This is a genomic window from Streptomyces sp. NPDC048643, assembly GCF_040650615.1.
Lineage (GTDB): Bacteria > Actinomycetota > Actinomycetes > Streptomycetales > Streptomycetaceae > Streptomyces.
Genome location: NZ_JBEZHO010000008.1, coordinates 1 through 113,059, shown reverse-complemented (window position 1 = coordinate 113,059; position 113,059 = coordinate 1). Strand labels below are relative to the sequence as shown.

Sequence of the window (113,059 nt, the reverse complement as noted above, 5' to 3'; positions counted from 1 at the left end):
CACCTACGCCATCCATTCTGCGGGATGGCCGAGAGGCGCGCGGCCGAGAACAATCGCCGCATGCGCGTTACGCACGCTACCTTCTCCTGGCCCCTGGGCCCACACCGGCGGGCGTCTTCGGCGCTCCGCGCCGGGATCCGGGCGGCTCCGCGGCGTGCCGCCGGGCCGCCGGACGCCGCCGCTGCGAGGTCCCGCGCCACGGCTCCCGCACGCCCCGGCGCGCCCCGCTCCCCCACAAGCCGCCGCCCCCCATCCGCGCGGTAACCGCACTACAAACCCCGATCTCGGGGCACTATGACGGGGTGGCATCCGCAAGGTCGCCCCAGGGAGCCACCGGTGTCGGTGGCGCCAAGGGCAGCAACCAAGGTGGCGGATCGGGCCGAGTGAGCGGTTCCGTCCGTGCGGTGGGGCGTGCCCTGAACTTCCCCGTGACGAAGACGGCGCGCGGCATCCGCCGGGCGACGCACGCGCACGGGGCGGGCGAGTCGGGCCTCGGAAAACTCATCGAACTGCACGCGGTGAACGGCGCGGGCGACGTCATGATCACCGTGGCGCTGGCGTCCACGGTGTTCTTCTCGGTGCCGACCGACGAGGCACGCGGCCGGGTGGCTCTCTACCTGGGCATCACGATGGCGCCCTTCGCGCTGCTGGCCCCGGTGATCGGCCCGCTCCTGGACCGGCTGCCGCACGGCCGGCGCGCCGCGATGGCGGGTTCGATGCTCGCCCGGGCCATGCTCGCGCTGATGCTGGCGGGCGCGGTGGTGAGCGGCACGTTCGAGCTGTATCCGGCGGCGCTCGGGGTGCTGGTGGCCTCGAAGGCGTACGGCGTGGTGCGCAGCGCCGTGGTGCCCCGGCTGCTGCCGCCGAACTTCTCCCTGGTCAAGGCCAACTCACGGGTCACACTGGGCGGGCTCCTGGCCACCGGTGTGGCCGCGCCCATCGGGGCGCTGCTCCAGTCGCTGGGCGCCCGCTATCCGCTCTACGGCGCCTTCGTGATCTTCATCGCGGGTACGTTCCTGTCCTTCTCGCTGCCGCCGAAGGTCGACTCCGCCAAGGGTGAGGACAGGGCGCTGCTCGCCGCGGACGAGGAGCATCTGCACGGCCCGCACCTGAAGAAGCCGCCGCGTCCGGGGCTGCGGACGGTGGGGACGGCCGTCACGCACGCGCTCGCCGCCAACGCCTCGCTGCGCTGTCTGTCCGGCTTCCTGATCTTCTTCCTCGCGTTCCTGCTGCGCGAGCACCCGCTGAGCGGCAAGAGCGCGGCGGTCTCGCTGGGCCTGGTGGCCGTCTCCGCGGGCGTGGGCAACGCGCTCGGCACGGCGGTCGGAGCCTGGCTGAAGCAGCGCGCTCCGGAGCTCATCGTCGTGACGGTCGTGGCGTTCGTGCTGGGCGCCGCGATCACGGCGGCGGTCTTCTTCAGCACCGCGCTGGTCGCCTGCCTGGCGGCCGTCGCCGGGTTCGCGCAGGCCCTCGCGAAGCTGTCCCTGGACGCGATGATCCAGCGAGACGTCCCCGAGCTGGTCCGCAACTCCGCCTTCGCCCGCTCCGAGACACTGCTCCAGATGGCCTGGGTCCTCGGCGGCGCCATCGGAATCGCGATGCCGCTGAACGGATCGCTCGGCCTGTCGGTGGCCGCAGGGATCGTCGCCCTCGGCTGGCTGACGACCGTGCGGGGGCTGCTTTCCGTGGCCCGGCGCGGGGGTTCGGGGCGCGGGCGGGTGTCCTGAGCCGCGCGGCAGGCCGTCGGGGCCGCACGGGTCCGCGTACGGCACGCCGTACCCCACGTGGGGGGACTGGTGGGCGCGCCCGATAGCCTTCGGCCATGACCTCCCTGCCCCGCGGCAGAGCCGCTAATGGACGACGCGCCGCCCGCAGCCGCCGCGCCGTCGCCACCGTCGGCGCCGTTTCCGCCGGACTCCTCGCCCTGTCCGCCTGCGACAAGCCGACGCCGCTGGCCACCGTCACGGTCGGCGACAGCTCGGTGAGTTCCGAGACCGACTGCTACAACGACGGCGACGCGGTGAAGACCGCCGACCTGGCAAAGTGCCTGCAGTCCAAGGACATCAAGTCCATCAAGGTCGATCCCGACGCGACCGTGCGCTTCGGTGTGGACCCGAAGATCGCGGACAAGGGCTGGACGATCCTGATGAACGGTCAGCCCCTGACCGACGCCAGCACGAAGACGTACCGGACCATCCCGGGCAGCGTGTTCTTCAACGAGCAGTACGGCGCCAAGGGCAACTCGACGGTCGTCTCCATCAAGGAGGGCGAGAAGGACGTGTCGGGTCTGTGGTCCTTCAAGTTCGAGAAGGACGCCTGATCACTGCCGCTGGGCGCAGGGTGCTCGTGGCCACCGCCGTCCCCGCCGAACGGGACGCGGTGGCCGGGGTGTCTCACGGCCCGGGCCGTGAGACACGGCTCCCCGGGGCGACCCTGCTCCGGGCCGGCGGCCTCGATCTGCTGGCCGCCGGTGTGGGGCCGGCCCTCGCCGCCTCCTCCGTCTCCGCCGCGCTCACCGCGGCGGCCCTCGCGGGCACGCCGTACGGCCTCGTCGTCTGTGCCGGGGTCGCGGGCGGTTTCCAGCCCGGCGCGCCGGTCGGATCGCTGGTGGTCGCCGACGACATCGTCGCCGCCGACCTGGGCGCCGAGTCCCCCGAGGGCTTCCTCCCGGTCACCGAGCTGGGCTTCGGGACCGTCAGCCACCGGCCGCCGGAATCACTCGTACGAGAGGTCGCGGCCGTCACCGGCGGGCAGGTCGGGACGGTGCTCACCGTGTCGACCGTGACCGGCAGCGCGGCTCGCGCCGCCGAACTGCGCGCCCGGCACCCGCTGGCCCTCGCCGAGGCGATGGAGGGCTTCGGCGTCGCCGAGGCGGCCGGCGCGCACGGGGTGCCGGTGCTGGAGATCCGCGCGGTTTCCAATCCCGTCGGCCCGCGTGACCGCGCCGCGTGGCGCATCGGCGACGCGCTCGCCGCACTCGCCGGGGCGTTCGGGAAGCTGACGCCCCTCCTGGAGAGTTGGAACGGACATGACCGTACGCACTGAACCTTCCGAAGACCTGCGGATCGCCTACTCGCCCTGCCCGAACGACACCTTCGTCTTCGACGCCTGGGCGCACGGCCGGATCCCGGGGGCGCCCCCGCTCGACGTGACGTTCGCGGACATCGACATCACCAACGGCATGGCCGAGCGCGGCGAGTTCGACGTGCTGAAGGTGTCGTACGCCGTCCTGCCGTACGTCCTCGACGACTACGCGCTGCTGCCGTGCGGCGGTGCGCTGGGCCGGGGCTGCGGGCCGCTGGTGCTCACGCGGGAGGCGGGCGCCGACCTGACGGGCCGTACGGTCGCGGTGCCGAGCGAGAGGTCGACGGCGTATCTGCTGTTCCGGCTGTGGGCGGCGGACACCGTGCCCGGCGGGGTCGGCGAGATCGTCGTCATGCCGTTCCACGAGATCATGCCGGCGGTGCGGGACGGGAAGGTCGACGCGGGTCTCGTCATCCACGAGGCGCGTTTCACGTACCAGAACTACGGGCTGCACAAACTGGCCGACATGGGCGAGCACTGGGAGCGGACGACCGGGCTGCCGATCCCGCTGGGCGCGATCATCGCGCGGCGCTCGCTGGGCACCGAGCGGCTGCGGGCGCTCGCCGACGCCACCCGTGCCTCGGTGCGCGCCGCCTGGGACGACCCGGAGGCGTCCCGCGCCTACGTCCTGGAGCACGCCCAGGAGATGGACCCGAAGGTCGCGGACCAGCACATCGGCCTGTACGTGAACGAGTTCACGGCCGATCTCGGCGAGGACGGGTACGCGGCGATCCGCGGACTGCTCACGCGTGCGGCGGCCGAGGGGCTGGTACCGCCCCTCGGACCGGACGCGCTGGCCTTCCCCTGATCCGGGCGGATCCGGATCCCTTCGGTCGTCCGGATCCCTTCGGTCAGACGTCGAGCTGGTCGGCGACCGCGCGCAGCAGGCCCGCGATCTTGGAGCCGGAGGCCTTGTCGGGGTAGCGGCCCTTCTCGAGCATCGGCGTGATGTTCTCCAGGAGGGTCGTCAGGTCCTGGACGATGGACGCCAGTTCGTCGGGCTTGCGGCGCTGGGCCGCCGCGACCGAGGGGGTCGGGTCGAGGATGGTCACCGAGAGCGCCTGGTCACCGCGCTGACCTGCGACGACTCCGAACTCCACCCGCTGGCCGGGCTTGAGAGCTTCGACTCCGGCGGGCAGGACCGAGGAATGGACGAAGACGTCGCCGCCGTCGTCGCGGGAGAGAAAGCCGAAGCCCTTCTCACTGTTGAACCACTTGACCTTGCCCGTTGGCACCGTCTGTCCTCGTCCTCGTACTCGTCGGGAACTGCTCGGGAGAATCTTCGGGAGACCGCTCGGGTCGTTGCAGGGGCAACTGCCCGTGAAACGGCCCCGGATAGCACGACAGCGGGTCGCCCGACCCGCCGGTACCAAGGCTAATGGTCCGGCGGCCGGTGACAAGACGTCGCCGGATTGTTCCTTCGCGCAGGGAACTACCCTGGTCGAGTGCGTGACAAAACCCAAGCGAATTCCCGCGAAGCCGGGGACCGGCTGATCCGTGCCGGTGCCATCGTGTTCTTCATCGGAGCCGTGGCCACTCTGGTCACCGTGGCCCCGCTGTTCCTCGGCACAAATCCTTTTCCGACCTACATGTTCGGGCTGAGCATGTTCATGGGGGTCGGCTTCCTGCTGGCGGCGGCCGGCGTGCTGCAGTCCGTCGCGGAGGGCCGCCGCAGGGCGCGCGCCTCGAGCTCCTGACCGGCGGGGCGCTCCGCGGCCTCGCCCCGTCCGCCCGGCTCCGCCTAGCGGTGGTTCTCCAGCCAGGCCGGGAACTCGGTGAGGTCGGCGAGGACCACGTCGGCGCCCGCTGCGCGCAGTTCCTCCGCGTCGCACGGGCCGGTCGCCACGCCCACCGCGTACGCCCGCGCCGTGTGCGCGCCGCGTACGTCGCCGGTGTGGTCGCCGACGTACACGCTCGCGCCGTGCTCGCGCAGCGCCACCGCCTTCTGCTCGGCCCACAGGTTGCCGACGAGTTCGTCGGCCGCGATGCCCAGGTGGTCCAGGTGCAGCCGGGCGTTGGGCTCCCACTTCGCGGTGACGACGACCGTGCGCCCGCCGGCCGCACGGACCGCTTCGACGGCCTCGCGGGCGCCGGGCATCGCGAGCGTCCCGGTGATGGCGTGCGCCGGGTACATCTCGCGGTAGAGGTCGGCGATCGTCGCGACGTCCGCGGCGGGGAACCAGTTGGCCAGTTCGTCCTCCAGCGGCGGACCGAGCCGGGTCACGACGAGATCGGCGTCGATGTACGTCCCCGTCCGCGCCGCCATCGCGGTGTAGCAGGCGTGGATCCCGGGGCGGGAGTCGATCAGGGTCATGTCGAGGTCGAAACCGACGGTCAGCGCGGGGGCAGTCATATGCGCCATTGTGCCCAGGCCGCCCGCGGGCCGGTCGAGGCACCCCTCGCGGGGCGGGACCGCGGCTGCCGGACGCCTTGTGCGGGCCGTCGGGCTCAGCGGCGGCGCTGGGAGCGCCAGACCAGGTACAGGGCGGAGGCCACGGCTGCCGCGCGGACGACCCAGGGCCAGGTCTCGGCCATCGCGTCGCTCATGTGACCGTCGGCGACGGGGTCGCCCCAGCGGCCGTTCTGCCGGCCCCAGAGCCAGACGAGGCCGCCCGTGACCGCGAGGCCGGGCAGCACCAGGACCGCCCACTTCGACTCGGCGGGGGTGAGCCGGCGGGATCCGTAGGCGATCAGCCAGCCGAGGCCGAGGGCGAACCAGTTGCCGAGCACGGCGCCGGCGACCAGGAGGACGGCGGCGAGCAGCAGGAGCGGATTGGTGGAGGCGGCGAGGGGCGAACGGCGGCGTACGACGACGGGGGCGACGACCGTCGCGTCCACGGCGCCCGGTGCGGCCGCCTTGCCCCGGTTCCTCTTCACGAACCGGGTCCAGCGCCTGCCGCCGCCCTTGCCGGTGTCGGTCCCGTCGGTCCGCGCGGCCTTCTCCGCCGCCGCCTTGGCCGCTTCCTCCGCCGTGGGGTCCTTACGAGGGGGCGGCGGCTTGAGCAGCTCGGGGATCTCCACGCCGCCCGTGAACCCGGGGACGCTGTCGCCGAGGCCGAAGGGGCTGCCGGTGACCCGCCACCAGTCCGGCTGGGTGGCGCTGTCGCCCAGTTCGTACGCGGCGGCCAGATGGGGCGGGGAGGGGACGTCGGCCCCGCTGTCCTCGGCGGGCGGGGTCTCGGCGGGGCGCGGGCGGGGGACGACGCGGCGCAGTCCCTTGGGGCGGTCCTGCGGGGTGTCGGCGCGCCGGCCGGGTACGGCGGCCCGGGTGTCGGTGGCCGCGGCGGGGACGGTGCCCGAGGAGGAGCCGGAGCCCGGTCGGCGGCCCGCTCCGGCCGCGGAGACGACGGCGTCGGGGGTGCCGAGCCGCTCGAGGAGGCGGCGGACGGCGGCGGGGCTGTCCGCGGTGTCGTTGGCCCTGCTGCGGTCGATCTCGCCGCGCAGCTCCGTGACCAGGCGCATCCGGGTCGCCGAAGGCAACTGCCGCTGCTGGGCCAGGTCGCCGACCCGGCTCAGGTAGTCGAAGACCAGCTGGTCGCTCTCGATCCCCACGAAGTCCCCTCCGGGGCGGGTGCGTTGGATTCCCCGTGGTGACGAAGGTACCGGTTTTTCCCCGCCGGGGAGGGGGCCGCCCCGTCCGTGGAACGCGGCCGCCGGGTACGCGTCCAGCCGTGCGGCGGCCCTCGGGGACATGTCACCCGCTAACGTTGACAGGATGAGCCCCGAGACGACCGCCCCGCGGTCCCTGGCGGAAGCACTCCGGGCGCGGGACGACGCCTCGCTGTCCGCCTTGCTGCGTTCCCGTCCCGACCTGATCACGCCCGTCCCCACGGATCTCACCCAGCTCGCCACCCGGGCGGGCACCCGGGCGTCGGTGGTGCGCGCCCTGGAGCGGCTCGACCGGTTCGCGCTCCAGACGGCCGAGGCCCTGGCCGTGGCCCCGGAACCGGCCGCGTACGGGGAACTGCTCGGGCTGCTGGCGGGGGACGACGCGGAACCCGCGGTGACGGCCGCCTTCCCGCACGCCCTCGGGACGCTCCGCGAGCAGGCGCTGGTCTGGGGGCCCGACGACCGGCTGCGGCTCGTGCGGACGGCCCGCGAGCTGCTCGCGCCGTCGCCGCAGCATCCTTCTCCCACGGGGCTCGGTCCCACGGTCGCCGAGGCCACCACGGGCATGTCGCCGGGCCGTATCCAGGAGATCGTGGCCGCGGCGGGGCTCGCGACGACGCACGACTCGGTGTCGGCGGTGGCGTCGCTCGGCGACCTGTTCGGCGACCGGGGGCGGATGTCGGCGCTGCTCGACGAGGCGCCCGCCGATGCGGTGGAGGTGCTGTCGCGGCTGGTGTGGGGGCCGCCCTACGGGCAGGTGACGGCGGAACCGGCGGCGCATCTGCGGTGGCTGATCGACCGGGGGCTGCTGCTGCCGACGGCGCCCGGCACGGTCGTCCTGCCGCGCGAGGTGGCCCTGCATCTGCGGGCGGGCCGAGCGCACCGCGTGACGGAGCCGGTGGCGCCCGCGGTCGAGGCCGCGACGACGCACCGTCCACAGGTTGTGGACGCCGCCGCGGCCGGTCAGGCGTACACGACGCTGGCGACGGTCGAGGAGCTGTTGAAGGACTGGCACGAGGGCGGTCCCGCCGTGCTGCGCGCGGGCGGCCTGAGCGTGCGGGACCTGAAGCGGACGGCGGTGGCGCTCGACGTCTCCGAGCCCGTCGCCGCGTTCTGGGTGGAACTCGCGCACGCGGCGGGCCTGGTGGCGTCCGACGGCGAGGCCGACGAGCGGTACGCGGCGACACCGGCCTACGACGAGTGGCTGGAGCTGCCCGCCGCCCAGCGCTGGGCGCGGCTCGCCTCGGCGTGGCTGGCGGCGACCCGTACGGCGGGGCTGGTCGGCGGACGGGACGCGAAGGACCGGACGCTCTCGGCGCTCGGCCCGAACCTCGACCGTTCGGCGGCGCCCGAGGTCCGCCATCGCGTTCTCGCGCTCCTCGGCACCCTGCCCGAGGGCTCCTCGCCCGCCCCGGACTCCCTGCTCGCCCGGCTGTACTGGGAGCGCCCGCCGCGCGGTGCCCGGACCCCCACGGACGACCTGCGGACCCGGCTGGCCCGGTGGACCCTGTCCGAGGCGGAGTTGCTCGGGGTGACCGGCCGGGGCGCGCTGTCCGCGCAGGGGCGGGCGCTGCTGGGCCTTCCGTCGTCGCCCGCCGTACCGAAGGCGGAGGCGTCGGGGCCGGGAGCCAAGCTGCCCGCGCACAAGCGGCACCATCCGGCGGACCGTGTCGTGGCCGGTGCCGTGCCGCGCTCCCCCGCCGAGCGGGCCGCCGCGGTGGAGCGGGCGGCCCGGCTGGTCGCGCCGCTGCTCCCCGAGCCGCTCGACCACGTGCTGCTCCAGGCGGACCTGACGGCGGTCGCGCCCGGCCCGCTGCAGCGTCCGCTGGCCGACACGCTCGGGGTGCTGGCGGACGTCGAGTCCAAGGGCGGCGCGACGGTCTACCGCTTCACCCCCGGCTCCGTACGCCGGGCCCTGGACGCCGGGCGTTCGGCCTCCGACCTGCACGCCTTCCTCGCCGCCCACTCCCGTACGCCCGTTCCGCAGCCGCTGGCCTACCTGATCGACGACGTGGCGCGCCGACACGGGCACCTGCGGATCGGGGCGGCGTCGGCCTACGTCCGCTGCGACGACGACGCCATGCTCAGCGAGATCCTCGCCGACAAGCGGTCGCAGGGGTTCAGGCTGCGCCGGCTCGCGCCCACGGTGCTGGCCGCGCAGGCCGACCCGGCGGCGCTCCTGGAGGGACTGCGGTCGATGGGCTTCGCACCGGCCGCGGAGTCCGCCGAGGGCGACGTGCTGATCACCCGGGCGCACGCCCACCGCACGCCGCCGCGCAGCGCACCCGAGCCGGTCCCGGACGGCCCGCCGGTGCCCGACGCGACGCTCCTCGGCGCGGCGGTCCGTGCCATCCGGGCCGGGGACCTCGCCTCGACGGCCCCGCGCAAGGAGGACCCGGCCGGCGGCGGCCCGGCGAGCGGCGAGCTGCCCCGCACCAGCTCCGCCGAGACCCTCGCCACCGTGCAGGCCGCCGTCCTCACCGGTGAGGCCCTGTGGATCGGCTACGTCAACGCCGAGGGCTCCGCCAGCCAGCGCGTCATCGCCCCCATCCGCGTCGAAGGCGGCTTCGTCACCGCGTACGACCACACGGCCGACGAGGTCCGCACCTACCCGCTGCACCGGGTGACGGGAGTGGCCGAACTCGACGACCAGCCGTGAGGACGCCGGTCGTGGCCCGGGCCGGTTTTGGGGCCGGGCCGACGACCAGCCGTGATCACCCCCCGGTAAGGCACACTGGACGTTTGGCCGAGCATCCGCGCCGGGTGCCGCCACGCAGAAAGGGACGGGTGTGAACGGACCCCTCATCGTCCAGTCCGACAAGACGCTCCTGCTCGAAGTGGATCACGAGCTGGCCGACGCCTGCCGTCGTGTGATCGCCCCCTTCGCCGAGCTGGAGCGGGCTCCCGAGCACATCCACACCTATCGCGTCACCCCCCTCGGGCTGTGGAACGCGCGGGCCGCCGGGCACGACGCCGAGCAGGTCGTGGACGCGCTCGTCGAGTTCAGCCGGTATCCGGTCCCGCACGCCCTGCTCGTGGACATCGCCGAGACGATGGACCGCTACGGCCGGCTCACCCTCAGCAAGCACCCCGCGCACGGTCTCGTCCTGACCACCACCGACCGGCCCGTCCTCGAAGAGGTGCTGCGCTCCAAGCGCGTCGCGCCGCTCGTCGGCCGGCGGATCGACGCCGACACCGTCGCCGTGCACCCCTCCGAGCGCGGGCAGATCAAGCAGACGCTGCTGAAGCTCGGCTGGCCGGCCGAGGACCTCGCCGGGTACGTCGACGGCGAGGCCCACGCCATCGACCTCGCGGAGGACGGCTGGGCGCTGCGGCCCTACCAGAAGCAGGCCGTGGAGAACTTCTGGCACGGCGGCTCCGGTGTCGTCGTCCTGCCCTGCGGCGCGGGCAAGACGCTGGTCGGGGCCGGTGCCATGGCGCAGGCCAAGGCCACCACGCTCATCCTCGTCACCAACACCGTCTCCGCCCGGCAGTGGAAGCACGAGCTGGTGAAGCGGACGTCGCTGACCGAGGAGGAGATCGGCGAGTACAGCGGTACGCGCAAGGAGATCCGCCCGGTCACCATCGCCACCTACCAGGTGCTGACGACCCGGCGGAAGGGCGTCTACCCGCACCTCGAACTCTTCGACTCCCGCGACTGGGGACTCATCGTCTACGACGAGGTCCACCTGCTGCCCGCGCCCGTCTTCAAGTTCACCGCCGACCTCCAGGCCCGGCGCCGGCTGGGACTGACCGCGACCCTCGTCCGGGAGGACGGCCGCGAGTCCGACGTCTTCTCCCTCATCGGCCCCAAGCGGTTCGACGCGCCGTGGAAGGAGATCGAGGCGCAGGGCTACATCGCGCCCGCCGACTGTGTCGAGGTGCGGGTGAACCTCACGGACGCGGAACGGATCGCGTACGCGACGGCCGAGACGGAGGAGAAGTACCGCTTCTGCGCCACCACGGCGACCAAGCGCAAGGTGACGGAGGCGCTGGTCCGGAAGTTCGCGGGCCAGCAGATCCTGGTGATCGGCCAGTACATCGACCAGCTCGACGAGCTGGGTGAGCACCTGAACGCGCCCGTCATCAAGGGCGAGACCAGCAACGCGCAGCGGGAGAAGCTGTTCGACGCGTTCCGTCAGGGCGAGATCAGCGTGCTCGTGGTGTCCAAGGTCGCGAACTTCTCCATCGACCTGCCGGAGGCCACGGTCGCCATCCAGGTGTCGGGCACCTTCGGGTCCCGTCAGGAGGAGGCCCAGCGCCTCGGCCGGGTCCTGCGGCCGAAGGCCGACGGCCACCAGGCCCACTTCTACTCGGTGGTCGCCCGGGACACCATCGACCAGGACTTCGCCGCGCACCGCCAGCGCTTCCTGGCCGAGCAGGGATACGCGTACCGGATCATGGACGCCGACGACCTGCTGACCGACAGCGGAAACTGACGGCGGGCGCCCGCGCCCCGGCGGTCACCGGGCGGGGCACGGTCGGGCGGCGTACGGCGGGTCAGCGGCGGCGGACGCCGGCTTCCTCGCCGTACTCGCCGAGCAGGACGACGTCGAACGCGGCGCCCGCGAAGACCTTCACGGCTCGCAGGGCGTCGCCGAGGCGGTGTCGGTGGTGGGCGGAGGTGACGGCCGTCGCCCCGCGGGAGGCGGCGCCGGGACGGGCAGGGCCTGGGGTGAAAGTGGCTGCACTCATACCTCCATGGTGCGACCCCGGTCCTCGAACGGCGTCGGTCTTCCGACCGAACCTGGGCGTCCCCGGGTCCCCCTCCGGTCCCGCCGTCCTACCCCTCGCGGCGGACCCGGCCCCCTAGGGGACTCCGCGCCCCGCCGTCCGCCGGCACGGCGGCGGGAGCGACACGGGGAGCGGCACCGGACACGGCAGCGCGGGCGACATCCTGCCTAGCCGTGAGGGCAGGAACCCGACGGGCTGCTGATGGGGGTCACCGCCGGGAGCAGGCAGGATGCGGTCCGGAACATCGTCCGGGAACGCGCGAAGCGCCCCGCACCGCCGGGAACACACCGGCACCGACAAGGAGTGAGAACGCCCGCCGCGGCCCGCACACCGGACCCCGTACGGGTGCCGGCGCCGAGGCGGCCGGCCCCGAGCCGGACCGACGCGACCGCTACGGCACCCAGCCCCGACAGCCGGAGCCGGTCCCGCTGAGCACGTCAGGTGACCTTCATGCCCAACCCCTCGTCCGCGCCCCACGCCGCCGCGACTGCCGCCCCCGTCCACCCCGGTGGCTTCCGGGCGTCCCCCAGACAGGTCCGGCTGATGCCGCTGATCGCGCTGATCTTCTTCAGCGTCTCCGGCGGCGCGTACGGCATCGAGAGTCTCTTCTCCTCGTCGGGGCCCGGCATGGGGTTGCTGCTGATCCTCGTCGCGCCGATCGTCTACGGGCTGCCGCACTCGCTCGTGGTGGCCGAGCTGGGCACCGCGATACCGGTCGAAGGCGGCTTCTACCACTGGGTCAAACGCGGGCTCGGCAATTTCTGGGGCTTCCAGTCGGCCCTGCTGACCTGGCTCTGCTCCTTCGTCGACATGGCCCTCTTCCCCCTGCTGTTCGCGAACTACCTCCAGTCGATGGTCTCGGCGGTCGCCCCCGGCAAGCACGTGCTGTTCGCGGTGGGTTCCCTGGAGATCGATCTCAACTGGCTGATCTGCGTGGGCGTCATCGTCGTCTTCACCCTCGTGAACCTCCTGGGCGCCGGATGGGTCGGCGAGTCCTCGCTGGTCTTCGGGGTGGTGTGCCTCACACCGATGCTCGTGCTGACGGGGATCGGCCTGTGGAAGCTGGTCAGCGACCCGTCCAACCCGGTCACCTCGCTCACCCTCGGCCATCAGCAGTCCACCGCTTCCGCGTTCGGCGCCGGGCTCTTCATCGTGATGTGGAACTACTGCGGCTGGGACCAGGTCTCCACGGTCGCCGGCGAGATGGAGAACCCCCGCCGTGACCTGCCGAAGGCCCTGTTCGCCTCGATCGGCCTGATCGTCGTCGCCTATCTGCTGCCGTGCCTGGCCGCGCTCACGGTGGGCCGGGACGGTGCGGCGGGCTGGGCGAACTGGGGCGACGGCTCCTTCGCCGAGGTCGGCAAGGTGCTCGGCGGCCCCTGGCTCCAGGCGGCGGTGACGATCGGCGGCATGTTCAGCGCGGTCGCCATGTTCTCCGCCCTGCTCGCCTCCAACAGCCGTCTCCCGCTGGTCCTCTCCCGCGACGGCTATCTGCCCGCCCGGCTGACCCACGAGTCGAAGCGCTTCAAGGCGCCGATCGCCTCCATCGTCGGCTCCTCCGCGATCTACGCCGTCTTCTGCCTCTCCAGCTTCGGCGACCTCGTCGTCGTCGACGTCTTCCTCACCAACGTCGTCATCCTGCTGGAGGTCGCCGCCCTCGTCGCCCTGCGGATCCGCGAACCCGGTCTGACCCGCCCGTACCGTGTGCCCGGCGGTTGGGCCGCCATCGCCGCGATCGTGGTGAGCCTGACCGCCGTCTGCGCCTTCGCGGCCTGGGCCCAGTACCAGGACTCCGGCACCCGGTCCGTCGTGTACGGCCTCGCCACGGTGGCGTTCAGCTTCGTCGTCTACCTCCCGCTGGAGCGGTGGCGTCGCGCCCGGATCCGCCGGGGCACGCTGCCCGACCTCGGTGCGCACAGCCCCGCCTACCTGGCCTGGCTCGCCGACGCCACGGACCGCGGACCCGGCGTCGAGGAACCCCTCGTCGCGCAGGCCGCCGTCGCCACGTCCGGAGTCACCCGGTAGAGGGACAGCGGGAGACCGCACCACCGGGCGGGAAGAGCGGAAAAGGACGGGCGCCGGAAGACCCATTGGCATCGGCATCCATCCCTCACCTAGAATCTCCGCTCTTGCCCGCCTCCCTTCGCGGAGTGCCGCCGTCCGGCCGGAAACCGGACGGCATCCGGAATCGCGCACGGATTCCGCAGAGATCCAGGACCCGAACCGCCTGGATCGTCTGGTCCGAGTCATCCGCATCACTCCCGCAGCAGGTCCCCGGAGGCAATTCCCGTGTCCACCCTGTCCGACGGTCCGTCCGGCGCGCCGTCCGAAGCCGGCGATCCCCTCTCCCGCGAACGTTCCCACCTCGGTCTGTCCCGTTCGGCGCTCCGCGCGATGCGCGAGGACGCCGAGAACCTCGACATCCGCGACGTCACCGCGAACTGGGTGAACGCGGAGGTCCTGCACCGGCAGATCGGGGAACGCATCAAGGCCCTCGCCGACCTCAGCCACACCCCGCTCTTCTTCGGGCGCCTCGACTACCTGCACGCGCCGGGCGCCGACCGGGCCGAGGGCGCGGAGGGCGAGCGGTTCTACATCGGGCGCCGGCACGTGCACGACGCCGAGGGCGACCCGATGGTCATCGACTGGCGCGCGCCGGTCTCACAGCCGTTCTACCGGGCCTCGAAGAAGGACCCGATGGACGTGGGGCTGCGCCGCCGCTTCGGCTACACCGGCGGCGACCTCACCGCCTACGAGGACGAGCACCTCTCCGACCCCGCCGAGGCGGCGGCCACCAGCAAGCTGCTCCAGCAGGAGATCGAGCGCCCGCGCGTCGGCCCGATGCGCGACATCGTGGCGACCATCCAGCCCGAGCAGGACGAGATCGTACGGTCCGGGCTGTCCGGCTCGGTCTGTGTGCAGGGCGGTCCCGGCACCGGGAAGACCGCCGTGGGCCTGCACCGGGTCGCGTACCTGCTGTACGCGCACCGGGACCGGCTGGCCCGCACCGGCACCCTGGTGATCGGGCCGAACAAGTCGTTCCTGCACTACATCGAGCAGGTGCTGCCCGCGCTCGGCGAGCTGGAGGTCCGGCAGGCGACCGTCGACGACCTCGTGGCGCATGTCGAGGTGCGGGGCAGCGACGACGCGCCGGCCGCGGTGATCAAGGGCGACGCGCGGATGGCGGAGGTGCTGCGGCGGGCCGTCCGCTCGCACGTGACGCTGCCGACCGAGCCGGTGATGGTCGTCCGGGGCTCCCGGCGCTGGCGCGTCGCGGCCTACGAACTGGAGGAGATCGTCCGTGAGTTGCTCGCCCGGGACATCCGGTACGGCGCCGCGCACGAGGCCCTTCCGCAGCGCATCGCGCACGCCGTGCTGGTCCAGATGGAGCGCTCCGGGGAGGCGCCGGACGACCGGGTGCAGGACGCCGTCGCCCGGAACCCCGCGGTGAAGGCGGCCGTCAAGGCGATCTGGCCGCAGGTCGACCCGGCCAAACTGGTGCTGCGGCTGCTGAGCGACGCGGACTTCCTCGCCGCGCACGCGGAGGGGCTGCTCGACGAGGCCGAGCAGAAGGAGATCCTCTGGGCGAAGCCGGTGCGCGGTGTGAAGTCGGCGAAGTGGTCGGCGGCCGACGCCGTGCTGATCGACGAGGCCACCGATCTGGTGCGGCGCACGCACTCGCTCGGGCACGTGGTGCTCGACGAGGCACAGGACCTCTCCCCGATGCAGTACCGCGCGGTGGGCCGGCGCTGCACGACGGGCTCGGCGACCGTGCTCGGCGACCTGGCGCAGGGGACCACCCCGTGGGCGACCCGCAGTTGGGCGGAGGCGCTCGGGCATCTGGGCAAGGGGGACGCCGTGGTGGAGGAGCTGACGGCGGGTTTCCGTGTCCCCACGGACGTCATCACGTACGCGTCCCGGCTGCTGCCGCACATCGCGCCCGGTCTCGCGCCGGTCGCCTCCGTGCGGGAGAACCCCGGCTTCTTCGAGGTCCGGGCGGCCACCGGGGACGGTGAAGTGATGGACGCGGTCGAGGAGTTGCTGAGCCGCGAGGGTTCGACCGGGCTGATCGCCGCGGACGCCCGGATCCCGGTGCTCGCGCAGGCGCTGGCCGCGGCCGGGCGGACGTATCTCGGCCCCGGCGAGGAGACGACGGCCGAGACCCGGCTGACCCTCGTGCCCGCCTCCCTCGCCAAGGGCCTGGAGTACGACTACGTGGTGCTCGACGAGCCGCAGGCCGTCGTCGACGGCGAACCGGACGAACGCACCGGCCTGCGCCGCCTGTACGTCTCCCTCACCCGAGCGGTGTCAGGCCTGATCGTGACGCACGCGACCCCGCTCCCGACAGAACTGGAATCCAGCCCCTCCGGCGTTTGAGGAGCGGAGGTCCCGGGGCAGCGCCGCCGGTACGGGAAGGGCAGGGGCGGAGGGGGTGAAGGACTCCCCCCGCCCCGGGGCTACGCGTGCAGCGCCGCCCGCGCGTCGACGGCGGCCCGCCACTCCCGGACGGCGACGGCGGAGACGGGCCCGGTCCAGCCCAACGGCCGCGCGGCGCCGCCGATGTGGAAGGCGTCGACCCCGGCGGCGAGCAACTGGGGAACATGGTCGAGCCGGAGCCCGCCCCCGACCATGATCCGCTGCTCGTACCCCGGTTCACCGCACCGCTCCGCCTCGGCGACAAGCACGGAGAGCCCGTCGTCGACACCGGACGCGGACCCGGCGGTCAGATACCCGTCGAGGCCCGCGAGGCCCGCGAGCTGCTTGCGCAGCGCGTCACGGTCCCCGGCGCGGTCGATCGCCCGGTGGAACGTCCAACGGCAGCCGTCGAGTTCGGCGACGACCCGCTCGACGGCGCCCAGGTCGGGACCCCCGTGCTGGTCCAGGAAGCCGAGCACGAACTCGTCGGCGCCCGCCGCCCGCAGCTCGCCCGCGGCCCGCACCAGCGCCTCGACACCCTGCTCGCCTCCCGAGGCGAAGCCGTCCGACAGGCGCAGCATCACGCGCAGCGAGATGTCGACGGAGGCACGGATCCCGGCGAAGGTCTCCACCGAGGGCGTCAGCCCGTCGGCGGCCATGTCGGTGACCAGCTCCAGCCGGTCGGCTCCGCCGTCCTGAGCGGCGACCGCGTCCTCCACGCCGAGGGCGATCACCTCCAGGAGTGCGCTCTTCCGCTCGCTCATCGGACCTCTTCCTTGGGCGGCTACAGGTCTAGTCCAATCCCAAGAGTACGCGCGCGGGCGCGGGGGCGCGAGAAGCCCCGGCCGGCCCGAGGGTTTTCCCCGTCCACCCGGGCCACGCCTGTCCCTCCCCCTGCGCCGCACCCGCGCGCCCCCACCCTCACCCGCCGCTCACCCGAACAGGTTCAGCTCCGGCTCCTTCGCCCCGACCAGCTCGTACGCGGCCGTATGCGGGACCGGGCGTCCGGCGTACAGCCGTACGAGTGTCGCGGCGTCGCCGATGTAGCGGGCCGGGGGCCGGTCGCCGGGGACGCCGCCCAGGCGCAGCGGGTCGTCGAGGTGGTCGAGGTCGGCGTGCAGCGGCAGGTGGTCCCGTTCCCGGCTGACCCGGGCGAGGAGGGTGAGGGCGTGCGGAAGTCCCGCGCCCTCGTACGCGCCCGGTTCGCCGAGGGCCTCCCGTACGTCCCCGGCGTGCACCCACTCTCCGAGCGCGACCGCGTCGAGGGCGCCGTCGGACCGGGCGATCGCCGTACCGGCCTCGGTCATCCCGCGCTCCAGCTCGTCGAGGACCCGGGCGGTCGGCCAGTCGCCGCGCTCGGCGATGTCGCGGTCGTTGGCCTCGGGGCTGAACACCCCCCGTTCGAAACGGCTCTCGACGACCCGGGTCAGCGCGGCCGAGCAGTGCGCCAGCACGTCCCGCACCGTCCAGGCCGGGCACCCCGCGGTCGGCAGCGCGAAGTCCCCCTCGGGCCTGGCCCGCAGCAGCGGGATCAGCGCGTCGCGCTCGGTGCTCAGCAGCAGGCCGGGCAGGTCCGGGTCCCGTACGTCGTGTGCGTCTCCAGGAATCATGGGTCCACCGTAGGAAGGGACGGGGCGCGGGGCGAGGAGAATGGCGGGATGACGGCAGAGAGCAACCGCAAGGCGGGCCACGAGAGTCCCCGGCATCCGGCCCGCGCGGATCTGGCGAGGCGCTGGGCGGAGACCGTACGGGCCGCCCGCGACGGCGTGGACGGTCCGGGACCCTCGCCGGAGCCCTACGCGGAGAACCTCCTGGACCGGTGGGCCGAGCCGCAGCGCAGGTACCACACCACGGACCACCTCCTCGCGGTCCTCGACCGCGTCGACGCACTGGAGGCGCACGGGGAGCGGTCCGCGGACCCGGCCGCGGTGCGCCTCGCGGCCTGGTTCCACGACGCCGTGTATCTGCCGGACCGCTCGGAGAACGAGGAGCGGTCGGCGCGGCTGGCCGAGCGCGCCCTGGCCGAGCTGGGCGTCGGCGCGGAGCGCACCGCCGAGGTCGCCCGGCTGGTCCGGCTCACCGTCTCGCACGACCCCGCCGACGGCGACAGCGACGGCGCCGTCCTGTGCGACGCCGACCTGGCGATCCTGGCCTCGCCGCCGGCCGCGTACGCCGCCTACGCCACGGCCGTCCGCGAGGAGTACGGCTTCGTCCCCGACGACGCCTTCCGGGCGGGCCGGGCGGCCGTACTGCGTCAACTCCTCGATCTGCCAAGGCTGTTCAGGACGCCGTACGGCGAGCGGGTGTGGTCCGGGCCCGCCCGGCGGAACCTCACGGACGAGCTGGCGACGCTGACGAAGGCGCCCTGACAACCGTTCCGCCATCCGGACCGTGCGGGAAACGGGTTCGACGGCGGGCACCGGAAGCCGTACGAAGGAGGCATGCCTCCGAGCCGCGGTTCCCTGAAGCCGGACATACCCGCCACCGGTCCCGCCGGTGCCCGCCCCCGTATGCCGCTGTCCGTCTACATCCTCGCCCTGTCCGTCTTCGCCCTCGGCACCAGCGAGTTCATGCTGTCCGGGCTGCTGCCGCCCGTCGCGGAGGACCTGGGCGTGACCATCCCGCAGGCCGGTCTGCTGATCTCGGCGTTCGCGATCGGCATGGTCGTCGGGGCGCCGCTGCTCGCCGTCGCGACCCTGCGGCTGCCGCGCCGGGCCACCCTGGTCGCGCTGATCGCCGTGTTCGGACTCGGGCAGGTCGCCGGCGCCCTCGCGCCCACGTACGCCGTGCTGTTCGCCTCCCGGGTGGTCAGCGCGCTGGCCTGCGCCGGTTTCTGGGCGGTCGGAGCGGCCGTCGCCGTCGCGATGGTGCCGGCGACCTCACGGGCCCGGGCGCTCGCCGTGATGATCGGTGGCCTGTCCGTCGCGAACGTCCTCGGCGTGCCCGCCGGGGCGTTCCTCGGCGAGGGGCTCGGCTGGCGCGCCGCGTTCTGGGCCGTCGGCGCCGCGTCCGCGATCGCGCTCGTCGGCATCGTGACCCTTGTGCCGCCCCTTCCCCGCCCGGCCGAACGGCCGCGGCTGACACGGGAGATGCGCATCTACCGCGACCGGCAGGTCTGGCTGTCCATCGGCACGATCGCGCTCGCCGCGGCCGGTGTCTTCTGCGCGTTCAGCTACCTCGCCCCGCTGCTCACCGATGTCGCCGGCCTCGACGACGGCTGGGTGCCGACCGTGCTGGCGCTGTTCGGGGTGGGCGCGCTCGTCGGGACGGCGATCGGCGGGCGGTTCGCCGACGCGTACCTGTTCCGGGTGCTGATCATCGGGATGGCGGCGGACACGGTCGTGCTCGTCGCGTTCGCCCTCCTCGGGCGGTACGCCGTCGCGGCGGTGCTGCTCTCCTTCCTCCTCGGCGTCGCCTGCTTCTGCACCGCCCCGGCCCTGAACGCGCGAATGTTCAACGTGGCCGCCGCCGCTCCCACGCTGGCCGCTGCCACCACCACGGCCGCCTTCAACCTGGGCAACACCGCGGGGCCCTGGCTCGGCGGGGCGGTCATCGACGCGGGGCTCGGCTACGGGGCGACCGCCTGGGCGGGCGCGGCCCTGACGACGGCGGCCATCGCCCTGGCCGTCGTCTCGCTGCGCCTTCAGCGTCGTACGCCGGGATCACGGATCGTCGGAAGCGGGGGCGCGACGGCCGATCCCGTGTGTTCCGAGGCGTGATCCGTCCTATCCTCGGCCGCATGGGAGACACGGGTGGGGACCAGGTGGAGGCAGCCGTCCGGGACTGTGCCGCGCTGCTGCGGCCGGCGGCCGGACTGGACTGGGACGTCAGGGCGGGAGGGCTGGAGTGGAGCTGCCGGCGGACCGCCGAGCACATCGCGAGTGATCTCGTCGCGTACGCCGGGCAGTTGGCGGGCCGGGCCACCAGGGCGTACGTGCCGTTCGAGATCACGCTGGACGACGGCACCGACAACGCGGGGGCCGTCGACGTGATCGAGGCGACCGGCGGGTTGCTCGCCGCCGCCGTGCGGACGACGCCGCGCGAGGTGCGGGCCTTCCACCCGTTCCCGTTCCGCAGCGCGAACCGCGAGGGCTTCGCCGCGATGGGTGTCGCGGAGGTCCTGCTGCACAGCCACGACATCGCCGAGGGGCTCGGCCTCGCCTACCGGCCGCCGGCCGAGCTGTGCACCTGGGTCCTGACCCGGATCTTCCCGCACGTCCGGCCCGAACCGGGCGCCCCCTGGAACACCCTCCTGTGGGCCACCGGACGGGCCGACCTGCCCGGCCGCGCCCCGGTCACCGACTGGCGCTGGCGCAACAACCTGGTGATCGACGCCGAGCGGCTCACGCTCCAGGGCGTCACCCCGGCGGCCGCCGCCGATCTCCGGGCGGGCGGCACCGGTGGCTTCGCGTGGATCGAGGGCGGCCCGTTCGAGGGCACCCGGGACGCCGCGGGCATGGTGGTGAAGGCGTACGAGGCGGGGACGCACCGGCCCGAGTGGGGCATGTTCGTGCTCGTGCGGCGCGAGGACGGGCAGGCCGTCGGGGGGATCGGCTTCCACGGCGTGCCCGACGAGGAGGGGCGTGCCGAGGTGGGCTACGACCTCGCGGAGACCGCGCGCGGCCGGGGTTACGCGACCGAGGCGCTGTGCGCCCTCGCGGAGCACGCTCTGGCCCGCGACGACGTGAAGCTCCTGTTCGCGGCCATCGAGCAGGACAACGCCCCCTCCCAGCGCGTGATCGCGCGGGCCGGGTTCACCCGGGTGAGCGAGGACGAGGAACGGGCGGCGTACGAACTGCACGACCTGGAGGCGTCGTTGCGGCTGTACGTCCGCGAGAGCTGAGCGTGCCGCTCCCTTCGCGGGAGCGGGACGCGGCGGGCGGCACGCCCCGCTGGAGCGGGCCGAGACCGGTCAGCCGGTCGGGTGCTTGCGCCGCCGCAGTCCCGCCCCGTGCAGCAGCCGCACCACCTCGCGGCTGCTGACCTCGACGGCCCCCGCGGCCACGGCGGCGGCGTAGCGGTGCGAGGGGATGTCGTAGTGGTCGCGCTCGAAGGCGCGGCGGGGGGCGCCCAGCGTCGCGGCGAAGGCGTGGAGTTCGTCGTAGGAGACGTCGCTGATCAGGTGGGACCACACCCGGCCGTGGCCCGGCCAGGTGGGCGGGTCGATGTAGACGGTCACGCGGGCGGGGCCGTGCCGGTCGCCGAACTGAGCGATCCCACCGGGGAGACCTTCACGCCGGCCTGGTGGCACACCCAGTGCGGGTCGGGTCCCAGCTCGGGCTCGACCTCCAGGGCGTGCGGGTCGCCGCTGCCGCAGACCGGGCAGAGCGGCCAGCGCCCGTGCCGCTCCAGGAGCGCGTCCTGCACGTCCTGGGCGACGAGCCCGGCGACGAATCCGGCGCCCTCCGGCCACTGCTCGACCCACCAGCGGCGCTGCACGACCGAGTCCTCGACGAGGGAGACGACGTCCGCCTGGGCGACCTGGCCCGCGATCAGGTCGGCGAGCACACGGGCACGGGCCGCGTGGAGCGCCTGTTCCAGGGGGCTGAGGGGGCTGTCGCTGGGGTCCATGCCCCCCATTGTGCGCACCCTTGACCGTATGCCCCAAAGGAAAATATCTTTCATCATGTGACCCAGAACGTGAAGGAAATTTTCGCGGGCGAGGCTCCTCCCGCCCCTGCCGCCCTCGCGGCCAAGGTGCGGACCCTCGCCCCCTCGATGACACGCTCCATGCAGCGGGTCGCCGAGGCCGTCGCCGGCGATCCGGCCGGCTGCGCGGCCCTCACGGTCACCGGGCTCGCCGAACTCACCGGCACCAGCGAGGCGACGGTCGTACGGACGGCCCGCCTCCTCGGATATCCGGGCTACCGGGACCTGCGCCTCGCGCTCGCCGGGCTCGCCGCCCAGCAGCAGTCGGGCCGGGCCCCCGCCGTCACCGCCGACATCGCGGTCGACGACCCCATCGCCGACGTCGTCGCGAAGCTCGCCTACGACGAGCAGCAGACCCTCGCCGACACCGCCGCCTCGCTCGATACGGTGCAGCTCGGCGCGGCCGTCGCCGCCATCGCGGCCGCCCGCCGCATCGACATCTACGGCGTCGGCGCCTCCGGCCTGGTCGCGCAGGACCTCTTCCAGAAGCTCATGCGGATCGGCCTGATAGCCAACGCGCACAGCGACCCGCACCTCGCGGTGACCAACGCGGTGCAGCTGCGCGCGAAGGACGTGGCGATCGCCATCACCCACTCCGGCTCGACCGGCGACGTCATCGAACCGCTCCGGGTCGCCTTCGAGCACGGGGCGACGACGATCGCGATCACCGGGCGTCCCGGCGGACCGGTCACGCAGTACGCCGACCACATCCTCACCACCTCCACCGCCCGCGAGAGCGAGCTGCGTCCTGCGGCCATGTCGTCGCGCACCAGCCAGCTCCTCGTGGTGGACTGCCTGTTCGTGGGGGTCGCCCAGCGCACCTACGAGACGGCGGCGCCCGCGCTGTCCGCCTCCTACGAGGCCCTGGCGCATCGCCATACTCCGCGCGGCGGCCGATAGCCGCCTCGCGGGACACAAAACCGGGGGACTTGATTCAGCAGGGAGACTGCGGTCCGTGGGCGGCCTGACGCCACCCGCGTGACGGTGCCGTACGTCGTCCCGGCCGCGCCCCTCTCCCGGGCGCGGTACGACACCTCACCGGAAAGAGCCGCTCCCGTCATGACCTCCATGTCCAACTACGGCGATCTTCGAGCAGAGTTGGAGACGCTGACCACCGAGGCGTTCCGCCCCGAACTGTCCGAGATCGACCGGCTGCCCACGCTGGAGATCGCCCGGCTGATGAACGGGGAGGACGCGACGGTGCCGACAGCCGTCGCCGCGCAGCTCCCCCTCATCGCCGCCGCGATCGACGGCATCGCGGAGCGCATGGCCCGCGGTGGGCGCCTCGTCTACGCCGGCGCCGGTACCGCGGGCCGCCTCGGCGTGCTCGACGCCTCCGAGTGCCCGCCCACCTTCAACACCGACCCCACCCGGGTCGTCGGCCTGATCGCGGGCGGCCCCACCGCCCTGTCCACCTCGATCGAGGGCGCCGAGGACTCCAAGGAGCTGGCCGCCGCCGACCTCGACGCGCTCGCGTTGACCGCCGACGACACGGTGGTCGGCGTCTCCGCCTCCGGCCGCACCCCCTACGCGGTGGGCGCGGTCGAGCACGCCCGCTCGCACGGCGCGCTGACGGTCGGCCTGTCGTGCAACGCGCACAGCCCGCTCGCGGCCGCCGCCGACCACGGCATCGAGGTGGTGGTGGGCCCCGAACTGCTCACCGGTTCCACCCGGCTGAAGTCCGGCACCGCCCAGAAGCTCGTGCTGAACATGTTGTCGACGATCACGATGATCCGGCTCGGCAAGACGTACGGGAATCTGATGGTCGACGTGCGGGCCTCGAACGAGAAGCTGCGGGCCCGCTCGCGGCGGATCGTCGCGCTCGCGACCGGCGCCTCGGACGAGGAGATCGAGCAGGCGCTCGCCGCCACCGACGGCGAGGTGAAGAACGCGATCCTGACGATCCTCGGCGAGGTGGACGGGCCGACCGCCGCCCGCCTTCTGGAGGAGAGCCAGGGCCATCTGCGTGCCGCGCTGGCGAAGGCGTCCGGCTGAGCAGCACGCTCGGGGAGTGCGTACACCGGACTCCACCACAGCCGCCGCGATCCTCCCCCTGGTGGGCGGCCCCGCGAACGTCCTCACCGTCGCCCACTGCATGACCCGGCTCCGGCTGGGTCTGCGGGACCGGGGCCTGGTCGACGAGGGCGCCCTGCGGGCGCTGCCCGCCGTCCTCGGCGTCGTCGCGGACGACGACAGCTACCAGATCGTGCTGGGCCCCGGCACGGTCGCCCGGGTGACCCCGGAGTTCGAGGCCCTGCTGACCCCCACGGCCGAGCGTCTCGCGCTGCGCGGCGCCGAGCTGAAGGCCGACCGGACCCGGCGCAACGCGACGCCCCTCAAGCGTCTCCTGCGCCGGGTCGCGGACATCTTCGTGCCGCTGATCCCGGCGCTGATCGGCTGCGGGGTGATCGCCGGCCTGAACGGCCTGCTGGTCAACCTCGGTGTGCTGACCGGCATCACGCCCGCCCTCGCCGCGATCGCCGGCGGCTTCATGGCGCTGATCGCCGTCTTCGTCGGCTACAACACCGCCAAGGAGTTCGGCGGGACCCCGATCCTGGGCGGCGCGGTGGCGGCGGTCGTCGTCTACGCGGGCGTCGCCAAGGTGACGGTGTTCGGCATGACCCTCGCCCCCGGCCAGGGCGGCGTCCTCGGGGCGCTGGCCGCCGCCCTCCTCGGCACGTACGTCGAGAAGTGGTGCCGCCGCTGGGTCCCGACGGCCCTGGACGTCCTCGTCACCCCGACCCTGACCGTGCTGCTGACCGGCCTGGTGACGCTGTACGCCCTGATGTACGCGGCCGGTGAGCTGTCGTCCGCCATCGGGACTGCCGCCGACTGGCTCCTCTCCACCACCGGCGCGTTCGCCGGCCTCGTCCTCGGCGCCCTGTTCCTGCCGCTGGTGATGCTCGGCCTGCACCAGGCCCTCATCCCCATCCACACCACGCTCATCGAGCAGCAGGGGTACACCGTGCTGCTGCCCGTCCTCGCCATGGCGGGCGCGGGCCAGGTGGGCGCCGCCCTCGCCGTGTACGTCCGGCTGCGCCACGACACCTCGCTGCGCACGACGATCCGCTCCGCGCTGCCCGCCGGTCTCCTCGGCGTCGGCGAGCCCCTCATCTACGGCGTCTCGCTCCCTCTCGGCCGCCCCTTCCTCACCGCCTGCGCGGGCGGAGCGGCGGGCGGCGCCTTCATCGGCTTCTTCTCGATGTTGGGCGACCGGGTCGGCTCGACCGCCATCGGCCCCTCGGGCTGGGCCCTGTTCCCGCTGCTGTCCGGCAACCGCGGGCTCGGTCTGACCGCGGCGATCTACGCGGGCGGCCTGCTGACCGGGTACGCCGTCGGCTTCGCGGCCACCTACTTCTTCGGCCTGGACGGCCGGACACGCGTCCCGAGCCCGGAACCGGCCGCCGCGTAGCCGTACTGTCGGCGGCGCGTGCGACGCTGGGACCATGAACCACGCACAGCTGACCGCCCTCGGGCGCGCCCTGCGGGTGCTCGGGGAGCACGGCGACGCCCTGAACGCCGACACCCCCGACGCCAAGCTGCACGAGGTCAAGGCGGACCTGAAGCGGGCCCTGGACCTGCTGGAGGAGACGGTGACGACGGCGGCGCCGACCACCCGCTGCTCGGAGCATCCGAACGGCCCGGTGGACGAGAGCGCCCCCGACCGCTGTCTGCTCTGCGAGACCCGCCGCCGCGCCGCCCGCCGCACCGAGGTCAACGACGCGTACACGCACGGCCGGACGCCCGCGCCGGACGAGATGCCCGAGCGTGCCATGTCCCGGTACGGGGTGCGGGGCGACCGCCCCCAGCCCCAGCAGCGCTGGCTCCCCGAGGTGTGGACCGGCCAGGAGTGGCACCTGTGCGGCACCCCGCGCCGCGACCGGCACGAGGCCGAGCGCTACCTCGCCGCCGAGCGCCGCACCCCCCGCCCCGGCATGGCCTACCGCCTCGTCCACGAGTTCACCGACTACGAGGTGCTCCGCATCTGGGGCACCCCGGTGAAGGTCGACATCGAGCCCATGGGCAACCTCTAGCGGTCGGGGGCGGCCCGGAATGGCTCCTCACCGGTGACCTCCCGGGCCGGTCCCTCACGGCAGCCGCGTCTCCGCGTTGAGCCGCCGCACCCGTGCCCGCAGCAGGTCCCCCGGCGACGGCTCCCCGAGGCACTCCGGCGGACAGTCCCACTCGCGCCCGCCGCCCGGCGGCCGCAGTCGGACGAGCCCGCCCTCGCGTCCCATCACCTGCCCGAGCCGGCCGTCCCGCTCGTCGACCGCGTACTCCTCCCTCACGCGCCGCCGCCCTCGCCCGCGCCGCCGCCGCACGCGCGCAGCACCGCCGTCAGCTTCTGCGCGGTGCCGACGTTGCAGCGGCCGAGCGCGACCAGGGCGAACGGCTCGTCGCTCGCCCCGGTCACCGGATCGACCCGCAGCGACGGCAGCACCACGCCGACGCCGGTCAGCGCCGCCTTCAGCTCCGCCACGATCTCCTCCGTCGGCCGTACCCGGGTACCCGGAGTCATCTCCATCGGACCGTTCCCTCCACGCTGAGTGTTCGCTTTCACCACCCAGCGTGGCCATCACCCCTCTAACCTGGCCAGAGTCTGCGTCTCAACAACCCCACCTGTGTGACAGGGAGTTGCCATGCCCGGACCGAAGGACCTCGACCCCTCCTCCTCACCCCGCGCGATGATCGGCGCGGAGTTGCGGTACGCCCGCGAGAACGCGGGGCTCTCCCAGGCGGAGCTGGGCGAACCCCTCTTCGTGAGCGGCTCGTTCATCGGCCAGCTGGAGGCCGGGACCCGCAGGCTGCACCTCGAATACGCGGTCCAGATAGACGAGATCCTCGCCACGAAGGGCTTCTTCGAGCGCAACTGCCGGGCCCTGGCCCGGTCCAAGTACCCCGATCACTTCGCGGAGGCGGCGGAGGCGGAAGCGGTTGCTTCGGCGATCAGGGAGTTCGCGCCCCTGCTGATTCCGGGGTTGTTGCAGACCGCCGCATATGCGCGAGCAGTGTTTCGCGGGGGCCGTCCGACCGCCACGGCGGAGGTGATCGACGAGCTCGTTTCAGCTCGTCTGGACCGAGCCCATGTACTCGACGATCCAACAACCCCGTTGTTGTGGGCGGTTCTGGACGAAGCCGTCCTACGCCGCGAAGTGGGCGGTGCTTCGGTCATGGCCGCTGCGCTGCGCCACGTCGCGGACCTCGCAAGAAGGCATCGAATCATCATCCAGGTACTGCCGTTCGGAGCCGGGGCGCACATGGCCATGGGCGGCTCCCTGAAACTGATGGCGTTCGAGGAGGCGCCCCCGCTCGCCTACCTGGAGGGTCTGGGAACTGGACGCCTGGAGGACTACCCCGTCACGGTCACCGCCCACGAGTTGACCTTCGACCTCCTCGTCGCCAGCGCGCTCTCGCCCTCGCAATCCCTGGCCCTGATCGAATCAGTGGCAGAGGATTACTCACATGAGGAACAGCCCTGAGTGCCCCTTGAGCAACATCACTTGGCACAAGTCCAGCTACAGCGATGCCAGCGGCGGCAACTGCCTCGAAGTCGCCGAAGGTCACCCCACCCTCGTCCCCGTGCGGGACTCCAAGAACCTCGGCCCCGTGATCGCCTTCGGCGCCTCCGCGTGGGCGGTGTTCGTCGGGCACGTCGGCGCCGACGGCTGACCGGAGCGGACAAAGAAAAAGAGGCGGCGCCCGCGTCACAGCGGGCGCCGCCCCTTCAGGCAGGCTCGGACTAGCTGAGCGTCTTCAGCGCGGCGGCGTCGTACGGCTTGAGCTCGTCGAAGCGGCCGGCCAGCACCTTGGCGGCCCACTCCGGGTCCTGGAGCAGCGCGCGGCCGATGGCGACGAGGTCGAACTCGTCGCGCTCCAGGCGGTCGAGGAGGTCGTCGATGCCGCGCACCGAGGAACCCTCGCCCTGGAAGGCCTTGAGGAACTCGCCGTCCAGGCCGACGGAGCCGACGCTGATGGCGGGCTTGCCGGTGATCTTCTTCGTCCAGCCGGCGAGGTTCAGCTCGGAGCCGTCGAACTCGGGCACCCAGTAGCGGCGGGTGGAGGCGTGGAAGGCGTCCACTCCGGCCGCGGCGAGCGGGGCGAGGATCGCCTCCAGCTCCTCCGGGGTCTCGGCGAGACGGGCGTCGTACGCCTGCTGCTTCCACTGCGAGTAGCGGAAGAGGACGGGGAACTCGGGCGAGACGGCGGCGCGGACCGCGGCGACGATCTCGGCGGAGAACTTGGTGCGGGCGACGGGGTCGCCGCCGTAGGCGTCGGTGCGGCGGTTGGTGCCGGCCCAGAAGAACTGGTCGAGCAGGTAACCGTGGGCGCCGTGCAGCTCGACGCCGTCGAAGCCGATGCGCTCGGCCTCGGCGGCGGCCTTGGCGAACGCCTCGATGACGTCGTCGAGGTCCTGCTGGGTCATGGCCTTGCCGGTGACCTCGGCGCCTTCGGAGGTGATGCCGGAGGGACCGACGGCGGGGGCGTCGGCGATGGGCGGCTCACCGGCCTTGCGGACCATGCCGATGTGCCAGAGCTGCGGGACGATCGTGCCGCCGGCGGCGTGCACGGCGTCGGCGACGTTCTTCCAGCCGGCGAGCTGGTCCTCGCCGTGGAAGCGCGGCACGCTGTCGCTCTGGCCGGCCGAGTCGTGGCCGACGTAGGTGCCCTCGGTGACGATGAGGCCGACGCCCGCCGCGGCGCGCCGCGCGTAGTAGCCGACGACGTCGTCGCCCGGTACGCCGCCCGGCGAGAACATCCGGGTCATCGGGGCCATCGCGATCCGGTTCGGAACGGTCAGACCGTTCAGGAACACGGGGCGGGCAAGGATGTCGGCGGCGCGGGACGCGGCGTCTGTCATGTGGGGGCTCCTCGGCGAGGTCGTCGGTAGCACGTCGGGCGGTCTGCGGGGCAGAGGATTCCACGCGGTATGTGCGCATGCATCGACTGCCCGTCAGCGTCAACCACGACATCCGGCACCACATTCCGGCGGGCCCGCACGGGCCCGTGTGATCCGGGCCACGCCCGAGGCCGGTCGGCCCACCCGGCAGCGGGCCGGGCGGCGGGGAGGGTCACGCGCCTCCGGCAGCGGGCGAAGAGGGGTCCGCGCCTGTCTATAGGGTGTGATCGATTCGAACAGGCCCCGAACAAAAGGAAACTGATGGGCAGACACATACGACGGACGGCCGCGCTCGCCGCGCCTCTGGCTCTCGGCGCGACCCTGTTAGCTCCGGCCACCGCCCAGGCGGAGACCGTGGTCTCCGGGAACTACACGTCGGTCTTCAACTATCCCAAGCCCACGACCTACGACTCCTCGATCAACGTCTCGGTCGGCGACCTGATCGACCTCGCGGCTCCCGGCTCGACCCTGTACATGGGCATGTACTGGTTCAACAGCGCGGACCTGCGGGCGAAGCTCACCGGCGCCCAGAGCCGCGGCGTCACGCTGCGCATCATCTCGGAGTCGGCCAACCGGCCCAGCAGCGACCTGGACAGCCTCGCGCTCACCGGCGGCTCCACCCTCACCTGGTGCTCCCGCGGGTGCCTGGGCAACGGCTCGGGCGACGCGAACGCGATCGACCACGACAAGTACCTCGTGCTCGACTCGCTGACCGACGGACGCAAGAACGTCGTCTGGCAGGCCTCGCAGAACCTCGCGGGCGGCCAGGACGGCGAGATCAACAACGCGGTCGTCGTGTCCGGCAACGCGACCCTGGCCTCCCGCTACCGCGCGCACTTCAACGACCAGGTCAAGCACGCCGGCGACAGCCTGCACACGACGTACGACTACACCACCGGCGACCCCGCCTCCCCGGTCGAGGCGTACTTCTCGCCGCGCAACACCGCCTCGGACGCCGCCCACTACGGCAACGCCGACATCCTGGCCTCGTTCATCGACCAGGTCGACTGCTCGATGGACGGGAGGATCCGGATCTCGGCCGCCGAACTCGACCAGCGGACCACCCGCCCGGCCGTCTACGACGCCCTGGCGACGAAGCGGTCCGAGGGATGCAGCGTCGACGCGAACGCCCGCGACCTCAGTGACGGCGGCGGCAACAAGGGCATCAACGACCTGACCGCCCTCGACATCGCGGCCTACGGCAACCGCCCCGGGGGCTGCCGCTACAAGACCTCGGCGGGCGCCTCCTGCAACCACGGCACCACTCACTCCAAGTACCTGCTGACGGAGTGGAAGAAGAGCGACGGCACCCAGGTCCAGCACGTGTACACGGGCTCCCACAACTGGACCGCGGGCTCGCTGAAGACGAACGACGAGACGATTCTGCGGATCGACGACGCGGGCACCTACCAGGCGTACGTCGCCAACTTCAACAAGGTGCGCGCGAGCGCGGTCGACCTCGACGCCACGAAGTACGGCTCGACGTCCCAGCACTACTCCCGGGTCAACGTGGGCACGAACGGCGACCAGCACTACAGCGCCGTCGCCTCCGGCGGCACCTCGTCCGTCTACACCGCGGTGGCCTACGAGCAGGGCGACCGGCACGACTCCTCGGACAGCGAGCTGGGCACCGACGTGTACCTGCGCCTGTACAAGGACGGGGTGCCGCTGTGGGACGAGAAGCTGCTGAGCAACGGCAACACCGGCACCGGCACGACCTGGTCGCACCAGAAGCCGGACGTCGGCGTGGACGACCAGGGCAACGCGATCGTCGTGTGGGCCAAGGACGACGACGGCAACAAGTACGCCGACATCGCGGTCCGCAAGGTGACCCCGGGCGGCACCGTCACCACGCTGCCGCGCCCGCACGCCTCCGGTGACGGGGACCAGCTGCGTCCGACGGTCGCGGTGGCCGGCGACGGCTCGTACAGCGTCGCCTGGGAGAGCACGGCCGACGGCTCGACCCTCAACCAGGTCTACGCGAGCAGCTGGTCCGCGACCGGCGCGCTGCGCTACCAGGACGTGCAGGTCAGCACGATCAACTCCGGTGTCGCCGGCTCGAACCGCCGGCCCGACGCGGCGATCGACGACGCCGGGAACACCGTGATCGCCTGGGAGGAGGACGCGGACGGCAACGGCGGCCTCAACATCGGTGTCGCCAAGCTGAACACCTCCGGCGGCTTCTCCGTGGCCCGCAAGGTGGGCAACTCCCTCGCCGACGGGCAGCAGACCAAGCCCGCGGTGGCCTCCACCGGTGACGGCCGGTTCGTCGTGGCCTGGACCGACGAGTACACCACCGGCACCGGCACGCTGGTGCGGCCGCAGCGGATCAACCAGCGCTTCTTCTCGGCGACCGGCACTCCCGCGGCGGCGGACCGGCGGACCGCCGAGGACGGCACCGACACCGGCCCCTACGTCGACGGCAAGCGGCCGGTCTCCGACCAGGCGGACGCCGATGTCGCGGTCGCCGACGACGGGACCTTCGTCGTCGCGTGGAAGGAGGCCTTCGACGTGATCGTCGGCAACCCGGCCACCCGGTACGCGGGCCAGGACGACGTGTGGGCCCGCGGCTTCAACGCCGACGGCACGACGACCGGCAGGCTCCCGGCCACCCGCATGAACGTGGTGACCGGCGGCGGCCAGGGCGGCCCGGCCGTGGCCATGGCCTTGAACGGCCGGCTCGCGCTGACGTACTCGGACGACTACGACGCCAACGGCTTCAACGAGATGCGGCTGCGCGACGCGTTCGGCAACTCCTGATCACCCCTCTCCCGCCGCCGCCGTGACGGCCGCGGCGGGAGAGCGGGAACGCCCGAGGGCGGCACCCCCCTTCAGGGGTGCCGCCCTCGGTGTCGTACTGCGACGAACCGCTGATCCGCGAGGGGATCAGAAGTCCATGTCACCGCCCGGCATGCCGCCGCCGGCCGGGGCAGCGCCCGCCTTCTCCGGCTTGTCGGCGATGACGGCCTCGGTGGTGAGGAACAGCGCGGCGATGGAGGCGGCGTTCTGCAGGGCAGAGCGCGTGACCTTCGCCGGGTCGATGATGCCTTCGGCGATCATGTCGACGTACTCACCGGTCGCGGCGTTCAGGCCGTGGCCGACGGGAAGGTTGCGCACCTTCTCGACGATGACGCCACCCTCGAGACCACCGTTGACGGCGATCTGCTTGAGCGGGGCCTCCAGCGCGAGCTTCACGGCGTTGGCGCCGGTCGCCTCGTCACCGGTGAGCTCGAGCTTCTCGAAGACCGAGGAAGCCTGGAGCAGGGCCACGCCACCACCGGCGACGATGCCCTCCTCGACGGCCGCCTTCGCGTTGCGAACGGCGTCCTCGATGCGGTGCTTGCGCTCCTTGAGCTCGACCTCGGTGGCGGCACCGGCCTTGATGACGGCCACGCCGCCGGCCAGCTTCGCCAGACGCTCCTGGAGCTTCTCGCGGTCGTAGTCCGAGTCCGAGTTCTCGATCTCGGCACGGATCTGGTTGACCCGGCCGGCGACCTGGTCGGCGGAGCCGGAGCCGTCGACGATCGTGGTCTCGTCCTTGGTGATGACGACCTTGCGGGCACGGCCCAGCAGGTCCAGACCCGCGTTCTCCAGCTTGAGGCCGACCTCCTCGGAGATGACCTCGCCGCCCGTGAGGATGGCGATGTCGCCGAGCATGGCCTTGCGGCGGTCACCGAAGCCCGGAGCCTTGACGGCGACGGACTTGAAGGTGCCACGGATCTTGTTGACGACCAGGGTCGACAGCGCCTCGCCCTCGACGTCCTCGGCGATGATCAGCAGCGGCTTGCCGCCCTGCATGACCTTCTCGAGGAGCGGGAGCAGGTCCTTGACGTTCGCGATCTTGGAGTTCGCGATCAGGATGTACGGGTCGTCGAGGACGGCCTCCATACGCTCCATGTCGGTGGCGAAGTACGCCGAGATGTAGCCCTTGTCGAAGCGCATACCCTCGGTGAGCTCCAGCTCCAGACCGAAGGTCTGGGACTCCTCGACGGTGATGACGCCTTCCTTGCCGACCTTGTCCATCGCCTCGGCGATGAGCTCGCCGATCTGGGTGTCGGCGGCGGAGATGGAGGCCGTGGAAGCGATCTGCTCCTTGGTCTCGACATCCTTGGCCTGCTCGAGCAGGGCACCGGAGACGGCCTCGACGGCCTTCTCGATACCGCGCTTGAGGGCCATCGGGTTGGCGCCGGCGGCGACGTTGCGCAGGCCCTCGCGGACGAGCGCCTGAGCCAGGACGGTCGCGGTGGTCGTACCGTCACCGGCGACGTCGTCCGTCTTCTTGGCGACTTCCTTGACCAGCTCGGCGCCGATCTTCTCGTACGGGTCCTCGAGCTCGATCTCCTTGGCGATGGAAACACCATCGTTGGTGATCGTGGGCGCGCCCCACTTCTTCTCGAGGACGACGTTACGGCCCTTGGGGCCGAGGGTGACCTTGACGGCGTCGGCGAGCTGGTTCATCCCGCGCTCGAGACCGCGCCGTGCCTCCTCGTCGAACGCGATGATCTTGGCCATGTGAAGTGGTCCTCCCGGACGGGGTGGATTGCTCCGGATCGCGCCGGCGCCCGCGACGGACGGCCTGCATGCCTTGTGGTTCCTTGCCCCACCGGCCTGCGGACCTCGCTGGCCCGATCCAAGTTCTGTCACTCTCACTGGGAGAGTGCTAACGCCAATGATTAGCACTCGACCCCGCCGAGTGCAAGGTGCGCTCGCGAAGCGAGCTCGTTGAGGGGTGGCGGTCGGGCGACGGGCGGGGGCAAGTGCCTCCCGCAAAACCGGCCCCTGCGCGAAGCCTTCGGCAGGCGCGCGCCCGCGCGCCCGCGCGCGTGGGAGAAGACGCACGAGGGGCCCGCATCCCTGGTGGGATGCGAGCCCCTCGGCGTGAGTTGCGTCGGTGGTCGTTCGCGCCCGATCAGACGGCGAGTTTGACCATGTCCGCCTGCGGACCCTTCTGGCCCTGCGAGATCTCGAACTCCACTCGCTGACCCTCTTCGAGGGTGCGGTAGCCGTCCATCTGAATCGCGCTGTAGTGCACGAAGACGTCCGCACCACCGTCGACCGCGATGAAGCCGTACCCCTTCTCCGCGTTGAACCACTTGACGGTGCCCTGAGCCATGCCTAACTCCCCTATTACTGGCCCTTGCACAGACCCGCACTTCGCGGATCCGGGTCAGACCTCCACCCCCCAACGGGTTGGGGGTGTGCGCCGGAACGCGTCGACCGCGGCTGAATGTATCTGTCCAACTGCCGTCTGCAACAGGTCAATCGGACGAGAATTCTGGGCACGACTGATCGCCGGAATGCGGAGAATTCGAGGAGATCCAGGGCAAGTCGGGCCCCGTAAATGCCATAAACGGCTCAAAAAGGCCGGGCACTTTGGCTACTTCTTGTCGGCTGCCGGGGAAGGACTCATATGCGTCCGGCATGAAACCAACATCCAGAACGGGGCGACTTCCCCAACCCTACCCCGCTCAACCCTACAGAATTGCCCCCTCCGCTTCTCTCACGGAGGGGGCAATTCGATGAACTCTTCGTGTTCGGTATTACCGAGGGTAACGATCAGCCTCCGGCGACGGCCGGAATGATCGAGACGCCCACACCGTCCGGGGTCGCCGTTTCCAGGCCCTGCTCGAAGCGCACGTCGTCGTCGTTCACGTACACGTTGACGAAGCGGCGCAGCTTGCCCTGGTCGTCCAGGACGCGCGCGCTGATGCCCGTGTGGTTCTTCTCCAGGTCGGCGATGACCTCGGCGAGGGTCGTGCCCTCGGCCGTCACCTCGGCGGCACCCCCGGTGTAGGTGCGCAGGATGGTGGGGATGCGGACATTGACGCTCATGATGCGAGGCCAGCCTCTCGGAAGGAGTCGAGGTTCGGGCGGATGGTCGCGGTCAGCCCGGTGTCCGAGGCCACCGCGTCCAGAGTCTTCAGGCCGTCGCCGGTGTTGAGGACGACGGTGGTCAGGGACGGGTCGAGCAGACCGTTCTCGATCAGCTTGCGGGTGACGCCGACGGTCACCCCGCCCGCGGTCTCCGCGAAGATGCCCTCGGTGCGCGCGAGCAGCTTGATCGCGTCGACGATCTGCGCGTCGTTCACGTCCTCCACGGCACCGCCGGTGCGCCGCGCGATGTCGAGCACGTAGGGCCCGTCGGCGGGGTTGCCGATGGCGAGCGACTTGGCGATGGTGTCCGGCTTCTGCGGCCGGACCACGTCGTGGCCGGCCTTGTAGGCGACGGAGACGGGCGAGCAGCCCTCGGCCTGCGCGCCGAAGATCTTGTAGGGCCTGTCCTCGACGAGTCCGAGCTTGATCAGCTCCTGGAGGCCCTTGTCGATCTTCGTAAGCTGGGAGCCGGAGGCGATCGGCACGACCAGCTGGTCCGGGAGCTTCCAGCCGAGCTGCTCGCAGATCTCGTACGCCAGCGTCTTGGAGCCCTCGGCGTAGTACGGGCGGAGGTTGACGTTGACGAAGCCCCAGCCCTCGCCGGCCGGGTCGCCGATCAGCTCGGAGCAGAAGCGGTTCACGTCGTCGTAGTTGCCCTGGATGCCGACCAGTTCGCCGCCGTAGACCGCGGCCATGACGACCTTGCCCTGCTCCAGGTCGTGCGGGATGAACACGCAGGAGCGGAAGCCGGCGCGGGCCGCCGCGGCGCCGACGGCGCCGGCGAGGTTGCCCGTGGACGAGCAGGAGAGGGTGGTGAAGCCGAAGACGCGGGCCGCTTCGATGGCCTGGGCGACGACGCGGTCCTTGAAGGAGTGCGTGGGGTTGCCGGAGTCGTCCTTGACGAAGAGCTTGCCGGCGTCGACGCCGAGCTCGCGGGCCAGGTTGTCGGCCTGCACGAGCTTGGTCCAGCCCGGGTTGATGTTCGGCTTGTCCGCCACGTCCGCGGGGACGGGCAGCAGCGGCGCGTAGCGCCAGATGTTCGCGGGTCCCGCTTCGATGCGCTTGCGGAGTTCCTCGGTTTCGTAGGCCGAGAAGTCGTACGCGATCTCCAGCGGGCCGAAACACTCCTCGCAGGCGAAGACCGGACCGAGGGGGACGCGGTGTCCGCACTCGCGGCAGGAAAGCGCCGCGGCCGGGCCGAGATCGACCGCTTCTGCGGAGTTCGTGGTGCTTGCAACTGTCTGCGCAGCCATGGAGGCGAGGCCCTTTCTCCTCATCTTCCTCACGACGCACTTCGCCGTGAGACGGATTTGGCACCTTCCCTAGCCGGGAGCCTCGCGACGCGATCGTCTGGCGATCGGTACGAGACCGGCTGGAGGGTTGCCGGGGCTTCAACGGGCCGTATCCCTCTGCCCCTCTGGATGAGCGGTATTCGATTGTTGAACTGTTGAGCATATTACGCGCCGATGATCCAGGACATGCGATGGTCATCAGCGTTGTTCAAGACTGTAACCGAAGGCCAGGACAGTTGAAGCAGTCGTCCGAACCGCGAGACGACGGCAAGCGATCAGCCGCTGGCCGCAGCGGGCACGCTGATGAGAGCGTGTGATCAGACAGTGAGGAGCCGCAGACCGTGCTGAATGACGTCGAACGCTGGCTGAGCACACGCTCCTGGTCCCTGACCGACCGGCCGCTCCACAAGATCATGGCCGCGAAACGCACCTCCGGATCGACGGTCAGCGTCGTGCTGCCCGCGCTCAACGAGGAGGAGACGGTCGGCGAGATCGTCTCGATCATCCGCCACGACCTGATGCAGCAGGTGCCCCTCGTCGACGAGATCGTCGTCGTGGACTCGGGCTCCACGGACCGCACCTCCGCGGTCGCCGCCGCCGCGGGCGCGAGAGTCGTGCACCGCGACGACATCCTTCCCCGGATGCCGGCCGTGCCCGGCAAGGGTGAGGTGCTGTGGCGGTCGCTGCTCGTGACGAGCGGGGACATCGTCTGTTTCATCGACGCGGACCTCAAGGAGTTCTCGTCCGACTTCGTCACCGGGATCGTGGGCCCCCTGCTCACCGACCCCGGCGTCGACCTGGTCAAGGCCATGTACGACCGCCCGCTGGGCGGCGCGGCAGGACAGGGCGGCCGGGTCACCGAGCTGATGGCCCGCCCCCTGCTCAACATGCACTGGCCGCAGCTCGCGGGCTTCGTGCAGCCGCTCGGCGGGGAGTACGCCGCCCGGCGCTCGCTGCTCGAACAGCTGCCGTTCCCCGTCGGGTACGGCGTCGAACTGGGCATGCTCGTGGACGCCCTGCACCTGGTGGGCCTGGACGCCCTCGCCCAGGTCGACGTGGGGGTGCGCAAGCACCGCCATCAGGACGGCCAGGCCCTGGGCCGCATGGCCGCCGCGATCTACCGCACCGCCCAGTTGCGGCTGGCCCGCGGCCACCTGATCCGCCCCGCGATCACCCAGTTCGAGCGCACCCGGGACGGTTTCGAGCCGCGCACGTACTCGGTGGACACGGAGGAAAGGCCCCCCATGTCCGAAATCGCCGAGTACCAGCAGCGCAAAGCCGCTTGAGCGAGCCCGTCGGCCGGCGATCGCATACGGCCGACGGGAACGTTTGAGCGTTTCCAGACGGGGCTAGGTTTCGAGGCATGGCTTCCACGCACGGTGCCCACGGCATCCTCGTCGCGTCCAACCGCGGCCCGATCACCTACCAGCCCCAGGACGACGGCTCCCTGCAGGCCAAACGCGGCGGCGGCGGGCTCGTCTCCGGGCTGTCGGCGATCGGGCCGGACGCCGACGCCCTGTGGGTCTGCGCGGCCCTCGGCGACGGCGACCGGGAGGCCGTGCGCCGCGGGGTCGGCGAGGACGGCGTGCGGATGCTGGACATCGACGCCGAGGTGCACGCCGACGCGTACAACGGCATCGCCAACTCCGTGCTGTGGTTCGTCCACCACATGCTGTACCAGACCCCGCTGGAGCCGGTCTTCGACGCGGAGTTCCGGCGCCAGTGGGACGCCTACCGCGCCTACAACCAGGCCTTCGCCGAGGCGCTGGCCGAGGAGGCCGCCGAGGGCGCCTCGGTGCTGGTCCAGGACTACCACCTGTGTCTGGTGCCGGGACTGCTCCGCAAGCTGCGCCCCGACCTGCGCATCGGCCACTTCTCCCACACCCCGTGGGCACCCGTGGACTACTTCCGGATGCTGCCCGACGACATCCGCGCGGAGCTGCTGGACGGCATGCTCGGCGCGGACCGGCTGGCGTTCCTGACCTGGCGCTGGGCGACGGCCTTCCTGGACTGCGCGGCGGAGATCGACCCCGGGCGCTACCGGGTGACGCCGGCCTCGGAGGCGTCCCGGGCGGTCGAGCACCTGGACGGCGCCCCGCCCCGCCGGACCCTCGTCGGCGTGCACGGCCTCGGCGCGGACGCCGAGTTCCTGCGCGCCCGCTCGCACGAGGACGACGTCGAGGAGCGGATCGTCGCGCTGCGTGAGGAGATCGGCGAGGGCCGCCGGACGATCGTGCGCGTCGACCGGACCGAGCTGTCGAAGAACATCGTGCGCGGCATGCTGGCCTACCGGCAGCTGCTCGACGACCACCCGGAGTGGCGCGAGCGGGTCGTGCACGTGGCGTTCGCCTACCCCTCGCGCCAGGACCTCGCGATCTACCGGGACTACACGGCCGAGGTGCAGCGCGTCGCCGACGAGATCAACTCCAGCTACGGGACGCCCGGTTGGACCCCGGTCGTGCTGCACGTCAAGGACGACTTCGCGCGCTCGCTCGCCGCGTACCGGCTGGCGGACGTCGCCCTGGTGAACCCCATCAGGGACGGTATGAACCTCGTCGCCAAGGAGGTCCCGGTCGTCTCGGACGAAGGCTGCGTCCTGGTCCTGTCGCGGGAGGCGGGGGCGTACGAGGAGCTGGGCGAGGACGCCGTCTCGGTGAACCCGTACGACATCATCGGCACCGCGCGGGCCCTGCACGAGGCGCTGACCATGCAGCCGGGCGAACGGGCCGAGCGGACCAAGCGGCTGGCCGCCGCGGCCACCGCGCTGCCGCCGGCCCAGTGGTTCCTGGACCAGCTGCACGCGCTGGAGGGCTGACCCGGCGGCCGGTCGTCCACCGGCCACCGTCCAACAAGGCCGTTGTTGCAGCCGGGTCGTCGTGGCCCGGCGGACAACGGCCCTCGTTCTCAGGCCAGTCGGTCGGCGAGTGCGGCGAGCAGCCGGACGACTCCGGCCGGGCCGTCGACCACCAGGTCGGCGCGCTCGGCGAGTTCGCCGACCTCGGGGGTGCCGCTGCACACCAGGAGCCCGGGAACGCCGTCGGATCGGAGCTTGTCGACGGCGGCGAACGCGGGCAGGTCGCCCAGGTCGTCACCGGCGTACAGGACGGCCTCGGCGCCGGTCTCCCGGATGTAGTCGAGGAGCGCGACGCCCTTGTCCATGCCCGGCGGGCGCAGCTCCAGGACCATCCGGCCGGGTTCGACGATCAGTCCGTGCCGGGCGGCGAGGTCGGCGAGCGGTTCGCGGAGCGCCTCGAAGGCGGCCTGCGGGTCCTCGGCGCGCCGCGTGTGCACGGCGAGCGCGCGGCCCTTCTCCTCGATCCAGGTGCCCTGCCAGGCGCCGATCTTGTCCAGGAAGCCCGGCAGTTCGGCGCGGACGGCGGCGACGCCGGGGTGCGGGGCGGGGGCGGTGACGTCGCCGCTGACGGCGTCCCAGCGTTCGGCGCCGTAGTGGCCGAGGACGACGAGGTGCTCCAGGCCGGGGACGCCCGCGAAGCCGCCGTGCCGGACGGCGACGCCGGGCGGACGGCCGGTGATGACGGCGACGGAGGCGACCTTCGGGGCCAGTGCCGCGAGGGCGGGGACCGCGTCGGGGTGCGCGCGGGCCCGGTCGGGGTCGGCGACGATGGGGGCGAGGGTCCCGTCGAAGTCGAGCGCGACGACCGTCCGGGTGGGGCGGGAGAGGATCGCTTCCAGGCCGTCACGCCCGGCGGGGGTCACCGGGGTCGGCAAGGGGTCCTTGGATTCGGGGTGGCTGCCCATGGGGCGACCCTATCCGGGTACGGGCGGGCGCACCCCCGGCTCATGGCCGAGCGGGGGACCGTGCGGCCGGAATGCGCCGGGACCCGGCCGGTCAGCGCTCCGAGCGGCGGGCCTCCCGCACCCGGCGCAGCCGGTTCACCGTCACCGGGTCGTGCGCGAGGGCCCTCGGGTCGTCCAGCAGGGCGTTGAGCAGCTGGTAGTAGCGGACCGGGGCCAGGCCCAGCTGTTCCCGTATCGCGCGCTCCTTGGCGCCGGGGCCGGCGAAGCCACGGCGCTCCAGGGCGAGGACGCGCTGTTCCCGCGCCGGCAGCTCTTCCATGGACAGCACGGTAACCCCCACCACCGACAGCGACCCTGCCGCTGCCCCTGCCCCTGCCCCTGCCCCTGCCCGGAGGGCTAGCCGGCGTTGCTGTCCGCCATGGTCGCGCTGGTCTGGAGCGAGCCGAGCACGTCGGCCGGGTCGCCGTCCGGGCTGACGGCCTTGGCGATGCCGCTCTTCACGTCGGCGCTGACACCGGCCCAGGAGGTCTTGTCGACCGGGTAGAGCTGGGAGGAGGGGAGCTGGGCGAGGAAGGGCTCCAGGTCCTTGTCGTTCTTGTCGACGGCCATGGCCTCGGACGCGGACGCGGTGACGGGCAGCAGGTCGTACTTGTGGGAGAAGGCCAGGACGTTCTTGTCCTGGTAGACGAAGTCGAGGAAGTCGCCGACCTGCTCGGCGTTGCCGTTCTTCTTGAAGGCCATCATCCAGTCGGCGACACCCATGGTCGCCTTCGCCTTGCCGTCGACGCCGGGCATCGGCACCATGCCGAACTTCACGCCCTTGCTCGCGGCCTGCTTCATCAGGGTGGGGTGTCCGACGAGCATGCCGACCTCACCGCGGGTGAACGCGGAGAAGGCGGCCGCACGGTTCAGCTTGGCAGGTGCGACGGGTCCGGTGAGCCCCTTGGCGACCAGTTCGTCCTTGATCCAGGAGAACGTGTGGACGTTCTGCACGGAATCTATGGAGTACGTGCCGACGTCGTCCGTGTAGCCGGTGCTGCCGCCGCTCAGCAGCCACTGCATCGTCTCCGCCTGGGCCTCCTCGGGACCGAGCGGCAGCGCGTAGGGGAACTTCACGCCCTTCGCCTTGAGTGCCCTGGCGTCGGCCGCGAGCTCGCTCCAGGTCGTGGGCGGGGTGATGCCGGCCTCGGAGAACAGCGTCTTGTTGAAGAAGAGCAGCCGCGTGGACGAGGCGAACGGCAGCCCGTACTGCGTCTGGTCGATCTGTCCCGCGTCGGCGAGCTGGGAGACGAAGTTGGCCTGCACGGGTATGGAGAGCAGGTCGTCGGCCTTGTAGAGCTGGCCTTTCGCCGCGTAGTCGGCGTACGCGCCGATCTGCGCCATGTCGGGCGCGCGGCCCGCCGCGACCATCTCCTTGACCTTGCGGTCGACGTCGGTCCAGGGGTAGACGCTGACCTCGACCCTGGTCCCCGGGTGGGCGGACTCGTAGGCCTTCGCCAGGCCGTCCCAGTACGTCCGCGAGGTGCTGGCCTTCGAGTCGCCGTAGTCCGCGGCCACGAGCCTGAGCGTCACGTCCGAGGAATCCTCCGAGCCGCCGCACCCCGCGAGGGTCGCCGCCATGCCCAGGGCCGAGACCGCCGCCGTCATTCCCGTCATACGCCGCTGCACCGCTTGCTCTCCCCAACCCCTGAGCCGTATCGGCTGCTTCATTTGCTTCTGCGTCCGTTGCATCCGTCTCGGAATGCGGATCCAAGGTCTACACCACGCGAGTGGACTAGACCTCTCCTGGGGTAAGGGGCGACACTGTCCCCCGTGAGACATGTCATCGCCCTCGATGTGGGCGGCACCGGGATGAAGGCGGCCCTCGTCGGGGTCGACCCCGAACCCGCCGCCGACCGCCCCGACGCGCCGCCGCCGCAGGCCCCCGAGCACCCCGTCCTGCTGCACCAGGCCCGCCGGGCCACCGGCCGCGAGCGCGGGCCCGAGGCCGTCGTCGACGACATCCTCGACTTCGCCGCCGAGCTGCGCGCCCACGGCGAGAAGCACTTCGGGCAGAGCGCCCTGGCCGCCGGCGTCGCCGTGCCCGGCATCGTGGACGCCGAACACGGCATCGCCGTCTACGCCGCCAACCTCGGCTGGCGCGACGTGCCGCTGCGCCGACTGCTCGGCGAACGGCTCGGCGGTGTGCCCGTCGCCCTCGGGCACGACGTGCGCACCGGCGGTCTCGCGGAGGGCCGGATCGGTGCCGGGCGGGGAGCGGACCGCTTCCTCTTCGTGCCGCTGGGCACCGGCATAGCGGGCGCCATCGGCATCAACGGCAGCGTCGAGGAGGGCGCGCACGGCTTCGCCGGGGAGATCGGCCACATCGTGGTACGGCCCGGCGGGACCGCGTGCCCCTGCGGGCAGTACGGCTGTCTGGAACGGTTCGCCTCGGCGGCGGCCGTCAGCCAGGCCTGGGCCGAGGCGTCCGGCGACCCGGACGCGGACGCGGCGGACTGCGCCAAGGCCGTCGAGTCGGGCGACCCGCGGGCGCGGGCCGTGTGGCAGGACGCCGTCGACGCCCTCGCCGACGGGCTGGTCACCGCGCTCACCCTCCTGGACCCGCGCACGCTGATCATCGGTGGCGGGCTCGCGGAGGCCGGGGAAACCTTGTTCACACCGCTGCGGGCCGCGGTCGAACGCCGCGTCACCTTCCAGAAGCTGCCGTCCATCGTCCCCGCCGCCCTCGGGGACACGGCCGGATGCCTCGGTGCCGGGCTCCTCGCCCGGGACCTCCTGAACACCACTTCAACGACTCCCCGGAGGTAACCACCTGATGGCTCCTAGCAAGGTTCTCGCCGGTGCCCGGGTGGTCCTGCCCACCGGGACCGTGCCCGAAGGCCGCGTCATCGTCGACGGTGCGCGCATCAGCGGGAGCGCTCCCGCGGACGCGGACGTCGTCGACCTGTCCGGCCACTGGCTGGTCCCCGGCTTCGTCGACATCCACAACCACGGCGGTGGCGGCGCGTCCTTCACCTCGGGCACGGTCGAGGACGTCCTGAAGGGCATCCACACCCACCGTCTGCACGGCACCACCACCGTCGTCGCCTCCACCGTCACCGGAGACATGGACGGCCTCGCCCAGCGCGCCGGACTGCTCTCCGAGCTGGCCGAGCAGGGCGACCTCGCGGGCATCCACTTCGAGGGTCCGTTCATCTCGCCGTGCCGCAAGGGCGCGCACTCCGAGGAACTGCTGCGCGACCCGGACCCCGCCGACGTCCGCAAGCTGATCGACGCGGCCCGCGGCCACGCCAGGATGGTCACCCTCGCCACCGAACTGCCGGGCGGCCTCGACTCCGTGCGGCTGCTCGCCGAGCACGGCGTGATCGCGGCGATCGGCCACACCGACGCGACGTACGAGCAGACGCAGGCGGCCATCGACGCGGGGGCGACCGTGGCGACCCACCTGTTCAACGCGATGCCGCCGCTCGGGCACCGCGCGCCGGGCCCGATCGCCGCCCTCCTGGAGGACGAGCGGGTCACCGTCGAGCTGATCAACGACGGCACCCACCTGCACCCCGCCTCGCTGGAGCTGGCGTTCCATCACGCGGGCGCCGACCGGGTCGCGTTCATCACCGACGCGATGGACGCGGCCGGCTTCGGGGACGGGCGCTACATGCTCGGCCCGCTGGAGGTCGAGGTCGCGGACGGCGTCGCCCGGCTGGTGGAGGGCGGTTCGATCGCGGGCTCCACGCTCACCCTCGACCGCGCCTTCCAGCGCGCGGTCACCGTCGACCGGCTGCCGGTCGACGACGTCGTGGAGGCCATCTCGGCCAACCCGGCCCGCCTGCTGGGCCTGTACGACCGCAAGGGGTCCCTGGAACCCGGCAAGGACGCGGACCTCGTGGTGCTCGATGCGGACTTCGCGCTCAAGGGCGTGATGCGCGGCGGCGCGTGGGTGGTCGATCCCCAACTGGGGTGATTCGCCCCTTTGTTGTGGCACGGCGGTCGACCCGGGGGACTGGGCCGACCGCCGTTGTGTTTGGCATGATCGTGCCTCCGGAACCACCGGCGGGCGCCCAGCCGACGCGCCCTGGTCACACCACTCTCGGGGGAGGTCGTCGCAGGTGATCCTCACGGTCACGCTGAACACCGCTCTCGACATCACCTACCGGGTGCGGTCCCTGCGCCCGCACGCCTCGCACCGGGTGAGCGAGGTGACCGAACGCCCGGGCGGCAAGGGCCTGAACGTCGGCCGCGTGCTCGCCGCGCTCGGCCACGAGGTGACGGTCACCGGGTTCACGGGCGGCGCGACCGGCCGCACCGTGCGCGAACGGCTCGCCGGCACCCCTCGCGTCGAGGACGCGCTCGTCCCGGTCGCCGGACCGACGCGCCGCACGATAGCCGTGGTCGACGCCACGACCGGTGACACCACTCAACTCAACGAGCCGGGACCGGAGATCACCCCCGCCGAGTGGGCGGCCCTCCAGGAGACGTACGAGCGACTGCTGCGCTCGGCCTCCGCGGTGGCCCTGTGCGGCAGCCTGCCGCCCGGCGTCCCGGTCGGCGCCTACGCCCAACTCGTCCGCGCCGCACGCGCCCTGGCCGTCCCGGTGCTCCTCGACACCAGCGGCGAGCCGTTGCGGCGGGGGGTCGCCGCGCGGCCCGACATCGTCAAGCCGAACGCCGACGAACTCGCCGAACTCACGGGCTCCCACGAGCCGTTGCAGGCCGCCCGCAACGCCCGCAGGCGCGGCGCGCACGCGGTGGTCGCCTCCCTCGGCCCGGAGGGGCTGCTGGCCCACACACCGGACGGCCACTGGCGCGCCAGGCCGCCCGTGCGCGCCCACGGCAACCCGACCGGCGCGGGCGACTCGGCGGTCGCGGGCCTGCTGTCGGGTCTGGTCGAGAACCTGCCCTGGCCGGACCGGCTGGCCCGCGCGGTCGCCCTGTCGGCGGCGACGGTCGCGGCGCCGACGGCGGGCGAGTTCGACCGCCCGCTGTACGAGAGCCTGCTGGACAAGGTCACGGTCACGACAGAGGCCGCGGCGGCGTAGCCGCGCGGCCCCTCCTGCGGCCCAGGGGCCAGTGCTCGCGACCCGGGTGTCCGGGCCGGAACCTAGTCCTTGACCTGGCCCTTCTTCAGCGAGAGCTGGTCGAGCAGCACGTTGCAGCTGTCGCCGTCCCCGCAGGAGAGGGTGATCGTGTTGGTGCCCTTGTTGAGGCTGGGCCAGGCGTACGTCTTCGTCCAGCCCTTGGCGAAGTCGCCGTCGGCGGCGTCCGCGTAGTTCTTCATGCTCAGCTTGGAGCCGAAGGTCTTGCCGTTGACGGTGAGCGTCATCGACTGGTCGGCGCCGGGCACGCTGTAGCGCGCGAAGAGGGTGTAGACGCCGTCGCTGGGGACGCCGTCGACCGTCCAGGTGACCGAGGAGCCCGGGTTGTTCAGGCCGGCCACGTAGACCCCGCCGTCGGACTGGGCGCCCTTGACGTCGGAGGCGGTGCTCACGCCGGTGCCGAGGTTCAGCGCCTTCGCGTCGATCTCCTTCGGCTTCATGGCGTTGCCGCCCGGCGCCTTGGACGCCGACTGGCTCGGAGAGGCGCTCTGCGAGGCCGTGGGGGTCGGGCCTGCGGCGTCGTTCTTGTCGTCGTCCCCGCCGCCGAGCATGGCGACGCCGATGCCGATCACGACGGCGGCGACCACCGCGATCGCGCCGATGAGGAGGCCCTTGGTGTTCGGGCCGCCCCCGCGTCCGCCGCCGTCACCGTGGCCGGGCATGGGCGAGCGCGTCGTGACGGGTCCGCCCGGAACGGTCTCGGGGGCCGCGTAGTGCGCGTTCGGCTGGTTGTAGCCCTGCTGCTGCGGCACCTGGCCGTACGGGGCGGTGGGGGCGTTCTGGCCGTAGGCGCCCTGGGCGGTCTGCTGCTGGCCGTACTGGCGCTCGCCGACGGCCCGCACCCGGTTGACCGAACCGGGGTAGCCGTAGCCACCACCTCCTCCGGACGGCGGGGTGGCTCCGTTGGCCTGACCGTCGGCGTACAGATAGCCGAACGGGTCGTCGTCCTCGGGCGTGCTCGCGCCGTTGTTGCCGGGCGTCATCCCTTGGTCTCCTCAGCGGGTGCGGTTCAGATGCGGTACGTGAATGAATGGCGAGCCTACCCGCTCCCACTGGGCCAAACGGGGGGCCTTCACCACACCGACTCACTGACCTGGGCTTATCCCGCGCGCCTGTGTTGTTTCGGACGTGATCGTTTCTCGACGTACATCCGCTCGTCAGCGGATTTCAACACCTCGTCCGCCGTCATGCCGCAGTGTGCCCACCCGATGCCGAAGCTGGCGCCGACCCGCACGGCCCGTCCGTCGACCCTGATGGGCGGGATGATCGCGTTCCGCAGCCGGACCGCGAGGTCCTGGGCGTCCGCCCGGCCGAGACCGTCGGCGAGCACCACGAACTCGTCGCCGCCGAGCCGGGCCACCGTGTCGCCGTCGCGGACGCCGTGGGTCAGCCGGCGTGCGACCTCGATGAGCACCTCGTCACCCGCGTTGTGCCCGAACCGGTCGTTGATCGACTTGAAGCCGTCGAGGTCGCAGAAGAGCACCGCGAGGCCCTTGGTGCCGTCGTCCGTCTCCCCCTCGGGGGCGATGGTGTGCACGTGGTGGTCGAAGGCGTCGAAGGCCTCGGAGGCGGACCGGAAGTCGAAACCGTGCCCGTTCCCGTCGAAGGCGGGGTGGCCGTCGTGGGCGGCGCCCGGCAGTTCCGCGAAGTCCCCGTGCCCGTAGGCCGCGTCCAGCGAGGCGACCGCGCCGGGCGGCAGGGACTGCGGGCGCGCGCAGAGGCGCGAGCTGAGCCGGGAGCGCAGTTCGGCGGAGTTGGGCAGGCCGGTCAGCGCGTCGTGCGAGGCGCGGTGCGCGAGCTGGAGCTCCCGGCGCTTGCGCTCCTCTATGTCCTCGACGTGGGTGAGCAGGAAGCGCGGGCCGTCGGCGGCGTCCGCGACGACGGAGTTGCGCAGGTGGACCCAGACGTAGGTGCCGTCGCGGCGCCCGAGCCGCAGCTCGGCCCGGCCGCCCTCGGCGGAGGTGCGCAGCAGGGTGCCGATGTCCTCGGGGTGCACGAGGTCGGAGAAGGAGTAGCGGCGCATCGCGGAGGCGGGCCGTCCGAGCAGCCGGCACAGGGCGTCGTTGGTGCGCAGGATGCGGCCGTGCTGGTCTCCGCCCATCTCGGCGATCGCCATGCCGGAGGGCGCGTACTCGAAGGCCTGCCGGAAGGACTCCTCGCTGGCGCGCAGGGCCTGCTGCTCGCGCTCCAGGCGGACCAGGGCGCGCTGCATGTTGGCGCGCAGCCGCGCGTTGCTGATCGCGATGGCGGCCTGGAAGGCGTACATCTGGAGGGCCTCGCGGCCCCAGGCGCCGGGCCGCCGGCCGTTGCGCGGCCGGTCCACGGACAGGACGCCGATCAGCTCGCCGTGGCCGCCGGAGACGCTCGGGGTGTACATCGGCGCGAAGAGGCGGTCGGAGGGGTGCCACTCGTCCTCGAAGCGGGGCGCGGGACCGTCCGTGTACCACTGGGGCACGTCGTCCTCGTCGAGGACCCAGCCCTCGGTGTGCGGTATGAACCGCAGGTCGCCCCAGCCCTCGCCCATGGTGAGCCGGCGCTCCCAGGAGGTGCGGGAGCCGACGCGGCCGGTGATGAGGGCCTCGGCCGCGGAGTTGCCCGCCAGGGCGGCGACGACGAGGTCGCCGTCGGGGCGTACGAGGTTGACGCAGGCCAGCTCGTAGCCGAGCCCGGTGACCACGCCGTCGGCGACGGTCTGCAGCGTGTCGGCCAGGCTGCGGGCGGTGTTCATGTCCGCCATCACCTGGTGCAGCTGCCGCAGGGTCGCAAGACGGACGTAGGGCTCCGACTCGGTCTCCATTCGCCCTCCCCTCGAGACCTCGCAGCAACTCCAGGGTTCTCTCGGCGTACCCAGGTGCTCTTCGGTGCTCTGCTGACTACGGCCTTGGCGACCGGGCGGTGCCCGCCGTGAAGACCCTCACGGCGTACTGCTTGGTAGCTTCCTGCATGGCGTCCCCGCCACTGAATCACAGCGCGCTCCCCACCCGGTACACAGGGTCAACAAAATATGGCTCCTGTGACTCAAGTCACAGCGGAACATGAGCAATTGAGTGGAGTTTCTGCATTTCAGCGCCCGTTTATCGACCGCATTGTCGGTCTGGTGTGCAGACCCTGTGCACGCTTGTGCCCGCTGGATGAACAGGCCTGAGCGTACGGCTTCCGGGGCCCCGATTCCCCTCGCATGTCCCCTCCCCTCCGCCCCCGGACCTAGGTCCCGGTTCGGGCCGAGGTCCGATGCGCGGTCCCAGGTGCGGAGACTAGCGTTTCGGCGTGCTCACGACTCCCCCTGCCGCTCCGCCCACCCCACCCGTGCATGCTGAGGGGGTGAGCAACGACGAGTTCCGTGCCGCCATGTCCCGGCTGGCCGCGGGTGTGGTCCTGGTGACCGCGTACGAGCCCGCGCTGGCCGCCGACGGGCCGCGCGGCGAGGACGTCGGCATGACCGCGACGGCCTTCATGTCCGTTTCCCTGGACCCGCCGCTCGTCATGGTCAGCCTGCGCGAGGGCTCCCGGATGGACGACCTGCTCGACGAACAGCCCCTGTGGGGGGTGTCCGTCCTCTCGGAGAGCCAGCGACACATCGCGGGCCGCTTCGCGATGAAGGGCCGCATCAGCGACCGGCTCCTGTTCGAGGACATCCCGTACGTGCGCGGCGAGGCGTCCGGGGCCCTCCTGGTGGGCGGTTCGCTGGCGACCCTGGAGTGCCGCACCGAGCAGCGGGTGACCGCGGGCGACCACGTCCTGGTCATCGGCCGCGTCCTGACAGCCCGCGTGCCGAGCGCGGACGGCGGCCCGCTGACCTACTTCAAGGGCCGCTACCGGCACCTGGGCTGACCGGGCCCGCGGGTTCCGTTCCCGCCGGGCGGGCTCCCGCCCGGCGGGGGTCTACCCCCAGTCGCGGCCGGTGCGGCCGCGCTTGGTGTCGGAGCGCTGCTTCTTCTCGCGCAGCCGCCGTTCGTTGATGCCCCGCGGGATGCGGGTGGCGCGGCGCGGCTTGGGGGGCGGGGCGGTGGCCTCGGCGAGCAGCGAGGCGAGACGCACGGCGGCGGTCTCGCGGTTGCGCCACTGGGAGCGGTGCTCGGAGGACCGGACGCTGACGACCCCGTCGACGAGGCGCCCCTCCAGCCTGGCGAGCGCGCGGTCCTTCCACACGGGCGGCAGGGCCTCGGTGTTCGCGAGGTCGAAGCGCAGCTCGACCTGCGAGTCGCTGGTGTTGACGTGCTGCCCGCCCGGGCCGCCGGAGCGCGAGAAACGCCACATCAGCTCGGCCTCGGGCAGGGAGACGGAGCCGCGGATGACATAGGGACCGGACATGGGTCCATGGTCCCGTGCCCGGCCGGTCCGCGTCACCCCGTTTTCAGCGGCCGTTCGAGTGCCCCGGGACACTTTGGCAAAGAAAGTAAAGACAGGCGGAACCTATGGGACCCCCCTTGGCGTTCATAGAGGTGACGGTAGCTTCGTCCTCAGTACGAAGCCCGTACGCAACGAGGGAAGGGACTCCCAACAATGGCTGTAAGCCTGTCCAAGGGTGGCAACGTCTCGCTCACCAAGGAGGCTCCGGGCCTGACCGCCGTCACCGTGGGCCTCGGCTGGGATGTCCGCACCACCACGGGCACCGACTTCGACCTCGACGCCTCGGCCATCGCGGTCAACCCCGAGGGCAAGGTCTACTCGGAGGCCCACTTCATCTTCTTCAACAACAAGCAGACCCCGGACCAGACCATCGTCCACACCGGTGACAACCGGACGGGCGAGGGCGCGGGCGACGACGAGGCGATCAACGTCAACCTGGCGGGCCTGCCCGCCGACGTCGAGAAGATCGTCTTCCCGGTCTCGATCTACGACGCGGAGACCCGCTCGCAGAACTTCGGCCAGGTCCGCAACGCGTACATCCGCATCGTGAACCAGGCCGGCGGCGCCGAGATCGCCCGCTACGACCTCTCCGAGGACGCGGCGACCGAGACCGCCATGGTCTTCGGCGAGCTCTACCGCAACGGCGCGGAGTGGAAGTTCCGCGCGGTCGGCCAGGGCTACGCCTCGGGCCTCGTCGGCATCGCGCAGGACTTCGGCGTCAACGTCTGATCCCGACGCACGACGCGAGGAGCCCCCGGCCGGCGGCCGGGGGCTCCTCGCGTGTCCGCCGCGCTCACGGGTGGTCCGGCCGGCCCTCGCCGTGCAGCCAGTGGTCCCAGATCCCGCTGAAGTCCTTGTCCGGCGCCGACTTCTCGACGTAGGCGGTGAAGTCGGCGGTGTCGGCGTTCCGGTGGCGGTACGTGGCGGCCCAGCCCTGGATGATGTCGTAGAAGGCGTCGTCGCCGACCAGCCGGCGGATCTTGTGCAGGACCATGGCGCCCCGGTAGTAGACGGGCGGGTCGGAGATGTGCGCGGCGTCCGGCGGGTCGGCGGGCGGGAAGGCCCAGATCTCGCTGTTGTCGGCCGGTTCGTAGTAGTCGCCCTTGTAGAGCGCGTGGAAGATCTCGTCGGCGCTCTCGCCGTCGTGGTCCTCCTGCCACAGCCACTCGGCGTAGGTGGCGAAGCCCTCGTTGAGCCACATGTCGCGCCAGGACTTCGGGGTGACCGAGTCGCCGAACCACTGGTGGGCCAGTTCGTGGACAAGGGTCGCGGTGTCGGGGGCGCCGGGGAAGACGGGGCGGTTCTGGGTCTCCAGGGCGTAGCCGGCGTCGTCGGCGCGGTCCACGATCGCGCCGGTGGACGAGAAGGGGTACGGGCCGAAGTTGTACGCCTCCCAGTCGATGATCCCGGGGATGCCCGCGAGCACCTTTCTGCTCGCCTTCGACTGGGTGGGGTCGACCGCCACGTAGACGGGCAGCCCCTTCTTCGTCGTGGAGCGGGTGATGTCGTAGTGGCCGATCGCGAGGGTGGCGACATAGCTCGCCATCGGTTCGGCCGTGTGCCAGGCGTAGGTGGTACGGCCCCCGCTGGTCGTCTCGCTCCTCAACTCCCCGTTGGAGACGGCCTGGAGGCCCTCGGGGACGCTGACGCGGACGTCGTAGGACGCCTTGTCGGAGGGGTGGTGGTCGCCGGGGAACCAGGCCATCGAACCCGTCGGCTCGCCGAGGCCGAGGGCGCCGTCGGCGGTGCGCAGCCAGCCTTCCTTGGAACCGTCCGGGTCGGTGATCGTCCGGGGGCTGCCGGAGTAGCGGACGGTCGCCCGGAAGGTGCGCCCCTTGTCGAGGTCGTCGGCGGGGCGCACGGTCAGTTCCTGGCCGGCGCGGCTCCAACGGGCCTTCCGCCCCTCGACGGTGACGTCGGAGACGTTCATTCCCAGCAGGTCGAGGTGGAAGGCGCTGAGGTTCTGGAGGGCCCGCGCGGTGATGTCGGCCGTCCCCGTGAGGCGCTTGCCGCGGGGGTCGTAGGACAGGGTCAGGCCGTAGTGCGTGACGTCGTAGCCGCCGTTGCCCGACTTCGGGAAGTACGGGTCGTGGACGCCGGCCGCGCCGGGCTTGCCGTGCACGCCTTCTCCGCCGCAGGCGGTGAGGGCTAGCGCGAGTGCGAGGGCCAGCGTGAAGGGGGTGATGCCGGGGGGTCGGGGCACGTTCGTGATCCTAGGGGGCCGGGGTGTCGGGGGCCTGAGCCGCAACCGGCGCTCGCCGGGCTGCACGCCTGCCCCCGCACCCGGTCGCCCTTTCGCCGGCCGCCGGTGGGGGCCGATCGCGCCGTTCCCCGCGCCCCTGGACCGCACCCGGTGATCCCGGGGCTGCGCCCCCGCCCCTGCGCCCCGTCGTCGTTTCGCCGCCCCGCCGGTGGGGGCTTGTCGCGCCGTTCCCCGCGCCCCTGGACCGCACCCGGTGATCCCGGGGCTGCGCCCCCGCCCCTGCGCCCCTGGGCGGCCCCGGTGTTCGGGTGCTGGGGTGGGTGGGGGGCGTGGCACCATCTTCTACGTGCTCGACATTGGTTATGCCCTCTCCAATCGTTTCCCTGATCCCCCGCAGACCGACTACCGCCGCGCGGACGTCCGTGCCCTGCGGCACGACCTGTTCTGCGGGGACGTCTACCTCGCCGACACCAAGGCGGCCCGCGAGGTGTCCACGGCGTGGGGATGGGTGCCGGTGCTCGACTTCGCCTGGGCGTTGTGCGACATCGTCGAGCAGCTCGACCGCGACCCGCTCGGCAGCCGGGCCTCCCGGCCCCAGCAGGCGGAGCTGGACTTCACCGAGTCGACCGACCGCATGCTGTTCGAGCGGCGCTTCGGCTGGGTGGACATCGAGGCCGACTGGATGCGGCGCGAGGAGGAACCGCTGACCTTCTCGTTCACCGCGCTGCGCCGCGAGGCCCGTGACTTCCTGCACGACCTGCTGGCCGACCTGACCGACCTGCACGACGACCTCGCCGAGAACCCGGCGATCTGGACCCTCCAGGCCCGCTTCCCCCGCGTCTCCTAGGGGCCCTCGACCCGGACGCCCAGCGCGGCGGCCAGCACCGGCGCCAGGTCCAGGAGCTGGGCCGTGCCGATGACCGCGCCCGCCAGCCGGTCCACGCCCCGGGCGATGTCCAGCTCCGCCGCCGCCCGCAGGTCCACGTCCGTCAGCGTCGCCCCGGTGAGGTCCGCGCCCTTCAGGACGCAGTCCACGAACTCCACCCGCTCCAGACGCGCGCCCCCGAAGTCCGGCTCGACCAGGACACAGCCCTCGAAGACGACGTCCTTGAGCCGTGCCGTACGCAGGTTCAGATAGTCGATCTTCCCGCCGCGCACCACCACCCGCTCCAGCACCGCGCCGTGCAGCTGCACGCCGCCGAGGCGCGCGTCGACCACCTCGACGTCCCGCAGCATCGCCTCGGCGAGGTCGGTGCCCACGCCCCGTATCCCCGTCAGGACCGAGTCCAGCACGCGCGCGTGGTGCAGCCGCGTCTCGTCCAGCGCGCAGCCCTTCAGCGCGCAGTCCATGAAGCGGGCTCCCCCGCCGTCCTGCCCGGCGAAGTCCGTGTCCTTGAACTCCAGCCCGTCATAGTCGCCGTCCGGCTCCAACTCCCCGCCCTCGAACGGCTCCAGCGCGGGCAGCCGCAGCTCGGGCCGCCGGGCCGCCTTCACTCCCCCGCCGGACGCCTTCGCACCGGACCCGCCCGCAACTCTCCTCGCCATGCCCCCATCCTGCCCTCCCGCACTGACAAACGCCCTGGCCTGCGCGAACCCGGCCCATGTCACATTCCGGGGTCCCCGATCGGTCCTCTTCACAGAAAGGCCCGCTGTCAGAGCCCTCTCGGACCCCGAGCACGAGGAGACCTCCAGCCATGGACCGCATCACCGTCATCGGCGGCGGCTTCGCCGGACTGACCGCCGCGATCACCGCCGCAGAGGCCGGCGCGAGCGTCACCGTCCACGAGGCGCACCACACCCTCGGCGGGCGGGCCCGGACCGCCGAGGGGCCCTACCGGGCCAACGAGGGCCCGCACGCCCTGTACAGCGCGGGACCGCACTGGACGTGGCTGAAGCAGCGGGACCTGATCGGGCCGCTCGCGCCGGTACCGCCCCGGGAGGCCGCCCGGCTGCGGCTGCACCACAAGGGCGCGCTGCGCCGCACCCCGCCCTTCGCGATGCTCAAGCTGCTCCGGCGTTCCTGCCAACAGGCGCCCGAGGAAGTCGACTTCATGACCTGGGCGACCGGGCAGGCCGGAGCGGAGGGTGCGCGGGCCGCCGCCAACTACGCGGCCGTCGCCCTCTTCCACCACGACCCGGGCTCGCTGTCCGCCGCGTTCGTGCAGGAACGGCTGCGCCGGGCCATGCGGCTGCCCCCGGAGGCGAACTGTCCGCGGGGCGGCTGGGCCAACGTCATCGACCGGATGGCGGGGCGGGCCTGGAACCTCGGGGTGCGGATGGAGACGCTGACCCGCGTGGACCGGCTGCCCCTGGGCAGGGGTCCGGTCGTCGTGGCCACCTCGCTCGCCTCCGCCCGACGCCTGCTCGGGGACGCGTCGCTGACCTGGCCGAGCGGCCGTACCGCGCTGATCGACCTGGCGCTGACGACCCGGCGCGGTGACGCGTTCGCCGTCTCCGACCTGGACGCGCCGGGCTGGATCGAACGGTTCACCGCGCGGGACCGCACACTCGCCCCGGCCGGTGAGCAGCTCCTCCAGGGGCAGATCCCGATCGCGCCGGAGGAGTCCGGGGCCGACGGGATCGCGCGCGCCGAGCACCTGCTCGACCTCGCCTTCGAGGGCTGGCGCGAACGGGTCACCTGGCGGCGGGAGTCGGTGGCGAGCGGCCGTACGGGCGCGGTCGATCCGCCCGGTACGAGCTGGCGGGACCGGCCCTCCATCGACCGCGGGGCCGGTGTCTACCTCGTCGGCGACCAGGTGGCCGCCCCCGGTGTGCTCTCCGAGGTGTCCTTCAACAGTGCGCTGGAGGCGGTGGCGCTGGCCCTGCGCATCCGCGAGCGCCTTGACCTCAAGCATGCCTGAGGTTGAAGAGTGGTGAACCCACCGGCCGGTGGCCTCCGGGCCACCGGGCCGTCCCAGCGCGCACGGTCCGCGTCCGTGGCCCCGCACCCGCCCTCGTACCCCTCTCCGACCTTGAGGAGCCCCTGATGCACGCCATCCGACTGCACGCCTTCGGGCCCGCCGATCATCTTGTCCACGAGCGCGTCGACGACCCGGTGCCGGGGCCCGGGCAGGTGCGGATCGCCGTGGCCGCCGCGGGGGTTCACCTCCTGGACGCGGCCCTGCGCGAGGGCATGCGCGGCGGTCCGGCGCCCGGGCCGACCGTCCTGCCGACGATCCCCGGACGGGAGGTGGCCGGGACCGTGGAGTCCCTCGGCGAGGGTGTCGCGGCGCTCTGGCTCGGCCGCCGGGTCGTCGCCCACCTCGGGTTCGCGCCCGGGGGCTACGCCGAACTGGCCGTCACGGACGTCGACCGCGTCCACGACATCCCGGAGAACCTGGACTTCGCGCAGGCCGTCGCCATGATCGGAACGGGCCGTACGACCATGGGGATCGTGCAGTTCGCCGAGCCGGGGCCGGCCGACGTGGTCGTCGTGCCCGCGGCGGCCGGCGGCATCGGCACCCTGCTCGTGCAGTACGCGCACCACCGGGGCGCGACCGTGATCGGTCTCGCGGGCGGCCCCGAGAAGGTGGCCCGCGTCCGCGCGAACGGCGCGGACCACGCCGTCGACTACACGGAGCCGAGCTGGTCGGAGAAGGTCCGCGCGCAGCTCGGCGGCCGGAGGGCGACCGTCGTGTTCGACGGCGTCGGCGGCGAGGTCGCCCGGGAGGCCGTGGCGCTGCTCGGACCGGGTGGCCGGCACGTCGTCTTCGGCTGGTCGGGCGAGGGCATCCGGGACGGCTCCCCCTACCTGGTGGAGGGGGTGTCCGAGCAGGTTCTCGGGCCCGTGATGATGCGACGGGCGGGCGGCCCCGACCCCGTACGGACCCTGGAGCTGCGGGCTCTCGCGGAGGCCGCGTCGGGGCGGCTCAGCCCGGCCGTGACCCGCTTCCCGCTGGCGGAGGCGGCCGCCGCGCACCGTGCCCTGGAGAGCAGGGCGACGATCGGAAAGGTGGTGCTGGAGCCATGACCACGAGCCCCGGAAAGGCGTCCCGCGAGTCCCTTTCGTCCAAAGATGCGACCCGTGTCGATCCATGGTCTTCTGAGCGGGTGAGTGTCACCCGGACAGGCGAGCCCAGTGTCCCCGCAGGTCAGGACGCCCACCGCTGGTGGGCGTTGGTGATCATCGCTCTCGCGCAGCTGATGGTCGTGCTGGACGCGACCATCGTGAACATCGCGCTTCCCTCGGCGCAGAGCGACCTGCACATGTCCGACGGCAACCGGCAGTGGGTCATCACGGCCTACACGCTGGCGTTCGGCGGGCTGCTGCTCCTCGGCGGAAGGGTCGCCGACCTCGTCGGCCGTAAACGGACCTTCATCATCGGCCTGATCGGCTTCGCCGGTGCCTCCGCGTTCGGCGGCGCGGCGACGACGTCCGCCATGCTCTTCGGCGCCCGCGCGCTCCAGGGCGCGTTCGCGGCGCTGCTGGCGCCCTCCGCGCTCTCGCTGCTGACCACGACGTTCACCGATCCGAAGGAGCGCGGCAAGGCCTTCGGCATCTACGGTGCGCTGGCCGGCTCGGGTTCGGCGATCGGCTTCATCGCGGGCGGTCTGCTGACGGAGTACCTGAACTGGCGCTGGTGTCTGTACGTCAACATCCCCATCGCGATCATCGCGGTGTTCGGCGCCCTCGCGCTGCTGCACGACCGGCCGGGCCACAAGAACGTCCGGCTCGACGTGCCGGGCGCGATCCTCGGCTGCGGCGGACTGGTCGCGATCGTCTACGGGTTCAGCGAGGCGGAGCCGCGCGGCTGGGCGGACCCGGTGGTGCTGGCCCTGCTCATCGGCGGTGTCGCGATGCTGGCCGCGTTCGTGTGGTGGCAGAAGAGGGCGCCGAGCCCGCTGCTGCCGCTGCACATCATCAAGGACCGCAACCGCGCCGGCTGCTTCCTGACGATGGGCCTGGCGGTCATCGGCATGTTCGGCGTGTTCCTCTTCATGACCTACTACCTCCAGGTCATCCTCGGATACTCGCCGGTGAAGACCGGTCTCGCGTTCCTGCCGCTGACCGTCGCCATCATCATCGGCTCGACGCAAATCTCGGCGCGGCTGCTGCCCCATCTGGCACCGCGGATGCTGATGGTGCCGGGCATGATCCTCGCGGCGGGCGGCATGCTCTTCTTCACCCAGCTCACCGTGGAGTCCGACTACACCGGAGAGGTGCTGCCGGGTCTGCTCCTGCTGGGTCTCGGGATGGGCCTGACCTTCATGCCGGTCTTCGCCACGGCCACCGCCGGGGTCGCCGCGCAGGACTCGGGCGTGACCTCCGCGACGGTCAACACCTCGCAGCAGGTGGGCGGTTCCATCGGTACGGCCCTGCTGAACACCATCGCCACCACCAGCACCACGGCCTACGTCGCCGCCCATCTCCGCAACCCCGCCCAGAAGGACCTGATCGTCCGCGAGGGCGTCGTGCACGGCTACACGGTGGCCATCTGGTGGGCGGTCGGCATCATGCTGGCGGCGGGCCTGATCGCGGGCCTCATGGTCACGGCCAAGCCGCCGAAGCACGCCACCACGGACTCGCCGGTCCCGGAGCCGGTGGTCTGACCGGCGGCGGGCCCTCCGTGCCGGCCGGCGTTCAGTGCCGGCCGGCCACCCGGTCCGCGAGCCGCGCGAGCCGGGACGACTCCGCGCTGTGGGTGGCCAGTTCGCGCCGGTCGGCGGTGCGGTAGGTGGCGTACATGCCGTGGACGCCGATCCAGCGGAACGGTTCCGGCTCCCACTTGCGGACCTCGTGGTTGACCCAGGGCAGGCCGGTCAGTTCGGTGGCGCCCGCCTGGCCGGAGTCCTGCCGCACGAGGTCGCGCAGGGTGCGGGCGGCCAGGTTGGTGGTGGCGACGCCGGAGCCGACGTATCCGCCGGCCCAGCCGAGGCCCGTCGAGCGGTCCAGGGTGACCGTGGCGCACCAGTCGCGCGGGACTCCGAGGACACCGGACCAGGCATGGGCCACGCGCACGCCGGTCAGCGGGGGGAAGAGGCGCACGAGGATCTCGTACAGGGCGTCGATGGTGGCCTGCTGGGTCCGGCCGTCGTTGTCGGTGCGCGAGCCGAAGCGGTACGGGACGCCGCGTCCGCCGAGGGCGATGCGGCCGTCGGCGGTGCGCTGGGCGTACATGTACGCGTGCGCCATGTCGCCGAGCGTCTCGCGGCCCTCCCAGCCGATGGCCGCCCACTGCTCGTCGGTCAGCGGCTCCGTCGCGATCATCGAGGAGTTCATCGGCAGCCAGGTGCGCTTCTGGCCCTTGAGGTTCGCGGTGAAGCCCTCGGTGCAACGCAGGATGTAGGGGGCGCGGACGGTGCCGTAGGGCGTGACCGCGTGCTTCGGGCGGATCTCGGTCACCGGGGTCTGCTCGTGGATGGTCACGCCGAGGGCCTCCGCGGCGGCGGCGAGGCCCTTGACCAGCTTGACCGGGTGCAGCCGGGCGCCGTGCGGTGTCCAGGTCGAGCCGACCGCGTCGGCGACCCGGATCCGCTCGGCGGTCTCCTTCGCGCCGTACAGCTCGCGGTCCTTCTCGCCGTACGACAGCTCGTGCGCGTGGAAGGCCTTGAGCCGGGCCAACTGAGCCGGCGTGTAAGCCACTTCGAGGACGCCGCCTTGGTGGACGTCCGCCTCGACGCCCTCCTCGGCGACCACCCGGACGACCTCGTCCACGGTGTCGTTCATGGCCCGCTGGAGGCGGGTGGCCGCCTCCTTGCCGTGCAGCTTCGCGTACCGGTCGCGGCCCGCGATGCCGTTGTAGAGCCAGCCGCCGTTGCGCCCGGAGGCGCCGTAGCCGCAGAACTTCTGCTCCAGGACGGTCACCCGCAGGAAGGGCGCGGCCTTCTTCAGGTAGTAGGCGGTCCACAGTCCGGTGTAGCCGCCGCCGACCACGACGACGTCGGCGGTCGCGTCGCCGGGCAGCGGTTCCCGGGGGGCGGGGAAGCCGTCGTCCGCGTACCAGAAGGAGATGCCGCCGTTCACGGCGTTGCCTGCCGAGCTGCTCATGAGCGGGACGTTAACCCCTGAACGCGCTGACTGTCTCCTTCGGATTCCATGCTTTTCCCCGCCCTCTGACCAGCGGATAGCAGGCGAGACCGATCACCACGGAGGTGAAATGCCCGAGATCGGTGAAGGTGCGCCCGGTGACGAGGGGGACCCCGTAGACGGCCAGCACGATCACCAGATACGGGTATCGCCAGGGCGTCGCGATCCGGTAGGTGAGCACGCCGACCACCCCCGCGAGCGCGTAGCTGACGCCGATGTCGAGGGTGTCGGCGGCCGAGTGCGGGGCCATGCCGTGGCGGATCGCCCAGAGCAGCGCACCCTCGCTGATCAGCGTGGACAGCACATGCGCGGCCGCGTTCACCGCGAGCCAGCGCGCGGTGCCCAGCCAGCGTTCGGCCGGCGCCTGGAAGACGGAGTAGAGCACGGCGTACGGCAGCCAGCGCCCGCCGTCGATCCACATCGCGCTGGCCACGAGCACCCGCACCGGGTTGCTCGACAGCTCGTGCAGGTTCGTGGAGCGCTGCCGCAGGAACTCCGCTTCGAAATCCGGAGACATGTGGTGCATCGCGACGGTCGTGACGAACAGGATCGCCAGCCAGATGTACGTGCCCGGGGCGCCGCGCACATATGTCCACACCCTGTGGATACCCCGCTCACCACGCACGGTCGGCCTCACCCATGCCAGTAGTGTCCCTTATGTGATCGACGTTCCGGCGCCATTCGGAACAGGCCACTCCGGATCAGGCAACCCCGGCGTCGCACCCTGTACATGGCTCGAACACGTGAATCTCACGTTCGACAGAGTGTTCGTAACAGCGGCTCGCTACTCTCCGGTGGCGTGAGAGTTACTGGTGGTGCGGAAGATCTGCGTTTTTCCTTACTGGGCCCGCTGCGGGCCTGGCGGGGCGGGACGGAGCTGGTGCTCGGTCCGCCGCAGCAGCGGGCGGTGCTCGCGGTGCTGCTGCTGCGCGGCGGACGCGCGGCCGGCGTCGGCGAACTCGTCGACGGCGTCTGGGGTCACACCCCGCCGTCCGGCGCCGTCCCCATGCTGCGCACCTACGTCTCCCGGCTGCGCAAGCTGCTGGAGCCCACCCGGCCCGCGGGCGCTCCGCCCCGGCTCGTGGTGTCCGTCGGCGACGGATACGCCCTGCGCACCGAGGAGATCACCAGCGACCTCGGTGTGTTCGAGGAGAGCCTCGCGCGGGCCGAGCGGCGTCGCGCCGCGGGCGACAGCCGCGGCGCCGCCCGGATGCTCGGCAGCGCGCTCGCGGCGTGGCAGGGCCCGGCGCTGGGCGGTGTGCCCGGACCGTTCGCCCGCGCCGAACGGACACGACTGGCCGAGCGGCGGCTGGGCGCGCAGGAGTACCGGCTGCGCGTGGAACTCGAACTCGGCCGCCACGAGGCGGTGTTGCCGGAGCTGAAGGCACTGCGCGACGCACAGCCGCTGCGCGAGGCGGTGTGCGAACTGCTGCTGGTCGCCCTGTACCGGTGCGGCCGGCGGGCCGAGGCCCTGGAGATCTACGCACGCACCCGCCGCACCCTCGTGGACGAACTCGGCGTCGAACCCGGCCCGTCCCTGCGTGCCGCCCACGCCCGCCTGCTCACCGGCGACCCGGACCTGTCGCCGCCGCCCGTGCCGGTCCCGGCCGCCGCCTCGGTCACCGCGGCCGGCGAGGCCGGACCGGACGCCGACCGCGCGGACGACCGCGACGGGGCCGATCCCGCACGGGCCAGGGGGGATGTGCATCCCTCCCAACTCCCGGCCGATCTGGCACTGTTCACCGGACGGGAGGCCGAACTCGGGCTCGTGGAGGCGCTGCTGCCCGCCGCCGACCCCCCGGACAAGGCCGTCATCGGCCTCATCAACGGCATGGCGGGAGCGGGCAAGACCACGCTGGCCGTGCACTGGGCCCACCGGGCCGCCCACCGCTTCCCCGACGGCAGCCTCTACGTCAACCTGCGCGGATACACCCAGGGCGGCTCCGTCATGCACCCCTCCGAGGCGCTGGAGACGTTCCTCGTGGCGCTCGGCGTGGCCCCGCAGGCCGTCCCCGAGGGGCTCGACGCGCAGGCCGCCCTCTACCGCAGCGTCCTCGCCCGCCGCCGCGTGCTGATCGTGCTCGACAACGCCCGCGACACCGAGCAGATACGGCCGCTGCTGCCCGGCACACCGGGCTGTCTGGTCATCGTCACCAGCCGCAGCCGGCTGACCGGCCTGGTGGCGGGACACGGCGCCCACCCGCTGACCCTCGGCCCGCTCACCGGCGACGAGGCGCGCGCCATGCTGACCCGGCGCGTCGGCCGTGCCCGGGTCGAAGCGGAACCGCGGGCCACCGACGCCATCGTCGAGCTGTGCGCCCGGCTGCCGCTGGCCCTCGCCATCGTGGCCGCGCGGGCCGCCCACCACCCCGGGTTCCGGCTCGCGGACATCGCGGGGGAACTGCGTGAGAACCACGGCAGCCTGGACGCCTTCACCGGAGGCGACGCGCGCACGGACGTACGCGCCGTCTTCTCCTGGTCGTACCACGCGCTGCCGCGTCCGGCGGCCGAACTCTTCCGCCGGCTCTCCCTGCACCCGGGCCCCGACATCGGCACCGCCGCGGCCGCCGCCCTGGCAGCCGAGCCGGCACGCACGGTCCGCGCGCGCCTGAGCGAACTCACCGGGGCCAGCCTGCTCGGCGAACACGCGCCCGGCCGCTACGCCTTCCACGACCTGCTGCGCGCCTACGCGGGGGAACTGGCCGACGCCGAGGACGGCACGGAGGGGCGCGCGGCGGCACTGCTGCGTCTGCACGACCACTATCTGCACACCACCCACAACGCCTCCGCGACCATCGGCCCGCTGCGCGAGACCCTCCCCCTGCCGTCCAGCACAACGGACAGCGGGCCCCTGCGGTTCACCGGCCGCAAGCAGGCCATGAACTGGCTGCGCGCGGAGCGGCACGTGCTGCGCGCGGTCGTCGAACAGGCCACCGCGCACGGCCACGAGGACCACGCCTGGCGCACCGCCGTGGGTCTCGACCTCTACTTCGACCGGCTCGGCTTCTGGCACGACCTGATGGAGATCAACAGTGCCGCGCTGCGCGCCGCCCGTGCCGTCGGTGACCGGACCGGCGAGGCGCACGCGCTGCGCGGACTGGGCTTCTTCCACACGCGGTTCGCGCACTCCGCCGAGGCCCGCCGCGACCTCGGCCGCGCGCTGGAGCTGTTCCGGGCGGAGGGCGACGCGTTCGGCGAGGCCCGCACCCGGCGCTGCCTCGCCTACCAGGCCAACGGGGAGGGCAGGTTCGCCGTCTCGCTGGACCACTACGCGCACGCCCGCGAGCTGTACCGGAGCGAGGGCAGCACGAGCAGCGAGGCGATCGTCCTGAACGAGGTCGGCTGGACGTACATCCTGCTCGGCGAGCACGACAAGGCGCTGGAGCACTGCGAGAAAGCCGTCGCCCTCCATCAGGAGATCGGGGACCCGATCGGGGAGGCCGCGGCGCAGGACAGTGTCGGATACGCGCATCACCAGCTCGGCCAGTACGGCGCGGCGGTCGAACGCTTCGAGCGGGCGGTGACGCTCTACCGGGAGATCGGCGACCACTACCTGGAGGCCGACACCCTGCGGCACGCGGGGGACGCGCACCTCGCCGCGGGCGACCGGGAGACGGCGGTCGCCGCGTTCAGGAGGGCGCTCGCTCTTCTGGAGGAGACCGGCCATCCGGAGGCGCCGGATCTGCGGGAGACCCTGCGCGGCCTGGGCGAGTCGGGCCGGGGGTGACTGCGGCAGGGGAGGGGAGCAGGAGTCGCGTGAATCAGGCGGCGGCGCGCTCCGGACGCCCGGACGGCGCCTGTCGGTCCTGCGGCTGCCGGTCCTGTCCCTGCCGGTCCTGCGCCCGCTGGTCCTGCGGCTGCCGGTCCTGGGCCTGCCGGGAACTCCGCCGCTCCGTCCGCGCCGGCTGCCGGTCCGCCTCCTCCACGACGACGCCGTGGTCGCGCAGGGCCAGCCGCAGACTGCGCAGGGCGTAGTACACCCGGGACTTGACCGTGCCCTGCGGGATGCCGAGGGCGTCCGCCGCCTCCTGGGTGGTGCGGTCCGCGAAGAACGTCGCCCGGATGACGTCGCGGTGCGCCGGGGTGAGCGTCTCCAGGGCCTCCTGCACCACGATGGACGACAGCATCTGCTCGATGTCGTCGACCTCGGCGCCCAGTTCGCTCAGCCAGGTGGCGCCGCCGATCTCCAACGGCCGCGCCATCCGCGTCCGGTGCCCGTCGATGACGAGGTTGCGGGCCACCCGGAACATCCAGGGGCGCACCGCCATCCCCTCGTCGTCGACGAGGTTCCGCTTGTTCCAGCAGCGCAGCAGCGTCTCCTGGATGACGTCCTCGGTCCGGTGCGTGTCGCCGCCGAGCATGCGCAGCACGTACGTGTAGAGCGCGGGACCGTGTTCCAGATACAGGTCGCGCAGCGCCCGTTCCTCGGGGGAGACCGCGCTCGCCGATCCGATGACCGTCACGTTCATGGTGTGCTCCTGTTCCTTGGGAATGGCCGGCCCCGTGGGGGGTACGGGGAGCCGGGGCCTCCTGGGGAACGGAGTGTTCCGAGGGGTGTTCCACGTTCGTTTGACGTCGGTTGTACGGATCGATGGACGAGCTGGTCGGGACGGGTGTGACCAGAGGTACGTGTGAGGTTTGCGCTCCGTGACTCAGACGTAGGCCGACAGCGCCTCCACCTGTCGGCGGACCTGGCCGACGAGCGCCGCGTATCCCGGGGGCAGCAGACCGTTGCGCTCCAACGTGGCCCACATGTGCAGCAGTTCACGTCCGTGCGCGACCACCGCCCGGTCGTCGTCGAGCTGTTGCCAGGCGGCAGCGGCCCGCGCCACCTCCGCGGGGGCCCGGCCGTCCCGGGCGCGGCACCGGATCCGGGCCACCGCCAGGGCCAGCACGATGGCCTCCCGGTGGTCGCCGCGCAGGTGGGCGAGGTAGGCCTCGACGGCCCGCGCCTCCACGGCGTGCGGATGCTCGGCGCCCATCGACTCGGTGAGGCTCTCGCGCAGCTCGGTCGCGTCGTCGAAGGCGTCGTCGAGCATCCCCGCGGCGGCGAGTTCGTTGATCCGGCCGATCCGCTCGGTGAGCCAGTCCGGGAAGTCGGTGCGCACGGCGGGCGCGGTCACGGCCGCCGGGTCCGGCACCTCCGCCCGCGCGGCGGCGGTGGCCCGGGCCCGGGCCACCGCGGTCGCGACGGCGGAGGCGGTGGCCGCGGCGGACGGCGGCACGACGACGGCCGCGGGGGCGTGGACCGTCTCGGGGACGGCGACCGGGACCGGGGCGGGCACGGGCGCCGCGAACTCGGTGGGGGCGGCGACCGGTGCGGGTGCCGGGACGGACGCCGGGGGTGCGAACGCGGCCGGGGAGGCGGAAAGTGCGGGTGCGGCGCCCGCGACAGGCACCGGAGCCGGAGCCGCCGGCTCGGTCGGAGCCACTGCCGCCGACGGCGCGGCGGCAGGGACAGGGGCTGCGGGCGCGAACTCCGCCCGGGTGACCGCCGGTGCGGGCGCCGGGGCCGGAACCGCGGACGCGAACTCGGCCGGTACGGCGGCCGGTGCGGGTGCCGGGGCCTGCGTCGCGGGCGACAACTCGGCCGGTGCGACGGCTGGTGCGAGTACCGGGGCCGGAACCGCCGTTGCGGCCGGGGTCGGCGTCGAGGCCGGGGTGTCGTGCCGGGGTGTACCGGGTTCGGGGGCCGGGACCGGTGCGGGGGTCTCGGCCGGGTCGAGGACGTGGCTGGAGCCGTCCGGGAGGACCTGGAGGACGAACCGGGCGGCGTCCGGACCGTCGAACACCGTCGCCTCGACGGCACCACCGCGCTCCTCCGCGTGGGCCTGCAACCGGTCGAGCACGGCCTCGTGCACGGACTGGCCCGGCGCGGGGACGAGGGTGTGTCCGTCGATCTCGGCGATCCCCTCACCGGAGATGTACACGTCGAAGTGGGCCATCGCTGTCCTCCTCATGCGGCGGGGCCGGTCGTGGTGGCGTCCGGGTCGGGGGTGACTCCGGGGGTGGCGCCCGAGGGCGGCGCGCCGATGCCCTGGTACTTCGCGAACTGGGCGCGGATCGCGAGGACATAGCCCTGGGCCTCGTTCGTCTGCGGAACGCCCTTCGCCGCCTTGACCGCGTCCATCCCGACGTCGTACGCGGCCAGGGCGAGGTCCAGCGAGGTGTTGCTCGTCCCGTCCTCGCCGGTCTCCTGGATCACGCCGTCGTCGATCAACTGCTGGCCTTGTTTGGCCAGTTCACACAGATAGCGGCCCTGCGCCATGATCGAGTCCTCCGCGTCCAGGGCGGAGGTCTTGCCGTTGTCGTCGTCGTCCTTGCCGTACTGCTTGAAGATCTCGGGCGGCAGTTGCGAGATGCCCTCCTCGCCGTTCGGGCCGACGAGCGACTTGTTGAAGCCGGACTCCTTCTCGATCTGCGAGGCGATGACGATCGGGCCGATCGCGCCGCACAGTTCACCGGCCTTCTGGATCGGGTCCACCAGGTCCTCGGGCACCGTCGAGGTGTCCAACTGCCCCTTGCCGTCGCCCTGGAAGATGCTGAGCGTCTGGTCCGCGGTGTCCTCGCTGGGGGGATCACCGCCGCCGCCGTGGAACAGCAGGTAGAGCGCGATGAGCGGGGCGAGCAGCACGCCGAACCCGCCCAGGATCACGACGACGACCAGCGTGCCGGCCAGGGCGAGCGGCGACAGCAGGCAGCCGCAGCCGGTGCCCGCGATGATGCCGTTCCGGACGGCGGTCGACGCACCGCCTTCTCCGCCTTCTCCACTCATGCGCCCGCCTTCTTCCCCACACCTTGAACCGCTGTGGCCACATGACCCGTTGTGCTGTCCGACGGGCTCGACAGATCCAAACGGCGCCCGGAGCAAATAAGTTCAAACCAGTGGAAACCAGATGAGCCAGAGCAGCGGATTCACGAGCGAAGAGGGGGGCGGGACACACATGGGCACTCCTTCGGCACTGCCGTCGGGCCCGGGGTCATGGGTACGGGGACCGAAGAACCCACAGCCGACGCCTCCGGAAGCGCAGCCCGCTCCCGAGGCCGACGGGACCGCCACGGAGCCCGCCGGATCCCCGGCTGCCCCGCAGGCACCGGCCGGAAACCCGGCGGCCCCGGTACTGCCGGCACAGCAGACATCCCCGGCCACGCGGCAGATACCCGCCGCCGGGCAGCAGGCAGCTCCGGCCGGTCCGCACGGGGCACCTCAGGTTCCCGCCGCGCAGGCCCCTGTCGGGCCCGCCGCCCCGCAGGCCCAGGACGCTCCGGTGCAGGCTCCCCCGGCGCAGGTGACTCCGGTCCAGGCGCCCCCCGTTCAGGCGGCGCCCGTTCACGCGCAGCCCGTTCAAGCGCCCCCCGTTCACTACGTGGCACCGCAGGCACAGCCGGCGCCCGTACAGACGGCTCCCGTGCAGGCGGCCCCCGTGCAGGCGGCCCCCGCCCCGGCGGCTCCGGTCCAGCCCGGCGTGCCGCAGGCCCAGGCAACCCCGTTCTCCGTAGCCCCTGTTCAGCCCGCGCACTCTCAACAGCCCGTGCCGCAGCCCGCGTTCCAGCAGGCCGCCGGCGCCCAGTACGCCGCCCCCGCCCCGCAGCCGGCGCCTGCGCCTGCGCCACAGGTGGTGGCGCAGGCTCGGCCCGCCGCCCCCGTGACCCCGCAGCCGACCGCCCCGGTCGCCCCGGCACCCCGGAAGGCCGCCGCGCGCCCCAAGGCCGCGGCCGCCCCGGCGCGGGCGGCCGGCGGGCGGCGGGCGGCTCCGGCCGCCGACGCCGAGCCCGGCTGGGGCCGGCCCAAGAAGCCCCGGCCCGTCCGCGGGAAGTCGCGCGACGAGGTCGGCTGGGTGAAGGCCCACGGCGGGTCCGGCGCGACCTCCATGGTCGAGGCCTTCGGCGGCGTCGACGTGGGAGCCCGCTGGCCCGACCCCGCCCGCGGCGAACCGCGCCGGGTCGTGCTGGTCGGCCGGACCAGCGCGCGCGGACTGCAGTCCGTCTCCCAGGCGCTCGGCGCGCTGAAGGACGGCAACGCCCCGCAGGGTCTCGAACTGCTCGGCGTGGTCCTCGTCGCCGACGCCCCCGGACGGCTGCCGCTCAGCCTGCTCCGCCGTATCCGCGTGCTCCGCTCGGTCGCCCGCGTGCACCGCGTGCCGTGGATCCCGGCCTGGCGCACCGGCGGCCGGCCGAGGTCCGTCCCCAGGCAACTCGCCACGCTCTCCAAGCTGGTGGGCGGCGAGCTCTACGGCGAGGGAGCCGTGTCATGACCCCACCCCTCCTCGACGCGCGGTTCCTCGCCGCGTACACCCCGCCCGTGGGTGCCGACACGATCCTCGGTCTGCTCGCCTGGTGCGCCTCGGCGTGCGGGGTCGGCGGACTGATCATCGTCGGCATCCAGATGGCGCTCCAACTGCGCCGCGGCGACCCCGGCGAGGGCGGCGAGCACTTCCGCGGCGTCTTCTTCGTCACCCTCAGCTGCCTGGTCGCCACCTGCGCCGGGCCGCTCGTCGCGGCCCTCGGCAGCCTCCAGCTCCTCGGTCCCTGACCGCACCACCCTCGCGCAACACCAGTCACCCAGTCGCCCACCGCTCGTGCCGGGCGCCGATTCCTCGGAGATCCCCATGTCCTCTCTGCTCTACGAAGCCTCCAACATCCTCGCCGCCGGTGTCCCCCAGCCGGCCCGCAACGCCCCCGGTGAGCTGACCGCCAAGGTCAACACGGTCCTCGGCATAGCCGCCTGGGCCGGCACCGCCGCCGGTGTCGCCGGAGTGCTCATCACCGGCGCGATGATGGCCGTCTCGGTGAAGCGCGGCGAGAGCTCGGAGCACATGAGCCGGCTCGGCATGGTCCTCGGCGGCTGTGTCCTCGTCGCCACCGCGGGCCCGCTGATCAGCTTCGTCTTCGCGTAAGCGGGCGCCGGTCGTGAAGTTCACACGCAGGGAGCGCCGGCTCGCGGAGGCCGGGCCGTACTACAAGCAGCGCAGCTGGCAGCTGTCGGCGGCCTTCATCGGCATCGTGGTCGTGGTGGGCGGCATCGCGGGCCTGCTGTCCGGCCCGGGCGCCGGCGCGGACGCTGCGAACGCCGCGGCCTCCGAAGGACCCCTGTCCAGGGTCTCCGCCACGAAGGACGGCCGGCCCAAGGGCTGCGGCACCGACGACAGCGCCGGTTCCGCACTGCCCAAGGCCGCGCCCAAGGACGTGACCTGGCGCACCCTCGGTGTCGCGCGGGTGCCGGTCTCCGCCTCGGCGGGCCCCACCCTGATCCAGGGGCCGCTGTGGTGGTGCTACGCGCACACGCCCGCCGGAGCCGCGCTGGCCGCGCACATCATCCCGTCGCAGATGAGCGGATCGCACTGGCGCACCGTCACCGAGCAGCAGGTGGTGGCCGGGCAGGGACGCGAGATGTTCGAGTTCCAGCGGGCCACCGTCGCGAACACGGACGGGCAGGGCGACGGCGCGGCCGTCGCCTCGTACGTCGGCTTCTCGGTGACCTCGTACACGGAGTCGGCGGCGACCGTGCGGCTGCTCCTGAAGAGCGCCCAGGGATATGCGGCGACCACCATCTCCCTGCGCTGGAGCGGCGGCGACTGGAAGGTGCGGCCCGACGACAACGGGTCCCTGCACTCCCCGGTGTCCTCCGTCCAGAGCACCAACGGCTTCACCCTCTGGGGGGTCTGACGTGAACTGCACGTCCGGAAATCCGGTCATCGACCTGGTGAAAGGCTTCTTCAGCTTTCTCGGCGACCCCATCGGGACCATCGTCGACCTGATCGCGAAGACCATTCTCGCGGGCGCGGTCGCCGTGTTCGCGGCGCTGACCACCAACGTCCCGACGCTGGAGCAGACCGACACGTCGAAGGGCATCAGCGCCGACACGCAGTGGATCGTCGTCTACCTGGCCGTCGGCTCGCTGCTGTTCGCCGCCTGCCGCATGGCCATCGAACGCAAGGGTGACGCGGGCCGCACGGCGCTCAAGGGCATCATGCGGGTGGTGCTCGTCTCGGGTGCCGCAACCACCGTCGTCGTGGCCGCCGCGTCCGTGGGCGACAGCTACTCCAACTACCTGTTCAACAACGCCGTACGCGATTCTCTGAACAACGTCGGAGCGTGTTCGGACGGCAGCGGCATCCAGTCGTTCCTGCTGCTGGTCCTCGCGTTCCTGCTGCTGATCTCCGGGATCATCCACACGATCCTGATGTACATCCGGCTCGGCGTCATGATGCTGCTGCTGGGCACCCTTCCGCTGGCCGCCGCGGCCTCGATGACGGACTGGGGCGCCGGCTGGTGGCGCAAGCACGTCGGCTGGATGATCGCCTGGCTGCTCTACAAACCCGCGGTCGCCCTCGTCCTCAGCGCGGGCATGGCGATGATCAACTCGGGCCAGAACAGCGGCAGCGGTGACGCGGCCACCATCAACACCCGTATCGCCGGTATCGGCGTGATGCTGCTGTCCGCCATCGCGCTGCCCGCCCTGCTGAAGCTGATCGTGCCCGCCACCGCCGCCATGGGCACCGGCAACCCGATGTCCAGCATGGGGCAGGCGGGTTCCAACCTGGCCAGTGGCGCGGTTCAGCTCGGCGGCCGGGGCGGCAGCTCCGGCGGCGGCGCGCAGGTGGGTCCGAGCGGTGCGTCCGGCACGGGCGGCGGAACCGGATCCGGCGGTTCGTCCGGTGCGGGCGGCTCCTCCGGCGCGGGCGGCGAGGCCGGCGCGACCGGATCGGGCGGCGCGAACGGCGCGGCGGCCGCGGGCCGGGCCGGTGGTGCCTCGGGTGCCGGAGCGGCCGGCAGCGGTGCCGCGGCGGCGGCAGGACCCGCGGGGGTCGCGGTGCTCGCGGCGGTGGCCGCGGCACAGGTGGCCAGTTCGACGGTCTCCGGCGCCGTGGAGGGCGCCGACGGCGAGCTGGGCAACAACAAGTGACCCACGGGGAGCCGACGGCGGCCGGACCACGCCTCTGACGCGTCCGCCCCGCGCCTCCCCCACGACCGGCCGCCGGGCTCCCTTCCCCCCTGGGAGCCCGGCGGTCTCCTCCTCACCGCCTCACCGCCCGATCGCCTCGCCGCACTCCCCGTCACTTCACGAAGGGAACCGGACTCATGTCCACGGAAGCCGCCACCCATCCGACCTACGGAAACTGGCGCAGGCCACGGCGACCGGGGCTCGGACCGCTCGGACTCGTCGGCACCTTCGGGGTGTTCGGCGGTCTCATCGTCACCCTGCTCGCGTCGCTGATCTCGCTGTACGCGGCCCTGGTCGTGCTCGTCCCGATCGTCGTGTTCCTGGTGCCGCTCTCCATCCGCACCCAGGACGGCCGCAACGTCTACCAGCTGATCACGCTGCGCGTCGGCTGGTGGCGCCGCAAGGCCAAGGGCGCGCACCTGTACGTCTCCGGCCCGCTGTCCGCCCGTCCCGGCGGCCGGTTCCGCCCGCCGGGCCTGCTCAACAAGGTCACCGCGACCGAGGGCCGGGACGCCTACGACCGCCCCTTCGGCGTCCTGCACCACCCGGTCCGCAACCTGTACACGATCGTGCTCGGCTGCGACCCCGACGGCGGTTCGCTCATCGACCCGGACCAGGTCGACGTCTGGGTCGCGCTGTGGGGCGAGTGGCTGGCCCGGCTGTCCCACGAACCCGGCCTGCGCGGCGCCACCGTGATCGTGGAGACCGCCCCCGACCCGGGCACCCGCCTCTCCCACGAGGTGCTCCCGCGTATCCACCCCGACGCCCCGCCGGCCGCCCGTGCCGTGATGGAGGAGGTCGTGGAGCGGTATCCGAGCGCGTCCTCGGAGATGCACACGTACATCACCCTGACCTACGGCGTCCCGCCCGGCCAGCGGCGCAAGAAGGACGACGTCATCACCGACCTCGCCATCCGCATCCCGGGTCTGCTCAGCGGACTCGTCGCGGCCGGCGGCGGTGCCGCGTACCCGCTGTCCGCGGAGCGGATCGCCGAGGTCGTCCGGGTCGCCTACGACCCCGCGGTCGCCGCCGACGTCCTCAACGCCCGCGCCCAGCAGGGCGGAACGGGCCTGGAGTGGGACGACGCCGGCCCCGCCGCCGCCGTCGAGACCGTGAACAGCTACCAGCACGACTCCGGCGTCTCACGGACCTGGCTGCTGACCCTCGCGCCGCGCGGCACGATCCGCTCCTCGGTGCTGCGGGGCATGCTGGAGGCCGCGCCCGGCACCCGCCGCAAGCGGGTCGCCCTGGTCTACCGCCCCATCGACCCGGCCACCTCGGCCCGCATCGTGGAGGCGGACCGGCGCAGCGCCCAGTTCATGGCGACGTCCGGCAAGGGCATGGTCCAGGCCCGCGCGGCCTCCGAGGTGCGGGCGGCGGAGCAGACCGCGGCCGAGGAGGCGTCCGGCGCCGGACTCGTGGAGTTCTCACTGATGCTGACGGTGACCGTCGACACCATGGAGGAGCTGGCGGACGCGAGCGTGACCGTACGCAACCTGACAGCGGCGTCCCGCGTGCTGATGCGGCCCGCGGACCGGATGCAGGCGGCGGCGTTCAGCTGCACCCTGCCCGCCGGGATCCTCCCCTGGGAACAGACCCTCATCCCGCACGAGTTGCAGGAGGCGCTGTGAGCCGCCGCCGCGAGGAGAAGCTGGCCGAGCGGGCCGACCGGCTCGCCGAGGAGCAGGCGCTGCGGGCGCCCGCACCGGGCGCGACCGGCGCGCAGCCCTGGGCGGAGCCGCCCGGCCGGAAGAAGCGGTCCAAGGCGGCGAAGTCCGCCGCCCGGGAGGGCGGGACGGACCTCGCGCCCGGCACCGCGCCGACGGGCAGACCGGCCCCGCCGGACAAGCCGGCCAGGCCCGGCAAGCAGAAGACGCCGGGCCGGACCAAGGAACTGTTCGTCCCGCACCGCGGCTGGTACGGCGTGGGCGGCGGACGCGTCGGCTACATGGACCCGCCCACCATGTGGCGCGCGACCACCGTGCAGGCCTGCGGCATGTGGCCCTTCGCCGCCGGCTCCGGCTCGCCGATGACCGGCGTACCGCTCGGGCAGCACCTGTTCACCGGCGCCACCGTGTGCGGCGACCCGCTGAACTGGTTCACCCGGGCCCGCTACATCTCCAACCCCTCCCTGTTCATGCTCGGCATGCCGGGTCTGGGCAAGTCCACGCTGGTCAACCGGATGCTGATCGGGCTCGCCGCGACCGGTGTCGTCCCGCTGGTCCTCGGCGACCTCAAGCCGGACTACGCCGACACCGTGCGCGCGCTCGGCGGCCAGGTCATCTCCATCGGCCGCGGCCGGGGCGGCATCAACGTCCTCGACCCGGGCGCGATGGGCGCGGCCGCCGCGAAGATCGGCGGCGAGGCCGGCGAGGTGCTGAAGGCCGAGGCGCACGGCCGTGTCCTGAACATGGTCGCGGCGCTCGTCACCATCGTCCGCGGGCGGCCGATGGACGACCACGAGCAGTCCGTGCTCTCCGCCGTCCTGCACCATCTGCGCGAACGCACCCCCGAGGGTCGTACGGTGCTGCTGCCGGACGTGCTGCGGGTCCTCACCGAGGGTCCGCCCCGGGTCCGTGCCGTCACGCTCGACCGGGGTGACGACGCCCGCTACCGGGACGCCGTCGACCCGCTGCACCGCTCGCTGCTCGGCATCCTCGACGGCCCGCTCGGCGACACCTTCGCCTCCGAGACGTCCACCCGGATCGATCCGAACGCGCCCGCCGTGTGCATCGACATCTCCGGCATCGGCGAGGCCGACACCCAGCTGACCGCCGCCGCGATGCTCGCCGCCTGGTCCGACGGGCTCGGCACGGTCGCCGCCTCGCACGCCCTCGCGGACGCCGGACTCGCGCCCAGGCGCTGGTTCTTCACCGTCCTCGACGAACTGTGGCGCCCGCTGCGCGCGGCCTCCGGCATCGTCGACCGCATCGACGCGCTCACCCGCCTCAACCGCTCGCTCGGCCTCGGCGACGCGAAGATCACCCACACCCTCAAGGACGCCGAGGCCCTCGGCACCGACGCGGACCGTGCCAAGGCGCGCGGCTTCGTCGAACGCGCCGGGATGGTGGTCTGCGCCGGGCTGCCGCGGACCGAGATGGAGGACCTGGGCAAGGTCGTCGGCCTGTCGCGGCGCGAGATCGAACTCGTGTCGTCCTGGTCCTCGCCGCCCGGCTGGGGTGTCAACGGCGACAACGAGGAGCCGCCCGGCCGCGGCCGCTTCCTCATCAAGGTCGGCGGCCGGCCCGGCATCCCCATCAAGGTCGCCATCACCGACGCGGAGCGCCACCTGCACAACACCAACACCCGCTGGACGCCCAACGAGGACGCCGTCGAGCAGGCGGCGGCACGTGCCGCACAGCAGGTCGCCCGGGTCGCCCAGGAGGGTGTCCACGGACTCCCCGGCGGGCCCGGCGCCGAGGCCTCCGGGAGGTGGACCGCGTGAGCGCTCCCCGCGGTGGAGGCGGCGGCGACCTGCACGACCTGCTCCCGTGGGCGATCGTCGCGGTCGCCGGCACCGGCCTGGTGATGTTCACCGTGGCCTGGTCCGGCGGCACCCTCGGCGCCGGCCTGTCCGGGAACGGCTGGGACGCCCCGCCGTTCGCGCTGTCCACCATCGCCCACCTGGTCTCCGACGGGCCCGGCGCCCTGTGGCCGGCCGCGCCGCCGGCCGCCGTCTACGCGGGCATGCTGGGGCTGCTGGTCCTCATCGCGGTCCCCCTCGCCCTGGTCGTCCGCCTCCTCATGGACCGGTCGGCGCGCCCCAAGGGCCTGGCCGGACGGCGCGAACTCGCCGCCATGTGCCCCAAGGGCATCGAGTCCCGCGCGCGCGAGCTGCGCCCCGGGCTCAAGGGCCGCGACCAGGTGCACCCGGACGAGACGGGCAACCTCCTCGGCGACCTGGAGCCCAAGGGCCCCGAGCTGCGCAGCAGCTACGAGGACGTCGAGCTGGACCTCATGGCGCCCCGCGCCGGGAAGTCCACCGGGATCGCGGTGCCCCGGGTGCTGCGCGCCCAGGGCGCGGTGCTGCTCACCTCCAACAAGGCCGACGTGTACGCCGTGACCCGTGCCGAGCGTGCGAAGGCGGGCACGGTCTGGACGTTCGACCCGCAGGGCATCGCGCACACCCCGCGCGCCCTGTGGTGGAACATCCTCGGCGAGTGCCACACCATCGAGGGCGCCCGCCGGATGGCCGGGCACTTCGTCGCCTCCGTCAACGACGACACGGCGAAGAAGGACTTCTGGATCTCGGCCGCCCAGAACACCCTGACCGCGCTGTTCCTCGCCGCCGCGCGCGGCCGGGCCCCGCTGACCGAACTCCTCGCCTGGCTCGCCGACCCCGCCGACCGGACCCCGATCGACCTGCTGCGCGAGGTCGGACTCGTCGCGATGGCCGAGCAGTTGCAGGGAACGGTGCGGGGCGCGGTGGAGACCCGGGACGGCATCTACGAGACGGCCCGGCAGACCGTGTCCTGCCTCCTCGACCCGGACATCCTCGCCTGGGTCACCCCGGACCCCGACCTCCCGGAGTTCCGGCCCGACCGGCACGTGCTCGGCACCGACACGCTCTACCTGCTGTCGAAGGACGGCGGCGGCTCCGCGGCCGGCGTCATCGCGGGGCTCGCGGACGCAACGATGCGGGCGGGCGTCGTGGCCGCCGAGCGCATGGGCGGGCGCCTCGACCCGCCGCTGACCGCGGTCCTCGACGAGGCGGCGAACGTGTGCCGCATCTCCGATCTGCCGGACCTCTACTCGCACTTCGGCTCCCGCGGCATCAACGTCGTGACGCTGTTGCAGAGTTACCGGCAGGGTGCCCGCGTGTGGGGCGAGGTCGGCATGGACGCGCTGTGGAGCGCGGCGACCATCAAGCTCCTCGGCGCGGGACTCGACGACGCCGACTTCGTCCAGAAGATCTCCACCCTGGTCGGCCAGCACGACGTCAAGACGCCCAGCATCTCGCGGAGCAAGGACGGCACGTCACGGTCGTACTCCTACCGCCAGGAGGCCGTCCTGCCGCCGGACCGGATCCGCGCCCTGCCGAAGGGCACGGCCCTGCTCCTGGCCACCGGGGTCAGGCCGGCGCTGATCCGGCTCCGTCCCTGGTACAAGGAGCCCGGTGCCGGTGCCATCTCGGCCGCGGCGAAGGCGGAGACGGCGGCGATCACCGAGCGGGCAGCGAGCCGTCTGCTGCCGGGCGTGACCCTGCACAAGCCGGAGCCCGGCCGGGACGCCGCGCCAGCGTGACCGTCCTGAGGACCAGCTCGGCGGGCCCGTACCGGAACCGGCTCATCAGCCACGAGCCGTAGGTGAGTTGGAGGCCGTACAGCAGCACGCAGCCCGCGAGGACGGCGGCGCTGCCGACGCGGTCGTAGAGCCCGAGGCCGTAGCCGGTGAACACGCAGGCGAGGACCAGCGACTGGGTGAGGTAGTGACTGAGCGCCATGCGCCCGGAGGCGGCGAGCACGTCCGCCGCCGGGCGCACCGCGTCGGCCAGCAGAAGCACCCCGCACGCGTACGACGCCGTGAGGGCGGGCGCGGTCAGCAGCGACACCGCGTGCCCGACCAGGAACCAGCGGCTGTCGAGCGGCCCGTTCGCGCAGACGGCGGTGACCAGCCCGCCCGCGAGGCCGACCGGCAGCCACCGGACGAGGGTCCGCCGCAGCCACACCCGGTCCCGGCCCCGCCGCTCCACCAGACCGGCCTTGGCCGCCGCGAGGCCCGCGAGGAACGCGGCCAGCATGTCGGGCGCGTACATCAGATTGGCGCCGAGCGCCGACGGCAGTTCGCGCAGATGGGCCCCGATCACCGAGCCGAACCCGCCGCGGTAGGCGGCCACGGTGTCCGCGGCCCGGGGCGCGTACTGGGCCGGGGTGACCGGTTCGGTCAGCGCGACGGTCAGCAGCCCGTATCCGAGGAGCAGCACGGCCAGGCCCACCACCAGACAGACCGCGACCCGTACGGCGGCCCGGGGGGCGAGATCGCGCAGCCCGTACAGGATCAGGCCGAGAGCGGCGTACGTCATCAGGATGTCGCCGGGGTAGAGCAGCACGGCGTGGACGAGCCCGAGGCCGAACAGCCCTGCCGTGCGGCGTAGATGGCGGAGTCCGGAAGCGGTGTCCGACGGGCCGGCCGCGCGGCGGTCGAGGACGAAGCTGTAGCCGAGGAGGAAGGAGAAGAGCTGGTAGGCGGTGGTGGTCGCGGTCACGCCCCAGGCGGCCGCCCGGTCCACGGCCGAGGCACCCGGCCCGCCGCCGAACGCCGTGTACGGGTCCGCCGTCAGCTGGGCGTTGACGAGCAGGATGCCGAACAGGGCGAACCCGCGCAGCACGTCGACCTCGACGACCCGGCCGCCTCGCGCGCCGCCGCCGGCCCCGCTCTCGCGCCCGTTCACGACGAGACCATGACCCCGGTACCGAAGGCCAGGGTCGAGGACAGGAACCAGCCGAACGACGGCGCCAGCAGATAACGCAGCGTCCACAGCCGGGCCGTGGCGGGCCGGTTCTGCGCGTAGACCACGGGCACGCTGCCGCCGACCGGCGGCAGCCCGCACAGCGGCCCCCGCCATCCCGGGTCGAAGACGAGACCGCGCCCCAGGTGGTCGGAGAACACCACGAGCCCGCCGGGCCTGCGGTCGGCGACCTTGCGGGGCGTGACCTGGCCCATCACCCGCAGCCCGCGCAGCCACAGCCGCACGGCTACCAGCACCGACCGTGCCGCCAGCGTCAGGAACCCGAGGCCGAACCCCGTGCACAGCGCCAGCGGCACCAACTCCGCGACCATCCCGATCCCTTCGTCCACGACCGCCTTCGACGCACAACGTCCCGTGGCGTCCGACCGGTTCACACCGTCGCTTTGAACCACCGCCCGCCGCAGCACCGTTGTGGGAGCGACCCCCGGCCTCCCTCCCATGCGGCGCCTACGAAAGGAGCTTCGGCCCAGATGAGACGGACCCTGCGCGCACCCGGCCACCGGACGGCCGCGACCCTCGCTCTGGCCCTCGCGCTGACGGCGACGGCCCAGCAGCCGGCCCGGGCCGACCCCGAGCCCGAACCCGGCACCCTCACCGAGGTGCGCGCCGAACTCGAGCGGCTCTACCACGACGCGGAGGTGGCGACCGACAAGTACAACGCCGCCGACGAGAAGGTGACCCAGCAGGAGAAGCGCGTCCACACGCTCCAGGACCAGATCGAGACGGCCGAGACGAAGCTGGGCCGGCTCACCCGGCTGGCGGGCGCGGCGGCCCGTGCCCAGTACCGGGGCGACAGCCTGCCCGCCGAGATGCAGTTCGCCCTCGCGGAGAACCCCGAACACGCCTTGGACAACGCCTCGTTGGCCCGCCAGGCCCAGCAGGCGACCCAGGGAGTACTGACCGCCCTGACAGCGACCCGCGAGGACCTGGGCACCCGCACCGACAAGGCCACCGACGTCCTGAAGAGCCTGCGCAAGAGCCGCCGCGCCAAGGACACCGAGCGGCGGTCGATCGAGAAGCACATCGGCGACGCGAAGAAACTGGAGTCGACCCTGGAGAAGAAGGAGGTCGAGCGGCTCGCCGCGCTGGACAAGAAGGAGGCCGACGACGCCCAGGCGAAGTGGGTGGAGACCGGCGTCCTCGAGAAGGTCGGCACCGACGCGACCCCCGCGGGCAAGAAGGCCATCGCGTTCGCCACCCGCCAGCTCGGCAAGCCGTACGTGTGGGGCGCCGAGGGCCCCGACTCCTTCGACTGCTCCGGTCTCACCTCGCAGGCCTGGCTCGCGGCGGGCCATGTCATCCCCCGCACCTCGGAGGAGCAGTGGCGCCGCCTGAAGCGCGTCCCCGTCGAGGACATGCGCCCCGGCGACCTCATCATCTACTTCGCCGACGCCAGCCACGTCGCCCTCTACATCGGCGACGGCAAGATCATCCAGGCCCCCCGCCCCGGCCGCTGGGTGTACGTCTCCCCGGCGGCGTCGATGGAGATCCTCGGGGTGGTCCGACCGGACGCGTGAGCCCGGCGGAGCCGAGGCCGCTGGCGAGGCCCGCGTCGAGGACGGGGACGGGGACGGGACGCAGGGCAAGGACGACGACGAGGGGCGGACCACCGCGGCCCGCCCCTCGTTCTGTCCGAGCCCGTACGCCGTGAGCGTCAGCCCTGCGCGGGCGGCGGTCCGAACGGGTCGACGGCGTCGACGACGGGAACCTCCTTCGCCCGGTGCGAGCCGGGCTTGCAGCCGGCGAACACACCCGACGGGTCCCGCAGGTTCTGCATGATCGGCCCCAGGAAGTCCCGGTGCCAACTGGCGGGACCGCTCATCCCGGACTCGGAGGCGGTGTCGCTCAACTCCCCCCAGGCGAGCCACAGTCCATGCAGCTGGGCCACCGCCTCCGGGTGCTCCCACCAGCGTGAGCACCACAGGGACTGCGAGGTGACCTCCCGGCCGTAGACCGGCAGCAGTACGTGGTGCACCCACAGGGTCAGCTGCCGCAGCGCCTGGCCGTACTCCGGGGCCTCCAGATAGAGGATGAACTTCGGCACGGGCGGCGAGGCCGGAGCCTCCTGCTCGGCGTTCCCTCCGGTCTGAACCGTCATGGCGCTCCCTCCTGATGCGTGGTCTCGTCCGGGGACCACAACGCACCCGTGCGGTACGGGGTTCACGCGTCCGGCGGACCACCGCCCTCCGCCCGGGGTTGAACCGCCCGGCGGCAACGTCCGTTGAATCTGGCACGGCTGTTCCACGGCGCGGGCGAGTGGCGCGAGTTTCGTCACTCCGGCGAGGAGGACCTCACGATGGCGGGATTCAACGCGGAGCAATTCAAGTCCGACGAGCTGGCGGTGAGAGAGGAACTCAAGAAGTACAACCTGCACAAGGACCCCCAGTTCATGAAGGCCTTCAACGGCTACATGACCCAGCTCGGCAAGAACGGGCAGTGGATCCAGCAGGGAGCCACACCCAACGCGAACTGGTCGGGCACCGCGGCGACCGACCTGATCAAGGAGTTCGACCGCCTCAAGGCCTTCCATGTGCCGGCCGGTTGGTGGCGGGCGAACAGGAGGAACAAGAACTTCGACCAGCAACGCGAGGCGAAGGCGGAGGAGACGTACGCCAAGAAGTACCTGTGGAGCAAGACGGAACCGTTCTATCCGGCCAGGAAGGCGGCGGAGAACGGTGGCCTCATCCTGGAGACGTCACCTCCGGGAAAGATGTTCAACGGCAAGAACTTCGGCTTCGAGAGCTGGTCGGACGCTCCCGTGCAGGCCGATCTCTGGAAGGACATGTCCGGCCACTACGTGGACGGGGCACGGGACCGGGTCGAGGCGATGATGCTCGAAGGCAGGGTGGCCAACAGTGTCCTGACCCAGCACGAGTGGCCCCACCTGAAAGAGCTGATCGAGACCGGCCAGGTCACGAACCTGCACGTCAAGGTGATGGGGATCAGGAACGCCTCCCAGGACTCGTCCACGTGGTCGCTGCACACGCAGGCGACGTTCAACGTCACCTCGCAGAGGTCGTTCGACCAGATTCCCTCACCGGGCGACCCGGACTTCGGGGACAGGCAGAACCGCTGGCGCAAGCAGGAGAAGGCCCGGAACCCCAGCAAGTCGTCCACGAGCTCGTCGAGTTCTCAGGACAGCAAGTCGAGCATGTACTCGCTGGACACCTTCCACAAGGCGTTCGACGATCCCAACGCGGTCGTCATGCTGTCGGACCCCGCGGCGGCCAGCACACCGGTGGCGGAGAGCCCGCAGGAACTGTCGCGGGTGGTGACCCGCCAGCTGACCCGCGCGAACACCACGCTCTCCCTCCAAGGGGCCGACAGGGAAACGACCAAGGCGGCGGTCCTCCAGGCGCTCGCCGAGCAGGACGCCGCGGTCCAGTCCCTGAACGGAAAGCTCACCGCCCTGCGGAGCGAGCAGGAGCGACGGGCGAGTGCCTCGGCGTGGCCCGGCACCCACAACTACGACGCCGGGTTGGCTCAGGGCATGTCCTCCATGGCACCGTTCACCACGTCCACCGCCGACTACTCCCCGAGAGCGAACGTCCCCGGCACCGGCGGCAGTTACTTCCCCGAGGGCGTGCGGTACAGCGCCACGCCACTCACCGCACAGCCGTACACGTACTCCCTCACGCAGACCGAGTCCCCCGCCCAGACCAGTTCCTACGCCTATCCCCCGGCGCCCGCCCCGGGCGCCCAGAACTTCAATCCCGCGTACACGAACACGCAGGAGCGCACCCCGAGCACGGGCTCGGCCTCGTCGGACTTCGGAGCCCCGCTCCAGCCCACCCAGCGGCATCCCAGCCCGCCGTCGGACGGGCCCGCCCCGGTCACGGCGCCGAGCAGCTCGTCGAAGTCGAAGAGCGGCGGCAAGAAAGCCAAGAATGAGCCGAGCGGCCTGATGTCGTGGGTGACGGGGGCCCAGTACAAGAAGAAGGGCGGGCCCAGTAAGGGCTGATGCCCGTATCGAGCGGCACGGCACACGGCACGGCCGTCGGCAGGAGGTTCTCCGGCCGACGGCCGTTTCGTCCGTCGCGGGGCACCCCTCGGCCGGTGCCGCCACCGCCCCCCTGCCCGACCGAGTCCGGCCACCCGCGCTTCGGCGCCGGGCTTTTGAACTCCTGGGGACCCCCCACCCGTTGTGCCCACCGAACCACGTCGGCGCCCCGCCGGCACCGCACGGCCGACAGGTCGAGGAGGTACGCACATGCCCGCTGCCCACGCACGGCGGTTCACGTCACAGGGCCTGCTGGAACGCCGCCGGTCCGCGTCCCAGGCGGACGGCTGCTACGCCCGCGAGGCTCCGCCGCGTCCGGTCGACGGCTCCCCCTGGTTCCCCGAGACCCCGCTGCCGCCCGGCCTGCTGCCGTTGCCGACCGGGTTCGAACTGCGCGGGGCGTGAGCGGCACCGTGGCGAACGACATCACGGCCTCCGGCGACCGGAACCGGCTGACCAGGAGGAATCCCGGGGCCAGGCTGGCGCGCGACCTGCTCAAGACCGAGTACGGCCTGCGGAACCAGGGGCCCGGCGGCGCGGGCCGGGCGGACGGGGAGAGCATCTGGGACCGGATCGCCGCCGAGCTGCGCCGTCTCCTGGACCGCATCACGGGCGGATCGCGCTCGGCACCGGCCGGCGGAGGCATCGCGCCCGGTGGCGGGGAGGGGGGCGGCCCGGGCGGTGACGGCTCCCTGGACCAGGCCGCCGCGCCCGGCCGGGGCGGGCCCGGACAGCCGCCGTCCATGGCACCGCCCGCGCCCACAACACCACCCGTTTCCCCGGAGAGGCCCGTACACGCGGGGATGGCACGCCTCGAAGAGCACATCAGGCGGCTCCCGGCGCACGAACGCGAGGCGTTCGAGGACACGGTCCTGCATCTGGTCAGGACCGACAGGAAGTACCGGAAGGCCTTCGAGAAGTCCCCGGAGAGCATGCCGCTCGTCGCCCGGTGCGTCGTCAACGCGCACCTGCGGGAGGTGGCGCCGGACGTGGCGGCGGCGGACAAGTCCGCGCGGCGGCAGCCGAGTACGCGGCAGGGCGCACCCGGCGACGAGACCCGCTCGCGGTGGGAACGCCCGGCGCAGACCCGGAGCGAACCGGCGGTCAGCCTCGTCCCCCCGTCGTCCAGGACCAGTTTCGACGCCCCCCGCCCGGACGAGACGACCGACGCCTTCAGCTTCGAGGCGGCCGACCGCACCAACCTCGCGGAGCGGACCAGCAGCGCCACCCTGACTCCGCGGGAGAGCGACCTGTTCGCCGGGCAGAGCTTCCTCGCCGCGGAGAACGGCGGCCCGGGGCTCCGGTCCGGCGACGACACCTTCGCCCCCGCGCCGGGACTGGAGCCGCCGGTGTCGCCGCTCCCGGAGCGCTCGCACCCGGTGTCCCCCGTACCGAGCGACGCGGCCCTGGTCTCCCCGCTGCCGGACCACGCCCGACTGGCCTCCCCCACCGTCGGCCGGGAGGCTCTGGTCTCCCCGCTGCCGAGCCAGGCCACCCCGGTCCCGCGGAGTCCCACGTTCCCGGCTTCCCCGCTCGGCCCCGAAGGCCACCAGGTCCTGCGGGACACCCGCGACGCCTTCCCGACGGCCTCGACCTCCGGCGGCTCCGACACGTCCACGCGATCCACCGCTCCCGCGCACGGCGGGCGGATCCAGCCCGTCCAGAACCCGGTACGGCGCAAGTGACATCCCCCGCCCGGTGAACCGTCCACCCCCGCCCATCCGTCGTGCCTGCGGCGACGCCACCCGGTCGCCGTACCAGCGCATCCCCCACGGAGAGGCACGCCCTATGCGCAGACGCACACCCTTACTCCTCGCCCTGCTCCTCGTCATCGTCGGTGTGACCGGTACCGCCTTCGCGGTGCAGTCCCACCGTTCCGGCGGGCAGAGCATCCAGGGCACACCGGCGGCCGACGTCGCCGAGCACACCGTCACCCTGCAGAACAGGACGGACAGCCGTATCTGGGTCGGCAGCACGGTCAACGCCGACGGCTCGACCGCGCTCACCGGCCTGCCGGTGCTCGACCCCGGCCAGTCCGCCACGGTCACCGTCCCCGAGCGCGCGGGCGCCGGTCACTGGCGCGGCACCTTCTTCGCCCGCCAGGGCTGCGGCGGCGAGGACGGCAGTACGTTCCACTGCGCGGTCGGCGACTGCGGACCGCACGCCGACCGCTGCTCGACCGGTGAACAGCCCACGGGACTGGCCGAGTTCAACTTCGACCCGGCCGACTCGCTCGCCCCCTGGTACGACGTGAGCTACGTCAACGCCGTCGCCACGTCCGTCACCATCACCCCGAACGACGTGGCACCGCCCGCGAGCGGCGAGTGCGCCGTGGCGGGCTGCGCGGAGGACCTGCTGTCCGCGTGCCCGGCCGACAACCTCGTCAAGGACCAGGGCACGGGCGCGCCGTTGGTCTGCGTGAACCCGAACCGGGACGCGAAGACCGGCTACAGCGACATGGTCAACCAGAAGTGCCCGACCGCGTACGCCTGGTCGAAGCAGGACGCCGAGCCGGGCAACAAGGTCATGTACCAGTGCACCAAGTGCACCGGCCTGACCGTCGCGTTCGGCACCGGCGGCGCGGCCCCGGCCCAGCCCGCCGCGACGCAGCCGGCACCGGAGAACAAGACCCCGGCCGCCGGGCGCAAGGGCGTCAGTCTCAACCCCGTCGACGGCGCCTCCCAGGCACTGGCCGACTCCGGCGCCTCCTGGTACTTCAACTGGGCCTCCTCGACCGGCACGGTGGCCAAGCCGAACGGCGTCGACTACGTCCCGATGATCTGGGGTCCCGGCTCGGTCACCGACACCGAACTCGGCCAGGCGGCCAAGGAGGGCAAGGAACTCCTCGGCTTCAACGAGCCGGACTCGCCGACCCAGGCGAACATGACGCCCGAGCAGGCGCTCGACCAGTGGCCCCGGCTGGAGGCGACCGGTCTGCGGCTCGGCGCACCGGCGGTCGCCACCGGCGCCGACGTGGCCGGCGGCTGGCTGGACCGGTTCATGCAGGGAGCCGCCCAGCGCGGGCTGCGCGTCGACTTCATCCCGGTGCACTGGTACGGGGCCGACTTCGGGCCCGACGCCGCGAACCAGCTCCGCGGCTACCTCCAGGCGGTGCACGACCGCTATCACAAGCCGGTCTGGCTGACGGAGTACGGCCTGATCGACTTCTCCAAGGGCACGCCCCGCTATCCGAGCCAGCAGGAGCAGACCGACTTCATCAGCTCGTCGACACGGATGCTGGACGGCCTGGACTTCATGGAGCGGTACGCGTGGTTCACGCTCTCCACGGTGACCAGCCCGACCGGCCTGTACGACGGGGCGACCGCCAACGCGAGCGGCCGGGTCTACCACGACGCGGGCTGACCTGCCCCGGCGGTTGAACCGTCCGCCCCCGCGCCCCGTTGTGCGGGTGGAACCCGGCCGCGGCCCTCCCCCGGGCCGTGGCCGGCCCCTCGTCGAAGGAGACTCATGTCAGGCGGTCCGTCCCGGCTCGGCCCTCGGGGCACGGGTGTCGGACGGCCCGTCTTCGAGGCGGCCGAGGCGTTCACGGACCTTCTCGGCGTCCGGGTGGTCGAACTCCACGAAGATCGCGAGGGCCTGACGCCAGCTGTCGCGTGCCGCCTCCGGCTCCTGGGCGTCCAGGTGGACGTCGCCGAGGTTGCCGAGCGTGTGGCCCTCGCCCCACCGGTTGCCGATGTCCCGGTGGGTCCTGAGGGCCTGGAGGTGGTACTCGACCGCGGCGTCGTGGCGCCGGAGACGGCGGTGGACGGTGCCGAGGATGTCGAGGGTGACGCCTTCGACCCAGCGGTTGCCGCCCGCGCGCAGGACGGTCAGTGCCTGGTCCAGGCAGGCGACGGCCTCGTCGAAGCGGCCGAGCTTCTGGTAGGCGTCGCCCAGGTTGCTGAGGGCGATGCCCTCGCCCCAGGCGCCGCCGATGACCCGTTCGATGGCCAGCCCGCGCCGGGTGTACTCGATGGCCTTGTCGAGCTGCCCCGACTGGAGGTACGCGTCTCCGAGGTTGGCGACGGCCGAGGCCCTGCCGTCGTGGTCGCCGAGGTCACGGTAGGCGATCATCGCCCGGTGCAGGTGGTCGATGGTCTCGTCGAGCCGGCCCGAGCCGCGCAGCGCGGCGGCCACGTCCGCGAGTCCCTGCGCCTCACCGAGGTGGTCGTGGGCGACGCGGGCGGCGGCCAGTCCGGCCTTCGCGGTGTCGAGCCAGTCGTGGATGTGGCTGCGCAGGTAGAAGAAGCCCCACAGCACGGCGGGCAGCCGCCACGCGATCCCGGGATGCCCGGACGCGGCGGCCTGGTGCACGGCGCTGACGAGGTTGCCGCGCTCCTTCTCGCACCAGCGCACCGCCTCGTCCTGCGTGCCGAACTCCAGCGGCCGGCACAGCGGGGGCAGCGGGTCGAGCGGGATCCGGCGCCGGTGCGGGGTGATGTGCGGGTAGGCGGCCTCGGCGGTGTGCAGGTACCAGGCGAGCAGCCGTTCCACCGCCAGGTCCCGTTCCTCGGGCGTCTCGTCGGCGCGGACCCGCTCGGCGGCGTACACCCGCAGCAGGTCGTGCAGGGTGTAGCGGCCGGGGAAGTGCTCGGTGAGCAGATGGGCCCTGGTCAGTTCGACGAGCAGCCCGCGGGCCTCCCGGGACGGCAGCCCGGTCAGCGCCGCCGCGGCGGGCGCGGAGATGTCGGGCCCGGAGTGCAGGCTCAGCAGGTGGAAGAGGCGCGCGGCCGGCGCCGACAGCACCTTGTACGACCAGGAGAAGACGGCTCGTACGTCGGTGGTGATGTCGTCGCCGCCGGCGAAGGCGTCGAGACTGCCGTGGGTCTCCCGCAGTTCGTCGACGATCGCGCTGAGCGGGAAACCGGGGTACGCGGCGGCGTGCGCGGCGACGATGGACAGCGCGAGCGGCAGCCGGGCGCACCGGGTGATGATCTCGTCCGTCGCCTGCGGTTCCGCGGCGAGCCGTTCGGTGCCGAGGCGGCGCGCCAGGAGGTCGTGCGCCTCGGCGGGCGACAGCTGGTCCAGCGTCAGCGGGTGGGCGCCCTCCCCGGCGACCAGTCCGGTGAGCTGGTTGCGGCTGGTCACGATGACCAGGCAGCCAGGCGAGCCGGGCAGCAGCGGCCGGACCTGTTCGGTGTCCCGGGCGTTGTCGAGCAGGACGAGCACCCGCCGCTGGGCGAGAAGGCTGCGGTACAGCGCCGCCTGGGCGTCGAGGCCTGCGGGGATCCGCATCGGGGGGACACCGAGCGCGTCGAGGAACGTACGGATGGCCTCCTCCGGCGTCACCACGACGCCGGTCGGGTCGAAGCCGCGCAGGTTGACGTAGAGCTGCCCGTCGGAGAAGCGGTCGGCGATCTCGTGGGCCCAGTGCACGGCGAGGGTGGTCTTGCCGATGCCGGCCATGCCGCCGATCGCGCTGATGACCACCGAGGCCGGGACGCTGCCGCCCTCGGGCAACAGGGCGCGTGCGCGCTCCAGTTCGGCGGACCGTCCAGCGAACGTCGGCAGGTCGGCGGGGAGTTGTGCCGGTCGCGCCGGGTGCGCGAGGCCCGGCGGAGCCGGTTCGGCCGACACTCCCGGCTGCTCCGCCCCCACCGCCTGCTCCGGCGGCTCGGGCGTCACGGACGGCCCGGCACCGAGGGAGACGTCGGCGGCGAGGATGCGCTCGTGCAGGTCCTGCAGCGCGGCGCCGGGCTCGATGCCCAGCTCGGCCACCAGCGTGGCGCGCGTCCTGCGATACGCGGCCAGCGCCTCGGCCTGCCGGCCGGACCGGTACAGCGCCAGCATGAGCAGCCGGCACAGCTGCTCGCGCAGCGGGAACGTGCCGGTCAGCGCGAGCAGTTCGGCGATCACCTCACCGTGCCGTCCGAGCTCCACGTCCACGTCGAGTCGGGTCTCCAGGGCGGCGAGCCGCTGTTCGTTCAGCCGGGACGCCTCGGACTCGGCGAGTGGGCCGGGGACTCCGGCCAGCGCCGTGCCCTGCCAGCCCCCGAGGGCCGCGTGCAGCAGATCGGCGGCGGCGGCCGGTTCGCCGTCGGCGCGCAGCCGGCGGGCCTCGGCGATCCGCCGCTCGAACACATCGAGGTCCAGGGCGCCTTCGGAGAACCTGAGGAGATAGCCGTCGCCGACCGACACGACCACCCGGGGCGCGTCGGCGGCGTCCCGTTCCGGTTCCAGCGCCTTGCGGAGCCGGGACGCATAGGTCCGCAGCACGGAGACGGCGGCCGCCGGCGGCTTCTCGCCCCAGACCGCGTCGAGGAGTTCACCGAGCATGACGGGGCGTCCTCGCCGCAGCAGGAGGGCCGCCAGAACGGCCCGCTGCTGCGGGGAACCGACGTCCACCTCCTGCTCGCCGTGCCATGCCCGGACCGGCCCCAGCACGGCGAAACGCACGGATTCCTCGTAGGCCTTCACTCTTCGGACTGTACTGAACACTTGTTCCACACAAGGGGCCTTGACGGTTCCGGGCCGTTGCGGGCGGCGGGGCGCGCTGCCCTCCCGGTCCGCCCGCTCCCGCCCTCGGGGGCAGAGGGGAGCGAACGTGAACGCACAGCCGCGCGGAGCCCGTTCCGCACCACCGCGGGATTGAACCGTTTCCGGGCGGCACCCGTTGCGCTACGCGGGGACCGACGCGACGGACCCTGCCGGAGCCATGCGGCGGGGAACGTCAGGAAGGAAACGCGATGAGCCGGGGCGAAGAGACCGACGAGCCGATCACGGGAGGCGACCCTGCCGTGCCCGGGAAGCCGATGGATCTCGGCAAGCCGGATCCCGTGGGCGAGGCGTCCGGGCCGGCGCCCCGCTTCGCGGTGGTCATCTCCGGCGACGGCTCGGCCGCCATCGACGGCGAACCCGTACCGGCGGCGGAGGGGACGACGGTCGACGCCGCGATCCTCGACGTCCTGCACGGGTACGCCCGCGACCTGAACACCACGGTGACCGCCACCATCTCCGACCCGTCGGCGGGGTACGTGGCGTTCGTCGAGGTGGCGCCCGACGGTTCGAGCAACCTGGTGGACCAGCAGGAACAGCCGGAGACGGCTCCGCCGCCGCTTCCCGTACCGGTGCCGGTCCCGGCACCCGGGCACATGGGCATGGCGGCGGCCGGGGCCGAACCGGCCCTGGGCACCGAGGACTTCACCGGGGAGCCCGAGCACGAGCGGGACGACCACGCCGCCTACGCGGAGGACGTCGACGACGACGGCTACGACACCGTCGACGAGGACCCGCACGACGACGCGTACTCCGAGGACGACGGTGACGCCCCCACGGCCGACCATGCCGACGACGACGACTACGACGACGCCGATGATGACGACGACGACGATTACGACGTAGAGGCGTACACGCTGGAGCAGCAGAGGCTGCGGGAGTCGGCGCCGCTGCCTCCGCCGCCCCCGCCCCCCAACGCGCCTTCGTCCTCGTCATCGTCGTCGCCCTCGTACTCGGACGATGACGATGACGATGACGAAGCCGCGGACTTCGGCGCCGACGCGGGCCGGGAGGAGGGGTTCCCGGTCGCCGGAGCCGCCGCCGCGCGACCCGCGCCGCAGCTCGTCCGCAGGCCGGGGTCGCGCCAGTCGGACGACGAGTACCAGGGTCCGGGCCTGCTGCACCGGCCGATGGTCGTCGGGCCGGTGGCCCTCGTCGTGGCCGCCCTCGTGATCGTTCCGCTGGTGATCCTCGGGAGCGGCGGCTCGGACGACGGCGGGCACCGCAAGGAGGCCGCCCGGTCGAGCGAGGAGACGAGCAAGCGCCCGCAGGCCGAGAAGTCGGGGCCGATATCGACGTCGTCCCCGAGCCTCCCGCCGCCGCCCAGCGTCTCGGCGTCCCCGTCGGCCAAGCCGAAGAAGTCGAAGGACGCGAAGAAGAAGCCGAAGGAGCCGGGAGGCGGCGGAGGGGTCGTCGTCACCGTCACGGCCAGGCCGCCGCAGGCGACGGTGACCGCGAAACCCCCGCAGGACACGGCAGCGAGCGCGGTGAAGCGGCTCTCCAAGAACGATCCGTCGGGGCGGCACATCTGCTACCGCGCCTATGTCTCCGGGCAGGGCTGGCAGAAGCCGGTGTGCGACGGGACGATGGCCGGCACGACGAACCAGAACCGCCCGATCAAGGCCCTCAACATCGCGGTGTCGGGCAGCGGCGGATCGTCCGCCAACGCCTTCGTCCACAACTCCGCCTCCAAGGACGGCAGGGGCAAGTGGATGCCGCAGTGGACGGCGGTCAAGGCGGACGGCACGAACAACTACGTCGGCAGCACGAAGAAGGGCGCGCCCAACATGTCCGGCTTCGCCATCAACGTCGGCACCGGCCGCATCTGCCAGATGGCCAAGGTCCACTCGTACGCCTGGGGCGGCCAGGGCTGCGCGGACGCCCGGCCCGGCTACATCTTCGGCGGCGCACTGGAGAACGACCGCTACCTGGAGGCGGTCAAGTTCACGGTCTGACGCCCGCATCACGGAAAGTGTCGCGGAGCCGAAGAGCTGTGTGGCTCTTCGGCTGGGCGGCTGGGCGGCTGTGGGGTTGTGGGGCCGAGGGGCGGAACACTGTGCCCCGACGGCCCCCTCCGGCTGCCCCGCCGACTGCCCTTTCGGACACGAAAGGCGTCCCCGAAACACCGCGGATCGAGGCACCAACTCAGTCCACCCACAACTACGTTGCTGGGGTGATATCTCTCCCCTCGACGGTCGCCGAGACCGTCGACGCCTACCGCACCTGCGAGTTCGTGACCCTGGGCCGTGACGGCACTCCGCTCGTCTGGCCGACCGCGGCCTACCGTCGCGACGACGGAACGCTCCTCGTCACGACATCGCTCGCCTTCGCGCAGAAGGCCCTCAACGTCCGCCGCGACGGCCGCGTCGCGCTCCTCTTCTCCGACCCCACGGCCAGCGGCCTCGACCGCCCCGAGCAGGTCTTCATCGGGGGTACGGCCGTCTGCCCCGAGGAGATCGTCACCTCGCCGGCCGGTGAGGAGGCGTACTGGTCCATGCTGTTCGACCGCCAGCCCGAGAGCCGCCGCTACGTCGACGCCCCGGCCCGCTGGCTGATGGACTGGTACTACCTGCGCCTGCTGATCACCATCACCCCGACGGACCTCCGCACCCGCCCGGCCCCGGACACGGTGGAGAACAGGTCCACGGAGCCGGGGGAGGCGCCGTCACGGCTGGCCGGGGCCGACATCCTGGCCCGCTTCCCCACGGCGGTGCTCAGCGCCCGGGACGCGTCCGGGGCACCCCTCCTGTCGCGCACGCCGACGACGCCGACCCCGGACGGCTTCCTCGTGGAACCGGCCCCCGACTGCGAGGTCACCCCCGGCCCGGCCGGGCTCCTGGTCCACCGCCACGACGAGCATCTCTCCGGCCTCTACAACGCGCTCGTACGGGGCGAACTCGTCGCCGACGACGGCCGCTGGCTGTTCCGCCCGGGCCGGGTGATCGAACCGTCCGGCTCGGGCGAACCCCGCGACATGCTCCGCACCCTCCGCACGGCCCGCCGCACGACAAAGTCCTACCTGGCCAAACGCTCCCTCCCCCGCCCCAAGGTCGACTGGCCGGCCCTGAAGTCCCTGACCACAACGCCGGTCCCCCGCCCCCGGCCGACCCCCTGAGCCCCACCCCCACGCAAAAGCCCAGCTCGGACAGCATCCGAGCTGGGCTTGAACTCAAAAAGAGCCCCCTGTCGGATTCGAACCGACGACCTACGCATTACAAGTGCGTTGCTCTGGCCATCTGAGCTAAGGAGGCCTGCACGCGCGCGTGCGGTGTGACGTGCCCGTGCAGTGTACTCACCTCACCAGGGCCCTCTGTCGAAAATTTCCGCGAACTTCACCGGTCCCGGAGTACTGACAGAACACGTGAACGGCAGGTAGCGTCCTGAACCAGTTCACCCATGTGGACTACACCACTACGGACCCGTTCGTAGTGGATCACCACCTTTACAACGGATCGTCCGGCACGTTCCTGCCGGTGAAGGGGGCCCCTCACCATGGCCACTGTCTCGTTCAACAAGGCGACCCGCATCTACCCGGGTGGCGACAAGCCCGCCGTCGACCAGCTCGAGCTCGACGTCGCGGACGGCGAGTTCCTCGTCCTCGTCGGCCCCTCCGGCTGCGGAAAGTCCACCTCCCTGCGCATGCTCGCGGGTCTCGAGGACGTCAACGGCGGTTCGATCCACATCGGTGACCGTGACGTCACGCACCTGCCGCCCAAGGACCGGGACATCGCCATGGTGTTCCAGAACTACGCGCTGTACCCGCACATGACCGTCGCCGACAACATGGGCTTCGCGCTCAAGATCGCCGGCGTCAACAAGGCCGAGATCCGCCAGAAGGTCGAGGACGCGGCGAAGATCCTCGACCTCACCGAGTACCTCGGCCGCAAGCCGAAGGCCCTCTCCGGCGGTCAGCGCCAGCGTGTCGCGATGGGCCGCGCGATCGTGCGTGAGCCGCAGGTCTTCCTCATGGACGAGCCGCTGTCGAACCTCGACGCCAAGCTCCGTGTCTCCACCCGCACGCAGATCGCCTCGCTGCAGCGCCGCCTCGGCATCACCACGGTGTACGTCACCCACGACCAGGTCGAGGCCATGACCATGGGCGACCGCGTGGCCGTGCTCAAGGACGGTCTGCTCCAGCAGGTCGACTCGCCGCGCAACATGTACGACCGCCCGGCCAACCTCTTCGTCGCCGGCTTCATCGGCTCCCCGGCCATGAACCTGGTCGAGGTCCCGATCACCGACGGCGGCGTGAAGTTCGGCAACAGCGTCGTCCCGGTCAGCCGCGAGGCCCTCTCCGCCGCCGCCGACAGGGGCGACCGTACGGTCACCGTCGGCGTCCGCCCGGAGCACTTCGACGTCGTCGAGCACGGCGGCGAGGCCGCCAAGTCGCTCTCCAAGGACACCGAGGACGCCCCGGCCGGCCTCGCCGTCTCGGTGAACGTCGTCGAGGAGCTCGGCGCCGACGGCTACGTCTACGGCTCCGCCAAGGTCGACGGCGAGCTCAAGGACCTCGTCGTCCGCGTCAGCGGCCGCGCCGTCCCGGACAAGGGCGCCACGCTGCACGTCGTGCCGCGTCCGGGCGAGATCCACGTGTTCTCCACCTCGACGGGCGAGCGCCTGTCCGACTGACGACCGCGTCGTCCGGGCCGAACGCACACCCCGTAGAGGGTGAATTCACCCAAGTTGACGAAGAAGGCCCCGCAGCCTGCTGCGGGGCCTTCTTCGTTGTCGACAAATACCCCGGCAGACCGGGCATTTCGATATCTGTGCGTCAACCCACTACCTCGAAAACGTCGATTGCCCATCCCCCGAACCGGTGACTAAATGTCGCCAAATCATCACCCCGCGCTACCCTCACTCGCGTGAAGCACTCCACCTCTAACCAATCGACCCGGCGTGGCCGTGGCCCCGCCCGCCGGATCGGCCGCACCCTCGCCCTCGTTCTGCCTGTCGTCCTGGTGCTCTCCGGGACTCTCGCGGTCACCCGAGTCAACTGGTCGGGGAATCCCTCGAACTCGGTGCTCACCGCGTCCTCCGAAGACGTCTCCTCGCGAGCAGTCTCCCGTGCCCCGCAGGACGTCCTGCGCGACAGACTCCTCCTGGAGCTCCAGGAGAAGGACCCGGGCGTCGCCCTCACCCACCTCCAGCAGGCGGTGAACGGGCGTCCGTCGCTCGCGAAGCACTGCGTGTCCATCGCCCGCGCCCTGGGCCGCGCCGCGGTCCGTGCCTACGGCCCCACGCGCGCCCAGTCGTTCGCGCGGCCCGTCTGCGACACGGCCTTCGCCTCGGGGGTGGCGAACACCCATTTCTGACGTCCCCCGTCCCCGCTCCGGGGACGGCAACGCCCCTCGGAGGCCACCGAGCGCTCTCCGAGGGGCACCGCACCGCCCGCCTCCCGCTCCACCGCCGACCTCGCCCGGCCACAGCGCCGGGCACCCCCTCCGACCGGGCTCCCGAGACCCCTCGGACACCGCCACGTACAGTTCGGTCATGACCGATCCGAACGCCGAGGCGCGCCCCGTTCAAGCCGTCGTCCTGGCCGGCGGCCAGGGCTCCCGGCTGCGGCCCTACACCGACGACCGGCCGAAGCCCATGGTCGAGATCCCCGGCACCGGGACACCGATCATCGGGCACCAGCTGACCTGGCTCGCCGAGGAGGGCGTCACCGACGTCGTCATCTCCTGCGGTCACCTCGCCGGGGTCCTGCAGACGTGGCTGGACTCGGCCGATCTCCCGGTCAAGGTGACGACGGTCGTCGAGTCGGAACCCCTCGGCCGTGGCGGCGGCCTCCGGTACGCGGCGGCCCGTCTCCCGCACCCGGACCGCCCCTGGTACGCGACGAACGGTGACATCTGGACCCGTTTCTCGCTGCGCGACATGGCCGACTTCCACGCCGAGCGCGACGCGGTCGCGACGCTCGCGCTGGCCCGTCCCCGCATCCCCTGGGGCGCCGTCCAGACGGACGGCTTCGGCCACATCACGGACTTCATCGAGGCGCCGCCCTCCACGTTCGAGATCAACGCGGGCGTGTACGTCTTCTCCCCCGAGTTCACGGGACTGCTCCCCGAGCGCGGCGACCACGAGCGGACCACCTTCCCGCGCCTGGCCCGCGAGAACCGGCTGGCCGGCTTCCCGATCCCGCAGGGTGCCTACTGGCGTGCCATCGACACCGCCAAGGACCTCACCGAGGCGGCGAAGGAGCTTGCGGCCCTGGGCCGTTGAGATCCCGCGACCCGCACCGCCGAGCCCCCAGGGCACCGCACGACGGCGTGAGACCGCCCGGCACACCCGCCGAGAGCCACTGAGAGCCCCCGAGGACCGCTCAGTGCCGCCCAGGACGTCACACAGCGCCCCGTAGCCGGTCCGGCACGCTCCGTACGCGTCAGGGCCCCGCACGATCCCGTGCGGGGCCCTGACGCCGTTCTCCGCGATCCGCGCGGCCGGGTGGGTGGGTCAGCCCAGCAGGCCGCCGACCAGACCGGGCTGCCCGGTGGAGGAGTTGCCGCCGGGAGCGGTGCCGCCCGTGGAGCCGGTGCCGCCGGTCGACGTGCCGCCGCTGTTGGTCGGGCCCGCGGTGGTGCTCGGGGCCTGGTCGACGGGCGCGGACTGCTGCGGCGGCGCCTGGCCGCTGCTGCCCTGCGTCTGGCTCGGCTGCTGCGCGCCGCCGGCCGCCGAACCGGTGTCCCGGGTCGCGCCGGGCGTGGTGGCCGCCTGCGAGGGCGTCGAGGAGCTGCGCTGCGTGGGCGCCTCCGAGGCCGAAGGGGTGGCCTTCTGGTGCCGCTTGCCGGGCGTCTCCGGGAGCGGGGAGCCGGGCAGTTCGTTGCGCGGTGCCTCGCCGGGACCGGGGACGACGACCCGGTCGGAGTCGCGGACGGCGCCTCCGAGCAGCGATCCGACGAGCAGGGTGAGACCGATGACGATGGCGGCGGCGAGCGCGCCGCGGCGCAGCACGCGCCCGCGCAGGTCCCAGATGTCGGCGCGCGGTCCGAGGGTGCGCCATGCCTCGCCGGCGAGCCGGCCGTCGACGGAGTAGACCGGGGCGCCCGCGATGATCAGCGGGGACCAGGCGGCGAGGTAGATGATGTCGGGCGCGTCGTACGCGGGAACCGTCTTCCAGCTGACCGTGACGATGAGCGCGGCCGACAGCATCGCGCCGACGACGGCGGCCACTCGCTGCCAGAGTCCGAGGACCGTGAGGACGCCGACGATGACCTGGAAGAAGGCGATGACGAGGCCGGAGCCGACGGGGTGCTGGAGGGCGAACTGCCGCAGCGGCTCGGCGACTTCCCACGGGTGCAGCGTGTTCAGCCACTTCATCATGGAGCCGCGCTTGCCGCCGTCGAAGTAGACGGGGTCGCAGAGCTTGCCCATGCCGGCGTAGATGGAGATGAAGCCGAGGAAGACGCGCAACGGGAGCAGCACGACGCCGAGGTTCATCCGGCGGCCGGGGTGGTAGGCGTGCCGGGCCGGGTCGGACTCGCCGCGTTTGACGGGAGTGCGGGTGCCCGGGCCGTCGAGGTCGTCGTCCTCGAAGTCGGTGTCCGTGAAGGCCGGTTCGTCGTAGGCGCTGCCGACGGTGCGCATCTGCGGAAGCAGTCGCTGCTCGTCGCCGACGGGGCTGCGCTGGCTGCCGACGAGGGGCGTCTCGACGGTGTCGACGGTCAGATCGCCCGCGTAGCCGGGCTGTTCGCCGATGCGCGGGATGACCTGGGTCGCACCGGCGTCGGCGGTCGGCGCGCTGCCGCCGCCGTGGCCGACGCCCGCGCTCCGTACGGCCTGGAGCAGCCGGTGGGCGCCGGTGTCGTCGGGTGCGGACTTCCCGCTCCAGACGACGGGGGCGCGGCGGCGGCCACCGCCGGCCGGGCCGGCCCCGCCCGCTCTGCCCGGCGTACCGACGTCGGGGCTCAAGTGCCGCGCGACGCGCGCGGATTGCCCCCGCGACGCAGCTCCTAGCTGGACGCGGAAGCTCGCATGATTGACGATGACCTGCGCCGGATCGCTCGGCACCTTCACCATGCTCAGCGCGGGAACGTCGTCGAATCCAGACGAGCGGTCCCCCGTGGGTGTGCGGGGTGTTCTGGTGTCCACACTCATCTAACCGAGTGACGTGTGTTTAGGACACTGCTTTGACCGCGTCGATCTGTCCGGACCGCGTCAAGGTCGTCCCGGACATCCCGATTACCCCACGGGGGTGACCTCTGGGACGTTTGTTCAGGCGCGTCGTCGAGCTGCCTCGTAGAGCACAACTCCCGCCGCGACACCGGCGTTCAGCGACTCGCCGCCGCCGGGCATCGGGATCCGCACGCGGAAGTCGCAGGTCTCGCCCACGAGTCGGGACAGTCCCTTGCCCTCGCTGCCGACGACGATGACGACGGGGCCGCCGAGGGCCTCCAGTTCACCGACCTCGACCTCGCCGTCCGCGGCGAGACCGACGACGACGAGCCCGGCCTTCTTGTACGACTCCAGGGCACGCGTGAGGTTGGCGGCGCGGGCGACGGGCGTACGGGCGGCGGCACCGGCCGACGTCTTCCAGGCACCGGCGGTCATGCCGGCCGCGCGCCGCTCGGGCACGACGACGCCGTGGCCGCCGAAGGCGGAGGCGGAGCGGACGACGGCGCCCAGGTTGCGCGGGTCGGTCACGCCGTCGAGGGCGACGATCAGCGGGTCCTGGCCCTGGTCGTACGCGGCGGCGGCGAGGTCCTCGGGGTGCGCGTACTCGTACGGCGGGACCTGGAGGACGAGACCCTGGTGGTTGAGTCCGTTGGTCATGCGGTCCAGCTCGGGACGCGGGGCCTCCATCAGGTGGATGCCGCCGCGCTCGGCGACGAGCTGGAGCGCCTCACGGACCCGCTCGTCGTTGTCGATGAACTGCTGCACGTACAGCGTCATCGCGGGGACGCCCTCGCGCAGCGCCTCGACGACGGAGTTGCGCCCGACGACCATCTCGGACGTGCCCTTGCCGCCACGGCCCTTGGGGTGGGCGGGGCGGCGGACGATCTGCTTCGCCTTGGCGTTGGCGACGCGGTTCTTCTTGTGTCCCTTGCGCGCTTCGGCGGGCGGGGTCGGACCCTTGCCTTCGAGGCCCCGGCGTCGCTGGCCGCCACTGCCGACCTGCGCGCCCTTCTTGCCGGACATGCGGCGGTTGTTAGCGGCCATGACCTACCTGTCTGTGTGAGGCGTGCGTACGTACGTATATGAAGTGTGCCGCCCGGAGGCCCGGGCGGCACAATCGATCAAGGTCGAGGGTGATCGGCGGGGGCCGGCGGAGCGGGTGCTCAGCGTGGTCCGAGCGTCCACCGGGGCCCCTGCGGGCTGTCCTCGATGACCAGGCCGGACTGGTTCAGCTGGTCGCGGATGGCGTCCGCGGTGGCCCAGTCCTTGCGGGTGCGGGCGGCCTCGCGCTGGTCGAGGACCATGCGGACGAGGGTGTCGACCGCGCCGTGCAGGTCGTCGCCGCGGTCGCCCTCGCCGGCCCAGTGCGGGTCGAGCGGGTCGAGTCCGAGGACGCCGAGCATGGCGCGCACCTCGGCGAGGCGGGCGACGGCGGCCTCCTTGTCGTCGGCGGCCAGCGCGGAGTTCCCCTGGCGGACCGTCGTGTGCACGACTGCGAGCGCCTGCGGGACACCGAGGTCGTCGTCCATGGCCTCGGCGAAGGCCGGCGGCACCTCGGCGGACGGCTCGACGACGCCCCCCGCCTTCTCGACGACCCGCTGCACGAAGCCCTCGATGCGCGCGAACGCCGACTCGGCCTCGCGCAGGGCCTCTTCGCTGTACTCGATCATCGAGCGGTAGTGCGGAGTGCCGAGGTAGTAGCGCAGCACGATGGGGCGCCACGTCTTGACCATCTCGGAGACGAGGACCGAGTTCCCGAGGGACTTCGACATCTTCTCGCCGCTCATGGTGACCCAGGCGTTGTGCACCCAGTACTTCGCGAACTCGTCGCCGAAGCCCTTGGCCTGCGCGATCTCGTTCTCGTGGTGGGGGAAGATCAGGTCGATCCCGCCGCCGTGGATGTCGAAGGCGCTGCCGAGGTACTTGTGGGCCATGGCCGAGCACTCCAGGTGCCAGCCGGGACGGCCCCGCCCCCACGGCGTCTCCCAGCTCGGCTCGCCCGGCTTGACGGCCTTCCACATGGCGAAGTCACGCGGGTCACGCTTGCCCGTCTCGCCCTCGCCCGACGGCTGGAGCAGGTTGTCGAGCTCCTGGTTGGAGAGCTGGAGATAGCCCGGGAAGGACCGGACGTCGAAGTAGACGTTCCCGTCGGACGCGTACGCGTGACCGCGCTCGATGAGCCCGCGCATCATCTCGATCATCTCGGGGATGTGCCCGGTCGCCCGCGGTTCGTAGCTGGGCGGCAGGCAGCCGAGCGCGGCGTAACCGTCGTTGAACGCGCGCTCGTTCTCGTAGCCGATGGACCACCAGGGGCGGCCCTGGTCGGCCGACTTGGCGATGATCTTGTCGTCGATGTCCGTGACGTTCCTGATGAACGTCACGTCGTAGCCGCGGTACTCGAACCAGCGGCGCATGATGTCGAAGCTCAGGCCCGAGCGGATGTGCCCGATGTGCGGTGCGGCCTGCACGGTGGCGCCACAGAGGTAGATCGAGACGCAACCCGGCACGAGCGGGGTGAAGTCACGGATCTGCCGGGCGCTGGTGTCGTACAGGCGAATGGTCACCACTCCAGGGTAGTGGGCCCCGGGTAGTGCCCCGCGACCCTTCCCCCGCAAGGGCAACGGATTCGTCACATACGGGGGCCGCCCGTCCCGCCGGGCTCCAAAGAGGGTGCCGTCAGGGCGGGCGGCAGGGCGGATCGCGCGGGCTGCCGGGACCGGAGAAGAGTGGACGTATCTACCCGTATGGGTGGAATACGTCCGGAAAAGGTGAACCGTTCGTCCGCGAGGTGCGGCGGTCGGCTCAGGGCGTCCGGACGACCAGAGCGGTGGCGACCGCCATCAGTCCCTCGTCCCGGCCCGGGAAGCCGAGGCCGTCCGTCGTGGCGCCGGACACCGACACCGGGGCGCCCACCGCGTCCGAGAGGATCTTCTGCGCCTCGTCCCGCCGCCTGCCGATCTTCGGACGGGGTCCGACGACCTGGACCGCGACGTTGCCGACGGTGAAGCCGGCCTCGCGGACGATCCGGGCCGCCTCCGTCAGCAGGACGACGCCCGACGCCCCGGACCACTCGGGCCGCCCGGTGCCGAAGTGGGCACCGAGGTCACCGAGACCGGCCGCGGAGAACAGGGCGTTGCAGGCGGCGTGCGCGACGACGTCCGCGTCCGAGTGCCCGGCGAGCCCGGGTCCCTCGCCCTCCCACTTCAGACCGGCGCACCACAGCTCCCGGCCCTCCTCGAAGGCGTGGATGTCGGTGCCGATCCCGACGAGCGGGAGCACGGGTGCCGGGGCCTGGGGTGCGGTCTGCCCGGTCGTCTCAGAACCCATCGTTCAGCCTCCGTCGCGCCAGGACCGCCTCCGCGAGGACCAGGTCCAGCGGGCGGGTCACCTTGAACGCCTCCTCGTGGCCGGGCACGACCACGACCTGCAGGCCCAGCTGCTCGACCATGCTCGCGTCGTCGGTCACGTCGTCGCTGACGGTCTCGTGGGCGCGTACGAGCGTGGCGCGGTCGAAGCCCTGGGGCGTCTGGACGGCCCGCAGCCGCGCCCGGACGGGTGTGGCCACGACCGGCTCGGGCTCCCCGGCGACGGCCGCGGGCTCGACCTCCTTGACGGTGTCGGCGAGCGGCAGCGCCGGTACGACGGCGGGGGCGCCGTCCCGTACGGCCTCGATGACGGCGTCCACGGTGTCGACGGGCACGAGCGGGCGGGCCGCGTCGTGCACGAGGACGATGTCGATGCCCGGCGGCAGCGCGTCGAGCCCGTACTTCACGGACTCCTGGCGGCTCTCACCGCCGGGGACGACGAGGAAGTCGGTGCGGTCCGGCAGCGCGTGCGCGTCCAGCAGCGACTTCACCTCGGCCGCGCCGTCCGGCGGGGCCACGACGACGACCAGGGAGACGGCGCGGGAGGCGGCCATCGCGCGGGCCGCGTGGATGAGCATGGGCGTTCCGTTGAGCGCGCGCAGTGCCTTCGGGGCGCCCGGACCGAGGCGTACGCCTCGTCCGGCGGCCGGAATCACGGCTGCGGTACGGGCCCCCGACGGCGCGGGAAGCGAAACGTCAGACATCGGTTCCTGTCAGGTTTGTGTGCTCGACCGGTATGGGTATGGCCTGGTGAGTACCCCCTGCTCGGTGAGCGGGGGGAGTGCCGGGCGTGACGCCCTGACCGGGGACCCTTCCGTGACATCCGGTCGAGTCGGCCGCCGGGCACATCGAGTATCGGACATGCCGGTACGGCGGGGGACAGTCGATGCCGGGTGAACATCCGGTGGATCCGGGTGAACCGCGTCAAGCGCGCAAGTCAAGCATGCGGGGCTCGTGCGGGTACGAACATGCCGCAGCGCCCGGCGACAGCAAATGCGTCATCGGGCACCGCGGCATTCATTGCGCAGCTGCGCGGGCTGGTGCGTACGTCAAGACGGCTGGCGTCTCGGCGACTGAGCCGGCGTCAGGACGCGAGGACCTCGTCCAGCAGGGCCTCGGCCTTGTCCTCGTTGGTGTTCTCCGCGAGAGCGAGCTCGCTCACCAGGATCTGGCGCGCCTTGGCGAGCATGCGCTTCTCACCGGCGGAGAGTCCGCGCTCGCGCTCACGACGCCACAGGTCACGCACGACTTCCGCGACCTTGATGACATCGCCGGAGGCGAGCTTCTCCAGATTTGCCTTGTAACGACGGGACCAGTTCGTGGGCTCCTCGGCGTACGGTGCGCGCAGCACCTCGAAGACCCGGTCCAGCCCGTCCTGACCGACCACATCACGCACGCCGACGAACTCCGCATTGTCCGCTGGCACACGTACCGTCAGATCGCCCTGGGCGACCTTCAGCACCAAGTAGGTCTTGTCCACGCCTTTGATCTGGCGAGTTTCGATAGCCTCGATCAGCGCGGCCCCGTGATGGGGATAGACCACGGTGTCGCCAACCTTGAACGTCATGTGACAGGTACCCCTTCCGTGGCTATCCAGAATACCACGGAAACGGCGTCTTCTGAATGGCGTTTTCGCAGGTCAGGGCACATCTCGGGGCTTGACAACCGCAACAGGAACGTGCTGCGGGAGGCGAGCGGAAGAGGGTATTCGCAGGTGGGAGCGGCTGTCCAGGCGGAGTGAAACGCGTACGTTACACACACCCGGAACCCCTGAACAGGGTCCGAACATCCTGATTTGTCCGCCTCCAGGAGCGCGACTTCCGCTACTCCGTTCGATGAGCGCGGCCGGGCGCGGAGCGATTCCGGAATTGATCAAGACGATCGGTGATCACGTGCCCGATGACGTGATGATCGGCCGGCGATGACCTGGCGTTCCGGCACCGTGATCGATTTTCCGGGCGGCCGGGCATTCATTCCCCGAAATGCGCGAGGCCGGCTCCGTGGAACTTATGTGAATGGCGGACGAGGGCGCGATCAAAGGAGCCGACGACTCGCCCGGGCGAGTCGGGAAGAGCGGGGCGCACACCCGGCGCACCGGAGCCTCTCGGGCGCGTGTCCGACTCGGCTGCGGGACCCCGGCACCCTTCCGTCGAGCAAAGTCGGGCGCTTGGGGAGGGTCGGGTGCGGTCACGTGGGAACGGATCGGTAACCTAAGGCCGCTGACAGACCCTTAGGGCGGCTTTACACAGGAGTCGCCCTGCTTCGCCCACGTTCAAGGAGTTGCCGCCGCCGTGAGCAGCAGCCTTCGACGCGGCGCCTCCGCCGCCGCCGTCATCGCGTTCTCGATCGCCTCGCTCGCCGCGTGCGGTGCGGGCAGCGATGCCCAGACGTTGGAGGTCAAGCCGGACAACGCGGCCACCTCCGTGGGCAACATCAAGATCCAGAACGCGCTCGTCATCACCCAGCCCGACGTCAAGGCGACCGGTCCGGCGGTGATCTCCGCGACGCTGTTCAACAGCGGCACCACCGCGCAGACCCTCGACTCGATCGCCGTCGACGGCGGGGGCACCGCCCAGATCACGCCCGCCACCGGCAAGGGCAAGCTGACCGTCCCGGCCGGCGGTTCCGTCATCCTCGGTGGCAAGGGCAACGCCTCCGCCGCGCTGGCCAACCCGGGCGAGACCGTCCTGAACGGCAGCGCCCAGAAGGTCACCTTCGGCTTCAGCGAGACCGGTGACGTGAGCCTGCGCGCCTTCGTCGTGCCGGCCGAGAGCTACTTCACCAAGTGGGGGCCGAGCGACATGCCGTCCGCGCCCGGCGCGTCGGCGGGCACCTCCGTCTCGCCTTCGGGCTCGGCCACGGGCTCCCCGTCCGCGTCCACGTCGGGCAAGCCGTCGGACGGCGCGTCGTCGTCCGCCACGGGCACGGCCACCTCCTCGGCGTCCGCCGGACAGTGATCCACCGGGCGTCCGGGAGGGCCTCGGGCACTCCCGGCGGCCCGCAGGGACACAGCTGACACGCACGAAGGGCGGGACCCCTCCCGGGGGTCCCGCCCTTCGTCGTGCTCAGGGGAGCGTGGGGCCGGTCTACGGCTCGAACTTGTAGCCGAGACCGCGCACCGTCACCAGGTAGCGGGGCGCGCCCGGGTCCGGCTCGATCTTCGCGCGCAGCCGCTTGACGTGGACGTCGAGGGTCTTGGTGTCACCGACGTAGTCGGCGCCCCAGACCCGGTCGATGAGCTGCATACGGGTCAGCACACGGCCCGCGTTGCGCAGCAGCATCTCCAGGAGGTCGAACTCCTTCAGCGGCAGGTCGACCTTGGAGCCGGAGACGGTGACCACGTGACGGTCGACGTCCATGCGGACGGGACCGGCCTCCAGGGCGGCCGGGGTGACCTCCTCGGGCTCCCCGCGGCGGCGCAGGACGGCCCGGATGCGGGCGACCAGCTCCCGGGAGGAGAAGGGCTTGGTGACGTAGTCGTCGGCTCCTATTTCGAGGCCCACGACCTTGTCGATCTCGCTGTCCTTGGCGGTCACCATGATCACCGGGACGTTGGAGCGGCCGCGCAGCTGGCGGCAGACCTCGGTGCCGGGCAGCCCCGGCAGCATCAGGTCGAGGAGGACGAGGTCGGCGCCGTTGCGCTCGAACTCGTCGAGTCCGTCGGGCCCGGTGGTCGCGATGGCGACCTCGAAGCCCTCCTTGCGGAGCATGTACGACAGGGCGTCGGAGAAGGACTCCTCGTCCTCGACGACGAGCACACGGGTCACGGAAGGACCTCCGGGGCAGGAAGCGGTTCGTACGGGGATGTGACGGTGGTCGTCCCGTCGGGCTGCTCGGTCTCGTCCTCTTCGTCGAGGCCGGGCATGTGGTGATCGGTCACGCGGTCGCGGGCCGCACCCGCCTCCGGCAGCCGCAGGGTGAACGTGGAGCCCTGACCCTCGGAGCTCCACACCGTGACCTCCCCGCCGTGCGAGGCGGCCACGTGCTTGACGATGGCCAGCCCGAGCCCCGTACCACCGGTGGCACGGGAGCGGGCCGGGTCGACTCGGTAGAAGCGCTCGAAGACGCGCTCCTTGTCCTTCTCCGAGATGCCGATGCCCTGGTCGGTCACGGCGATCTCGATGTGTTCCCCGCCGGGCGCCGTCACCCGGCGGACGGCTATGCCGACGCGGGTGCGGGCGGGCGAGTAGTTGACGGCGTTCTCGACGAGGTTGCCGAGGGCGGCGGCCAGCTGGCCCCGGTTCCCCCACAGGCTGAGGTCGGCGGTGCCGCCGGCCGCCATGGTGATCTGCTTGGTGCCGGCCTGGTGGCGGCAGCGGTCGATCGCCTCGGCGACGAGTTCGTCGACACGGACGGGCTCGGCGTCCTCCAGGGGGTCGTCGTTCTGCACCCTCGACAGGTCGATGAGCTCCTGGACGAGGTTGGTGAGGCGGGTGGCCTCTATCTGCATGCGTCCGGCGAAGCGCTCCACGGCCTCCGGGTCGTCCGAGGCGTCCATGACGGCCTCGGAGAGCAGGGAGAGGGCGCCGACCGGCGTCTTCAGCTCGTGGCTCACGTTCGCGACGAAGTCACGGCGTACGGCTTCGATGCGCCGGGCCTCCGTCAGGTCCTCCACGAGGAGGAGCACCAGGCGCGATCCGAGGGGGGCCACCCGCGCGGAGACGGCGAGGGCCTCTCCCCGCCCTGTCCCCCTCCTGGGCAGATCCAGCTCCACCTGGCGTATCTCCCCGTCGCGGCGGGTGTCACGCGCCATCTGGAGCATCGGTTCGACGGCGAGTTTGCCGCCCCGCACCAGTCCGAGGGCGTACGCCGCCGAACTGGCCTTGACCACGGCGTCCGCTTCGTCGAGTACCACTGCCGATGACCTGAGCACGGAGAGCACGGTGTCGACACCCGGCGGAAGCACCGGATCCGTGTGCAGAGAAGTGCGGGTCGGGCGTTTCTGGTCGCGCTCGCTCCAGCGGAACGCCAGCATGGCGATGACACCGGTAAGTACTCCGGCGATCGCTGCCGCTGCGGCGACCGCCGCGTTCACGTCCATGCACCCAGGTTAGGCATGCCGTCGCTCCTGGCCACAGCCATCCGAGTGCGACCTCGAACACTCGTCGCCCAGAGTTCACCCAGGAGCCAGTGTTGGTTCATTTGGGGTGCCGGAAACGGACGCGTACGAGCCGGATCGTGGGAGCGTGGGGTTCACGGGTCCCGTCCGCCGTCCTCCAGGTGGCCGGAACTGGCCGGTCCCGGACCCCGGACCCCCCGGAAGCTGACGTAAGAGAGGGACAACCACATGCGTGACGCGTATCACGAGGAACTTGACTCGATCGGCGACGGCCTGGTCGAGATGGCCCGGCTCGTCGGGTCGGCGATCGGGCGCGCCACGACTGCCATCCTCGACTCCGACCTGAAGCTGGCCGAGACCGTCATCGCGGCCGACCAGAAGGTCGACGACCTCCAGCACGAGCTGGAGGCCCGCGCGATAGCCCTGCTGGCCCGCCAGCAGCCGGTCGCCACGGACCTGCGCATCGTCGTGACCTCGCTGCGGATGTCGGCCGACCTGGAGCGTTCCGGCGACCTGGCCCAGCACGTGGCCAAGCTGGCCCGGCTGCGCTTCCCGGACAAGGCGATCCCGCACGACCTGCACGCCACGATCCTGGAGATGGGCCAGCTCGCCCAGCGCCTGATGGCGAAGGCCGCCGAGGTCATCATCACCAAGGACGTCGACCTGGCGATGCAGCTGGAGCAGGACGACGACGAGATGGACCTCCTGCACCGCACGCTGTTCCAGCACCTGCTGGACGACAAGTGGAAGCACGGCATCGAGACGGCTGTCGACGTCACGCTGCTCGGCCGCTACTACGAGCGCTTCGCCGACCACGCGGTGTCCGTCGCCAAGCGCGTCGTCTACCTGGTCACCGGCGAGCACGCGGACGAGCTGCAGCCGGACATCCAGCCCGACATCCAGCCGGCCGCGGGGGTCGAGGGGGTCTGAGCCCCCGGGCGGGGCGTGGGATTCGCGCCCGGGGCGCGCGAGAAGCCCCAGTGCGCTGTTGATGCGCCGGGCCGAGTGGGCATGAGATGGGCGAACAGGAGCTGTGCGGCGCGGTCCGCCTCGCACGCCTCCGTGCCTGAAGGAGGGTCCCATGGCCGAATCCCCCAGCACGCCCGATCCCACGCAGGACCGCGACACCCAGCAGCCCGCCGAGGTCAGGAGTCTCCCGCTGTTCGGCGCCTGCGGGTGCGGCTCCGGCTGCGGCTGCGGCTGCCAGTCGGGCAATCCGTGCCAGTGCGGCTGATCGTGTCCGTACGAAGCGAAGGGCCCCGTCGTCGTGACGGGGCCCTTCGCGTACGTCCGGCGAGCGCGACCGAGGACGCGTCGACTCCCTACTTCAGGGCGACGCCGTCGCCGTAGGCGGTCGCACCGCTCGTCGTGCCGGTGCCGGCGAACGTCCAGCGCCAGGTGCCCGCGGACTGCGCGGTGACCGTGGCCTTGAGCTTGCCGCTGCTGTCGCTCTTGACGGTCTTGACCGTGCTGTACGACGACGCGCCCGACTTCTTGAACTGGAGCGCGACGGACTGGCCGGTGTACCCCGCGTACACGTTGGTGTCCCAGTTGGCCCGGGTCAGCTTCCCGGTGACCGTGAGGGTGTGGCCCTTGGCGACGGGCTCGGGCGAGGCCTGGGTGTTCGCCAGCTCGGCGAAGCGCTTGACCTTGATCGGAGCGCCGGTCTCCAGGTCGTAGAAGTTCCCGTCCTTCGCGGCGGCCTCGGCGGTGAAGTGCCAGGTTCCGGCGGAGCTGTTCTTGAGGTCGTAGTAGTCGGTGCGGTTCGCGTCGAGGGTGTACTTGAACACGCACTTCATGGTCGTCGAGGACGGCCGGGTGCAGCTGACGGAGCCGGGGTGGACGATCCGGTCGTCGGGGCTGACGAGCTTGCCGCCCCAGATGTTGTCGATCCCGGACCCGTCCCTGGCGGTGGCCGTGACGGTCACCGCCTGCGCCTTGCTCACGCCGACGTTGACGGTCGTCCTGCTGAAGGACAGCGAACTGAAGACGGTGTCGCCCTTCTTGGTGTCCGCGTGTGCCGCGGGCGCCAGGAACGACAGCAGGGCGAGGGTGCCGGCGGTGGCGGCCGCGGCGGTACGTATGCGCATGGTTCTCCAGGAACTCGGCCGGATCGTGGTCCGGGTAGGGGAGAGACACCTGGGGAGCCCGGTTGGTTGTACGGGAGAGGGCGGCGACCTGCGCGTACGCCGGTGCGGCGGCTCCTGAGGGCGCTCGCCTGAGGTCGCTCGGCTCAGACGACGGGCTCCCCGACGCCGATGAGGTTGCCCTCGCTGTCGTGGAACCAGGCTCCGCGTTCGCCGCGGGCCCCCTTGCTCGGGTAGTTCCCCTCGACCTCGGCGATCCCGGCCCGCGTCCGCAACGCCGGCAGGTCGACCTCCTCGAACACCACCCCGCGCCGCTTCAGCTCCGCGACGACCGCCTCGATGTCGTCGACGCCCAGCGCCATCTGCGTGAAGGTCCCCGGCGAGGCGCCGGTCGACGCGAACAGCACGAACTCGCCGTCCCCGCACCGGTACAGCAGCCCGCCGGGCCGCTCGTCCACGGGGTCGAGCCCGAGCACCTCGGAGTAGAAGCGGCGGGCCCGCTCCAGATCCTGAGCGGGCAGCCGTGTCGCCACGCCCCGCGCACGCGCCCCCAGATCGTCCCCGCCGCCGGTCCCGCTGCTGTCGTCCCCGCTGCGCGCGCTGTCTGCGTCCATGCCTCCACTGTGCCGCGCACCGCGCCTGCTCGCCCGGAGCCGGTACGGGTACGGGCAGGGGGAGGGGTAGGGGTACGGGCAGGGGCAGGGGTACTGATCCCGGTCAGGTCGCCGGCTCCGTCGGTACCTCGGCCCAGACGGTCTTGCCCACGGGCTGTCGAGGAGTCCAGCCCCAGCGCACGGCCAGGACGTCCACCAGGAGCAGACCCCGCCCGGACTCCCCGTCGGGACAGGTCGGGGGCGGGGCGGCGGGCGGCCGTTTCGCGGCGGCCGCGTCGCAGACCTCGATCCGGACGAGTCCGGCCTCCTCGTCGAGACCGAGCCGGATGCGGCAGCCGTGCCCCGGGACATGGCCGTGCCGTACGGCGTTCGCGGTGAGTTCCCCGACGACGAGGGCGACCGCGCAGGAGGCGTCCGACTCCGGCGGATACCCCCAGTCCTCCATCCACCGCACGGCGAGACGCCGGGCGAACCGAGCGCCTCGCGGCGAGGAGGCGAACGAAGCGGTCGGTGCGGTCGGTGCGGTCGGTGCGGTCGGTGCCCCGGTATCCGCCGTGTCCGCTTCCGTCGGAGGTTCGTCGTCCGAGGTGGTCGTTCCTGTCAGCACGGTGTGTCCGTCCTTGCCGTCGTCCCCGAGTCGTCACGTTCCGTACTCAAGAATCGACGGCCACCCCTACGCTCGGTAGGTGACGGAGCCTTACCTTTCGGTTCGTAAGGAACGGAAGTGACGCCTTGGCCAACGGAATCGACCCCAGTACGTCGATGGCGGCGCTCTTCGGCTCACGGGTGCGCCGCCTGCGTACGGAAGCGGGGCTGACCCAGGCGGAACTGGGCCGCAGGACCCACGTGGTGAGCACCCGGATCACCCAGATCGAGCGGGCCTCCGGCGCGAAGCCCACGCTGGAGCTGGCGCGGGCCCTCGACGAGGCGCTCGGCGCGGACCAGTTGCTCGTCGAGCTGTGGCCCTACGTGTATCGGGAGGCGTTTCCGGACTGGTCCAGGAAGTTCATGGCCTACTCGGAGCAGGCCATGTCGATCGGGGAGTACGCGGCGCACGTGGTGCCGGGTCTTCTCCAGACGGGGGCATACGCGCGGGCCGTGCTGAGCGTTGGCCTGACGCTCAGCAGCGAGGCTCAGTTGGAGGAGAGGCTCGCGGCGCGCTTGGGGCGTCAGGAGCGGCTCGACTCTGCCGATCGGCCCGAGCTGTGGGTCGTCCTGGACGAGGCGGTACTGCGGCGTCCCATCGGCGGTCCTGCCGTGATGCGCGAGCAGTTGGAGCGGTTGCTCACCGCTGCGGCGCAGCCGCACATCACCGTTCAGGTACTCCCCTTCGAGCAGGGCGAACATGACGCCATGGGCGGCTCGTTGACGATCCTGGCGCTCCCGGACGGCTCGGACGTCGCTTACACCGAAGGCGCGCACTACGGCCAACTCATCGAGGATTCGGCCGAGGTCAGGAGATTCGCCCTGACCTACGATCGGCTGCGGGCGGCGGCGCTGCCCCCGCTCATGTCACTGGACATGATCCGATCCGTGATGGAGGGCAACCACCGTGGAGCGAAGGTCCCGTCCCGATCAGAACGGCGCCGCGTGGCGCAGGAGCAGTTACAGCAATCAGGAGGGCGGCAATTGCGTGGAGGTGCAGGACGGAGTCCCCGGCATCGTCCCCGTGCGTGACAGCAAGGCGCCGCACGGACCCGCGCTCGCCTTCGATACCGGCGTATGGGCGCTGTTCATAGGCGAGTTGAAGGCCGGTGACCACCACCACTGAGCGAACCGGGCGCCGGTCACCCTCCGCCTTTCGGCCCCGCAGGTCGGTTCACCCCTTCCAGACCTGCGACGGCTGCGAACGCGCCTTCCGCGCACCGGCCCCGGGCCACTGCCGGGACTGCCGGTCGAGAGGCCGTCTGAGCGCGGCGAGTTGAGTCGCACGGGCCGCCGGTCCCGGGTCCGACGTCAGTCCTCCGAGACGTAGCAGTCCTTGACGGCGACACCGACGAAATCACAGGTGGCCGCTTCCTTTTCGTCCTCGGCGGGGTGCTGCCGCAGGAAGGAGGCCGTCGCACGCGTCCCGGCGTCGAAGCAGGCGGGGTTCTGCACGACCATCCCGGTGAGGACCTTTGTCCGGGCGGTCAAGAAGGTGTGCTGCCGCGGATCGCCGCCGACGCGGTGCTCCAGGTCCAGTTGCTTTCGGACCTGACCGGCCCGTGCCGTGAAGTCCCGTGCGGCCTGCTCGCAGCGCGCGGACCGCTCGGAACCGGAGTCGTGCAGGGTCGCCCCGACGGCGTACCCACCCAGGGCCACCGTCATCGCCGCCGCGCCGAGCAGCGCGATCATCGAACGCTTCATGAGCGGGGATGCTATCCGCCCAGGTGAGACGGCTGAACACCGCTCGGGCCGGACGGTCGCCGACCCATGGACCGGGCGGGTTCACACGTTCTCTACCCGTACATGGGCAACCGTTCATGTGTCCCGAGGGTCTGGAGTGGTGACGCCCGTACGGCGTACAGCGCACGGACCGTACACGGACCGGCGGGCTCGTAGGCAGACGGCACAGGACGAAGCGGGACGACACGGGAGTGGTGAACGGCATGGGACGGCGACGGATCCTCGCGGCGTGTGCGACGGCGCTGGCGGTGACGGGCGGGGCCTTGGGCATGGTGCCCGCGCACGCGGCACCCAACAGTGGATCGGCCGCCGCCCGCGCCGGTGACCTCGACGGCGACGGTTTCGGCGACCTCGCCGTCGGCTCCCCCGGCGGCACGATCGCGGGGTACGCGAAGGCCGGCTACGTCTCGGTGATGTACGGCACCGCGCAGGGCGTACGCACCACCCGGCACAAGGGCATAACCCAGCAGACGTCGGGCATCCCCGGGACGCCCGAGGCGGGCGACCGGTTCGGGTCCGCCGTAGCCGTGGGCGACGTGGACGGCGACGGGTACGCGGACCTGGTCATCGGCGCGGGCGGCGAGGCGATCGGCACGGTGAAGGGAGCCGGTTCGGTCACCGTCGTGTTCGGCGCCAAGGGCGGACTGGGCAACAAGGCCATCGCCTTCAACGCACCGACCCCGACGGCCCGTCAGGGCTTCGGCGACCGGATCGCGGTCGGCGACTTCGACCACGACGGCCGGGACGACATCGCGGTCGTGGCGGGGACCAAGGTGCAGGTCGTGAAGGGTGCGGCCAAGCTGCGCGACACGGCGAAGCCCGCCATGAAGGCCTACACCCCGCCCGGCGGCGGCGTCGCGACCGGCCAGATCGCGGCGGCGGACGTGAACGGCGACGGGTTCACCGACCTCGCCACCGTCGCCTCCTTCGACGACCCGGCGGACGAGGGCACGCTCGGCGTCCTCGCCGGCTCGGCGTCGGGGCTCACCACGAAGACGCTGGGCAAGACCGGGCTGCCGTTCGAGGGGTACAGCATCGTCGCGGGCGACGTCACCGGCGACGGCAAGGACGACATCGTCATCGACACGAGCTTCGAGGACGGCCCGGACGACTACCTGCTCCGGCTGTACCCGGGCACCGCGGCGGGCCTCGGGGCGGGCGTGGCCTACGGAGGGTCGGCGCGGCCCGGCAGCGTGACCGGCCTCGCGGACTTCGACGGCGACGGCCACGCCGACCTGGTCACCTCCGAGGTCGGCGCGCCCGACCCGGACGGCTTCAACAACGCGGGCGCGGTGACGGTCGTGAAGGGCACCGGCTCGGGCCTGGACGCGGCGCACCAGCAGACGATCACGCTGGACACGCCGGGGGTGGCGGGCGCGAGCGAGGGCAACGACCTGTTCGGCAGGGCGGTGGCGGCGGGCGACTACGACGCGGACGGCAGGGCCGACCTGACCGTGGGCGTCCCGGGCAAGTACCTCGGCACCGGCGCGGTCAGCGTCATCCCCGGCTCCCCCACCGGCCCGACCGGCACGAACTCCATCCTGGTCAACCCGGAGTACCTGGACCACCCGACACTCAAGGCGGGCTTCGGCTCGGCCCTGGGCGCGACGACCCGCCCCTGAACAAGATCATTGCCTCCGGGCAGGATCAGCACCTCGGGCCCGGCCGGTCACACCACCGGTCGGGCCCGAGGTCCGGTTCGCGTCACGGGTGCGTCCGCCCCACGCCACGCGCGGAAAGCAAGCGCGTACACGTGATCTCCCCACTTCCCGAAAATCCCCTCCTCAACTGTCACAGACATGCCATACGCTGCTCCCAGCAGCCGCGCCCCGCACATCACCGCAGTTCCGTGGTGGTCATGTCCGGGTGCTGCGCGGCGCACTCGTCTCCCCGGTCGCGTACCGGGTTCCACGTGGGGGTAACAGCACTGTGCGTACGCGCAGCATCTCGATCGCGACGGCTGTCGCGGTCCTCTTCGGTTCGGCCGCGCTGAGTCTCGGTACCGCGGGCACGGCCTCGGCGGCTCCGGCCGCCCGGGTCGGCACGCCCGGCGGTCTGGCCGTGGACAGCGCCGTGAAGCGGGTGTTCGTCGGCGACAGCACCAACGGCACCGTCGTGGCCACCGACTACTCCGGTACGGTCCTCGGCTCGATCAAGGGCGTCACGGGCGTCAGCGACCTCGCGGTCTCGGACGACGGGGCGACCGTGTACGCGGCCGCGCCCGAGATCCACGAGATCTGGGCCATCGACGCGAGCACGCTCGGCCTCAAGGCCCGCTACACCGTCTCCACCAACACCGGCCCGCGCCATGTCGCGTTCAGCGGCGGCAAGGTGTGGTTCTCCTACGGCGACCAGTGGGACGGCAACATCGGCTCCGTCGACCCGACGGTCGACCCCGCGAGCGGCACCGACCCGGTGGCCCTGGAGCAGTTCCCGACCGAGGGCACGTCCGTCGGTATCTGGGGCCAGGCCCTGCTGGACACCGATCCGACCCAGCCCGGCATCCTCGCCGTCGGCGAGACCGGGCTGTCCACGGCCTCGATGGCCGTGCTCGACGTCTCCAGCGGCAAGCCCGCCCTGGTCGCCTGGCACAACGGCGACTACTCGCTGAACAACGGCATCGGCGACATCGACCTGGTGCCCGGCGGCAAGCAGGTGCTGGTCAACGGCAAGGACCGCGACGCCTACGCGGACGGCGCGTTCAAGGCGGCCGGCTCGTACCCCAACGGCCAGTTCGCGGACGTCGCCCCGAACGGCTTCCTCGCCCAGGTCAACGGCTCCAAGATCCTCACGTACGAGCCCAACGCCACTCTGCCGCTGCGCACGTACGACCAGGGCACGGCCCAGACCGCCGACCTCGCCTGGGCGCCGGACGACTCCCGGGTCTTCGCGCTCGTCAGCGCGGACGGCGGCTACAGCCTGAAGGTGCTCACCGGCACGGCGCTGAACAACCCGACCCTGACGGTCAACGCCCCGTCGAGCGCGACCCGCGCCAAGAAGCTCACCGTCACGGGCAAGCTCACCGCGAGGGTCGCGCTGCCGACCGGCGCGAAGCTCCAGGTCACCCGCACCGACCTGGACTCCCCGAACGGCAAGGCGCTGCCCACCGTCACCGTGAAGTCGGACGGCACGTACTCCTTCTCCGACACCCCGCCCGCCGGCGGCACGGTCACCTACAAGGTGTCGTACGCGGGCGACGCCGGGCACTCCGCGGTCACCGCGAGCGACAAGGTCGACGTCTCGCGCGCCTCGGCCTCGCTGAGCCTGAACAACAACGGCAAGGTGTACTCGTACGGCACCGACGTGACGTTCACGGCTCACCTCGGGACGACGTACAAGAACCGCACGGTCGAGATCTGGGCCAACCCCTACGGCGGTGACAAGCCCAACAAGCTGGTCAGGACCGGGACGGTCAGCTCCGGCGGCAACATCTCCGCGAAGATCGACATGACCCGCGACACCGAGGTCACCGCGATCTTCAAGGGCGACTCCCGCTACAAGTCGAAGACCGTCAAGGTCACGGGCTACGCCAAGGTGAAGAACTCCACCGCGGTGACGAAGCAGTACAAGACGGCCAAGATCGGCTCGCACTCGTACTACTGGTTCCACAAGAACACCGACCCGTTGCTCACCACGACGATGACGTACTACCCGGGCCGCAAGCAGCGCATGGACATGCAGGTCTACTACGCCGGTTCGTGGTACACCACCGACGGCAGCCCGCAGTACTTCAAGCTCGCCTCGAACGGCAAGTCCGGCGTGCGCCTGGAGGCCCCCGGCACCTCCGGCATCAAGGTGCGCATGCGCTCCTCGTACATCAACAACTCCTCGGGCGACAACGTCAACTCGACGACGTACGGCTCGTGGAAGTACCTGTACTTCTCCAACTAGCGCCGGAGAACGGCGCCCGGCCCCGAGCACCGGCCCCTCTCTCCCGGGAAAACCCGTGGAGAGGGGGGCCGTTCGGTGTCTACGGTGGCGCGGTGACGACTGCGGTGATCGTTCTCAACGGTGGTTCCAGTTCGGGCAAGTCCGGGATCGCCCGGTGTCTTCAGGCGGTCCTGCCGGACCCCTGGCTGGCGCTCGGGACCGACACCCTGGTCGACGCGATGCCGGCGGCCATGCGGGCATCGGACACGGGGATCGAGTTCGCTCCGGACGGCGAGGTGATCGTCGGGCCGGAGTTCCGGACGCTGGAGGCCGCGTGGATCGAGGGGATCGCCGCGATGGCGCGCGCGGGCGCCCGGGTCATCGTCGACGAGGTCTTCCTCGGCGGCCCGGCCTCACAACAGCGATGGCACGACGCCCTGCACGACCTGTCCGTGCTCTGGGTCGGCGTGCACTGCGCCCCCGCGATCGCCACAGGCCGCGAACTCGCCCGAGGCGACCGCCCCATCGGCATGGCCGCCTCCCAGGCGAATACGGTCCACCGGGGCGTGACCTACGACTTGGAGGTCGACACCTCACACACCGAGTCGATCGAGTGCGCGCGGATGATCGCGGCGCGAGTGGTCGGGTGACGGGCGCCGTCCGAACGGCGCCGAGCGAGACGCAACCCGAGACGGTCGGCAGCCGAGGGCAGCACCGCCCAGGCCCACGAGTAAGCCCCCCACCCGCGGAGAACCGCGGGCAGGGGGCTTCTTCAGTTCTGGTTACTTCTTCTTGCCCTGGTTCTTGACCGCCTCGATCGCTGCCGCTGCCGCGTCCGGGTCGAGGTAGGTGCCGCCCGGCTTGAGGGGCTTGAAGTCGGCGTCCAGCTCATAGGAGAGGGGGATGCCGGTGGGGATGTTCAGGCCCGCGATGTCGGCGTCGGAGATGCCGTCGAGGTGCTTGACCAGGGCGCGGAGGCTGTTGCCGTGGGCCGCGACCAGGACCGTGCGGCCGGTCAGCAGGTCGGGGACGATGCCGTCGAACCAGTACGGCAGCATGCGGACGACGACGTCCTTCAGGCACTCCGTCTGCGGGCGCAGCTCGGGCGGGAGCGTCGCGTAGCGCGGGTCGTCGAACTGCGAGTACTCGGCGTCGCGGTCGAGCGGCGGCGGCGGGGTGTCGTACGAGCGGCGCCAGAGCATGAACTGCTCCTCGCCGAACTCGGCGAGCGTCTGCGCCTTGTCCTTGCCCTGGAGGGCGCCGTAGTGACGCTCGTTCAGGCGCCAGCTGCGGTGGACCGGGATCCAGAGGCGGTCCGCGGACTCCAGCGCCAGCTGCGCGGTGCGGATCGCGCGCTTCTGGAGCGAGGTGTGGACCACGTCGGGCAGCAGGCCGGCGTCCTTGAGCAGCTCACCGCCGCGTACTGCCTCCTTCTCGCCCTTCTCGTTGAGGTTGACGTCCACCCATCCGGTGAACAGGTTCTTCGCGTTCCATTCGCTCTCGCCGTGGCGGAGGAGGATCAGCTTGTACGGTGCGTCGGCCATGCCTCCGAGCGTAATCGAACCCCCCGACCGCTCGCGCGCTCGGTCGCCAGTCGGACCCTCGGCTGGCGCTGGTCGCAGGCCCAGTACAACGCCGATCCCCGATAGCGTCATGGCGCTGCGGAC

Annotated in this window: 101 protein-coding genes, 1 tRNA gene, 1 pseudogene and 1 riboswitch; of the genes and pseudogenes, 57 read left to right on the top strand and 46 right to left on the bottom strand. The window is 72.2% G+C overall.

Features of this window, described 5'->3' with window-relative positions; translation table 11 throughout:
- The first annotated feature begins 302 nt into the window (after positions 1-302).
- The 4 genes from AB0C62_RS10870 (at position 303) to AB0C62_RS10855 (ending at position 3,892) form a co-directional block, all read left to right on the top strand.
- Positions 303-1,727, top strand: a complete 1,425-nt coding sequence (locus tag AB0C62_RS10870; RefSeq protein WP_362971686.1) for an MFS transporter — start codon at positions 303-305, stop codon at positions 1,725-1,727.
- A 95-nt stretch (positions 1,728-1,822) separates the two neighbouring features.
- Entirely contained in the window at positions 1,823-2,320 is a 498-nt protein-coding gene (locus AB0C62_RS10865; protein WP_362971684.1) for a DUF2771 domain-containing protein, read from the top strand.
- Positions 2,321-2,346: 26 nt separating this feature from the next.
- The gene (locus AB0C62_RS10860) at positions 2,347-3,045 is read left to right on the top strand and encodes a futalosine hydrolase (protein WP_362971682.1); all 699 of its coding nucleotides are present in this window, start codon (positions 2,347-2,349) and stop codon (positions 3,043-3,045) included.
- A complete protein-coding gene (locus AB0C62_RS10855; protein WP_362971680.1) occupies positions 3,029-3,892 on the top strand; it encodes a 1,4-dihydroxy-6-naphthoate synthase in 864 nt (287 codons plus the stop codon). Before AB0C62_RS10860 ends, AB0C62_RS10855 begins: the two co-directional genes overlap by 17 nt.
- A 43-nt stretch (positions 3,893-3,935) precedes the next feature.
- Here AB0C62_RS10855 and AB0C62_RS10850 read toward each other — a convergent pair whose 3' ends face one another.
- Positions 3,936-4,319 (bottom strand): cold-shock protein, encoded by a 384-nt coding sequence (locus tag AB0C62_RS10850; RefSeq protein WP_081217907.1) that lies wholly within the window; start codon positions 4,317-4,319, stop codon positions 3,936-3,938.
- Between the two features lie 210 nt (positions 4,320-4,529).
- Here AB0C62_RS10850 and AB0C62_RS10845 point away from each other — a divergent pair, with 210 nt between their 5' ends.
- Positions 4,530-4,781 carry a hypothetical protein gene (locus AB0C62_RS10845; protein ID WP_362971678.1) on the top strand — a complete coding sequence of 84 codons (252 nt, stop codon included), beginning with the start codon at positions 4,530-4,532 and terminating at the stop codon, positions 4,779-4,781.
- Between the two features lie 44 nt (positions 4,782-4,825).
- Here AB0C62_RS10845 and AB0C62_RS10840 read toward each other — a convergent pair whose 3' ends face one another.
- Together AB0C62_RS10840 and AB0C62_RS10835 are read right to left on the bottom strand one after the other, a co-directional pair.
- Positions 4,826-5,446 (bottom strand): HAD family hydrolase, encoded by a 621-nt coding sequence (locus AB0C62_RS10840; protein ID WP_362971676.1) that lies wholly within the window; start codon positions 5,444-5,446, stop codon positions 4,826-4,828.
- Between the two features lie 86 nt (positions 5,447-5,532).
- Positions 5,533-6,636, bottom strand: a complete 1,104-nt coding sequence (locus AB0C62_RS10835; RefSeq protein WP_362971674.1) for a hypothetical protein — start codon at positions 6,634-6,636, stop codon at positions 5,533-5,535.
- Positions 6,637-6,799: 163 nt separating this feature from the next.
- On the opposite strand from AB0C62_RS10835, the gene AB0C62_RS10830 reads away from it, so the two are divergent.
- Complete coding sequence (locus AB0C62_RS10830; protein ID WP_362971672.1) at positions 6,800-9,352, top strand: helicase C-terminal domain-containing protein; 2,553 nt, start codon at positions 6,800-6,802, stop codon at positions 9,350-9,352.
- 130 nt (positions 9,353-9,482) lie between these two features.
- Entirely contained in the window at positions 9,483-11,132 is a 1,650-nt protein-coding gene (locus tag AB0C62_RS10825) for a DNA repair helicase XPB (protein ID WP_362971670.1), read from the top strand.
- Positions 11,133-11,193: 61 nt separating this feature from the next.
- Here AB0C62_RS10825 and AB0C62_RS10820 read toward each other — a convergent pair whose 3' ends face one another.
- Complete coding sequence (locus AB0C62_RS10820; RefSeq protein ID WP_362971668.1) at positions 11,194-11,388, bottom strand: hypothetical protein; 195 nt, start codon at positions 11,386-11,388, stop codon at positions 11,194-11,196.
- 489 nt (positions 11,389-11,877) lie between these two features.
- On the opposite strand from AB0C62_RS10820, the gene AB0C62_RS10815 reads away from it, so the two are divergent.
- Both AB0C62_RS10815 and AB0C62_RS10810 read left to right on the top strand, forming a co-directional pair.
- Positions 11,878-13,452, top strand: a complete 1,575-nt coding sequence (locus tag AB0C62_RS10815) for an APC family permease (protein ID WP_362971666.1) — start codon at positions 11,878-11,880, stop codon at positions 13,450-13,452.
- 264 nt (positions 13,453-13,716) lie between these two features.
- The gene (locus AB0C62_RS10810) at positions 13,717-15,804 is read left to right on the top strand and encodes an AAA family ATPase (RefSeq protein ID WP_362971664.1); all 2,088 of its coding nucleotides are present in this window, start codon (positions 13,717-13,719) and stop codon (positions 15,802-15,804) included.
- An 80-nt stretch (positions 15,805-15,884) separates the two neighbouring features.
- Here the strand turns inward: AB0C62_RS10810 and AB0C62_RS10805 are convergent, their stop codons facing one another.
- Positions 15,885-16,607, bottom strand: coding sequence for a copper homeostasis protein CutC (locus AB0C62_RS10805; RefSeq protein ID WP_362971662.1), 723 nt, complete (start codon positions 16,605-16,607; stop codon positions 15,885-15,887).
- A 168-nt stretch (positions 16,608-16,775) separates the two neighbouring features.
- Complete coding sequence (locus AB0C62_RS10800; protein ID WP_362971660.1) at positions 16,776-17,453, bottom strand: maleylpyruvate isomerase family mycothiol-dependent enzyme; 678 nt, start codon at positions 17,451-17,453, stop codon at positions 16,776-16,778.
- 48 nt (positions 17,454-17,501) lie between these two features.
- Here AB0C62_RS10800 and AB0C62_RS10795 point away from each other — a divergent pair, with 48 nt between their 5' ends.
- The 3 genes from AB0C62_RS10795 (at position 17,502) to AB0C62_RS10785 (ending at position 20,686) form a co-directional block, all read left to right on the top strand.
- Positions 17,502-18,212, top strand: coding sequence for a hypothetical protein (locus AB0C62_RS10795; protein WP_362971658.1), 711 nt, complete (start codon positions 17,502-17,504; stop codon positions 18,210-18,212).
- Positions 18,213-18,353: 141 nt separating this feature from the next.
- Positions 18,354-19,562 carry a Cmx/CmrA family chloramphenicol efflux MFS transporter gene (locus AB0C62_RS10790; RefSeq protein ID WP_362971868.1) on the top strand — a complete coding sequence of 403 codons (1,209 nt, stop codon included), beginning with the start codon at positions 18,354-18,356 and terminating at the stop codon, positions 19,560-19,562.
- A gap of 20 nt (positions 19,563-19,582) precedes the next feature.
- On the top strand, positions 19,583-20,686 hold the full coding sequence (locus AB0C62_RS10785) for a GNAT family N-acetyltransferase (protein ID WP_362971656.1): 1,104 nt from the start codon (positions 19,583-19,585) through the stop codon (positions 20,684-20,686).
- Between the two features lie 69 nt (positions 20,687-20,755).
- Here the strand turns inward: AB0C62_RS10785 and AB0C62_RS10780 are convergent, their stop codons facing one another.
- Both AB0C62_RS10780 and AB0C62_RS10775 read right to left on the bottom strand, forming a co-directional pair.
- On the bottom strand, positions 20,756-21,022 hold the full coding sequence (locus tag AB0C62_RS10780; RefSeq protein ID WP_362971654.1) for a DUF4031 domain-containing protein: 267 nt from the start codon (positions 21,020-21,022) through the stop codon (positions 20,756-20,758).
- Entirely contained in the window at positions 21,019-21,414 is a 396-nt protein-coding gene (locus AB0C62_RS10775) for a hypothetical protein (RefSeq protein WP_362971652.1), read from the bottom strand. The genes AB0C62_RS10780 and AB0C62_RS10775 overlap by 4 nt, the downstream gene beginning before the upstream one ends.
- A 57-nt stretch (positions 21,415-21,471) precedes the next feature.
- Between AB0C62_RS10775 and AB0C62_RS10770 the strand changes: the two genes are divergently transcribed.
- The 4 genes from AB0C62_RS10770 to AB0C62_RS10755 all read left to right on the top strand — a co-directional run bounded on the left by AB0C62_RS10770 (position 21,472) and on the right by AB0C62_RS10755 (position 25,526).
- Positions 21,472-22,392: a MurR/RpiR family transcriptional regulator gene (locus AB0C62_RS10770; protein ID WP_164372099.1), complete on the top strand. Its 921-nt coding sequence runs from the start codon at positions 21,472-21,474 to the stop codon at positions 22,390-22,392.
- 159 nt (positions 22,393-22,551) lie between these two features.
- Complete coding sequence (gene murQ / locus AB0C62_RS10765; RefSeq protein WP_362971650.1) at positions 22,552-23,487, top strand: N-acetylmuramic acid 6-phosphate etherase; 936 nt, start codon at positions 22,552-22,554, stop codon at positions 23,485-23,487.
- Positions 23,488-23,503: 16 nt separating this feature from the next.
- A complete protein-coding gene (locus AB0C62_RS10760; RefSeq protein WP_362971648.1) occupies positions 23,504-24,904 on the top strand; it encodes a PTS transporter subunit EIIC in 1,401 nt (466 codons plus the stop codon).
- 34 nt (positions 24,905-24,938) lie between these two features.
- Positions 24,939-25,526, top strand: a complete 588-nt coding sequence (locus tag AB0C62_RS10755) for a hypothetical protein (RefSeq protein WP_081217923.1) — start codon at positions 24,939-24,941, stop codon at positions 25,524-25,526.
- A gap of 54 nt (positions 25,527-25,580) precedes the next feature.
- Here the strand turns inward: AB0C62_RS10755 and AB0C62_RS10750 are convergent, their stop codons facing one another.
- Both AB0C62_RS10750 and AB0C62_RS10745 read right to left on the bottom strand, forming a co-directional pair.
- Complete coding sequence (locus AB0C62_RS10750; protein ID WP_362971882.1) at positions 25,581-25,781, bottom strand: hypothetical protein; 201 nt, start codon at positions 25,779-25,781, stop codon at positions 25,581-25,583.
- Positions 25,778-26,017: a hypothetical protein gene (locus AB0C62_RS10745; RefSeq protein WP_267051151.1), complete on the bottom strand. Its 240-nt coding sequence runs from the start codon at positions 26,015-26,017 to the stop codon at positions 25,778-25,780. Before AB0C62_RS10745 ends, AB0C62_RS10750 begins: the two co-directional genes overlap by 4 nt.
- 115 nt (positions 26,018-26,132) lie before the next feature.
- Here AB0C62_RS10745 and AB0C62_RS10740 point away from each other — a divergent pair, with 115 nt between their 5' ends.
- The gene (locus AB0C62_RS10740) at positions 26,133-26,972 is read left to right on the top strand and encodes a helix-turn-helix transcriptional regulator (protein ID WP_362971646.1); all 840 of its coding nucleotides are present in this window, start codon (positions 26,133-26,135) and stop codon (positions 26,970-26,972) included.
- Entirely contained in the window at positions 26,956-27,162 is a 207-nt protein-coding gene (locus tag AB0C62_RS10735; RefSeq protein WP_362971644.1) for a DUF397 domain-containing protein, read from the top strand. The genes AB0C62_RS10740 and AB0C62_RS10735 overlap by 17 nt, the downstream gene beginning before the upstream one ends.
- Before the next feature lie 70 nt (positions 27,163-27,232).
- Here the strand turns inward: AB0C62_RS10735 and AB0C62_RS10730 are convergent, their stop codons facing one another.
- Positions 27,233-28,351, bottom strand: a complete 1,119-nt coding sequence (locus AB0C62_RS10730; protein ID WP_362971642.1) for an NADH:flavin oxidoreductase — start codon at positions 28,349-28,351, stop codon at positions 27,233-27,235.
- Positions 28,352-28,651: 300 nt separating this feature from the next.
- Between AB0C62_RS10730 and AB0C62_RS10725 the strand changes: the two genes are divergently transcribed.
- Positions 28,652-31,150 (top strand): phospholipase D-like domain-containing protein, encoded by a 2,499-nt coding sequence (locus AB0C62_RS10725; RefSeq protein WP_362971640.1) that lies wholly within the window; start codon positions 28,652-28,654, stop codon positions 31,148-31,150.
- Between the two features lie 126 nt (positions 31,151-31,276).
- Here AB0C62_RS10725 and groL read toward each other — a convergent pair whose 3' ends face one another.
- From groL to thrC, 4 genes are all read right to left on the bottom strand, one after another.
- Positions 31,277-32,902, bottom strand: coding sequence for a chaperonin GroEL (gene groL / locus AB0C62_RS10720; RefSeq protein ID WP_081217929.1), 1,626 nt, complete (start codon positions 32,900-32,902; stop codon positions 31,277-31,279).
- Between the two features lie 397 nt (positions 32,903-33,299).
- Positions 33,300-33,503, bottom strand: a complete 204-nt coding sequence (locus AB0C62_RS10715) for a cold-shock protein (protein WP_005315736.1) — start codon at positions 33,501-33,503, stop codon at positions 33,300-33,302.
- Between the two features lie 443 nt (positions 33,504-33,946).
- Positions 33,947-34,222, bottom strand: coding sequence for a MoaD/ThiS family protein (locus tag AB0C62_RS10710; RefSeq protein WP_081217930.1), 276 nt, complete (start codon positions 34,220-34,222; stop codon positions 33,947-33,949).
- The gene (thrC, locus tag AB0C62_RS10705) at positions 34,219-35,517 is read right to left on the bottom strand and encodes a threonine synthase (protein WP_362971638.1); all 1,299 of its coding nucleotides are present in this window, start codon (positions 35,515-35,517) and stop codon (positions 34,219-34,221) included. The genes AB0C62_RS10710 and thrC overlap by 4 nt, the downstream gene beginning before the upstream one ends.
- Positions 35,518-35,534: 17 nt before the next feature.
- Positions 35,535-35,692: riboswitch (SAM riboswitch) on the bottom strand.
- 205 nt (positions 35,693-35,897) lie between these two features.
- Here thrC and AB0C62_RS10700 point away from each other — a divergent pair.
- A complete protein-coding gene (locus AB0C62_RS10700) occupies positions 35,898-36,842 on the top strand; it encodes a glucosyl-3-phosphoglycerate synthase (protein WP_362971636.1) in 945 nt (314 codons plus the stop codon).
- A gap of 77 nt (positions 36,843-36,919) precedes the next feature.
- Positions 36,920-38,371 (top strand): trehalose-6-phosphate synthase, encoded by a 1,452-nt coding sequence (locus tag AB0C62_RS10695; protein ID WP_362971634.1) that lies wholly within the window; start codon positions 36,920-36,922, stop codon positions 38,369-38,371.
- Positions 38,372-38,460: 89 nt separating this feature from the next.
- Here the strand turns inward: AB0C62_RS10695 and otsB are convergent, their stop codons facing one another.
- The 3 genes from otsB to AB0C62_RS10680 all read right to left on the bottom strand — a co-directional run bounded on the left by otsB (position 38,461) and on the right by AB0C62_RS10680 (position 40,962).
- On the bottom strand, positions 38,461-39,315 hold the full coding sequence (gene otsB / locus AB0C62_RS10690; protein WP_362971632.1) for a trehalose-phosphatase: 855 nt from the start codon (positions 39,313-39,315) through the stop codon (positions 38,461-38,463).
- Between the two features lie 91 nt (positions 39,316-39,406).
- Positions 39,407-39,634, bottom strand: coding sequence for a DUF3263 domain-containing protein (locus AB0C62_RS10685; RefSeq protein WP_081217935.1), 228 nt, complete (start codon positions 39,632-39,634; stop codon positions 39,407-39,409).
- A gap of 77 nt (positions 39,635-39,711) precedes the next feature.
- The gene (locus AB0C62_RS10680) at positions 39,712-40,962 is read right to left on the bottom strand and encodes an extracellular solute-binding protein (RefSeq protein ID WP_362971866.1); all 1,251 of its coding nucleotides are present in this window, start codon (positions 40,960-40,962) and stop codon (positions 39,712-39,714) included.
- A 165-nt stretch (positions 40,963-41,127) separates the two neighbouring features.
- On the opposite strand from AB0C62_RS10680, the gene AB0C62_RS10675 reads away from it, so the two are divergent.
- The 3 genes from AB0C62_RS10675 to AB0C62_RS10665 all read left to right on the top strand — a co-directional run bounded on the left by AB0C62_RS10675 (position 41,128) and on the right by AB0C62_RS10665 (position 44,351).
- Positions 41,128-42,123 carry an ROK family protein gene (locus tag AB0C62_RS10675; protein ID WP_362971630.1) on the top strand — a complete coding sequence of 332 codons (996 nt, stop codon included), beginning with the start codon at positions 41,128-41,130 and terminating at the stop codon, positions 42,121-42,123.
- Positions 42,124-42,130: 7 nt separating this feature from the next.
- The gene (nagA, locus tag AB0C62_RS10670; RefSeq protein WP_362971628.1) at positions 42,131-43,276 is read left to right on the top strand and encodes an N-acetylglucosamine-6-phosphate deacetylase; all 1,146 of its coding nucleotides are present in this window, start codon (positions 42,131-42,133) and stop codon (positions 43,274-43,276) included.
- Between the two features lie 145 nt (positions 43,277-43,421).
- Positions 43,422-44,351, top strand: coding sequence for a 1-phosphofructokinase family hexose kinase (locus AB0C62_RS10665; protein ID WP_362971626.1), 930 nt, complete (start codon positions 43,422-43,424; stop codon positions 44,349-44,351).
- A gap of 62 nt (positions 44,352-44,413) precedes the next feature.
- Here AB0C62_RS10665 and AB0C62_RS10660 read toward each other — a convergent pair whose 3' ends face one another.
- Positions 44,414-45,391: a carbohydrate-binding protein gene (locus AB0C62_RS10660; RefSeq protein WP_362971624.1), complete on the bottom strand. Its 978-nt coding sequence runs from the start codon at positions 45,389-45,391 to the stop codon at positions 44,414-44,416.
- A 116-nt stretch (positions 45,392-45,507) separates the two neighbouring features.
- Complete coding sequence (gene cdgB / locus AB0C62_RS10655; RefSeq protein WP_081217941.1) at positions 45,508-47,205, bottom strand: diguanylate cyclase CdgB; 1,698 nt, start codon at positions 47,203-47,205, stop codon at positions 45,508-45,510.
- Positions 47,206-47,756: 551 nt separating this feature from the next.
- Between cdgB and AB0C62_RS10650 the strand changes: the two genes are divergently transcribed.
- Positions 47,757-48,239 carry a flavin reductase family protein gene (locus tag AB0C62_RS10650; RefSeq protein ID WP_362971864.1) on the top strand — a complete coding sequence of 161 codons (483 nt, stop codon included), beginning with the start codon at positions 47,757-47,759 and terminating at the stop codon, positions 48,237-48,239.
- 51 nt (positions 48,240-48,290) lie between these two features.
- Here the strand turns inward: AB0C62_RS10650 and arfB are convergent, their stop codons facing one another.
- Positions 48,291-48,719 carry an alternative ribosome rescue aminoacyl-tRNA hydrolase ArfB gene (arfB, locus tag AB0C62_RS10645; protein WP_081217943.1) on the bottom strand — a complete coding sequence of 143 codons (429 nt, stop codon included), beginning with the start codon at positions 48,717-48,719 and terminating at the stop codon, positions 48,291-48,293.
- 192 nt (positions 48,720-48,911) lie between these two features.
- On the opposite strand from arfB, the gene AB0C62_RS10640 reads away from it, so the two are divergent.
- Positions 48,912-49,487, top strand: coding sequence for a TerD family protein (locus AB0C62_RS10640; RefSeq protein ID WP_081217944.1), 576 nt, complete (start codon positions 48,912-48,914; stop codon positions 49,485-49,487).
- Between the two features lie 64 nt (positions 49,488-49,551).
- On the opposite strand, the gene AB0C62_RS10635 is transcribed toward AB0C62_RS10640, so the two are convergent.
- Positions 49,552-50,961: a M1 family metallopeptidase gene (locus AB0C62_RS10635; protein ID WP_362971622.1), complete on the bottom strand. Its 1,410-nt coding sequence runs from the start codon at positions 50,959-50,961 to the stop codon at positions 49,552-49,554.
- 346 nt (positions 50,962-51,307) lie between these two features.
- Between AB0C62_RS10635 and AB0C62_RS10630 the strand changes: the two genes are divergently transcribed.
- Positions 51,308-51,808: a hypothetical protein gene (locus AB0C62_RS10630; RefSeq protein WP_362971620.1), complete on the top strand. Its 501-nt coding sequence runs from the start codon at positions 51,308-51,310 to the stop codon at positions 51,806-51,808.
- On the opposite strand, the gene AB0C62_RS10625 is transcribed toward AB0C62_RS10630, so the two are convergent.
- Entirely contained in the window at positions 51,805-52,506 is a 702-nt protein-coding gene (locus AB0C62_RS10625; RefSeq protein WP_362971618.1) for a pentapeptide repeat-containing protein, read from the bottom strand. The two genes, AB0C62_RS10630 and AB0C62_RS10625, sit on opposite strands and share 4 nt — an antisense overlap.
- Before the next feature lie 149 nt (positions 52,507-52,655).
- Between AB0C62_RS10625 and AB0C62_RS10620 the strand changes: the two genes are divergently transcribed.
- The 3 genes from AB0C62_RS10620 to AB0C62_RS10610 all read left to right on the top strand — a co-directional run bounded on the left by AB0C62_RS10620 (position 52,656) and on the right by AB0C62_RS10610 (position 56,511).
- A complete protein-coding gene (locus AB0C62_RS10620) occupies positions 52,656-53,822 on the top strand; it encodes an NAD(P)-binding protein (protein ID WP_362971616.1) in 1,167 nt (388 codons plus the stop codon).
- Positions 53,823-53,947: 125 nt separating this feature from the next.
- Positions 53,948-54,931 carry a zinc-binding dehydrogenase gene (locus AB0C62_RS10615; protein ID WP_362971614.1) on the top strand — a complete coding sequence of 328 codons (984 nt, stop codon included), beginning with the start codon at positions 53,948-53,950 and terminating at the stop codon, positions 54,929-54,931.
- Positions 54,932-55,011: 80 nt separating this feature from the next.
- Positions 55,012-56,511 carry a DHA2 family efflux MFS transporter permease subunit gene (locus AB0C62_RS10610; RefSeq protein ID WP_362971612.1) on the top strand — a complete coding sequence of 500 codons (1,500 nt, stop codon included), beginning with the start codon at positions 55,012-55,014 and terminating at the stop codon, positions 56,509-56,511.
- Positions 56,512-56,542: 31 nt separating this feature from the next.
- On the opposite strand, the gene AB0C62_RS10605 is transcribed toward AB0C62_RS10610, so the two are convergent.
- Both AB0C62_RS10605 and AB0C62_RS10600 read right to left on the bottom strand, forming a co-directional pair.
- Positions 56,543-57,949 carry an FAD-dependent oxidoreductase gene (locus AB0C62_RS10605; protein ID WP_362971610.1) on the bottom strand — a complete coding sequence of 469 codons (1,407 nt, stop codon included), beginning with the start codon at positions 57,947-57,949 and terminating at the stop codon, positions 56,543-56,545.
- Positions 57,950-57,959: 10 nt separating this feature from the next.
- Positions 57,960-58,613 carry a rhomboid-like protein gene (locus AB0C62_RS10600; protein ID WP_362971608.1) on the bottom strand — a complete coding sequence of 218 codons (654 nt, stop codon included), beginning with the start codon at positions 58,611-58,613 and terminating at the stop codon, positions 57,960-57,962.
- A gap of 255 nt (positions 58,614-58,868) precedes the next feature.
- On the opposite strand from AB0C62_RS10600, the gene AB0C62_RS10595 reads away from it, so the two are divergent.
- Entirely contained in the window at positions 58,869-61,715 is a 2,847-nt protein-coding gene (locus tag AB0C62_RS10595) for a BTAD domain-containing putative transcriptional regulator (RefSeq protein WP_362971606.1), read from the top strand.
- Between the two features lie 202 nt (positions 61,716-61,917).
- On the opposite strand, the pseudogene AB0C62_RS10590 reads toward AB0C62_RS10595, so the two are convergent.
- The 3 genes and pseudogenes from AB0C62_RS10590 to AB0C62_RS10580 form a co-directional block, all read right to left on the bottom strand.
- A pseudogene (locus tag AB0C62_RS10590) lies at positions 61,918-62,457 on the bottom strand (sigma-70 family RNA polymerase sigma factor); the annotation flags it as partial.
- Positions 62,458-62,640: 183 nt separating this feature from the next.
- Positions 62,641-63,933, bottom strand: a complete 1,293-nt coding sequence (locus AB0C62_RS10585) for a hypothetical protein (protein WP_362971604.1) — start codon at positions 63,931-63,933, stop codon at positions 62,641-62,643.
- A gap of 11 nt (positions 63,934-63,944) precedes the next feature.
- A complete protein-coding gene (locus tag AB0C62_RS10580) occupies positions 63,945-64,763 on the bottom strand; it encodes a transglycosylase SLT domain-containing protein (protein WP_362971602.1) in 819 nt (272 codons plus the stop codon).
- Between the two features lie 757 nt (positions 64,764-65,520).
- On the opposite strand from AB0C62_RS10580, the gene AB0C62_RS10575 reads away from it, so the two are divergent.
- The 8 genes from AB0C62_RS10575 to AB0C62_RS10540 all read left to right on the top strand — a co-directional run bounded on the left by AB0C62_RS10575 (position 65,521) and on the right by AB0C62_RS10540 (position 74,177).
- Positions 65,521-66,243, top strand: a complete 723-nt coding sequence (locus AB0C62_RS10575) for a hypothetical protein (protein WP_362971598.1) — start codon at positions 65,521-65,523, stop codon at positions 66,241-66,243.
- Positions 66,240-66,521 carry a hypothetical protein gene (locus AB0C62_RS10570; RefSeq protein ID WP_081217966.1) on the top strand — a complete coding sequence of 94 codons (282 nt, stop codon included), beginning with the start codon at positions 66,240-66,242 and terminating at the stop codon, positions 66,519-66,521. The genes AB0C62_RS10575 and AB0C62_RS10570 overlap by 4 nt, the downstream gene beginning before the upstream one ends.
- Before the next feature lie 76 nt (positions 66,522-66,597).
- Entirely contained in the window at positions 66,598-66,885 is a 288-nt protein-coding gene (locus AB0C62_RS10565; RefSeq protein ID WP_164371050.1) for a hypothetical protein, read from the top strand.
- A 13-nt stretch (positions 66,886-66,898) separates the two neighbouring features.
- Complete coding sequence (locus AB0C62_RS10560) at positions 66,899-67,654, top strand: hypothetical protein (RefSeq protein WP_362971596.1); 756 nt, start codon at positions 66,899-66,901, stop codon at positions 67,652-67,654.
- Between the two features lies 1 nt (position 67,655).
- Positions 67,656-68,894: a hypothetical protein gene (locus tag AB0C62_RS10555; RefSeq protein ID WP_362971594.1), complete on the top strand. Its 1,239-nt coding sequence runs from the start codon at positions 67,656-67,658 to the stop codon at positions 68,892-68,894.
- 176 nt (positions 68,895-69,070) lie between these two features.
- Positions 69,071-70,564, top strand: coding sequence for an SCO6880 family protein (locus AB0C62_RS10550; protein ID WP_362971592.1), 1,494 nt, complete (start codon positions 69,071-69,073; stop codon positions 70,562-70,564).
- A complete protein-coding gene (locus AB0C62_RS10545) occupies positions 70,561-72,378 on the top strand; it encodes an ATP/GTP-binding protein (RefSeq protein ID WP_362971590.1) in 1,818 nt (605 codons plus the stop codon). The genes AB0C62_RS10550 and AB0C62_RS10545 overlap by 4 nt, the downstream gene beginning before the upstream one ends.
- Positions 72,375-74,177 carry a TraM recognition domain-containing protein gene (locus AB0C62_RS10540; protein ID WP_362971588.1) on the top strand — a complete coding sequence of 601 codons (1,803 nt, stop codon included), beginning with the start codon at positions 72,375-72,377 and terminating at the stop codon, positions 74,175-74,177. Before AB0C62_RS10545 ends, AB0C62_RS10540 begins: the two co-directional genes overlap by 4 nt.
- Here AB0C62_RS10540 and AB0C62_RS10535 read toward each other — a convergent pair.
- Entirely contained in the window at positions 74,095-75,324 is a 1,230-nt protein-coding gene (locus AB0C62_RS10535) for a DUF418 domain-containing protein (RefSeq protein WP_362971586.1), read from the bottom strand. The genes AB0C62_RS10540 and AB0C62_RS10535 overlap by 83 nt on opposite strands.
- Positions 75,321-75,731, bottom strand: a complete 411-nt coding sequence (locus AB0C62_RS10530; RefSeq protein WP_362971584.1) for a hypothetical protein — start codon at positions 75,729-75,731, stop codon at positions 75,321-75,323. Before AB0C62_RS10530 ends, AB0C62_RS10535 begins: the two co-directional genes overlap by 4 nt.
- Positions 75,732-75,872: 141 nt before the next feature.
- Here AB0C62_RS10530 and AB0C62_RS10525 point away from each other — a divergent pair, with 141 nt between their 5' ends.
- The gene (locus tag AB0C62_RS10525; RefSeq protein ID WP_362971582.1) at positions 75,873-76,919 is read left to right on the top strand and encodes an NlpC/P60 family protein; all 1,047 of its coding nucleotides are present in this window, start codon (positions 75,873-75,875) and stop codon (positions 76,917-76,919) included.
- Positions 76,920-77,056: 137 nt separating this feature from the next.
- Here AB0C62_RS10525 and AB0C62_RS10520 read toward each other — a convergent pair whose 3' ends face one another.
- Positions 77,057-77,500, bottom strand: a complete 444-nt coding sequence (locus AB0C62_RS10520) for a DUF4913 domain-containing protein (RefSeq protein WP_362971581.1) — start codon at positions 77,498-77,500, stop codon at positions 77,057-77,059.
- Between the two features lie 198 nt (positions 77,501-77,698).
- On the opposite strand from AB0C62_RS10520, the gene AB0C62_RS10515 reads away from it, so the two are divergent.
- The 4 genes from AB0C62_RS10515 (at position 77,699) to AB0C62_RS10500 (ending at position 82,765) form a co-directional block, all read left to right on the top strand.
- A complete protein-coding gene (locus AB0C62_RS10515; protein ID WP_362971579.1) occupies positions 77,699-79,363 on the top strand; it encodes a hypothetical protein in 1,665 nt (554 codons plus the stop codon).
- Between the two features lie 249 nt (positions 79,364-79,612).
- The gene (locus tag AB0C62_RS10510; protein WP_362971577.1) at positions 79,613-79,807 is read left to right on the top strand and encodes a hypothetical protein; all 195 of its coding nucleotides are present in this window, start codon (positions 79,613-79,615) and stop codon (positions 79,805-79,807) included.
- Positions 79,804-81,087: a hypothetical protein gene (locus AB0C62_RS10505; protein ID WP_362971575.1), complete on the top strand. Its 1,284-nt coding sequence runs from the start codon at positions 79,804-79,806 to the stop codon at positions 81,085-81,087. The genes AB0C62_RS10510 and AB0C62_RS10505 overlap by 4 nt, the downstream gene beginning before the upstream one ends.
- A gap of 103 nt (positions 81,088-81,190) precedes the next feature.
- Entirely contained in the window at positions 81,191-82,765 is a 1,575-nt protein-coding gene (locus AB0C62_RS10500) for a glycosyl hydrolase (protein ID WP_362971573.1), read from the top strand.
- Positions 82,766-82,873: 108 nt separating this feature from the next.
- Here the strand turns inward: AB0C62_RS10500 and AB0C62_RS10495 are convergent, their stop codons facing one another.
- Complete coding sequence (locus tag AB0C62_RS10495) at positions 82,874-85,819, bottom strand: BTAD domain-containing putative transcriptional regulator (RefSeq protein ID WP_362971571.1); 2,946 nt, start codon at positions 85,817-85,819, stop codon at positions 82,874-82,876.
- Positions 85,820-86,088: 269 nt separating this feature from the next.
- On the opposite strand from AB0C62_RS10495, the gene AB0C62_RS10490 reads away from it, so the two are divergent.
- Positions 86,089-87,852, top strand: coding sequence for a hypothetical protein (locus AB0C62_RS10490; RefSeq protein ID WP_362971569.1), 1,764 nt, complete (start codon positions 86,089-86,091; stop codon positions 87,850-87,852).
- Between the two features lie 218 nt (positions 87,853-88,070).
- Entirely contained in the window at positions 88,071-89,012 is a 942-nt protein-coding gene (locus AB0C62_RS10485) for a pyridoxamine 5'-phosphate oxidase family protein (protein ID WP_362971567.1), read from the top strand.
- 62 nt (positions 89,013-89,074) lie between these two features.
- On the opposite strand, the gene AB0C62_RS10480 is transcribed toward AB0C62_RS10485, so the two are convergent.
- Positions 89,075-89,148: transfer RNA gene (locus AB0C62_RS10480), tRNA-Thr, on the bottom strand.
- Positions 89,149-89,389: 241 nt separating this feature from the next.
- On the opposite strand from AB0C62_RS10480, the gene ugpC reads away from it, so the two are divergent.
- The 3 genes from ugpC (at position 89,390) to AB0C62_RS10465 (ending at position 92,119) form a co-directional block, all read left to right on the top strand.
- Entirely contained in the window at positions 89,390-90,526 is a 1,137-nt protein-coding gene (ugpC, locus tag AB0C62_RS10475) for a sn-glycerol-3-phosphate ABC transporter ATP-binding protein UgpC (RefSeq protein ID WP_362971565.1), read from the top strand.
- A gap of 233 nt (positions 90,527-90,759) precedes the next feature.
- Positions 90,760-91,209, top strand: coding sequence for a hypothetical protein (locus AB0C62_RS10470; RefSeq protein WP_362971563.1), 450 nt, complete (start codon positions 90,760-90,762; stop codon positions 91,207-91,209).
- Positions 91,210-91,387: 178 nt separating this feature from the next.
- Positions 91,388-92,119 carry a nucleotidyltransferase family protein gene (locus AB0C62_RS10465; protein ID WP_362971561.1) on the top strand — a complete coding sequence of 244 codons (732 nt, stop codon included), beginning with the start codon at positions 91,388-91,390 and terminating at the stop codon, positions 92,117-92,119.
- A gap of 231 nt (positions 92,120-92,350) precedes the next feature.
- Here the strand turns inward: AB0C62_RS10465 and AB0C62_RS10460 are convergent, their stop codons facing one another.
- The 6 genes from AB0C62_RS10460 to AB0C62_RS10435 form a co-directional block, all read right to left on the bottom strand.
- Complete coding sequence (locus tag AB0C62_RS10460) at positions 92,351-93,991, bottom strand: DoxX family membrane protein (protein ID WP_362971559.1); 1,641 nt, start codon at positions 93,989-93,991, stop codon at positions 92,351-92,353.
- A gap of 117 nt (positions 93,992-94,108) precedes the next feature.
- A complete protein-coding gene (gene rlmB, locus AB0C62_RS10455) occupies positions 94,109-95,053 on the bottom strand; it encodes a 23S rRNA (guanosine(2251)-2'-O)-methyltransferase RlmB (protein WP_362971557.1) in 945 nt (314 codons plus the stop codon).
- A gap of 119 nt (positions 95,054-95,172) precedes the next feature.
- Positions 95,173-96,573, bottom strand: a complete 1,401-nt coding sequence (gene cysS, locus AB0C62_RS10450; protein WP_362971555.1) for a cysteine--tRNA ligase — start codon at positions 96,571-96,573, stop codon at positions 95,173-95,175.
- Between the two features lie 238 nt (positions 96,574-96,811).
- Complete coding sequence (gene ispF / locus AB0C62_RS10445) at positions 96,812-97,336, bottom strand: 2-C-methyl-D-erythritol 2,4-cyclodiphosphate synthase (RefSeq protein WP_362971553.1); 525 nt, start codon at positions 97,334-97,336, stop codon at positions 96,812-96,814.
- Positions 97,326-98,078, bottom strand: coding sequence for a 2-C-methyl-D-erythritol 4-phosphate cytidylyltransferase (gene ispD / locus AB0C62_RS10440; RefSeq protein ID WP_362971551.1), 753 nt, complete (start codon positions 98,076-98,078; stop codon positions 97,326-97,328). The genes ispF and ispD overlap by 11 nt, the downstream gene beginning before the upstream one ends.
- A gap of 380 nt (positions 98,079-98,458) precedes the next feature.
- Positions 98,459-98,941 carry a CarD family transcriptional regulator gene (locus AB0C62_RS10435; protein ID WP_003953493.1) on the bottom strand — a complete coding sequence of 161 codons (483 nt, stop codon included), beginning with the start codon at positions 98,939-98,941 and terminating at the stop codon, positions 98,459-98,461.
- A 724-nt stretch (positions 98,942-99,665) separates the two neighbouring features.
- Between AB0C62_RS10435 and AB0C62_RS10430 the strand changes: the two genes are divergently transcribed.
- Positions 99,666-100,331 carry a DUF461 domain-containing protein gene (locus AB0C62_RS10430; protein ID WP_362971549.1) on the top strand — a complete coding sequence of 222 codons (666 nt, stop codon included), beginning with the start codon at positions 99,666-99,668 and terminating at the stop codon, positions 100,329-100,331.
- A 129-nt stretch (positions 100,332-100,460) separates the two neighbouring features.
- Here the strand turns inward: AB0C62_RS10430 and AB0C62_RS10425 are convergent, their stop codons facing one another.
- Complete coding sequence (locus AB0C62_RS10425; RefSeq protein ID WP_009340348.1) at positions 100,461-101,141, bottom strand: response regulator transcription factor; 681 nt, start codon at positions 101,139-101,141, stop codon at positions 100,461-100,463.
- The gene (locus AB0C62_RS10420; protein ID WP_081218027.1) at positions 101,138-102,415 is read right to left on the bottom strand and encodes an ATP-binding protein; all 1,278 of its coding nucleotides are present in this window, start codon (positions 102,413-102,415) and stop codon (positions 101,138-101,140) included. Before AB0C62_RS10420 ends, AB0C62_RS10425 begins: the two co-directional genes overlap by 4 nt.
- A gap of 246 nt (positions 102,416-102,661) precedes the next feature.
- Between AB0C62_RS10420 and phoU the strand changes: the two genes are divergently transcribed.
- Positions 102,662-103,363, top strand: a complete 702-nt coding sequence (gene phoU, locus AB0C62_RS10415) for a phosphate signaling complex protein PhoU (protein ID WP_081218029.1) — start codon at positions 102,662-102,664, stop codon at positions 103,361-103,363.
- Positions 103,364-103,514: 151 nt separating this feature from the next.
- Positions 103,515-103,667, top strand: coding sequence for a hypothetical protein (locus AB0C62_RS10410; RefSeq protein ID WP_362971547.1), 153 nt, complete (start codon positions 103,515-103,517; stop codon positions 103,665-103,667).
- 88 nt (positions 103,668-103,755) lie between these two features.
- On the opposite strand, the gene AB0C62_RS10405 is transcribed toward AB0C62_RS10410, so the two are convergent.
- From AB0C62_RS10405 to AB0C62_RS10395, 3 genes are all read right to left on the bottom strand, one after another.
- On the bottom strand, positions 103,756-104,523 hold the full coding sequence (locus AB0C62_RS10405; protein ID WP_362971545.1) for a calcium-binding protein: 768 nt from the start codon (positions 104,521-104,523) through the stop codon (positions 103,756-103,758).
- 143 nt (positions 104,524-104,666) lie between these two features.
- On the bottom strand, positions 104,667-105,134 hold the full coding sequence (locus AB0C62_RS10400; protein WP_362971543.1) for a VOC family protein: 468 nt from the start codon (positions 105,132-105,134) through the stop codon (positions 104,667-104,669).
- Between the two features lie 103 nt (positions 105,135-105,237).
- Positions 105,238-105,741 carry an ATP-binding protein gene (locus tag AB0C62_RS10395; protein ID WP_362971541.1) on the bottom strand — a complete coding sequence of 168 codons (504 nt, stop codon included), beginning with the start codon at positions 105,739-105,741 and terminating at the stop codon, positions 105,238-105,240.
- Positions 105,742-105,896: 155 nt separating this feature from the next.
- On the opposite strand from AB0C62_RS10395, the gene AB0C62_RS10390 reads away from it, so the two are divergent.
- Positions 105,897-106,811, top strand: coding sequence for a helix-turn-helix transcriptional regulator (locus AB0C62_RS10390; RefSeq protein ID WP_362971539.1), 915 nt, complete (start codon positions 105,897-105,899; stop codon positions 106,809-106,811).
- On the top strand, positions 106,768-106,905 hold the full coding sequence (locus AB0C62_RS10385; protein ID WP_323178192.1) for a DUF397 domain-containing protein: 138 nt from the start codon (positions 106,768-106,770) through the stop codon (positions 106,903-106,905). The genes AB0C62_RS10390 and AB0C62_RS10385 overlap by 44 nt, the downstream gene beginning before the upstream one ends.
- A 185-nt stretch (positions 106,906-107,090) precedes the next feature.
- On the opposite strand, the gene AB0C62_RS10380 is transcribed toward AB0C62_RS10385, so the two are convergent.
- Positions 107,091-107,483, bottom strand: a complete 393-nt coding sequence (locus tag AB0C62_RS10380) for a hypothetical protein (protein WP_362971537.1) — start codon at positions 107,481-107,483, stop codon at positions 107,091-107,093.
- Between the two features lie 242 nt (positions 107,484-107,725).
- On the opposite strand from AB0C62_RS10380, the gene AB0C62_RS10375 reads away from it, so the two are divergent.
- From AB0C62_RS10375 to cpt, 3 genes are all read left to right on the top strand, one after another.
- Entirely contained in the window at positions 107,726-109,144 is a 1,419-nt protein-coding gene (locus tag AB0C62_RS10375; RefSeq protein WP_362971535.1) for an FG-GAP-like repeat-containing protein, read from the top strand.
- 307 nt (positions 109,145-109,451) lie between these two features.
- The gene (locus tag AB0C62_RS10370) at positions 109,452-111,413 is read left to right on the top strand and encodes an Ig-like domain repeat protein (RefSeq protein WP_362971533.1); all 1,962 of its coding nucleotides are present in this window, start codon (positions 109,452-109,454) and stop codon (positions 111,411-111,413) included.
- A 92-nt stretch (positions 111,414-111,505) separates the two neighbouring features.
- Positions 111,506-112,042, top strand: coding sequence for a chloramphenicol phosphotransferase CPT (gene cpt / locus AB0C62_RS10365; protein WP_362971531.1), 537 nt, complete (start codon positions 111,506-111,508; stop codon positions 112,040-112,042).
- A gap of 132 nt (positions 112,043-112,174) precedes the next feature.
- On the opposite strand, the gene AB0C62_RS10360 is transcribed toward cpt, so the two are convergent.
- Complete coding sequence (locus tag AB0C62_RS10360) at positions 112,175-112,936, bottom strand: phosphoglyceromutase (RefSeq protein ID WP_081218054.1); 762 nt, start codon at positions 112,934-112,936, stop codon at positions 112,175-112,177.
- Positions 112,937-113,059: the final 123 nt, after the last annotated feature.

What these genes read in the sequence shown, in the direction of transcription:
- AB0C62_RS10865 (WP_362971684.1), top strand. Translation starts at nt 1,823, where the DNA reads ATGACCTCCCTGCCCCGCGGCAGAGCCGCTAATGGACGACGCGCCGCC.
- AB0C62_RS10855 (WP_362971680.1), top strand. Translation starts at nt 3,029, where the DNA reads ATGACCGTACGCACTGAACCTTCCGAAGACCTGCGGATCGCCTACTCG.
- AB0C62_RS10840 (WP_362971676.1), bottom strand. Translation starts at nt 5,446, where the DNA reads ATGGCGCATATGACTGCCCCCGCGCTGACCGTCGGTTTCGACCTCGAC.
- AB0C62_RS10830 (WP_362971672.1), top strand. Translation starts at nt 6,800, where the DNA reads ATGAGCCCCGAGACGACCGCCCCGCGGTCCCTGGCGGAAGCACTCCGG.
- AB0C62_RS10820 (WP_362971668.1), bottom strand. Translation starts at nt 11,388, where the DNA reads ATGAGTGCAGCCACTTTCACCCCAGGCCCTGCCCGTCCCGGCGCCGCC.
- AB0C62_RS10815 (WP_362971666.1), top strand. Translation starts at nt 11,878, where the DNA reads ATGCCCAACCCCTCGTCCGCGCCCCACGCCGCCGCGACTGCCGCCCCC.
- AB0C62_RS10805 (WP_362971662.1), bottom strand. Translation starts at nt 16,607, where the DNA reads ATGAGCGAGCGGAAGAGCGCACTCCTGGAGGTGATCGCCCTCGGCGTG.
- AB0C62_RS10800 (WP_362971660.1), bottom strand. Translation starts at nt 17,453, where the DNA reads ATGATTCCTGGAGACGCACACGACGTACGGGACCCGGACCTGCCCGGC.
- AB0C62_RS10795 (WP_362971658.1), top strand. Translation starts at nt 17,502, where the DNA reads ATGACGGCAGAGAGCAACCGCAAGGCGGGCCACGAGAGTCCCCGGCAT.
- AB0C62_RS10790 (WP_362971868.1), top strand. Translation starts at nt 18,354, where the DNA reads ATGCCGCTGTCCGTCTACATCCTCGCCCTGTCCGTCTTCGCCCTCGGC.
- AB0C62_RS10785 (WP_362971656.1), top strand. Translation starts at nt 19,583, where the DNA reads ATGGGAGACACGGGTGGGGACCAGGTGGAGGCAGCCGTCCGGGACTGT.
- AB0C62_RS10775 (WP_362971652.1), bottom strand. Translation starts at nt 21,414, where the DNA reads ATGGACCCCAGCGACAGCCCCCTCAGCCCCCTGGAACAGGCGCTCCAC.
- murQ (WP_362971650.1), top strand. Translation starts at nt 22,552, where the DNA reads ATGACCTCCATGTCCAACTACGGCGATCTTCGAGCAGAGTTGGAGACG.
- AB0C62_RS10755 (WP_081217923.1), top strand. Translation starts at nt 24,939, where the DNA reads ATGAACCACGCACAGCTGACCGCCCTCGGGCGCGCCCTGCGGGTGCTC.
- AB0C62_RS10745 (WP_267051151.1), bottom strand. Translation starts at nt 26,017, where the DNA reads ATGGAGATGACTCCGGGTACCCGGGTACGGCCGACGGAGGAGATCGTG.
- AB0C62_RS10740 (WP_362971646.1), top strand. Translation starts at nt 26,133, where the DNA reads ATGCCCGGACCGAAGGACCTCGACCCCTCCTCCTCACCCCGCGCGATG.
- AB0C62_RS10735 (WP_362971644.1), top strand. Translation starts at nt 26,956, where the DNA reads ATGAGGAACAGCCCTGAGTGCCCCTTGAGCAACATCACTTGGCACAAG.
- AB0C62_RS10730 (WP_362971642.1), bottom strand. Translation starts at nt 28,351, where the DNA reads ATGACAGACGCCGCGTCCCGCGCCGCCGACATCCTTGCCCGCCCCGTG.
- AB0C62_RS10725 (WP_362971640.1), top strand. Translation starts at nt 28,652, where the DNA reads ATGGGCAGACACATACGACGGACGGCCGCGCTCGCCGCGCCTCTGGCT.
- groL (WP_081217929.1), bottom strand. Translation starts at nt 32,902, where the DNA reads ATGGCCAAGATCATCGCGTTCGACGAGGAGGCACGGCGCGGTCTCGAG.
- AB0C62_RS10715 (WP_005315736.1), bottom strand. Translation starts at nt 33,503, where the DNA reads ATGGCTCAGGGCACCGTCAAGTGGTTCAACGCGGAGAAGGGGTACGGC.
- AB0C62_RS10710 (WP_081217930.1), bottom strand. Translation starts at nt 34,222, where the DNA reads ATGAGCGTCAATGTCCGCATCCCCACCATCCTGCGCACCTACACCGGG.
- thrC (WP_362971638.1), bottom strand. Translation starts at nt 35,517, where the DNA reads ATGGCTGCGCAGACAGTTGCAAGCACCACGAACTCCGCAGAAGCGGTC.
- AB0C62_RS10695 (WP_362971634.1), top strand. Translation starts at nt 36,920, where the DNA reads ATGGCTTCCACGCACGGTGCCCACGGCATCCTCGTCGCGTCCAACCGC.
- otsB (WP_362971632.1), bottom strand. Translation starts at nt 39,315, where the DNA reads ATGGGCAGCCACCCCGAATCCAAGGACCCCTTGCCGACCCCGGTGACC.
- AB0C62_RS10685 (WP_081217935.1), bottom strand. Translation starts at nt 39,634, where the DNA reads ATGGAAGAGCTGCCGGCGCGGGAACAGCGCGTCCTCGCCCTGGAGCGC.
- AB0C62_RS10680 (WP_362971866.1), bottom strand. Translation starts at nt 40,962, where the DNA reads ATGACGGCGGCGGTCTCGGCCCTGGGCATGGCGGCGACCCTCGCGGGG.
- nagA (WP_362971628.1), top strand. Translation starts at nt 42,131, where the DNA reads ATGGCTCCTAGCAAGGTTCTCGCCGGTGCCCGGGTGGTCCTGCCCACC.
- AB0C62_RS10660 (WP_362971624.1), bottom strand. Translation starts at nt 45,391, where the DNA reads ATGACGCCCGGCAACAACGGCGCGAGCACGCCCGAGGACGACGACCCG.
- cdgB (WP_081217941.1), bottom strand. Translation starts at nt 47,205, where the DNA reads ATGGAGACCGAGTCGGAGCCCTACGTCCGTCTTGCGACCCTGCGGCAG.
- AB0C62_RS10650 (WP_362971864.1), top strand. Translation starts at nt 47,757, where the DNA reads ATGTCCCGGCTGGCCGCGGGTGTGGTCCTGGTGACCGCGTACGAGCCC.
- arfB (WP_081217943.1), bottom strand. Translation starts at nt 48,719, where the DNA reads ATGTCCGGTCCCTATGTCATCCGCGGCTCCGTCTCCCTGCCCGAGGCC.
- AB0C62_RS10640 (WP_081217944.1), top strand. Translation starts at nt 48,912, where the DNA reads ATGGCTGTAAGCCTGTCCAAGGGTGGCAACGTCTCGCTCACCAAGGAG.
- AB0C62_RS10625 (WP_362971618.1), bottom strand. Translation starts at nt 52,506, where the DNA reads ATGGCGAGGAGAGTTGCGGGCGGGTCCGGTGCGAAGGCGTCCGGCGGG.
- AB0C62_RS10620 (WP_362971616.1), top strand. Translation starts at nt 52,656, where the DNA reads ATGGACCGCATCACCGTCATCGGCGGCGGCTTCGCCGGACTGACCGCC.
- AB0C62_RS10615 (WP_362971614.1), top strand. Translation starts at nt 53,948, where the DNA reads ATGCACGCCATCCGACTGCACGCCTTCGGGCCCGCCGATCATCTTGTC.
- AB0C62_RS10605 (WP_362971610.1), bottom strand. Translation starts at nt 57,949, where the DNA reads ATGAGCAGCTCGGCAGGCAACGCCGTGAACGGCGGCATCTCCTTCTGG.
- AB0C62_RS10585 (WP_362971604.1), bottom strand. Translation starts at nt 63,933, where the DNA reads ATGGCCCACTTCGACGTGTACATCTCCGGTGAGGGGATCGCCGAGATC.
- AB0C62_RS10580 (WP_362971602.1), bottom strand. Translation starts at nt 64,763, where the DNA reads ATGAGTGGAGAAGGCGGAGAAGGCGGTGCGTCGACCGCCGTCCGGAAC.
- AB0C62_RS10570 (WP_081217966.1), top strand. Translation starts at nt 66,240, where the DNA reads ATGACCCCACCCCTCCTCGACGCGCGGTTCCTCGCCGCGTACACCCCG.
- AB0C62_RS10565 (WP_164371050.1), top strand. Translation starts at nt 66,598, where the DNA reads ATGTCCTCTCTGCTCTACGAAGCCTCCAACATCCTCGCCGCCGGTGTC.
- AB0C62_RS10550 (WP_362971592.1), top strand. Translation starts at nt 69,071, where the DNA reads ATGTCCACGGAAGCCGCCACCCATCCGACCTACGGAAACTGGCGCAGG.
- AB0C62_RS10525 (WP_362971582.1), top strand. Translation starts at nt 75,873, where the DNA reads ATGAGACGGACCCTGCGCGCACCCGGCCACCGGACGGCCGCGACCCTC.
- AB0C62_RS10520 (WP_362971581.1), bottom strand. Translation starts at nt 77,500, where the DNA reads ATGACGGTTCAGACCGGAGGGAACGCCGAGCAGGAGGCTCCGGCCTCG.
- AB0C62_RS10515 (WP_362971579.1), top strand. Translation starts at nt 77,699, where the DNA reads ATGGCGGGATTCAACGCGGAGCAATTCAAGTCCGACGAGCTGGCGGTG.
- AB0C62_RS10510 (WP_362971577.1), top strand. Translation starts at nt 79,613, where the DNA reads ATGCCCGCTGCCCACGCACGGCGGTTCACGTCACAGGGCCTGCTGGAA.
- AB0C62_RS10500 (WP_362971573.1), top strand. Translation starts at nt 81,191, where the DNA reads ATGCGCAGACGCACACCCTTACTCCTCGCCCTGCTCCTCGTCATCGTC.
- AB0C62_RS10490 (WP_362971569.1), top strand. Translation starts at nt 86,089, where the DNA reads ATGAGCCGGGGCGAAGAGACCGACGAGCCGATCACGGGAGGCGACCCT.
- ugpC (WP_362971565.1), top strand. Translation starts at nt 89,390, where the DNA reads ATGGCCACTGTCTCGTTCAACAAGGCGACCCGCATCTACCCGGGTGGC.
- AB0C62_RS10465 (WP_362971561.1), top strand. Translation starts at nt 91,388, where the DNA reads ATGACCGATCCGAACGCCGAGGCGCGCCCCGTTCAAGCCGTCGTCCTG.
- AB0C62_RS10460 (WP_362971559.1), bottom strand. Translation starts at nt 93,991, where the DNA reads ATGAGTGTGGACACCAGAACACCCCGCACACCCACGGGGGACCGCTCG.
- rlmB (WP_362971557.1), bottom strand. Translation starts at nt 95,053, where the DNA reads ATGGCCGCTAACAACCGCCGCATGTCCGGCAAGAAGGGCGCGCAGGTC.
- ispF (WP_362971553.1), bottom strand. Translation starts at nt 97,336, where the DNA reads ATGGGTTCTGAGACGACCGGGCAGACCGCACCCCAGGCCCCGGCACCC.
- ispD (WP_362971551.1), bottom strand. Translation starts at nt 98,078, where the DNA reads ATGTCTGACGTTTCGCTTCCCGCGCCGTCGGGGGCCCGTACCGCAGCC.
- AB0C62_RS10435 (WP_003953493.1), bottom strand. Translation starts at nt 98,941, where the DNA reads ATGACGTTCAAGGTTGGCGACACCGTGGTCTATCCCCATCACGGGGCC.
- AB0C62_RS10420 (WP_081218027.1), bottom strand. Translation starts at nt 102,415, where the DNA reads ATGGACGTGAACGCGGCGGTCGCCGCAGCGGCAGCGATCGCCGGAGTA.
- phoU (WP_081218029.1), top strand. Translation starts at nt 102,662, where the DNA reads ATGCGTGACGCGTATCACGAGGAACTTGACTCGATCGGCGACGGCCTG.
- AB0C62_RS10410 (WP_362971547.1), top strand. Translation starts at nt 103,515, where the DNA reads ATGGCCGAATCCCCCAGCACGCCCGATCCCACGCAGGACCGCGACACC.
- AB0C62_RS10405 (WP_362971545.1), bottom strand. Translation starts at nt 104,523, where the DNA reads ATGCGCATACGTACCGCCGCGGCCGCCACCGCCGGCACCCTCGCCCTG.
- AB0C62_RS10400 (WP_362971543.1), bottom strand. Translation starts at nt 105,134, where the DNA reads ATGGACGCAGACAGCGCGCGCAGCGGGGACGACAGCAGCGGGACCGGC.
- AB0C62_RS10390 (WP_362971539.1), top strand. Translation starts at nt 105,897, where the DNA reads ATGGCGGCGCTCTTCGGCTCACGGGTGCGCCGCCTGCGTACGGAAGCG.
- AB0C62_RS10380 (WP_362971537.1), bottom strand. Translation starts at nt 107,483, where the DNA reads ATGAAGCGTTCGATGATCGCGCTGCTCGGCGCGGCGGCGATGACGGTG.
- AB0C62_RS10375 (WP_362971535.1), top strand. Translation starts at nt 107,726, where the DNA reads ATGGGACGGCGACGGATCCTCGCGGCGTGTGCGACGGCGCTGGCGGTG.
- AB0C62_RS10360 (WP_081218054.1), bottom strand. Translation starts at nt 112,936, where the DNA reads ATGGCCGACGCACCGTACAAGCTGATCCTCCTCCGCCACGGCGAGAGC.